Annotated in this window: 102 protein-coding genes, 1 tRNA gene and 3 pseudogenes (2 of these 106 cut by a window edge); 62 read left to right on the top strand and 44 right to left on the bottom strand. The window is 60.3% G+C overall.

Features of this window, described 5'->3' with window-relative positions:
* From AC0L3D_RS02165 to AC0L3D_RS02140, 6 genes and pseudogenes are all read left to right on the top strand, one after another.
* On the top strand, positions 1–193 hold the 3' portion of the coding sequence (locus AC0L3D_RS02165; protein ID WP_473642920.1) for an ABC transporter ATP-binding protein. The gene continues 1,661 nt to the left of window position 1, outside the view; the window shows 193 of its 1,854 coding nt (coding positions 1,662–1,854); the start codon falls outside the window, past its left edge; its stop codon occupies positions 191–193.
* Positions 190–1,020 (top strand): 4-hydroxy-tetrahydrodipicolinate reductase, encoded by an 831-nt coding sequence (gene dapB / locus AC0L3D_RS02160; protein WP_473626685.1) that lies wholly within the window; start codon positions 190–192, stop codon positions 1,018–1,020. The genes AC0L3D_RS02165 and dapB overlap by 4 nt, the downstream gene beginning before the upstream one ends.
* A 33-nt stretch (positions 1,021–1,053) precedes the next feature.
* Positions 1,054–1,674: a 2,3-bisphosphoglycerate-dependent phosphoglycerate mutase gene (locus AC0L3D_RS02155; RefSeq protein WP_473626684.1), complete on the top strand. Its 621-nt coding sequence runs from the start codon at positions 1,054–1,056 to the stop codon at positions 1,672–1,674.
* Positions 1,675–1,747: 73 nt separating this feature from the next.
* Positions 1,748–1,832 (top strand) — tRNA-Leu (locus tag AC0L3D_RS02150).
* 96 nt (positions 1,833–1,928) lie between these two features.
* Positions 1,929–2,063 (top strand): annotated as a pseudogene (locus AC0L3D_RS02145) (DUF6538 domain-containing protein); the annotation flags it as partial.
* Between the two features lie 639 nt (positions 2,064–2,702).
* Positions 2,703–3,641, top strand: coding sequence for a site-specific integrase (locus AC0L3D_RS02140; RefSeq protein WP_473642943.1), 939 nt, complete (start codon positions 2,703–2,705; stop codon positions 3,639–3,641).
* 166 nt (positions 3,642–3,807) lie between these two features.
* On the opposite strand, the gene AC0L3D_RS02135 is transcribed toward AC0L3D_RS02140, so the two are convergent.
* From AC0L3D_RS02135 to AC0L3D_RS02120, 4 genes are read right to left on the bottom strand one after another with little or no spacing between them, the layout of a single operon-like run.
* Positions 3,808–4,317, bottom strand: coding sequence for a hypothetical protein (locus tag AC0L3D_RS02135; RefSeq protein WP_473642918.1), 510 nt, complete (start codon positions 4,315–4,317; stop codon positions 3,808–3,810).
* Entirely contained in the window at positions 4,314–4,802 is a 489-nt protein-coding gene (locus tag AC0L3D_RS02130; RefSeq protein ID WP_473642916.1) for a TspO/MBR family protein, read from the bottom strand. Before AC0L3D_RS02130 ends, AC0L3D_RS02135 begins: the two co-directional genes overlap by 4 nt.
* A 60-nt stretch (positions 4,803–4,862) precedes the next feature.
* The gene (locus tag AC0L3D_RS02125) at positions 4,863–5,087 is read right to left on the bottom strand and encodes a DUF378 domain-containing protein (RefSeq protein WP_473642914.1); all 225 of its coding nucleotides are present in this window, start codon (positions 5,085–5,087) and stop codon (positions 4,863–4,865) included.
* 28 nt (positions 5,088–5,115) lie between these two features.
* Positions 5,116–5,601, bottom strand: coding sequence for a fasciclin domain-containing protein (locus tag AC0L3D_RS02120; RefSeq protein ID WP_473642912.1), 486 nt, complete (start codon positions 5,599–5,601; stop codon positions 5,116–5,118).
* A 161-nt stretch (positions 5,602–5,762) separates the two neighbouring features.
* Between AC0L3D_RS02120 and AC0L3D_RS02115 the strand changes: the two genes are divergently transcribed.
* The 5 genes from AC0L3D_RS02115 (at position 5,763) to AC0L3D_RS02095 (ending at position 11,775) form a co-directional block, all read left to right on the top strand.
* Positions 5,763–6,347, top strand: coding sequence for a helix-turn-helix domain-containing protein (locus AC0L3D_RS02115; protein WP_473642910.1), 585 nt, complete (start codon positions 5,763–5,765; stop codon positions 6,345–6,347).
* 458 nt (positions 6,348–6,805) lie between these two features.
* A complete protein-coding gene (locus tag AC0L3D_RS02110; protein ID WP_473642908.1) occupies positions 6,806–8,293 on the top strand; it encodes an ATPase domain-containing protein in 1,488 nt (495 codons plus the stop codon).
* Positions 8,293–9,333 (top strand): sensor histidine kinase, encoded by a 1,041-nt coding sequence (locus tag AC0L3D_RS02105; RefSeq protein ID WP_473642906.1) that lies wholly within the window; start codon positions 8,293–8,295, stop codon positions 9,331–9,333. The genes AC0L3D_RS02110 and AC0L3D_RS02105 overlap by 1 nt, the downstream gene beginning before the upstream one ends.
* An 85-nt stretch (positions 9,334–9,418) precedes the next feature.
* Positions 9,419–10,513: a sensor histidine kinase gene (locus tag AC0L3D_RS02100; protein WP_473642904.1), complete on the top strand. Its 1,095-nt coding sequence runs from the start codon at positions 9,419–9,421 to the stop codon at positions 10,511–10,513.
* A 446-nt stretch (positions 10,514–10,959) separates the two neighbouring features.
* On the top strand, positions 10,960–11,775 hold the full coding sequence (locus AC0L3D_RS02095; RefSeq protein ID WP_473642902.1) for a class I SAM-dependent methyltransferase: 816 nt from the start codon (positions 10,960–10,962) through the stop codon (positions 11,773–11,775).
* A 338-nt stretch (positions 11,776–12,113) separates the two neighbouring features.
* Here AC0L3D_RS02095 and AC0L3D_RS02090 read toward each other — a convergent pair whose 3' ends face one another.
* From AC0L3D_RS02090 to AC0L3D_RS02050, 9 genes are all read right to left on the bottom strand, one after another.
* Positions 12,114–12,425, bottom strand: coding sequence for a VOC family protein (locus AC0L3D_RS02090; protein ID WP_473642941.1), 312 nt, complete (start codon positions 12,423–12,425; stop codon positions 12,114–12,116).
* 90 nt (positions 12,426–12,515) lie between these two features.
* Positions 12,516–13,523, bottom strand: coding sequence for a glycoside hydrolase family 3 N-terminal domain-containing protein (locus AC0L3D_RS02085; protein ID WP_473642900.1), 1,008 nt, complete (start codon positions 13,521–13,523; stop codon positions 12,516–12,518).
* Positions 13,524–13,922: 399 nt separating this feature from the next.
* Positions 13,923–14,630 carry a hypothetical protein gene (locus AC0L3D_RS02080; protein ID WP_236377365.1) on the bottom strand — a complete coding sequence of 236 codons (708 nt, stop codon included), beginning with the start codon at positions 14,628–14,630 and terminating at the stop codon, positions 13,923–13,925.
* 119 nt (positions 14,631–14,749) lie between these two features.
* Positions 14,750–15,913 carry an MFS transporter gene (locus AC0L3D_RS02075; protein ID WP_473642897.1) on the bottom strand — a complete coding sequence of 388 codons (1,164 nt, stop codon included), beginning with the start codon at positions 15,911–15,913 and terminating at the stop codon, positions 14,750–14,752.
* Between the two features lie 120 nt (positions 15,914–16,033).
* Positions 16,034–17,071, bottom strand: a complete 1,038-nt coding sequence (locus AC0L3D_RS02070) for a Gfo/Idh/MocA family protein (protein WP_473642896.1) — start codon at positions 17,069–17,071, stop codon at positions 16,034–16,036.
* 65 nt (positions 17,072–17,136) lie between these two features.
* Complete coding sequence (locus AC0L3D_RS02065; RefSeq protein ID WP_236377362.1) at positions 17,137–18,303, bottom strand: Gfo/Idh/MocA family protein; 1,167 nt, start codon at positions 18,301–18,303, stop codon at positions 17,137–17,139.
* Positions 18,304–18,326: 23 nt separating this feature from the next.
* Complete coding sequence (locus tag AC0L3D_RS02060; protein ID WP_473642894.1) at positions 18,327–19,835, bottom strand: GMC oxidoreductase; 1,509 nt, start codon at positions 19,833–19,835, stop codon at positions 18,327–18,329.
* Positions 19,836–19,869: 34 nt separating this feature from the next.
* Entirely contained in the window at positions 19,870–21,180 is a 1,311-nt protein-coding gene (gene hisD, locus AC0L3D_RS02055) for a histidinol dehydrogenase (RefSeq protein WP_473642892.1), read from the bottom strand.
* 90 nt (positions 21,181–21,270) lie between these two features.
* Positions 21,271–23,073, bottom strand: coding sequence for a thiamine pyrophosphate-binding protein (locus tag AC0L3D_RS02050; RefSeq protein WP_473642890.1), 1,803 nt, complete (start codon positions 23,071–23,073; stop codon positions 21,271–21,273).
* Between the two features lie 171 nt (positions 23,074–23,244).
* Here AC0L3D_RS02050 and AC0L3D_RS02045 point away from each other — a divergent pair, with 171 nt between their 5' ends.
* From AC0L3D_RS02045 to AC0L3D_RS02010, 8 genes are all read left to right on the top strand, one after another.
* On the top strand, positions 23,245–24,069 hold the full coding sequence (locus tag AC0L3D_RS02045; protein WP_473642888.1) for a helix-turn-helix domain-containing protein: 825 nt from the start codon (positions 23,245–23,247) through the stop codon (positions 24,067–24,069).
* A 133-nt stretch (positions 24,070–24,202) separates the two neighbouring features.
* Positions 24,203–25,066 carry a sugar phosphate isomerase/epimerase family protein gene (locus AC0L3D_RS02040; RefSeq protein WP_473642886.1) on the top strand — a complete coding sequence of 288 codons (864 nt, stop codon included), beginning with the start codon at positions 24,203–24,205 and terminating at the stop codon, positions 25,064–25,066.
* Between the two features lie 261 nt (positions 25,067–25,327).
* Positions 25,328–26,206, top strand: a complete 879-nt coding sequence (locus AC0L3D_RS02035) for an ABC transporter permease (RefSeq protein WP_473642884.1) — start codon at positions 25,328–25,330, stop codon at positions 26,204–26,206.
* Between the two features lie 2 nt (positions 26,207–26,208).
* The gene (locus AC0L3D_RS02030) at positions 26,209–27,012 is read left to right on the top strand and encodes an ABC transporter permease (protein WP_287362994.1); all 804 of its coding nucleotides are present in this window, start codon (positions 26,209–26,211) and stop codon (positions 27,010–27,012) included.
* Positions 27,009–28,094: an ABC transporter ATP-binding protein gene (locus AC0L3D_RS02025; protein ID WP_473642882.1), complete on the top strand. Its 1,086-nt coding sequence runs from the start codon at positions 27,009–27,011 to the stop codon at positions 28,092–28,094. The genes AC0L3D_RS02030 and AC0L3D_RS02025 overlap by 4 nt, the downstream gene beginning before the upstream one ends.
* Positions 28,095–28,252: 158 nt before the next feature.
* Positions 28,253–29,392, top strand: a complete 1,140-nt coding sequence (locus AC0L3D_RS02020) for an ABC transporter substrate-binding protein (protein ID WP_287362992.1) — start codon at positions 28,253–28,255, stop codon at positions 29,390–29,392.
* Between the two features lie 108 nt (positions 29,393–29,500).
* Positions 29,501–31,096, top strand: coding sequence for a GMC family oxidoreductase (locus tag AC0L3D_RS02015; RefSeq protein ID WP_473642880.1), 1,596 nt, complete (start codon positions 29,501–29,503; stop codon positions 31,094–31,096).
* A 33-nt stretch (positions 31,097–31,129) separates the two neighbouring features.
* Complete coding sequence (locus AC0L3D_RS02010) at positions 31,130–31,663, top strand: VOC family protein (protein ID WP_473642878.1); 534 nt, start codon at positions 31,130–31,132, stop codon at positions 31,661–31,663.
* A 70-nt stretch (positions 31,664–31,733) separates the two neighbouring features.
* On the opposite strand, the pseudogene AC0L3D_RS02005 reads toward AC0L3D_RS02010, so the two are convergent.
* Positions 31,734–32,065: pseudogene (locus AC0L3D_RS02005) on the bottom strand (SDR family NAD(P)-dependent oxidoreductase).
* Positions 32,066–32,194: 129 nt separating this feature from the next.
* Between AC0L3D_RS02005 and AC0L3D_RS02000 the strand changes: the two are divergent.
* On the top strand, positions 32,195–33,487 hold the full coding sequence (locus tag AC0L3D_RS02000; RefSeq protein ID WP_287066762.1) for a glucoamylase family protein: 1,293 nt from the start codon (positions 32,195–32,197) through the stop codon (positions 33,485–33,487).
* Between the two features lie 210 nt (positions 33,488–33,697).
* Here the strand turns inward: AC0L3D_RS02000 and AC0L3D_RS01995 are convergent, their stop codons facing one another.
* From AC0L3D_RS01995 to AC0L3D_RS01985, 3 genes are all read right to left on the bottom strand, one after another.
* Positions 33,698–33,934, bottom strand: a complete 237-nt coding sequence (locus tag AC0L3D_RS01995; protein WP_287066760.1) for a tautomerase family protein — start codon at positions 33,932–33,934, stop codon at positions 33,698–33,700.
* 45 nt (positions 33,935–33,979) lie between these two features.
* A complete protein-coding gene (locus tag AC0L3D_RS01990; protein WP_473642875.1) occupies positions 33,980–34,690 on the bottom strand; it encodes an SDR family NAD(P)-dependent oxidoreductase in 711 nt (236 codons plus the stop codon).
* A 235-nt stretch (positions 34,691–34,925) separates the two neighbouring features.
* On the bottom strand, positions 34,926–35,828 hold the full coding sequence (locus AC0L3D_RS01985; protein ID WP_473642873.1) for a response regulator transcription factor: 903 nt from the start codon (positions 35,826–35,828) through the stop codon (positions 34,926–34,928).
* 483 nt (positions 35,829–36,311) lie between these two features.
* Between AC0L3D_RS01985 and AC0L3D_RS01980 the strand changes: the two genes are divergently transcribed.
* From AC0L3D_RS01980 to leuS, 14 genes are all read left to right on the top strand, one after another.
* Positions 36,312–36,944 carry a response regulator transcription factor gene (locus AC0L3D_RS01980; protein ID WP_023801673.1) on the top strand — a complete coding sequence of 211 codons (633 nt, stop codon included), beginning with the start codon at positions 36,312–36,314 and terminating at the stop codon, positions 36,942–36,944.
* 75 nt (positions 36,945–37,019) lie between these two features.
* The gene (locus AC0L3D_RS01975; protein ID WP_353682777.1) at positions 37,020–37,412 is read left to right on the top strand and encodes a response regulator transcription factor; all 393 of its coding nucleotides are present in this window, start codon (positions 37,020–37,022) and stop codon (positions 37,410–37,412) included.
* Between the two features lie 162 nt (positions 37,413–37,574).
* Complete coding sequence (locus AC0L3D_RS01970; protein ID WP_473642871.1) at positions 37,575–39,056, top strand: MASE4 domain-containing protein; 1,482 nt, start codon at positions 37,575–37,577, stop codon at positions 39,054–39,056.
* Positions 39,057–39,605: 549 nt separating this feature from the next.
* Positions 39,606–40,910, top strand: coding sequence for an epoxide hydrolase family protein (locus AC0L3D_RS01965; RefSeq protein ID WP_287259547.1), 1,305 nt, complete (start codon positions 39,606–39,608; stop codon positions 40,908–40,910).
* A gap of 105 nt (positions 40,911–41,015) precedes the next feature.
* Positions 41,016–42,296 carry an epoxide hydrolase family protein gene (locus AC0L3D_RS01960; RefSeq protein ID WP_287179934.1) on the top strand — a complete coding sequence of 427 codons (1,281 nt, stop codon included), beginning with the start codon at positions 41,016–41,018 and terminating at the stop codon, positions 42,294–42,296.
* Between the two features lie 39 nt (positions 42,297–42,335).
* Positions 42,336–42,752, top strand: a complete 417-nt coding sequence (locus AC0L3D_RS01955) for a cupin domain-containing protein (protein ID WP_473642868.1) — start codon at positions 42,336–42,338, stop codon at positions 42,750–42,752.
* Positions 42,753–42,808: 56 nt separating this feature from the next.
* A complete protein-coding gene (locus AC0L3D_RS01950) occupies positions 42,809–43,459 on the top strand; it encodes a VOC family protein (protein WP_473642939.1) in 651 nt (216 codons plus the stop codon).
* A gap of 285 nt (positions 43,460–43,744) precedes the next feature.
* On the top strand, positions 43,745–45,079 hold the full coding sequence (locus AC0L3D_RS01945) for an epoxide hydrolase family protein (protein WP_128173997.1): 1,335 nt from the start codon (positions 43,745–43,747) through the stop codon (positions 45,077–45,079).
* A gap of 84 nt (positions 45,080–45,163) precedes the next feature.
* Entirely contained in the window at positions 45,164–45,592 is a 429-nt protein-coding gene (locus AC0L3D_RS01940) for a DUF6130 family protein (RefSeq protein WP_473642866.1), read from the top strand.
* Positions 45,589–46,866, top strand: a complete 1,278-nt coding sequence (locus AC0L3D_RS01935) for an epoxide hydrolase family protein (RefSeq protein WP_473642864.1) — start codon at positions 45,589–45,591, stop codon at positions 46,864–46,866. The genes AC0L3D_RS01940 and AC0L3D_RS01935 overlap by 4 nt, the downstream gene beginning before the upstream one ends.
* A 65-nt stretch (positions 46,867–46,931) precedes the next feature.
* Entirely contained in the window at positions 46,932–47,594 is a 663-nt protein-coding gene (locus AC0L3D_RS01930; protein WP_473642862.1) for a VOC family protein, read from the top strand.
* Between the two features lie 68 nt (positions 47,595–47,662).
* Positions 47,663–48,784, top strand: a complete 1,122-nt coding sequence (locus tag AC0L3D_RS01925; protein WP_473642860.1) for a thioredoxin family protein — start codon at positions 47,663–47,665, stop codon at positions 48,782–48,784.
* Positions 48,785–48,813: 29 nt separating this feature from the next.
* Positions 48,814–49,851 (top strand): alpha/beta fold hydrolase, encoded by a 1,038-nt coding sequence (locus AC0L3D_RS01920; protein WP_473642858.1) that lies wholly within the window; start codon positions 48,814–48,816, stop codon positions 49,849–49,851.
* 297 nt (positions 49,852–50,148) lie between these two features.
* Positions 50,149–52,668, top strand: coding sequence for a leucine--tRNA ligase (gene leuS, locus AC0L3D_RS01915; protein WP_473642856.1), 2,520 nt, complete (start codon positions 50,149–50,151; stop codon positions 52,666–52,668).
* Positions 52,669–52,697: 29 nt separating this feature from the next.
* Here leuS and AC0L3D_RS01910 read toward each other — a convergent pair whose 3' ends face one another.
* Together AC0L3D_RS01910 and AC0L3D_RS01905 are read right to left on the bottom strand one after the other, a co-directional pair.
* Complete coding sequence (locus AC0L3D_RS01910; RefSeq protein ID WP_128174025.1) at positions 52,698–54,392, bottom strand: acetolactate synthase large subunit; 1,695 nt, start codon at positions 54,390–54,392, stop codon at positions 52,698–52,700.
* Positions 54,393–54,512: 120 nt separating this feature from the next.
* A complete protein-coding gene (locus tag AC0L3D_RS01905) occupies positions 54,513–55,175 on the bottom strand; it encodes an NADPH-dependent FMN reductase (protein WP_128174002.1) in 663 nt (220 codons plus the stop codon).
* Positions 55,176–56,094: 919 nt separating this feature from the next.
* Here AC0L3D_RS01905 and AC0L3D_RS01900 point away from each other — a divergent pair.
* From AC0L3D_RS01900 to AC0L3D_RS01860, 9 genes are all read left to right on the top strand, one after another.
* A complete protein-coding gene (locus AC0L3D_RS01900; protein ID WP_473642854.1) occupies positions 56,095–56,259 on the top strand; it encodes a hypothetical protein in 165 nt (54 codons plus the stop codon).
* A gap of 121 nt (positions 56,260–56,380) precedes the next feature.
* On the top strand, positions 56,381–57,019 hold the full coding sequence (locus tag AC0L3D_RS01895; protein WP_473642852.1) for a sensor histidine kinase: 639 nt from the start codon (positions 56,381–56,383) through the stop codon (positions 57,017–57,019).
* A 12-nt stretch (positions 57,020–57,031) separates the two neighbouring features.
* A complete protein-coding gene (locus tag AC0L3D_RS01890) occupies positions 57,032–58,600 on the top strand; it encodes an MFS transporter (protein WP_287362982.1) in 1,569 nt (522 codons plus the stop codon).
* Positions 58,597–59,718, top strand: coding sequence for an HlyD family secretion protein (locus tag AC0L3D_RS01885; RefSeq protein WP_023801692.1), 1,122 nt, complete (start codon positions 58,597–58,599; stop codon positions 59,716–59,718). The genes AC0L3D_RS01890 and AC0L3D_RS01885 overlap by 4 nt, the downstream gene beginning before the upstream one ends.
* Before the next feature lie 6 nt (positions 59,719–59,724).
* A complete protein-coding gene (locus AC0L3D_RS01880; protein ID WP_023801693.1) occupies positions 59,725–60,192 on the top strand; it encodes a MaoC family dehydratase in 468 nt (155 codons plus the stop codon).
* Between the two features lie 257 nt (positions 60,193–60,449).
* Complete coding sequence (locus AC0L3D_RS01875) at positions 60,450–60,905, top strand: (2Fe-2S)-binding protein (protein WP_023801694.1); 456 nt, start codon at positions 60,450–60,452, stop codon at positions 60,903–60,905.
* Positions 60,906–60,918: 13 nt separating this feature from the next.
* Positions 60,919–63,123, top strand: coding sequence for a xanthine dehydrogenase family protein molybdopterin-binding subunit (locus AC0L3D_RS01870; protein WP_128174005.1), 2,205 nt, complete (start codon positions 60,919–60,921; stop codon positions 63,121–63,123).
* 116 nt (positions 63,124–63,239) lie between these two features.
* Complete coding sequence (locus AC0L3D_RS01865) at positions 63,240–63,845, top strand: sulfite oxidase-like oxidoreductase (RefSeq protein WP_031255890.1); 606 nt, start codon at positions 63,240–63,242, stop codon at positions 63,843–63,845.
* A gap of 7 nt (positions 63,846–63,852) precedes the next feature.
* Positions 63,853–64,578 carry a ferredoxin reductase gene (locus tag AC0L3D_RS01860; RefSeq protein WP_287237839.1) on the top strand — a complete coding sequence of 242 codons (726 nt, stop codon included), beginning with the start codon at positions 63,853–63,855 and terminating at the stop codon, positions 64,576–64,578.
* 584 nt (positions 64,579–65,162) lie between these two features.
* On the opposite strand, the gene AC0L3D_RS01855 is transcribed toward AC0L3D_RS01860, so the two are convergent.
* The 4 genes from AC0L3D_RS01855 to AC0L3D_RS01840 form a co-directional block, all read right to left on the bottom strand.
* Positions 65,163–66,152 carry an NADP-dependent oxidoreductase gene (locus tag AC0L3D_RS01855; protein WP_373420453.1) on the bottom strand — a complete coding sequence of 330 codons (990 nt, stop codon included), beginning with the start codon at positions 66,150–66,152 and terminating at the stop codon, positions 65,163–65,165.
* A 36-nt stretch (positions 66,153–66,188) separates the two neighbouring features.
* A complete protein-coding gene (locus tag AC0L3D_RS01850) occupies positions 66,189–66,647 on the bottom strand; it encodes a carboxymuconolactone decarboxylase family protein (protein WP_031255892.1) in 459 nt (152 codons plus the stop codon).
* Between the two features lie 11 nt (positions 66,648–66,658).
* Positions 66,659–67,132: a cupin domain-containing protein gene (locus AC0L3D_RS01845; protein ID WP_023801702.1), complete on the bottom strand. Its 474-nt coding sequence runs from the start codon at positions 67,130–67,132 to the stop codon at positions 66,659–66,661.
* Positions 67,133–67,344: 212 nt separating this feature from the next.
* Entirely contained in the window at positions 67,345–67,785 is a 441-nt protein-coding gene (locus AC0L3D_RS01840) for a hypothetical protein (protein ID WP_023801703.1), read from the bottom strand.
* A 1,129-nt stretch (positions 67,786–68,914) separates the two neighbouring features.
* On the opposite strand from AC0L3D_RS01840, the gene AC0L3D_RS01835 reads away from it, so the two are divergent.
* Positions 68,915–70,285: an FAD-containing oxidoreductase gene (locus tag AC0L3D_RS01835; protein WP_473642848.1), complete on the top strand. Its 1,371-nt coding sequence runs from the start codon at positions 68,915–68,917 to the stop codon at positions 70,283–70,285.
* Positions 70,286–70,549: 264 nt separating this feature from the next.
* Positions 70,550–72,139, top strand: a complete 1,590-nt coding sequence (locus AC0L3D_RS01830) for a GAF domain-containing sensor histidine kinase (protein ID WP_128174009.1) — start codon at positions 70,550–70,552, stop codon at positions 72,137–72,139.
* Positions 72,140–72,270: 131 nt separating this feature from the next.
* Here AC0L3D_RS01830 and AC0L3D_RS01825 read toward each other — a convergent pair whose 3' ends face one another.
* The 3 genes from AC0L3D_RS01825 to AC0L3D_RS01815 all read right to left on the bottom strand — a co-directional run bounded on the left by AC0L3D_RS01825 (position 72,271) and on the right by AC0L3D_RS01815 (position 76,943).
* Entirely contained in the window at positions 72,271–72,888 is a 618-nt protein-coding gene (locus AC0L3D_RS01825; RefSeq protein ID WP_036270113.1) for a response regulator transcription factor, read from the bottom strand.
* 90 nt (positions 72,889–72,978) lie between these two features.
* Entirely contained in the window at positions 72,979–73,353 is a 375-nt protein-coding gene (locus AC0L3D_RS01820; protein ID WP_023801708.1) for a response regulator, read from the bottom strand.
* Positions 73,350–76,943, bottom strand: a complete 3,594-nt coding sequence (locus AC0L3D_RS01815) for a PAS domain-containing protein (RefSeq protein WP_473642845.1) — start codon at positions 76,941–76,943, stop codon at positions 73,350–73,352. The genes AC0L3D_RS01820 and AC0L3D_RS01815 overlap by 4 nt, the downstream gene beginning before the upstream one ends.
* A 288-nt stretch (positions 76,944–77,231) precedes the next feature.
* Between AC0L3D_RS01815 and AC0L3D_RS01810 the strand changes: the two genes are divergently transcribed.
* The 5 genes from AC0L3D_RS01810 (at position 77,232) to AC0L3D_RS01790 (ending at position 81,163) form a co-directional block, all read left to right on the top strand.
* Positions 77,232–77,876 (top strand): glutathione S-transferase family protein, encoded by a 645-nt coding sequence (locus AC0L3D_RS01810; RefSeq protein WP_473642843.1) that lies wholly within the window; start codon positions 77,232–77,234, stop codon positions 77,874–77,876.
* A gap of 379 nt (positions 77,877–78,255) precedes the next feature.
* Positions 78,256–78,699: a peptide-methionine (R)-S-oxide reductase MsrB gene (msrB, locus tag AC0L3D_RS01805; RefSeq protein WP_473642841.1), complete on the top strand. Its 444-nt coding sequence runs from the start codon at positions 78,256–78,258 to the stop codon at positions 78,697–78,699.
* Positions 78,700–79,206: a peptide-methionine (S)-S-oxide reductase MsrA gene (msrA, locus tag AC0L3D_RS01800; RefSeq protein WP_023801713.1), complete on the top strand. Its 507-nt coding sequence runs from the start codon at positions 78,700–78,702 to the stop codon at positions 79,204–79,206. It abuts the gene before it with no gap.
* 214 nt (positions 79,207–79,420) lie between these two features.
* Positions 79,421–79,708 carry a hypothetical protein gene (locus tag AC0L3D_RS01795; protein ID WP_473642839.1) on the top strand — a complete coding sequence of 96 codons (288 nt, stop codon included), beginning with the start codon at positions 79,421–79,423 and terminating at the stop codon, positions 79,706–79,708.
* Positions 79,709–80,203: 495 nt separating this feature from the next.
* Positions 80,204–81,163 (top strand): YeeE/YedE thiosulfate transporter family protein, encoded by a 960-nt coding sequence (locus AC0L3D_RS01790; protein ID WP_473642837.1) that lies wholly within the window; start codon positions 80,204–80,206, stop codon positions 81,161–81,163.
* 450 nt (positions 81,164–81,613) lie between these two features.
* Here the strand turns inward: AC0L3D_RS01790 and AC0L3D_RS01785 are convergent, their stop codons facing one another.
* From AC0L3D_RS01785 to AC0L3D_RS01765, 5 genes and pseudogenes are all read right to left on the bottom strand, one after another.
* Positions 81,614–82,252, bottom strand: a complete 639-nt coding sequence (locus AC0L3D_RS01785; RefSeq protein WP_473642835.1) for a hypothetical protein — start codon at positions 82,250–82,252, stop codon at positions 81,614–81,616.
* Positions 82,253–82,542: 290 nt separating this feature from the next.
* A pseudogene (locus AC0L3D_RS01780) lies at positions 82,543–83,906 on the bottom strand (transposase).
* A gap of 183 nt (positions 83,907–84,089) precedes the next feature.
* The gene (locus tag AC0L3D_RS01775; RefSeq protein ID WP_473642833.1) at positions 84,090–84,485 is read right to left on the bottom strand and encodes a hypothetical protein; all 396 of its coding nucleotides are present in this window, start codon (positions 84,483–84,485) and stop codon (positions 84,090–84,092) included.
* A 91-nt stretch (positions 84,486–84,576) separates the two neighbouring features.
* A complete protein-coding gene (locus AC0L3D_RS01770) occupies positions 84,577–85,623 on the bottom strand; it encodes a tyrosine-type recombinase/integrase (RefSeq protein WP_473642832.1) in 1,047 nt (348 codons plus the stop codon).
* Positions 85,624–85,775: 152 nt separating this feature from the next.
* Complete coding sequence (locus AC0L3D_RS01765; protein ID WP_473642830.1) at positions 85,776–87,344, bottom strand: hypothetical protein; 1,569 nt, start codon at positions 87,342–87,344, stop codon at positions 85,776–85,778.
* Between the two features lie 465 nt (positions 87,345–87,809).
* On the opposite strand from AC0L3D_RS01765, the gene AC0L3D_RS01760 reads away from it, so the two are divergent.
* The 5 genes from AC0L3D_RS01760 to AC0L3D_RS01740 all read left to right on the top strand — a co-directional run bounded on the left by AC0L3D_RS01760 (position 87,810) and on the right by AC0L3D_RS01740 (position 92,506).
* A complete protein-coding gene (locus AC0L3D_RS01760) occupies positions 87,810–88,238 on the top strand; it encodes an enoyl-CoA hydratase/isomerase family protein (RefSeq protein WP_473642828.1) in 429 nt (142 codons plus the stop codon).
* Positions 88,239–88,685: 447 nt separating this feature from the next.
* Entirely contained in the window at positions 88,686–89,639 is a 954-nt protein-coding gene (locus AC0L3D_RS01755; protein WP_473642827.1) for a sugar ABC transporter substrate-binding protein, read from the top strand.
* Positions 89,640–89,721: 82 nt separating this feature from the next.
* Positions 89,722–90,834, top strand: a complete 1,113-nt coding sequence (locus AC0L3D_RS01750) for an ABC transporter permease (RefSeq protein ID WP_473642825.1) — start codon at positions 89,722–89,724, stop codon at positions 90,832–90,834.
* Positions 90,834–91,613: an ATP-binding cassette domain-containing protein gene (locus tag AC0L3D_RS01745; RefSeq protein WP_091600581.1), complete on the top strand. Its 780-nt coding sequence runs from the start codon at positions 90,834–90,836 to the stop codon at positions 91,611–91,613. The genes AC0L3D_RS01750 and AC0L3D_RS01745 overlap by 1 nt, the downstream gene beginning before the upstream one ends.
* Positions 91,614–91,666: 53 nt before the next feature.
* The gene (locus AC0L3D_RS01740) at positions 91,667–92,506 is read left to right on the top strand and encodes an intradiol ring-cleavage dioxygenase (protein WP_287345009.1); all 840 of its coding nucleotides are present in this window, start codon (positions 91,667–91,669) and stop codon (positions 92,504–92,506) included.
* Positions 92,507–92,577: 71 nt separating this feature from the next.
* Here the strand turns inward: AC0L3D_RS01740 and AC0L3D_RS01735 are convergent, their stop codons facing one another.
* The 7 genes from AC0L3D_RS01735 to AC0L3D_RS01705 are packed head-to-tail and all read right to left on the bottom strand — an operon-like array spanning position 92,578 to position 98,207.
* A complete protein-coding gene (locus AC0L3D_RS01735) occupies positions 92,578–93,648 on the bottom strand; it encodes a 2,3-butanediol dehydrogenase (protein WP_473642824.1) in 1,071 nt (356 codons plus the stop codon).
* On the bottom strand, positions 93,645–94,892 hold the full coding sequence (locus AC0L3D_RS01730) for an MFS transporter (RefSeq protein ID WP_473642822.1): 1,248 nt from the start codon (positions 94,890–94,892) through the stop codon (positions 93,645–93,647). The genes AC0L3D_RS01735 and AC0L3D_RS01730 overlap by 4 nt, the downstream gene beginning before the upstream one ends.
* Entirely contained in the window at positions 94,867–95,667 is an 801-nt protein-coding gene (locus tag AC0L3D_RS01725; protein WP_473642820.1) for an SDR family NAD(P)-dependent oxidoreductase, read from the bottom strand. The genes AC0L3D_RS01730 and AC0L3D_RS01725 overlap by 26 nt, the downstream gene beginning before the upstream one ends.
* 26 nt (positions 95,668–95,693) lie before the next feature.
* Entirely contained in the window at positions 95,694–96,479 is a 786-nt protein-coding gene (locus AC0L3D_RS01720) for an SDR family NAD(P)-dependent oxidoreductase (protein ID WP_473642818.1), read from the bottom strand.
* An 8-nt stretch (positions 96,480–96,487) separates the two neighbouring features.
* Positions 96,488–97,564, bottom strand: a complete 1,077-nt coding sequence (locus AC0L3D_RS01715; protein ID WP_473642816.1) for a maleylacetate reductase — start codon at positions 97,562–97,564, stop codon at positions 96,488–96,490.
* 5 nt (positions 97,565–97,569) lie between these two features.
* Entirely contained in the window at positions 97,570–97,857 is a 288-nt protein-coding gene (locus AC0L3D_RS01710) for a YciI family protein (RefSeq protein WP_091600589.1), read from the bottom strand.
* Entirely contained in the window at positions 97,854–98,207 is a 354-nt protein-coding gene (locus AC0L3D_RS01705; protein WP_254026262.1) for a Dabb family protein, read from the bottom strand. Before AC0L3D_RS01705 ends, AC0L3D_RS01710 begins: the two co-directional genes overlap by 4 nt.
* 42 nt (positions 98,208–98,249) lie before the next feature.
* On the opposite strand from AC0L3D_RS01705, the gene AC0L3D_RS01700 reads away from it, so the two are divergent.
* From AC0L3D_RS01700 to AC0L3D_RS01670, 7 genes are all read left to right on the top strand, one after another.
* A complete protein-coding gene (locus AC0L3D_RS01700) occupies positions 98,250–99,233 on the top strand; it encodes a LysR family transcriptional regulator (protein ID WP_473642936.1) in 984 nt (327 codons plus the stop codon).
* A 107-nt stretch (positions 99,234–99,340) separates the two neighbouring features.
* Positions 99,341–100,225, top strand: a complete 885-nt coding sequence (locus AC0L3D_RS01695) for a sugar phosphate isomerase/epimerase family protein (protein ID WP_473642814.1) — start codon at positions 99,341–99,343, stop codon at positions 100,223–100,225.
* A gap of 87 nt (positions 100,226–100,312) precedes the next feature.
* Entirely contained in the window at positions 100,313–101,404 is a 1,092-nt protein-coding gene (locus AC0L3D_RS01690) for a Gfo/Idh/MocA family protein (protein WP_473642812.1), read from the top strand.
* A 158-nt stretch (positions 101,405–101,562) separates the two neighbouring features.
* Positions 101,563–102,285: a 3-oxoacid CoA-transferase subunit A gene (locus tag AC0L3D_RS01685; RefSeq protein ID WP_287345025.1), complete on the top strand. Its 723-nt coding sequence runs from the start codon at positions 101,563–101,565 to the stop codon at positions 102,283–102,285.
* A complete protein-coding gene (locus AC0L3D_RS01680; protein WP_473642809.1) occupies positions 102,282–102,953 on the top strand; it encodes a 3-oxoacid CoA-transferase subunit B in 672 nt (223 codons plus the stop codon). The genes AC0L3D_RS01685 and AC0L3D_RS01680 overlap by 4 nt, the downstream gene beginning before the upstream one ends.
* A 2-nt stretch (positions 102,954–102,955) precedes the next feature.
* Positions 102,956–104,158: a 3-oxoadipyl-CoA thiolase gene (gene pcaF / locus AC0L3D_RS01675; protein ID WP_287345028.1), complete on the top strand. Its 1,203-nt coding sequence runs from the start codon at positions 102,956–102,958 to the stop codon at positions 104,156–104,158.
* Between the two features lie 48 nt (positions 104,159–104,206).
* A complete protein-coding gene (locus AC0L3D_RS01670; RefSeq protein WP_473642807.1) occupies positions 104,207–104,542 on the top strand; it encodes a hypothetical protein in 336 nt (111 codons plus the stop codon).
* A gap of 300 nt (positions 104,543–104,842) precedes the next feature.
* On the opposite strand, the gene AC0L3D_RS01665 is transcribed toward AC0L3D_RS01670, so the two are convergent.
* From AC0L3D_RS01665 to AC0L3D_RS01640, 6 genes are all read right to left on the bottom strand, one after another.
* Positions 104,843–108,310 (bottom strand): AAA family ATPase, encoded by a 3,468-nt coding sequence (locus AC0L3D_RS01665; RefSeq protein WP_473642805.1) that lies wholly within the window; start codon positions 108,308–108,310, stop codon positions 104,843–104,845.
* The gene (locus tag AC0L3D_RS01660) at positions 108,307–109,566 is read right to left on the bottom strand and encodes a metallophosphoesterase family protein (protein ID WP_473642803.1); all 1,260 of its coding nucleotides are present in this window, start codon (positions 109,564–109,566) and stop codon (positions 108,307–108,309) included. Before AC0L3D_RS01660 ends, AC0L3D_RS01665 begins: the two co-directional genes overlap by 4 nt.
* A 357-nt stretch (positions 109,567–109,923) precedes the next feature.
* Positions 109,924–110,187, bottom strand: a complete 264-nt coding sequence (locus AC0L3D_RS01655) for a topoisomerase DNA-binding C4 zinc finger domain-containing protein (RefSeq protein WP_473642934.1) — start codon at positions 110,185–110,187, stop codon at positions 109,924–109,926.
* Positions 110,188–110,295: 108 nt separating this feature from the next.
* Positions 110,296–112,707 carry a UvrD-helicase domain-containing protein gene (locus AC0L3D_RS01650; RefSeq protein ID WP_473642801.1) on the bottom strand — a complete coding sequence of 804 codons (2,412 nt, stop codon included), beginning with the start codon at positions 112,705–112,707 and terminating at the stop codon, positions 110,296–110,298.
* A 127-nt stretch (positions 112,708–112,834) separates the two neighbouring features.
* On the bottom strand, positions 112,835–113,242 hold the full coding sequence (locus AC0L3D_RS01645; RefSeq protein ID WP_473642932.1) for an aminopeptidase: 408 nt from the start codon (positions 113,240–113,242) through the stop codon (positions 112,835–112,837).
* Positions 113,243–114,315: 1,073 nt separating this feature from the next.
* On the bottom strand, positions 114,316–115,343 hold the 3' portion of the coding sequence (locus AC0L3D_RS01640; protein WP_473642799.1) for a DUF3644 domain-containing protein. It continues 157 nt past the right edge of the window; only the last 1,028 of its 1,185 coding nucleotides appear in the window; its start codon lies off the right edge, out of view; it ends in the stop codon at positions 114,316–114,318.

Here is a 115,343-nt window from a genome sequence, read left to right as displayed (position 1 = left end):
TCATATCATCGTGCTGGAACAGGGCCGGCTGGTCGAGCAGGGCACGCATGCCTCGCTGATGGCCGACCCGCACAGCGTCTATGCCCGGTTCCACCGGGTGCAGGGCAACAAGGGGCTGGGGCTTGTCGACGACGGCAAGCCGATCCAAACTCCGGGGCAACGCGCGAAGAAGGCGGTCGGGAGAACTTTATGAGCGGTACAAACGACGTCAATGAAATGGGCCTGGTGGTGGTCGGCGCGGCCGGAAGGATGGGCCAGGCGCTGATCCGCGCCACCCATACCATTCCGGGCGCCCGCGTCGCCGGCGCGATCGAGCGGGCCGGCTCGCCGCATCTCGGCAAGGATGCCGGCGAACTGGCCGGCATCGGCACTATCGGGGTTGTGATCGGCGACGATCCGCTGCCGGCTTTCGCCAGGGCCGACGGCGTCCTCGATTTCACCAGCCCGGCGGCGACCGTCGAATTCGCCGGCTACGCGGCGCAGGCGCGCATCGCCCATGTCATCGGCACCACCGGCTGCTCGGCGGACGACAATGCAAGGATCACTGCTGCGGCGCGCCACGCGACGATCGTCAAATCAGGCAATATGAGCCTCGGCGTCAATCTGCTGGCGGTGCTGGTGGAGCAGGCGGCGCGCGCGCTCGATGCCGACGATTTCGATATCGAGATCCTGGAAATGCACCACCGGCACAAGGTCGACGCGCCGTCGGGCACGGCGCTTCTGCTCGGTGAAGCCGCCGCCGCCGGGCGCGGCATCGATCTTGACGGGAACAGCGTGCGGTCGCGCGACGGCCATACCGGCGTGCGCAAGACCGGCTCGATCGGCTTCGCCACGCTGCGCGGCGGCTCGGTGGTCGGCGACCACAGCGTCGTGCTGGCCGGCACCGGCGAGCGCATCACGCTTGCCCATCACGCCGAGGACCGGGCGATCTTCGCCCGCGGCGCGGTCAAGGCCGCACTGTGGGCGCGCGGCAGGAAGCCGGGACTGTATTCGATGCGCGACGTGCTCGGACTCGCCTGAGACGATCTCATCCACCAAACCTAAGGAGCAAAAATGTCGGGAACTCTCGTGCTCGTGCGCCATGGCCAGAGCGAATGGAACCTGAAGAACCTTTTCACCGGCTGGCGCGACGTCGACCTGACCGAGCTGGGCCACGCCGAGGCCAGGAAGGCGGGCGCCAAGCTGAAGGCGCGCGGCATGAAATTCGACATCGCCTTCACCTCGTCGCTGATCCGGGCGCAGAAGACCTGCCAGCACATTCTCGACGCGGTCGGCCAGAGCGATCTCGAGACCATCCGCGACCAGGCGCTGAACGAGCGCGACTATGGCGATCTCTCCGGCCTCAACAAGGACGACGCGCGCCAGAAATGGGGCGAGGAGCAGGTGCATGTCTGGCGCCGCTCCTACGACGTGCCGCCGCCCGGCGGCGAAAGCCTGAAGGACACCGGCGCGCGCGTCTGGCCCTATTATCTGCACGACCTGCAGCCGCATGTGCTGCGCGGCGGCACGGTGCTGGTGGCGGCGCACGGCAATTCGCTGCGCGCGCTGATCATGGCGCTGGACGGCAAGTCGGGCGAGGAGATCGTCAGACTAGAGCTCGGCACCGGCGTGCCGGTCATCTACAGGCTCAACGCCGATTCGACGGTGGCATCCAAGGAAGTGCTGGAGGGGTAAGCCGGCAGTGGTTCGCGCCTTTCAAAAAAGCGCGTTGACACTCATGCCTCGCCCGCTTAATGAGCGCGCACCAGCCCAGATGGCGGAATTGGTAGACGCGCACGGTTCAGGTCCGTGTGCCGCAAGGCGTGGAGGTTCGAGTCCTCTTCTGGGCACCATCATCTTGTAAGCACCTGATTTCATTCAGGTTCTGATTCGCCTTTCCAGTTCGGCCCAGTTGTAACAGTGACTGTTATAGTCGGGGCTCGAATCGAATGGCGACACTGCCCGAACGGATGATGACGCGCAGCGGCACTTTTTACTGCCGAATTTGGGTTCCTACGGACATTGCCCCTATATACGGGCGACAACTCGTGGTCCGATCCTTGCGTACAAAAGATCTCAAAACCGCCAAGTCGCGTCTCGCTCGCAAGAACGTCGAACTGGAAAACCAGTTTGACGCGATTCGTGCCGAGAAGGTTGCCTATGACAATCTTGGCATTGCTGCGCCGGACTCGCGAACGATCCGTGCCGGCTTCCGCGAGATCGCCCGCGAACACGCCATCGCGGCGAGCGATCACGAGTTCTGCCGCCGTGCGGAGCTCTTCAGCCAGGCGACCGCGGCGCCAGCACGGTTCTGGCGCGGCGAGTTCGGACCGCTGCCGGTGCCGGCCGACTTTGGGCACGAAGAGGTCGATGCCTACACCTATTTCGACCACCTCGTTGCCGAAGGTGATCTCGAAAAGGTCATCGCGTTCGTCAATCGGTTTCGCCTTGGGAAGCGGATCGAGACGTTGCAGAGCATGCGGGCGACCGGAAACCTTGGCGAATTCGTCGCGATCGCCGAGAACCGCATTCCCGAAATCACCCGTTCGGATGCGATCGCTCTTGGCCGATTGCTGCTTGAGAACGAACTCGATGCGCTTCGGGCAATCGCCGAGCGACAACCTGATCCTTCGCTGGGCGATCTTCGTGCAGGCAATTTTCGGCAGGCGGAAAAGCCTGAAGCGCCTGCCTTGCACATCTCTCCGCCGACGGCACCAACCGCCATGCCGATCTCGCTCGACGAACTTTTCGAGCGCTGGGAGGCGGAAACCGATCCGAGTGCCAGCACACTGTCCAGCTGGCGCGGCATCATGCGCGACCTCAAATCGTTCGTCGGGGACAAGGCGGACGACATTACTCGGATCACCGCCGAGGATATCGTCGGCTGGAAGGACAAGCTCGTCAAAGCTAAGAAGGCAGCGGCAACCATCTCGCGAGGCTATCTCGGCTGCGCCCGTGCGCTGTTCAGGTTTGCCGTGGCGAACAAGCTCGCGGCGTCCGATCCTTCCCAAGGAATCAAGGTCGCGCGCAAGACGAAGGCGGGCAAGAAGATGTTGGGCTATACCGGAGAGGAGGTGGCTCGGCTGCTGGATTTGGCGAGCGCCGCTCCGGAACCTTGGAAGAAGTGGCTTCCCTGGTTGGCTGCGGCCACGGGTTCACGGATTGGCGAAGTGGCGCAGCTGCACTTCAGCCATGTGTTTGAGGAAGACGGATATCATGTCGTAAAGATCACGCCGGCAATCGATGCCGGTAGCATCAAAAATGCCGAAAGCGAAAGGACAGTGCCCATTCATCCGGCCCTGCTTGCAGCAGGCTTCCTGGAGTTCGTGCGAACGAAAGGCGAAGGTCCGCTCTTCTATGGCCGCTCGTCAGGTGATCCAAAGCGGAAGCATGCCTCGAAAGGCGTTGCCAACCGGCTGGCCACGTGGATTCGAGCGAACGGGTTTTCCGACCCGCGCAAAGCGCCAAATCATGCGCTGAGGCACTGGTTCAAGACCGAAGCTTCAAGGGTAGGCATTTCTGACAGCGTGGCCGACGCCATTCAGGGCCACACCGACAGCAGTTCCTCGGGTGTCTACAGGCATATCGGCTTGGCCCTGATGGCATCAGCGCTCGAGAAGATCGAACTGCCGCCGCGCCGCGGCGTGTCCTTAGACGCTTAGAGCTACACGCCTGCGCTGAGCAAGCTCGTAACGTCCTGATTGCGCCAAGAACGGTTATCGCCGAACCACTACTCAGACGTCGCATTTGGGGCCGCAAGCGGACTGGCAGCTTCTAGCCTCGCAAGCAAGATACCGGACGTTTTTCAGCACAGCAGCGGCATAAGGGTTAAATCGAACGGCTGTCATATGCCCAATGCAGCAGAGCCTGGCGCTGACGCGGCCGGCACCAGCAGTCCCCAGGCTCGCAGGCTCGGCGAAGCTGCGCGATATGGCGGCGAATAGCTTTCCAACGGGCGATCTGTCGCTCGTCCTCGCCGGGCATGCGACGACCTTGGTGGTAGCGGCAGTACCACTGGAACCAGCCACGCGGATCGTCGGAATGTATCCATCCCTTGGATCGCCAGACAATGAGCGGTTGGCTGGCGTCGACCCCGAACCAGTTAAGTGACGGATCTTTTCGCACCGACGACAGCCGGGCCTCTGCAAACCAGTCGTTGGGGAATTCGTCGCGACAATCGGTCATGTACTTGCCGCCGAACACGCCGAGTGCCAGCATCTCGGCCGGTGTCAAGTCTGGCCGGAAATCGGGATGAAAGTCACGGCCAATTGGCGCAACGAGAGCGTACCGGTAGCCTTGCTGCATCCGATCGTTCACGACGACCCACCGGGGTCTCATCGGGCGCCCTGCGACGGTGGTTTCGAGCGGTTGCGCCGCCAGATGGACAAGTTAAGTGCCGCCGCGAAACTCACCCACGTCAGGTAAGGACAAAGCAGCAAGGCAGCAGCCGCATTCACGGGGTGAAACATTATAATCGTCGCCAGGATCGCAGCCCAAAGCACCATGATCTCCACTACGGCCAGCCCGGGTCGGTGAAGTCCAAAAAAGATCGGCGTCCACGCAGCATTGAGCAGAAGTTGGACTCCATAGAAACTGAGAGGCAGTGCTGCACCGGCAATGCCTGCCTCTAGCCATACGAGCCAGCCCGACAGTCCGATCGATGCATAGAGAACCGACCAGACCGGGGCGAACAGCCAATCGGGCGGGCGCCATCTTGGCTTGTCGAGCTGCTTGTACCAGTCGCCTGGCCTAAAGATCACGCCGGTAGCCGCCGCAGCGAAGCTCGCGACCTCGAAGGTGACCAGCACGAGGAGGGAATGCATGTCCATCCGGCAAAAGATGGAGGGAACCGCCGACGAGGCAAGCGGGTCCCTCCGAAGGCCCTATCGGTTCTGGCCAGCAGCGAACTCGCCGGAGCCCATCGCAGAAAGCAGGGGGGTGATCTGCCAGGCCGCCGATAGCCCTACCAGGATGTAAACGATCCGGGCGAACCCCGAGCCAGCCCCGAAGATGGCGGCCACGAGGTCAAAGCTGAATAGCCCGACCAGCCCCCAGTTCAGCCCGCCTACGATTATGAGGATGAGCGTAAAAACGTTGATGATCTTCATGGTTCTTCTCCAGGTCGAGGGATGAGGGTCAGCCTTCCGGCGGCATGATCACCTTGTCGATGACATGGATGACGCCGTTCGAGGCAGCAAGATCGGCAGCAGTGACGGCGGCATCGTTGACCTTGACGGTGGAGCCCTCGACTTCGATGTCGATCATTTCGCCATTTACCGACTTCGCTTCATCGATACCCGCCACGTCCGCAGCCATCACCTTCCCCGCGACCACATGGTAGGTGAGGATCTCAGTGAGTTTTTGCTTGTTCTCCGGCTTCAGCAGGTTTTCGACGGTACCGGCCGGCAATTTGGCGAAGGCTTCATCGGTCGGAGCAAAGACCGTGAACGGACCCGTCCCTTTGAGAGTTGTGACCAGGCCCGCCGCTTCGAGCGCTGCGGCCAGGGTCTTGAACTGACCCGCATCCACCGCAGTGTCGACGACATCCTTCTCCGCGGCGAACGCGCTGACGCTGCTGCCGAGCGTGATCGCTGCAGCGAACAAAACACTTTTGAACTTCATGGCATTTTTCCTCTGATGACCGGTGCGGGGTGCACGTCATGGCTTTCATGTGGAGCAAATTAGTTTTCTTGCTACTCAAATTTTCGTGAACAGAAAGAGAATTCTCTTGTGAAGATAATATCGTTGGCATAGTTTCCCGAAACGAAAAGGAATTTTGCCACATGCTCTCCGACACGCTTTCAACCGAGCTTCAGCGGTACGCGATCGGCCCTCGTATCAAGGCACTGCGTCTGAGAAAGAAGCTGGGGTTGGTGCAGTTGGCCGGGCATACGGGCCTCTCGCCTGCGATGCTGTCGAAGATCGAGCGCGGGCAGATGTTTCCAACGCTGCCCACGCTGCTTCGGATCGCCATGGTTTTCGGCGTCGGCCTCGATCACTTCTTCAATGCCGACAAGGAGGAGCCGCTCATCGCGATCGTCCGAAAGCAGCAGCGTCTCAAACTTCCAAGCCCGCCGGGCGAAAAGCACCCGGCCTATCTATTCGAAAGCCTGGACTATCCCGCTTCTGACCGCCGCATGGAAGCGTTCTACGCCGAGTTCCCGGTCGATTCGCCGCCCTCAGAGCCGCATCAACATGGCAGCGCTGAGTTCATCTACGTGCTCAGCGGTCGGCTTATACTCAATGTGAATGGCAAGGAGGCCGCGCTGGATACGGGGGACGCTGTATATTTCGACTCAAGCGTTCCGCACAGTTACCGCCGTGAAGGCAAGGAAATATCAACCGCTATCGTTGTGACTTCTTCATAGGCCGGCGTTGACTGAACACTCCTGAAACTCAATCCCTATGCATTGCCAGCGTTGGTGGAGGAAGTCGGCTTTCAGGTGGGGAGCCGCGGGTAGTCAACGGCCGAGATGGGCGCATTGCTGCTCGAGAGCATAGTGGGGCCGCCAATGGCCAGTCCGCTCTTGATTTTCAAGTATGAAAAGTAGCCTTCAAGGCGAGCGGGCCGCTCAGCGACTCGTACACTCTGTCGGCGGCCGGATTCCGGTAGCCAGAATCACAATGCGGCTCCGTACGACTGCCGCGTCACGTGTTGAAGATCTTTGGTGCCGCTACGAGCGGCTGGGCCGCGTGGAGGCGAACTGCGACTTCGTCCGCCGCAATAGTCCGTCGACCATATAAGGGCGTGAGAACGGCATATCGGGCGTACGGAACTATTGAAAATGCTGGCCGTTAGGGTGTTCACCAAGCCGAAGGGGGCAACGTGGAAACTGACGACGCTTCACCGATAGTCACAGGAGTTGAAGGCCTCGATTATGTCCTTCGAGGTGGGTACGCCAAGTTCCGATCTCATCTCGTCGAAGGCAGACCCGGCTCGGGAAAGACCACACTCGGGCTGCAGTTTTTGCTCAATGGCGCGCAGAACAAGGAGAGATGCCTCTACATCACACTATCCGAAAGTAAGCGGGAGCTGCTTTCGGTCGCGAGCCGACATGGCTTGAGTCTCGATGGCATAGAGATCCTAGAGCTTGTCCCTCCAGAGCTTAGCCTCGATCCATCCCAGCTCCAGACATTGGTTCACTCTTCCGAACTCGAGCTTGGTGAGACCGTGCAATCAGCGCTGGCTGAAATCGAGCGTCTCAAGCCAGACCGAGTCGTGTTCGATTCGCTATCCGAAATCCGTCTCTTGTCACAAGGCTCGTTGCGCTATCGGCGGCAAGTACTGGCACTTAAGAGCTTTTTCCTGCTCAGCAACGCAACTGTCTTATTGCTCGATGACCTGACCGCAGAACATGACGATCTAAATTTGCACTCGATCAGTCACGGCGTCATTAGGTTGGAACAGCTGTCGCCGGTGTACGGCGGAGAGCGACGGCGGCTGCGTGTCATCAAGATGCGTGGGGTACAAATTCGTGGTGGCTACCACGATTTCGTCATTCGGCCGGGCGGCCTGACCGTGTTTCCCAGGCTTGTCGCTTCCGAGCATGAGATGGTCGAGTATGGCCCGCCTGCCTCAAGCGAAACTGCAATTGACAACCTGGCTGGCGGAGGCTTGGCGCGCGGCACCAGCACCCTGCTTATGGGTCCCTCCGGGGTCGGAAAATCAACCATTGCCAGCGCTTATTGTCATGCTGCGCTCCTCCGAGGCGAGAGCGTCCTGGTGCTCTTGTTCGACGAAACAAAACGAATCTTCATGGCGCGCGCTTCAGGTCTCGGAATGAATCTGGAGGCGTTTGCCGAAGAGGGCAGATTGTTGCTGGAACAGATCGACCCGGCGGAGCTTTCGCCTGGTGAGCTGTCGGCGCGTATTCAGTCCGCCGTCGAACGGTCAAATGCAAGGATCGTCGTCGTCGACAGCCTCACCGGCTACCTTAACACCATGTCTGGAGAGCAGCATCTCGTGCTTCAAATGCACGAGATCCTTACCTATCTCAATCACAAAGGCGTGGTTACAATTCTGGTTTTGGCCAATCATGGATTGATTGGCCAAGTGGCAGCTCCTGTGGAAATGACGTATCTCTGCGATTCCGTCATGCTTTTACGCTTCTTCGAGAGTGGCGGTCGCTTGAGGCGCGCTATTTCGGTTGTAAAAAGGCGCGTAGGCCCGCACGAAGACACCATTCGTGAGTTCAAAATCACCGCCGCTGGATTGGCTGTAAGTGAGCCACTGGAGGATTTCCGAGGCATCCTTACGGGCGTGCCTTCATTCGAGGGCAAGAAGGCCGACCTTCTCGAAGGTGAGCCGTCCTGATGACACTGGACCTGGAAGTTCTTGTGCTTGCGCCGATAGGGCGTGATGGCAAGGTTGCAAGTTCGATCCTAGCTGCCAGTCGGATCAGTTCATGCATCTGCTCGAGTCTCGACGAAGCAATGCCGCTTCTGGACCGCGCACATTGCCTTGTTGTTGCCGAGGAGGCACTGATCAACGCCGATCGCAGTCGGTTTGCAGCTTGGCTCGAGAATCAGCCGGCGTGGTCAGATTTTCCAATCGTGCTTCTGACAATGCGTGGCACCGAGTTCGACAAGCGTCTTGCGTTTCTCGATCGTCATCTGATCGTGCTTGAACGGCCGTTTCTGGCCTCGAGTTTCGCCAACTCTGTGCGATCTGCTCTGCGCGCCCGCGCCCGCCAGATCGAGGTCAAGTCCTATATCGAACAGAAGCAGGAAGTGACGCAGCGGCAGAACCTGCTGATCCGGGAACTGCATCATCGCGTTAAGAACACGCTGGCCAATGTTAGGGCCATGATGGGCGCAACAGCCATATCAACCGATAGCGTTGAGGAGTTCGTGCGTAATTTCTCGGCCAGGATCGTCTCACTGGCTGAAACGCATTCGATTTTGACGGACGACTACTGGCAGACCGCCTCTTTGAACAAACTTCTTGAGGGGGAACTCCGACATTACGAGACAGACGACAGCCCACGTATACGGCTTGAAGGACCGAACGTCGCGCTCATTGCCGACATTGCCGTACCGGTCGGCATGGCCCTCCATGAGCTTGCCTCCAATTCGGCGAAATTCGGGGCGTTGTCTCGGCCTGAAGGTCAGCTTGCCGTCTGTTGGTCAGTCGGCAGTTCTGGTGCTGGGCAGACGCTCAGCCTCGCCTGGCAGGAGCGCAACGGACCCCCGGTTCAAACGCCGAAGCGGCGGGGTTTTGGCACCGCGCTTCTAGAAAAGGTGGTCCCCGTGCAGTGTGATGCCAAGGTTGAACTCGACTATCAACATGACGGCCTGCGCTTCACCTTGGTCCTACCGCTGCGCGAGACAAGGCTCGTGCCTTCCTACTCGTGAACCTCACCGCGGCTTCAAATTTGGCGATGGCTGGTTGAGCCCATGACTGGTACTGTGCCTTTCAGGGAAAAGAACGGGCCCCGAGATGACATCGGATTCAGAGAAGGCCGTTGAGCAGTTGCTCGATACACCCGATCTTGCCACCGCGCTGGAAAGCGATCAGTTCAAAAAATTCCTCGACCAGGTGCCAATCGCGATTGCTGTTTCGGACTTGAGCGCGAAAGAGCGCGTGGTCTATGCCAATCCGGAATTCGAAAAACTGTCCGGTCTAAAGGCGGCCGCGCTTACCCGGCAGAATTGGGCAGCACTCCCTGGTATTGGCCTCCATCAGCACAAGGGCCGGCCACTTGGCGAAGCCGTGGTTGAGGAGACCGATTTCGTCGGCACCTTCCGGCTGGAGCGCGAAGCGGACAGGGCCGCAATAGCTGACGTTTATTCAAACATCATCGTGGACGACAATGGCATGCGGTGCTTCCGGTTGGTGGCTCTGGTCGACGTGTCAGCCCATGGTCAAAATGACGACGGGCGCCCGGTGGAGGAGCTCGTTCGCGAGAAGGACACGCTGCTGCGCGAACTCCAGCATCGGGTGAAAAACAACCTCCAGATGATCACGGCGTTGATCCGTCTCGAAACCCGCAACGCCACGGAGCCCGATCAGAAGCGGTTTGAGAGGCTCGCCGGGCGTGTCGACGCTCTGGCGATCCTCTACCAGACGCTATCGGCCGACGAACAGAAGGATGAAGTCGACCTTGGCGTCTATCTCAGCCAGATCGCGTCCGCGGTGATGACTTCGCATGCCGTAGAGGGTATTCGCCTCGACATGAAAGTGGACACATATCCGGTGTCGATCAACGTTGCTATGCCGGCGGGACTGGTCGTGAACGAACTGCTGACCAACTCACTAAAACATGCTTTCCAGGGGCGCGAAGGCGGCACGATAACGCTGCACAGCATCGTCGGTGGCGACGGCTGCCGGGTCATCGTTGCTGACGATGGTATCGGCCTGCCGGAGGGCGAGTCATGGCCCAAGACCGGCAAGCTTGGCGCGCTGATCGCCCGCTCGTTAGCCGAGAATGCCAAGGCGCAGTTCGACGTAAAGTCGAGTGCTGGCGAAGGGACTGCGGTCACTATCATCTTTAGGCGATCCGAGGCAGAAAGCTCCGCTCTGAAATCCATCTGAAGTGCTGCTGCTCGACAGTTGTTACGCTGCAGGGCTAGTTCGGCTCGACCTACGGGATCAAGGCGCTTAGCCGCAGCGCGCGTGAAGCTTCCTGCCTCTGCGACGGCAATGAAGGCTGCGACATCGCTGAAATCGCGTTTCTCATTTATCAATTCATTCTAACTTCATGCGGATTATATAGCGGCCAATTAACGCCTGTCTCCTCCGTTATTTCTACGATCTCAATGACGGAAAGGGCCAAGAAAAATCAGTGACATGAACACATGGACGCTTGAGACGTCGGCTTTCAGGAAAAGCAAGGTTCATCTCAACAGTTCGAGATTGGCGCGAAGCGGTAATTGATGTGCCGGGCGCAGGGGTCGCCATGGTTCAATTCACAGCCGCTGATCTTGACGCCGTCCGGCCTTATGCGAAGCTGATAGGGTCATTCGATCTGGGGGCAGTGAATGTCGTCATCGCATTATACGCATGGATCAAGTGAAGCCGAGCAGCAACGGCTGACGGCTTTAAACAAGCGTCTTAATCAACGATGTCTCGACGCTGCACAGCTGGTTGTTGGCGAGCGGGTCGTCGATTTCGGTGCTGGGTTAGGGCAGTTTTCGAGAATGATGGCGCGGGCCACCGGTGTTCCGGTCTTGGCTTTGGAGCGAAGCCCGGAGCAGATAGCGGAGGCGCTACGACAGGCTGACGCCGATGGGGATTTGGCATTTCTGGAGATGAGGCAAGGTGATGTGCTTGCTCCACTTCTTACCGATAACGAGATTGGACAGTTCGACGTTGCTCATGCGCGGTTCGTTCTAGAGCACCTACCTGACCCGTTGCTGCTTGTTCGCAACATGGCCGGCGCAGTGCGACCGGGCGGACGGGTGATATTGTCAGATGACGACTATGATGGGCTGCGGCTCTGGCCCGAGCCACCGGGATTTGCCTCACTATGGCATGCCTATCAGCGAACCTACGACCGACACGGCAATGATCCAATCATCGGACGTCGCCTTGTCCAATTGTTCCATCAGGCCGACCTGCGTCCGCGACGTATCACATTTGCCTTTTTTGGCGGATGCGCCGGCGAGCCTGACTTTGAGGCAGTTGTCCGGAACATTGCGAGCATCATCGATGAAGCGATGGACGATATCGTCGCTATCGGATTGCCTCCCCAATCCGTCACTGCGACGCTCGACGCCCTGATTGATTGGAGCAAGGAGCCGGACTCGGCCGTCTGGTTTGGAATGTCTTGGGCTGAAGCCGTTCGACCGGTCTAGTCGATGGGCTCTTGTGGTTCGTTTTGCCGTAACCAAGAGATAGATTTTCTGAACAGCGCGTCCGCTTTCGGTTGCCTCTGCCCTCGGGCGGAACGACCGAGATGGGGCGCTAAGCGGCCATCCAAGGCCTACGGAAGTCGTCTTGGGTAGCAGGGGCACCAACGCTTCTTTCGCAGTATACGCGCAAACGGGAACCCAGCCGGCTCTTCCCCCGCAGCAACGAAGTAGGTAGCGCGGATGTGGGGAAAGGCGTAGCGCTCTCCCGCTCCTAAAATCTATTAACACTCTGAAACTCCTTAACCAGATATCGGCGACGTGGTAGCGGCCCGCGAAACACATCAGGACGTGATCTCTACCAGCGAGCCATCCGGCGTTCGTACGACCGCTTCATAGTAGCCATCTCCGGTCATGCGCGGTTGCGAGACCAGCAAACCGTCTTCATCAAGTCGCCTGGCTAGGGCGTCTACCGCTTCATGTGAACCGACGGAGACAGCGACATGCGCCCAGCCCGGGACTTCCGCGCCGGCGCGCGCTATGTCTTCGGGAACCCACGGACCGGTCATCAATTCGATGGATGGCCCACCGTCCAATTCCACAAAGCGAGATGCGAAGCCTGGGCGTCGTCGACTTTCATACCGCTCACCGTTCATGGGATTGCCAACCATGCCCACGATCTGGACCGGAACACTTCGAACACGCCTGATCCGTCACATCCGATCATCATGACGATCGAGCGCGGCTTATTGGACTCCCAGGGCATCGCTGTTGGTTTCCACATTTCGTATCGCATCGGCCAACCGGTGTTCAGGCAAATCTCCCGATCGGACGGCCGCAACGATGTGCATGGCAACCTCGTTTGCCCTGCCCGCCGGAAGAAGGATGAGGTCGGCACCCGCGTTCACGGCGGCGACTGCGGTTTCGCTATCAGAGAGGCCTCGCAGAATTCCAACAGCATCGATATCGTCACTGACGACGATGCCGGTAAAACCAAAATCGTGGCGCAGCATATCGATGGTTTTCTTCGAGCGAGAGGATGGAAAGTCCGAATCGACGGCGGGTACCAGCGCCGGGCCGGTCATGATTGCGCGGACGCCCGCTTGGATCGCCGAGCGGAAAACGTCAAATCCCGGGAGCAGATCTTCTGCTGTCCCTCGAACATCCGCGAGTTCGATTGCCGGGTCACCGGTGATGTCATGGTGGCCGGGAAAGTGTTTGGCTGTCGCCACGATGCCGGCACTCTGAATGCCACTGATGAATGCCCTCGTGATGCGGGCGACCTGACGCGCATCTGTGTCAAGGGTTCGTCCATGCAGCCAGGGATTGCGACCAGTGAGGACATCGACCACGGGACCGAGGAACATTCCGACCCCTAGTTCCCTGGCCTTCCGGCCAATGACGTGCGCCCGTTGGCGAATTGTCTCATCCGGCATCGAGAGCAGTTCCGCCCGACCGCCAAGCCTTGGCGCCAGTCCATGCAGACGTTCGATTCCGGTTGGCTCCTGATCGAGCGCGATTAGCACCCTGTTGGCGCGGGTGGCCACTTCGTCAGCCAGACGGCGGAAATCCTCCGCTCGTTCTGAGGCGCGTCTGGCATCGCTCATTCGACGCGAAACATATTCGGCCCGTGTCTCGCCGAGCAGCAGCGATCGGCCACCTTCGTCGAAGTAGCGCTTCAAATCATCAGTCAACTCCAGACTGTCGATAGCGGGAAGGAGGACCGCGCGCGCGTTGCGTTCGATACTGTCCACGGTCCTGTCCTTCGCAAATGTGTTCGAGCCAGAGAATTGGCCGCGGCCGATGCGGATGAGAATGCTTCGGCTCGGGTATCACGATCTTCTGATGTTCTGCCCGCTTCCCGCGCTTATTCCGCGTCAACGGGCGCTTCGCAAAGTTGCTCGCTATACGCATGGGATACTTCAGAATAGGCCACGCACTTAATTCTGGATAACTCGACGTTCTCCTGGCTTGTGCGCATTATAAAAGCCACGATTTTTCCGCCGAAAAAATACGATCCCATCGACGACAATAGTATCAGGCCCGCCAGAGCTGGGATTGAAATTGAAGGCCTTTTTCGGGTTTGATTCAACATTGGCTTTTCCATGCAACATGGGCTCCATCTTGCCCCTTCAGTCGCCCAAACAGAGCATCTAGGGAATCGGGTGCAACTCGATAGCCAACCAGATCGAGTCGGTGTCCGCATAATAGCGATGCCACGGATACTCCCACCGGTTCTTGCCGGCGACGCGGCAGAATGGGTCATGCGTGTAACCAACCGGCATCATGATATCCTCATAGAGCGCGGACTGCTCCCGCTCATGGAATTTCTGCATGCGGCCGAGGCCATGGATCTGGGTATGCACCTCGAGGAACGGGTGCTCATTGTGGATGAAGCAGTCGGTTTCTCCCGGCGACCACCAAAGGTTCAGCTTCAGCTCGAACTCCTGATTTGCCGCGACGGCGGGGTTCTCGTTGGTAAATGCGAAAGGATTGGTCGTCACGGTGCCGATCGTATCCTGCGCCGAGATGTAAAGTGGCGTGTCGCGCGGAAAGCTCTTGATCCGGTTGCCAAGCCAGTCCCAGCCGCGCAGGGCGACGCCGCCGAGGTTGGTGGTCTTGTTCATCTTCAGCACTGCCGCACGCTCCGCGCTGACGATCTTCGCACCCTTCAGCGTGGTCGACTTCCAGGCTGGCACGATACCGGGCACGGCCGATCCCGACGTCACCATCGGCTTTGGCGAAAGGTTGACGACTACACCGTCCTCGACGGCGAAATCGCGCGCATTGTCGACCAATGCCGCCGAGATGAAATCATCGGCAAAAGCCAGATTGCGACACGCGTTCTCTTGATAAGCCATCAGCATCCTGATTCCATTCGTCCAACTCTGGCGTATGGAACCACGCTCCAGATCGCCGTTCAATTTCGCGGCAAGCGTATTACTGGCGCATAAGTAAGCAAATTATGCGCCAGTTTGCGTCAAGTTGACTTATATGGACGGGTCGCGGCAGCACCCAGTGTGATGACGGCGAAGGCGACGAACACGACCCACAGACTGGCGCGCAGCGAGGTTGCCTGTGCCAGCATGCCGATGAAGGCCGGGCCGACGAGCAGGCCAGCATAGCCGAGTGCAGCGACCAACGACATGGCCGAGCCTGCCGCATGGCCGCCGATCCGGCCGGCTGCGGCAAACAGCAACGGCACTACGTTGGCGATGCCGAAGCCGCACAAGATGAGCGCCAGGAAGATGACCGGCACCGTCGAGATGCCAAGGATCACCGCCAGCGCAAGAGCACTTGCCGCGGCCCCAAGCCGCAACAGCCGTGCCGGCCCAAACGCATTGGCCATCGCGTCGCCGACCACGCGACCGACCGCCATCATGCCGGCAAAAACCGCAAAGCCGAAGGCGCCCGTGCTCTCCGACGCACCGGCATTGCCGACCAAATAGACGGCTGTCCAGTCCATCAGCGCCCCTTCCGAAAACAGCGCCAAGAACGCAATCCCACCAACGAGCAACAGCCGTCGCCGCTGGACGGGATCGAGCCGAGCCGAGCCTTCGTTCGACCTCTTGCGGACTGATATGTGCGGTTCGCTCAGCCAACAACCGGCTGCGCCGAATAGGATCACGCCCATTCCCGTGACGCCGAGGCACGCCTGCACATTGCCGCCAGCAGATAGAATCAATCCACAGACGCCTGCGCCCCCCAAATTGCCGACACTGAACAATGCGTGGAAGGACGACATGATATGGCGGCCGACGCGTCGCTCCAGGAAGGCGGCGTCCGTATTCATCAACACGTCGAGCGCTCCGAACGAGGCGCCCGCGAAGGCGACGACGAGCCCCAACGAGGTCACGCTCGGCGCATGCGGTGCAACGATCAACGCCAACCCGAAGCCGGTACAGGCGATAAGGCATAGGATGCGCGTGCCGAACCGCGGCACCAGCCGGCCGACATTGGTCATGGTCAGGATGGCGCCGGCCGCGAAGCAGAGCAGCACGAAGCCTAGCGTACCCTTGTCGATCTGCAGTTCCGCACTGATGGACGGCAGGCTCGCGGCCCACGCGCCGATACCAATGCCGCCCGCAAGAAAAACCATGAAGGAGGCCTGGCGTGACGGCGGCTTTGTCTCGGCGGTGATCATTGGAATCCTGCTTGCCGTCGGGCCGGCTGGTGGTTGGCGGCATGGTCTGTGGATGAGAGGCTGTCCGGTCGGTAGATGCACCGATGGGGATCGCTCATCACCCCTCGCCGGGATCGAAGCCTACTCGTGACGTTTGACGGCGGCCGCCCTGCCGGTCGCGGCAGCCTTTCCCACGGCTTCAGCGCCGGCGAGCGCCGCCAGCCCATCGCGTCCGGTGGCACGAGGGCTGCCAGTCCCGGCGATGGCGTTCAGGAATTGCTCGACCGTATCCGCGTAGAGATCGTTGGCCCGCAGCGGGATCGATTCGTTGCGCCCATTCACCCGCCGCGTTAGCGTTCCCGTGGAACGCTGCGCCAGTGTGCCGGCCGCTATCAGCGCCCCTTCCGAGCCGAGCGCCACGACCTGGCTTTCCACGTCGGGCGTGACGAAGCTCTCATGCACCTGGACGAAGGTACCGCCGCTCATCTTCAGGGCGTACATCGCATGATCGTGGACGGTGTTGGAACTGAGCGCCACGCCCGCGCCCAACGCGACCGCCGTCACCGGCGTCTGCTCCAGCAGGAACGAAGCCAGGTCTATGTCGTGGACGCTGAGATCAAGGTAGATGCCGCCCTCGGCCGCGTCCTTGATCCGCCACGATTGCAGAACGGGTCTGAGATAGCCGGCATGGACGATCATCAGCGAACGGACGGCACCTATCTCGCCGGCCGCGATCATCCGCTGCATCGTCTGGTGCACCGGCGACGACCGCAGATGGTGGTTGACGGCAAGCACCACGCCGGCCTTCTCGCAGGCACGCACCATCTTCAGGGCATCTGCCGAGCGGGTGGCCAGCGGTTTGTCGCACAGCACATGTTTGCCGGCTGCCGCTGCGGCCAGCACTTGATATCGGTGCTGCGTGTTGGTTGAGCTGATGTAGACCGCGCCGATCCGCCGGTCGTCGAGCAACGTGTCGAGATCAGAGCATGAGTCCGCAATGTCGAGGTCGCGCGCGAAGGCGGCGGCGCGCGCGCCGTCATGGCTCATCACGCTCAGGGGCCGGCCGCCGCTGCGGCGGATAGCATCGACCATGTATTCGCGCGCGATGGTGCTGGCGCCGATGAGACCCCAGCCGAAGCCGTCGAGGACCTCAACGGCGACCGTCAGGGCGCGCGGCATGGCCGTGGCCAAACCGGTATGGATGGAGTTCTTCGCTTTGCTCGGGGCCATTGGAACACTTCCAGTCAGGCGATTGAGACCCATTGGCGAAGCCGCGAGGAATCGAGGCAGGCGTCGACGATCTGGGTGATGTGGTGGCCGCTCTCGAAGGTCGGCCACATTTGCTCGCCTGTGACGATGGAGCGCACCACCTCGGCGATCTCGATCTGCTTGGATTCATTGTAGCCGAGCGCAAAGTTGGCGATCGGCAGGAACGCGGCATAGGTGGCGTTCTCCGGCCCGACATCGATCTCGCGAAAACCCCGTCGGCCGACGACGTCGTCGTTGGTGTAGAAGCGCAGCCGGTTTACTTCGTCGTAGTCATAGGCGATGCTGCCCCTGGTGCCGTAGATCTCATAAGTCTGCTTGAACTTGCGGCCGGTCGCGACGCGGCTGAAATCGACGATGCCCATTGCGCCGTTCTTGAAACGGCAGAGCAGGTTCGTGGCGTCGGTGTTGGTCACTTCGGCCATGTCCTCATTGCCGGTAAGCTCGGCGCCGCTGCCATAGTTGAACCCGGCAACGACGGGGCGCTTGTGCGTGACGATCGCGCAATCGGCGATCAGTTCAGACACCCGCCCCACCAGCCGCTCCATGAAAGAAAAGACGTGGCTGCCGGTATCGCCGACGATGCCCGTCGGCGCGAGCTTGCCGTCCGCGCGCCACATGAAGGGTGCGTTCGGATCGCCCAGCACATCGACATGCTGGCACGCCCTGAACAGCTTGATGTCACCAATCTCGCCGGAATCGATAATATCCTTGGCAACGTCGTGGATCGGGTTGCGCGGGAACGCGTGGCCTACGCGCGTGATGACACCCTTCTCAGCCGCGATGTCGGCGAGCTCGCGGGCCTCGGTTGCCGTATTGGCAAGCGGCTTTTCGCAATAGACATGCTTTCCCTGGAGAAGCGCCGCTTTGGCGACCTCGTGGTGCAGACTGTCGGGAAGGCAGATATCGACCAACTCCACTGACGAATCGGCCACCGCTGCGCGCCAGTCGGTCGACAGTTTCGCATTCGGGACCAGCTTGCCGGCCTTCTCCAGCGCCTGCTCGCTTCCGTCGACCAGCCAGGCAATTTCGGCCGTACCTTTGTCCGAGCCAAAGATGAACGGTATGTTCCGGTAGGACATGGTGTGGACCTTGCCCATCCAGCCGCAGGCGCCCAGGACGGCTACTTTCACGGATCTGCTCATTGGTCCTCTCCTGTCCACTCGAACTACTGGACCAGCTCGGCGCGCAGCTTTGATGCAGCGCGCAGTGTTACGGCGACGATCGTCAGCGCCGGATTCACCGCGGCCGAGGTCGGCAGCACGCTTGCGTCCATGATGTAAAGGTTCTTGACGTCATGCGATCGGCAATGCGTATCGACGACCGAGGTCGCGCCATCAGTGCCCATCTTGGCTGTGCCGCACTGATGCGATGGCGTACGACGATCGAAGGCGCGCGACAGCACGATCGGAAATCCGGCCGCCTTGAACACGCCGCGCACCCGCTCGACCAGCGTCCTGTGACCCAGCATGTTGGAGCGCTGCCAGTCGAGCACGATCGCCGACCCGTCAACCATGACCCGGCTTTCCGGATTGGGCAGGTCCTCGCTCATCACGTACCAGTCGAAGGAATACCGGGCGATCAGCCCCGTAACGAACTCCGGCACGCTGGGCATGTTGGCCTTGAAAATCGGTCCCGATATCTTGCCGAGCAGTTGCACGTTGCCGAGCGGAAAGCCGGTCTTGGAATCGTGCAGATAAAAGTCGTTGAAGCCGAAGGTCTTGGAATGGACCGCGGTGTTGCGCAGGCGTGGATCGAGCGTGATCATTGCGGTGCAGTTGTGGTTCATGAAGTTGCGGCCGACCTGGTCGGAGCCGTTGGCGAGACCGTTCGGATGCTGCCCGTTCGCCGAGCGCAGCAGGAGCGCCGCGGAATTGACCGCACCTGCCGCCACGATAAAGCGGTTGGCGCGCACCGGCACGTCCTGCCCCTTGTGACGGATCATTGCTTGCGTGATCGTCCTGCCCGAGGCGTCCGTGTCGAGGCGCAGCACCTCCGCGCCGGTCAAGAGTGCGACATTGTCGTGCACGAGTGCCGCCGCGAGCGGACCGGTTTCCGCGTCAATCTTCCCGGTAAAAGTGTCGGGGAAGGCATCCCACGGGGTCAGTGCGCGCTTCAGCCACGCGACATGATCGATCGCGATCGGCAGCGAACTTGTATGGATGCCGATCTTCTTCAGCCGCTGGCGGGCCTTGCCGATCGAGGGCTCGTCCGGAACGGCCGGAAAATCGTAGCGGGTCGAATGCAGCGGTTCTGTCGGATCGTCGCCCAGTTCGCCGCGGACGCAAAACAGCCGCTCGGCCTGGCCATACCACGGTTCGATCTCGTCATAGGAAAACGGCCAGCCCGGCGTCGAGCCCTCCATGTGCTGCTGCGGAGCGAAATCCTCCGCGCGGTTGCGGTACATGATCGCGCCATAGAATTTTGAGTTGCCGCCGACATTGTAGAAATTGCCGGGGCTGAACGGCGCCCGCGTGCCGTCGAGCCAGGATTCCTTGGTGCGGAAATGCTTCCGCTGGAAGATCGCGCGCTCGTCGCGCGTCTCGGGCGTATCCTGAAGCTGCTCGCCGCGTTCGAGGATGAGGATGCGCGCTCCCGTGTCGGCAAGCACGGACGCAGCCGTCGCGCCGCCGATGCCCGATCCGATGATGACGATGTCAGCGGAAAGCTCTGTCACTGCGCTTGCCTCGTGGGTGCTCGCCGCATGTTGGTCACGCCGCCTCGACCGCCTGCCCATAGCCGACATTCTTGCGCGCGAAGCGGCGTACCCGCACATTTGCCTGCTCGGCATGACCGGCGAAGCCTTCCATGATGCAAAGCCTGGAGCAGCGCTCGCCAATCATTGCCGAAGCCTCGTCAGTCACGATCCTCTGATACGTGCAGGTTTTCAGGAACTTGCCGACCCAGAGGCCGCCCGTATAGCGCGCTGCTGTCTTGGTCGGCAGCGTGTGATTGGTGCCAATCACCTTGTCGCCATAAGCCACGGTCGTGCGATGGCCGAGGAACAGCGCGCCGTAGTTGGTCATGTTGGCGAGGAAGTAATCGGGATCTGCGGTCATCACCTGGACATGCTCGGAAGCCATGCGGTCGGCCTCTTCGACCATCTCTTCCAGCGTGTCGCAGACGATCACCTCACCGCAGTCTTCCCAGGCCTTGCCGGCAATGGCCGCGGTGGGCAGGATCCTCAGCAGCCGCTCGATCTCGCGCATCGTGTCACGGGCGAGCTTTTCGGAATTGGTCAAAAGCACTGCCGGCGAATTCACGCCGTGCTCGGCCTGGCCGAGTAGATCGGTAGCGCACAGCTCGCCATCGGCCGTATCGTCGGCGATCACTAGTGTTTCAGTCGGCCCGGCGAAAAGGTCGATGCCTACTTGGCCGAACAGGAGGCGCTTGGCCTCCGCGACATAGGCGTTGCCCGGGCCGGCCAGCATATCGACGGATTTAATCGTCTCTGTGCCGTACGCCATCGCCGCGATCGCCTGGACCCCGCCCATGCAGTAGATCTCATCGGCGCCGGCAAGATGCTGGGCGGCGACGATCATCGGCGCCGGTCGGCCCTTGAAAGGCGGCGCACAGGTGATGACGCGGTCGCAACCGGCGACCTTCGCCGTCAAAACCGACATGTGTGCGGAGGCCAGTAGCGGGTATTGCCCACCAGGCACGTAGCAGCCGACATTTTCGATCGGGATGTGTCGATGCCCGAGGATCACGCCGGGCAGCGTCTCTACCTCGATGTCGAGCAGGGAATCGCGTTGCGCTTGCGCGAAGTTGCGCACCTGGTCCTGCGCGAAGCCGATGTCGTCACGCTCCCGAGGCGTAAGGCTGTCGACACAGGCTCGGATCTCGACATCGGTGAGTTGGTAGGACGGCCGGTCAAGCCCGTCGAATTTCTTCGACAGTTCCCGAACCGCCGCATCGCCGCGTAACGCGACATCCGCCAGTAGCGCCTCCACGGTCGCGGTCAGCTCCGCGTCCTGCGCAAATCCCGTAGCAGCCTTGGACGATTTCAGCCGTCTGATCATGTCTGGACCTTTTGGCGAGGCGTTTCATTGCCTCTCATTCGAGGGTGAGGCCGGAGCGGCGCGTTTCGGAAGGCAACAGCTTTTGCGAAATCACATATGCTGTTCGAGTTCGCGGCCGGCGGCGTATTCCGCCTGCTCCTTCTCGTAGTAGGCGGGCGACGGGAAATCCCACCAGCCGGTGACGAACGGCCCGGCCGCATCGCGTGAGGTGGTCACCTCGACCAGCGCCGGCGCGTTGGAATCGAGCGCCGCCTTCAGCGTCTTCTCGAGGTCGGCCGAGTCCTCGACCTTCCAGGCTTCCATGCCGAAGTTCTTGGCCACTTCGGCAATGTTGGCGGTGTATGGCTCGCCGTTGCCCTTGTGGTGATTGAACTCGCTGCCGACATGGCGGCCCATGAACTTGCGCTGGCCGCCGCGGATCGACATATAGCCGCGGTTGTTCTGGACCAGGAACACGGCAGGGATGTCGTTCATGACAGCCGTGCCCATTTCCGGCAGTGACATCATGAAATCGCCGTCGCCGACCACTGCAACTACTTGGCGGTCAGGCTGGGCGAGCTTTGCGCCGAGTGCCGCCGGCACCGCCCATCCCATCGGCGAGAACGAACCCGAGGTGAGGTGCGTTCGCGGTTCATAGACCGGAAAGGTCTGCTTGACCGCGCCCTGCGTGTTACCCGACCCGGCCAAGATGATGCCCGAGCGGTCCATCACCTTGCGCAGCGCGCCGAGCGGCCGCTGCGACGTGAACGGGCTTTCATCCGAGTCGCGGCGCGGCGCCAGCATCTCTTCCCATTCGGCCTTGGCCTTGCGGATATCGGCATGGAAGCGGTCCCGCCGGCCGAGCGCGCGGCTCGACTGCTGGTCCGAGATCAGCGCCAGCATCGCCTCGAGCGTGGCTCGGGCATCGGCGACGATACCGACTTCGGTCGGATAATTCTTGCCGATCTCATGATGATCGAGATCGATATGGATGAGCTTGCCCGGAGGGATGGAGAAGGACGCGCCCTTGCGGTAGCTCGACGCGGACCAGTCGGTGAAGCGGCAGCCGACCGACATGACGACATCGGCGCTGGCAGTGATCTGATTGCCGCAGGCTGTGCCGGTCTGACCGACGGCGCCGATCGACAGCGGGTGATCCTCGGGAAAGGCGCCCTTGCCATTCCAGGTCGAGGAGACGGCCGCCCCGACCTTCTCGGCCAGCGCAAGCAGCGCCTCCGAGGCATTGGAGCTGATTGCGCCACCGCCCGCGATGATGACCGGCCGCCCTGCCGAGAGCAGCAACGCTGCCGCCCTCTCGACAGCAATAGGATCGGGATAGGCCACGCCGATCGCCATGCGCGAAGCGAGCGGATGGATGGTGACGTCGGCCGCTTCGGTCTGAAGGTCCATTGGCACTTCTACATGCACCGGTCCGGGACGGCCCGACAGCATTGTGTTGAAGGCACGGTGCATGATGAAGGGCAGTTCGTCGACGCGGCCCGCCTTGTACACGCGCTTTGTCACCTGCTCGGTGATGCGCGGGAATGCGTTCTCCTGCTGGCGCTCCAGTTCCTGCATGACGCCATGGCCCTTCATGTGCGTCGCCGGACCGCCGGAAACATAGAAGGCCGGAATGGAGTCGGTGTAGCAGGTTGCCAAGCCGATGATGGTGTTGGTCGCGCCCGGCCCGATCGAGGTCGAGCACGCCATCGGCTTGCCCGAAGCGCGGAAATAGCCGTCGGCCATGTGCACGGCGCTCTGCTCGTGCATGACCTGGATGAGCGGAATCTGTGAGCCTGACTCCAGAAATGCGTCGAACAACGACCAGATGCCGTGGCCGGGAACGCCGGCGACATATTCGACGCCGTACTCCTTCAGCGCTCGTGCTACGATTTGTCCGCCCGTCAAATTCATCGGTTCCACCTCGTTTTTCGCGTGGCCGGCGGGTCGATGGCTCGGCACCCGGCAGCAGGATCGAGGCAGAGTTTCAGGAAATTGTCATTGACGCACAATTTCGCAGACACTTGAATATTGACGCGACATGACGCAACATATGCGACATGTGACTTAAAGTGGGCGAGGTCGATGGAACACGCCGAAAACCAGGTGGCCCACTTCTCGGCCAACCTGCGCCTGCTCTGCGAGCGTCACGGCTCGATCTCCGCCGTCTGCCGGAAGATCAATCTGAATCGTCAGCAATTCAACAAATATCTTTCCGGGCTGCACATGCCCTCGCCGCAGAACCTGCGGCTGATCGCCAATTACTTCGGCCTGAGCGTGCCGATCCTGTTTTCGCAGCCGGACGAGTTCCGCACTCTCGTGGAGGGAAATTTTTTCCACGCGATGGAAAATGTGCGCCGTTCGCCCGAGCTCAACAAGTTCGTCGAGGCGATGATCGTCGAATCGAGCGGCGACCAGAAAGAGGTGCTTGGCGTCTGGGACCGCTACCAGTACTCGTCGATCTACAAGGGGTTCGTCCTGCGCTCGGCGTTCTGCATCTACAAGAACAACCAGTTCCTGCAGCACTACTATATCGAGCGGTTCCCGAGCTACGACGATCCGACGAAGACGGAATATGTTTTCAAATATTACGGCTTTGTCTTTCCAGTGGCCGGCCGACTTTTCACCGCCGACTTCGAAGGCATTCAGCGTAACGAGCTCACCTTCGGCGTCTATGCGCCGGTCAAGCGCAGCTCATCGAAATTCATGTTCGGCATTGCCACAGGCATCGCGGCCACCATGTTCCGCCAGCCTTATTCGACCAAGGTGGCGCTGCACTACCGGGGACCTGGGTTGCTCAAGCGCGAGCACCTCGACGCACTGACCGTGCTCGACCGTGGCGACCCCTCAATCCCGCGCGAGGCCTTGCAATTCCTTGGCGATGGCTCCGAAATGATCCAGCTCGGCTGACGCAATCCGACGCGGCCGAAGCGTCAAACACGCTCGCCAATGCGTTCGCCACGAAATTGCGGGAGCGTGCGCGGCCGTGTCAATTGGCGCGGTCCGGCTGAGCGCCGAACGTCCGGTCAGAAGGAGCGCGATTTTGGTAGCCACCGTCAACTCGACCATGATGCCGTTTTCCAACGTGGCGCACCTGCCATTCGAGGAAAAGCTGCGCGCCACGCGGTTGGCCGGATTCGGCGAACTTTCGCTGATGCCCCTGGAGGTCGAGCGCCTGCTGGAAGGTGGCATGAGTTTTGCCGAGATGAGGTCCCGCGCGACCGACCAGGGCGTCTCGATCACCCGGCTCGATCCGCTCAACACCTGGCCGCGCATCTGGCGTCCCGACAACATGGACGAAGCCTATATCCGCTCTGTCGACACGACGCCGGATGCGTTCTTTCGGCTGATCGATGGGCTGGGTTGCACCCATATGAGCCTGAATGCCACGTTCCCGTTGAATGCGATGTCGATCAACGAGATCACCCATCACTACGCCGCCATCTGCCGTCGCGCTGCAACGTACAGGGTAACCTGCGACCTCGAATTCATACCACTGTGGGGTGTTCCGGCGCTTGAGATGGCCTGGCAAATCGTCAGCGCAGCGGACCAGCCGAATTCCGGTCTGGTCTTCGATGTCTGGCATTTCGTTCGGAGCCGCTCGAAGCTCGACACCCTTCGCCAGATTCCCGGCGGCATGATCCATTGCCTGCAGCTGAACGACGGGCCATTCGACCTTCCGGCCGGCATCTCGATCAAGGATGACTGCTACAACAGGCTCTTTCCGGGGGACGGCGACTTTCCCAACGTGGAGATCATCCGGGTCCTGGCCGAGGGCGGCGGCCTCAACCAGGTCGGGCCGGAGGTCTTTTCCCCGATGCTTGCGACCATGTCGACCGAAGTGGTCGCGGCCAAATCCGCGGCCTCGATCGCTGCCGCTTTCGATGCGGCCGGCCTGAACGCCTGACGGCTTCCTCTCCCAAGAGCTGACGCCTCGATTGGAAGCGATACTTCGCGCATCGTGCGCAACATCGCTTCACGAAACCCTGTCGTGCGAAATTGTTAACCGGCACGAAACTGGGGACTATCACCCGGCAAGAGCAGGCGACGGATCGATCTGACGACCTGCCGACGGGAACCACGAAGGCGTCGTTGATCGGCGCGGACAGTGTCGGACGGAGCCGGCTCGGATGGGCGGGCGATGGACGAAGCCTTGGGAGTGCTGCGAATGAGCCTTTCACGCACGAGGACGGGAGCATTGCTGGCCACGCCGGCGATACTCTACATGATCGTCTTCTTCATCGTGCCAAGCCTGATCCTGTTCGCCTACAGTTTCTGGTCGTCTGCGTCCTATCGGATCGTGCCAGACTTCCAATTCGAAAACTATCTCGGCTCGCTGGCCTCGCCGGTCTTCTGGAAGGTCACCTTCAACGCCGTCCGCATCGGCCTCTTCACCGCCACGGTCACGCTGATCCTGTCGATCCCGGTCGGCTACTACCTGGTCTATGTCAGCCGTTCGCAGACCATCCTCTATCTCATCCTTATTACGTGGTTCTCGAGCTATCTGGTGCGCATTTACGCCTGGCGCACGCTGCTCGGCACGAGTGGCGTGCTCAACACTGTGCTCCTGCAGCTCGGTGTTATCGATCACCCGGTCTCGGCTTTCCTGTTCAGCCCCTTCGCGGTGACGATCACGCTGGTCCATATCTACCTGCCGTTCTGCATCCTGCTGGTCGTATCCTCGCTGAGCGAGATCAAGCGCGACCTGGTCGATGCGGCGCGTGACCTGGGCACGTCGACGATCGGCGCATTCTTCAAGGTCATCGCGCCCAACGCGGCCAACGGCCTGGTCGGTGCCTTCATGCTGACCTTCATCCTTGTTGCGGGCGACTATGTGACACCGCAGATGCTGGGCGGCTCGTCGGGACAGACCACTGGCCTCCTGATCGCTGACCAGTTCCGCAAGACTGGCAACTGGCCGCTCGGCGCGGCGCAGGCTTTCCTGATGTTCGGTGTCTCGATCATCCTCTACGTCGTCATCACGGTGCTTGGCCGCGCGACCGGCCTGATCGTCAAGCGGCGAGCAAAAACCGAGCGGGAGATCTGACTGTGCTGCTGCGGATCATCGTCTGGGCCATCCTGGCCTTCCTGCTCGCCCCGCTCTTGATCATCGTACTGTTCTCGTTCCACGCTTCACCAGCCCTGTCCTTCCCCTTCGCGGGATTTTCGCTGCGTTGGTACGAGGAGCTGTTCGGCAATGCGCAACTGGGCTCTGCGGTCATCAAGAGCCTGACGATCGCTCTACTCACCGCGCTGGTGACCCTGCTGCTTGGCGCCACGGCGTCGCTGGCCTGGCTGCGCTTCGGCCGCGCCGGCCGCGGCATGATCGAGGCGCTGACGGTCACGCCGATCGCCCTGCCCGGCCTGTTCGTTGGCGTTTCGCTGCTCGTACTCTTCGCGCAGTCGGGCACCCAGCTCTCGACCGCCACGATCGTGATCGCTCATGTCGTCATCGCGATCCCGATCCTGATCGTTGCGATGAAGGCGCGACTGGCGCTGTTTGACCCCTCGCTGGAGGAGGCCGCGCGTGATCTTGGCGCCTCGCAGATACAGACCTTTGCCCGCGTTACCCTGCCGTTGATCGCGCCGACCCTGATAGCATCCTCGATCCTGGCCTTCGCCGTGTCTTTCGATGAGTTCGTGGTCACCTCCTTCGTCGCCGGCACGGAAACGACCCTGCCCATGTACATCTGGTCGATGATGCGCCGCACGGTGACGCCGCTGGTCAATGCTATTTCGACACTCGCCCTCTTCTTCTCGATCGCAATCCTAGTTGCTTCCTGGCTGATCGGTCAGGCCCGTCGGCGCTCTGCGATTGCCGGCCGCCTCGAACAGTTGGAACCTTTGCCATGACCAATCCCAAGACGATCATCAATATCCGCGATGGCAAGAAAGTCTTCGGCAGTTTTGCCGCGTTGACTGACATCAATCTCTCGATCCGCCAGGGTGAGATCCTGACGCTGCTCGGGCCTTCCGGCTGCGGCAAGACCACGTTGATGCGCTTGATCGCCGGCTTCGAGACGCTGACCTCGGGCGCCATCAGCATCGATGGAAGCGACTGCGCCGGCACGCCGCCGGAACACCGTCCGGTGAACATGGTTTTCCAGCGCTATGCGCTCTTTCCTCATCTCGATGTCTTCGAAAACGTGGCCTTCGGCCTGAAGGTCAAGGGCATGCCCAGGGCCGAGGTCAAGGAGCGGGTGAACCGCATGCTGCACATCGTGCAGCTGGACAATTTCGCCAACCGCTACATCGACGAGATCAGCGGCGGCCAGAGCCAGCGCGTGGCGCTGGCGCGTGCCCTGGTCAACGGCCCCAAGGTGCTCCTGCTGGACGAACCGCTGGCCGCGCTCGACCTGAAGATCCGCCAGCACATGCTGGCCGAGATGAAGCGCATTCACACCGAGACAGGAGCCACTTTCGTCTATGTCACACATGACCAGGACGAGGCGATGATCCTGTCGGACCGCGTCGTCCTGATGGAAAAGGGCCGCATCGTGCAGATCGACCGGCCCGAGGACATGTATGCCAGGCCGAAATCGCTGTTTGCCGCGAAATTCCTTGGGGAAACCAACCTGTTCGATGCGACTGTCAGCGCAGTCAACGGCATCGGCACCACCGCGGTCACGCCGGCCGGCATCCCCTTCCTCGGCGCCGAGACCGCGGATCGCCACGTATCGGAACGCATTACTGTTTCCATCCGCCCGGAATCCTTGAGTTTCCATGGTGGCGAAACGGCAGCCCAATCGGCCGAAGGTACTGTTGAGGATGTCGTCTTCATCGGCAGCCGCTCGTTCTACACTGTGCGTCTCGACGACCAGTCCCCGGTCCGCATCCAGGTGCAGCGTAACGGTCGCCTCGCTTTGCCGTCGATTGGCGACCGTACCCGCGTCTACTGGGACTCGGCCAACGTCGTCATGCTCCCGCATACCTGATGCGGCGCCAGACTTGTGCATCTCCGGCAATGGCTTTCGCACACTGACGCACACAGCGCGCCATGAAGCGCCGGCATTCGGCACCATGCGAAATTGTTTCTCGCCAGCGCAGCCAACACAATCAAGCTCTTAACGGATCTCAAAAGGGGAATTCGACAATGAGAAAAATCTGGTCCACCGACGAAATCATGCAATTCGCAACAAGCCGCCGGTCATTTCTTGGCGGCGCAACGGCGCTTGCCGGCGGCGCGATGCTCGCGCCGTTCATTCCCAATCTGGCGCATGCGGGTTCGGGCGATCTCCAGATCATGGCCTGGGAAGGCTGGGAACTGACCGACGAGCTTGCCGACTGGATTTCCAAGAACAACCTCAACGTCGAGGTCTCGGCGATGGGCAACCAGGACGACGTCACCACGAAGTTCAGCGTGCCGAACCCGCCGCCTTTCGACGCTGCCGAATACAACCAGGGCTATGCCGACCTTTATCTCGATGTGCTGAAGATCACCAAGCCGCTCGACAAGTCCAAGCTGCCGAACTACAGCGCCGACAACCTTTTCGACGTCTTCTACGACAAACCGACCTGGTTCCGGAACGGCGAACTGCACGGCGTACCCTACGCCTGGGGCCTGAACACCATCGTCTACAATCCGAAGATGATGGAAAAACCGACCTCCTATGAGGATCTCCTGAAGCCGGAACTGAAGGGGAAGATCGTGCTGGTCGACGACACGCTGGTTACCTGGCCGGTTGCGGCGGTGCTGGCGGGCTTCAAGACCTTTCCGAACCTCACCAAGGACGAGATGGCCAAGACCTTCGAGCACCTGAAACTCTATCGCGATCAGGCCCGCACCATCAGCCTGACCTATGGCGACGTCGTGTCGCTGATGGTGTCCGGCGAGGTCGCTGCCTGCTTCGCCGGCTGGACCGGCATCCCGACCGAGACCGCAAAGCAGAATGTCGAGACGATCTATACCATCCCCAAGGAAGGCGCCGCGACCTGGTGCGACGCCTGGTTCATGCCGCCTGGCGCCGACAACGAGGAAGCTGCCTACGAGTTCTTCAACCAGGCGATTTCACCGGAGGTGCAGGCCAAGGTCGTCACCCGAAATGCGGCCGGTGTCGTCTCGTCGAAAGCGGTCGACCTGCTGCCGCCCGAGACCAAGGCGCTGTTCGACTATTCCGACGTCGAAGGCATCTTCAAGGCCGCGCCGCTTCTCGGCATTCCGCCGCTCGAGTCAAACCAGTATGCGACGTATGCCGACTGGGTCGCCGCCTGGAACGAATTCAAAGCAGGCTGACCACACCCAACCAGAGCGAGGCGCATCCTCCCAGCGCTCCCTGCGAGGCGGCGGCCGTGCATGCGGCTGCCGCCCCACCGTACAGCTCGTGCAACAGAGGCAGCACCAATGCCAGACTACATCGTCATTGGCGGCGGCTCCGCCGGCTGCGTAGCCGCTTCGCGGCTGTCGGAGGATGCTGGCAGTTCCGTGCTCCTGCTGGAGGAAGGGCCTGAAGATCGGGCCATCGAAATCCATCTGCCGGTGATGGTCTACAAGACCGCGACTGGCAACCTCTTGCAGCGGTTTGAACAGGAGCCGACCGCCGAGAATCCAAGGGCCACGCCGCCGACCATGGTGCAGGCGCGCGTGCTGGGCGGCGGCAGTTCCGTCAATGCGATGCTCTACATACGTGGCATTCCGTCGGACTATGACGGCTGGGCCGAACAGGGTGCCGAGGGCTGGACTTACAAGGACGTGCTTCCCTTTTTTCTGCGCGCCGAGGACAACGACACGCTGGCTGGCGACGCGCATGCATCGGGCGGGCCGCTGAAGGTTTCCAATCCGCAGTATGTCAGCCCGTTGACGCGGACCTGGCTCAAGGCCTGCCAGCAGGCGGGGATCCCCTATGTCGCCGATTTCAACGCCGGTGAGCAGGCCGGTTCGGGTCTCTACCAGATCACGGCGCGCAACGGCCGCCGCGCCAGCGCCTCGGTCTGCTATCTGAAGCCGGCGCGCAGTCGGCCGAACCTCAAGGTGCAGACTGGCGCCCGGGCTACGCGTATCCTGGTCGAGAGCAATCGCACCGTCGGGGTTGAATACGTCCAGGGTGGACGCACGCGCGTCGCGCGTGCCGAGCGTGAAGTGATACTGTCGGCAGGCGCGATCAACTCGCCCCGTCTGCTGCTGATTTCCGGCATCGGCCCGGCCGAGCATCTGAAGAAGACCGGCATACCCGTCCTACACGATCTTCCCGGTGTCGGACGCGGTCTGCAGGACCATGTGGATTGCTACCTGATCTATGAACTGAACGGTCCCCACGGCTACGACAAATACAAGAAGCTGCATTGGAAGGCCTGGGCGGGCCTTCAGTATGCGCTGTTCCGGCAGGGACCTGTCTGCTCCAACATCATCGAGGGCGGCGCCTTCTGGTGGGGCAATGCCGACGATCCGCACCCCGACCTGCAGTATGCCTTCCTTGCCGGTTCGGGCGTCGAGGACGGCGTGGCGACGGTCGAAAGCGGCCGTGGCTGCACGCTCAATGTGTGTCAGACACGGCCGCGGTCGCGTGGGTTCGTCGAGTTGCGTTCGCCAGATCCGTTCGCACCGCCAAGAATCGTGCCGAACTACCTGTCTGACCCGTACGACCTCGACACGATGGCCGAGGGGGTGCGGCTCGGGCAAGAGATCATGGGACAGCCAGCCCTGAAGCCGATCGTCAAGCGCGAGCAATATCCCGGACGGCTGATGCGCACCAAGGATGACTATCGCGGCTATGTGAAGGAGATGGCGCAGGGCGCGCTGCACCCGACCGGCACCTGCCGGATCGGGAGGGATCGCATGGCCGTGGTCGACAGCGAGTTGCGGCTGCACGGCCTCGACGGGCTGCGCGTCGCGGACGCCTCGGTCATGCCGAGTGTGCCTTCAGGCAATACCAACGCTCCATCGATCATGGTCGGTGAGCGCGTCGCCGACTTCATACGTCGCCGCCGCAACGCGCATTGAACCGAGATTATTTCCTTATGCAGGAGGCAAAGAATGAGCGACAGAAAAGGAATTCCGGGGTTGACCGCCATGGACCATATCGGCCTTGTGGTGCCCGACATGAAGGAGGCGATCGCCTTCTTCAGAGATGTCATCGGCTGCGAGTTCATCTATTCCGGCGGCTCGATGAAGGACGACAACGGCACCTTCATGCAGGACAAGATGAACATCCACCCGCGCGCCGACATGAAGGAAGTCGTCTTCATGCGTTGCGGGAACGGCAGCAACATCGAGCTGTTCGACTTCGAGGCGCCCGACCAGAAGCGGGTCTACCCGAGGAACAGCGACATCGGCGGCTACCACCTTTGCTTCTATGTCGAGGATATCGAGGCGGCCGCCGACTACCTGACAGGTAAGGGCGTCAAGGTCTTCGACCGGCCTGAACTTGAAAAGCAAGGACCGGGAGCGGGCGAATCCTGGGTTTATTTCGAGGCACCGTGGGGGTTGCAGATGGAGCTGATCAGCTATCCCGACGGCAAGGCCTACGAGACAGATGCGCCAAAGCTTCTCTGGAAGCCGGCTCGCTAGCGGACGCTCGCAGCTGGGGCACTAACTGTTCGCGGGACAACCGCGAACGGTGGAGTTCGTTGCACCGATCCTAGATCCAACCGCCGTCCACGATAAATTCCTGCGATGTACACAACGCGCTGTCATCAGCAGCCAGAAACAATGCCATCGCCGCGATATCGTCGGGCTGGATGCGCGTGGGAATGCCTGCAGAGCATCAATGCGGGCTTCGCCTTCAGGAGTGAGGTGTTCGCGCCTCTGTCTTTCCGTCATCACCCATCCCGGAACAAGCGTGTTGACCCGGATATTGAAAGGACCGAGGGCTCGGGCCAGGCCCTTTGTCAGACCGTGCGCGCCAGCCTTGGCTGTCATGTAAGCGGGTAAGTTCGACCCAATACGCGTGCTTACCGAGCCAAAGTTGATGATCGACCCGCCTCCAAGACGCTTCTTCGAACGCTCGAAGCCGTTGCAAGACGGTGTTTCCCAAGGGAAAATACGATATCTTCACTCAGTCCCATATCGAGACTGGAATACCGCGACCCAGGAGGGCGCATGAGTCAGAGTCAGGAAACGTTGGACAAACTCCAACGGGACACGTTCGAATATTTCCTGAAAGAGAGCAATCGCGCCAATGGAATGGTCCCCGACAACACGCGCACAGGCTCGCACGCGAGCATTGCCGCGATAGGGTTTGCATTGACGGCCTACACCATCGGCGTCGAGCGCGGCTTTATCACACGCACCGAAGCGATCGAGCGCACACTCACGACACTTCGATTCTTTAGCGACAGTGAGCAGAGCGAGGAGGCGGATGCGACCGGTTACAAAGGCTTCTATTACCACTTTCTATACATGGACACCGGCCGTCGCGCCTGGGAGTCGGAGTTGTCGACGATTGATTCGACATTTCTGCTCGCTGGCATCTTGGCCGCCGCTGAGTACTTTGATGGAGACGCGCGCGACGAGCGCGAAATACGATCTCTGGCTGAAGAACTCTACGCCCGGGCCGATTGGCAGTGGGCGCTTAATGCCGGAGAAACCGTATCGATGGGTTGGAAGCCGGAGTGCGGGTTTCTGCCGGATCGGTGGGAGGGCTATAACGAAGCTCTGATCCTTTACGTGTTGGCACTGGCTTCGCCGGCCCATCCAATTCCAGCCGAGAGCTACAAGGCCCAAACCCGGACTTACTGCTGGAAGAATCTCTATGGCCTGGAGTTTCTCTATGCCGGCCCATTATTCATTCATCAGCTCTCTCACATGTGGATCGACTTTCGCGGCATTCAGGACGAATTCATGCGTGAGAAGGGGATTGATTATTTCGAGAACAGCCGCCGTGCAACTTACGCACAACAGCAATACGCGATCCGTAATCTATTGGACTACAAAGGATACAACGAGCATTGCTGGGGCATTACCGCGAGTGATGGTCCTGGGCCAACCTGTGTGAAGATCGACGGCGTTGAGCGTCACTTCTTCGACTACACGGCGCGCGGCATCCCATATGGTCCGGACGATGGCACCATTGCGCCCTGGGCCGCGATTGCATCGCTACCTTTCGCCCCTGAGATCGTCTTGCCAGCACTGCGGCACTTTAATGAAGTATACCCGGAAGTGACCAGTGATTACGGCTTCAAGTGCAGCTTTAATCCAACCTTTGAATCAGGGCATCAAAGCAACCCGGGTTGGATCTCAAAAGGTTATTACGGACTCGATCAAGGACCAATCGTGTTGATGATCGAGAACCACCGCACGGGATTTCTTTGGGAGTTGATGAAGAAATGCCCGCTCATTGTCGAGGGTCTGCGCAAGGCGGAATTCACCGGGGGTTGGCTGCAATTGTCGTAGAGCGTCGGGCACATTCGCGTTGGCACATCAGACGGGGTTCTGCTACTCAATGCTCCCGGTCATCATCAACGAGCGCGGCGCGCCGCACTCCAGCGCGTTGCGGCGTGGGTTTCCCAAGCTTTGTGTGCCCGGTCCGGTCCGCGTCAGAATCTATAGAGGAGCAACGACAGCAATTACGTCATCGCTTGCAAAACTGACATCCGATCTGCGTCAGCTTGCTGTCTCCGCGCGCAGGCGCCGGAACTCGAGCGTGGGCAAGCCGCCCCAGCCCCAATTGTCAGTGTCGACCTCATCGATGATGACAAAGGTCGATTCCAAGGGCTTGTTCAGTACGTCGGCAAGAAGCTGGCTGGCGCCCTTGATCAGCGCTGCCTTCTCCTCGGCGGTGACGGATGCCATTCCCGGTTTCGTGCCCTCGCGGGTCACCTGGATGGTAACAATCGGCATGGTGCCTCCTCGAAAAAATGGATCGCGCGTTGAAGAAGGATTCGCTCAATGGCCGGCGCTCTGGCCGCCATCGACATGCAGGATTTCCCCGGTCACGAAGGACGCCGACTCCAGGTAGAGAATCGACTCGACGATGTCGGCGATCTCACCCATGCGTCCAACTGGATGAAGCGCGCCAAGCGCCTCATGCGTCTCGAGCGGATGCATCTGCGTTTTGATGACACCCGGCGAGACTGCGTTCACCCGAATGCCGCGGCTCGCATATTCGATGGCGAGCGATCTGGTAACGGCGCTCAAGCCGCCTTTCGTCAGTGCGGCGAGCGCCGCCGGCAAAGCCGCATTCGGATGGGCGACCAGGCTCGTCGTGACCTGCACGATATGGCCGCTGCCGCGTTTCTGCATCTCGGCGATGGCGAGCTGCGTGATTCGGAAAAATCCGGCGACGTTGACGCCCAGCACCGTGGCGAAATCATCGCCGGTGTAGCCGGTGAACGGCTTGGAGATAAAGATGCCGGCGTTGTTGACGAGCGTGTCGATCCGCCCGAAGCGATCCACTCCTGCGGAGATGACGCGCTCGGCCGTCTCGGGATCCGCGATATCGCCGGCTATGGCCAAAATGTCGTCATCATCAGACCGGTCAATCGAACGCGCCGTTGCGATGACCCGGTATCCCAGCCCCCGATATCCTTCGACGAGAGCCGCACCGATACCGCGCGACGCACCGGTGATGACTGCGACTTTTTGTTCGTTGACCAAAGTAATTCTCCTTCCGGCTGCTCTGTATCCATTCACTTTGAATGTATAGGAGAGATGAACGAAAGGCGGCGCGAAATCGATTGTACGATGGTGTTGTCGATACCTTTGGATTGGTGAGGGCAACGAGTTGTTCACGGGCGTTACACACGAACGCGCTTCGAGTGGGAGTAATCGAGTCAGGGGCCATCCGTTGAGGGCTGGGCTGTGATAAGCCAGACGCCCGCGGCGTCTGCCGCTATTGCGTAAGGTTGAGCCTTGCGGCCATATTCACCAGATCTGGAAGAGAGCGGGCTTTCATCTTTCGCATGACCTGGCCCCTGTGAGCCTTCACTGTGATCTCGCTTATGCCGAGTTCAAAACCCACTTGCTTGTTCAGCAGGCCGGAGACGACCAGAGCCATGACCTCCTGCTCGCGGCAACTGAGCGATGCATGGCGATCTTGCAGAGCACGCACCTCCGAATTAAACTCAAGCGCGGTTCTGCTGCGCTCCAGCGCCTCCTTGACGGCGCTCAGCAGCGTGTCGGCGTGGAATGGCTTCATCAGGAACTCAACAGCGCCCGCTTTCATCGCCTTGACAGTCATAGCCACATCGCCGAACCCCGTGACGAAGACGATCGGCGTATCCGTCCACTCGGCAGAGACGAGCTTTTGCAGATCAAGCCCGCTGATATCCGGAAGATTGACATCCAGGATCAAGCAATTCGGAACATTAGGTCGCGGGTGAGAGAAGAATGCCAGAGCGGACTCGAAAGCTTTCGGGCACCAGCCCGCAGAAAGGATGAGCGATTCCAGCGACAAGCGGACCGATACGTCGTCGTCGACCACAAAAACGACCGGTTGATCTTGCGGCGACATAGATGACCCCGCGTCAGCAGTTTGCGCCAACTCCATGCCTTGCAAGAAGCCGTTGACAGCTTCCCGCTTGGGCCAGCGGGTCGCCGCCAGGCGCCGACGCAAATTTACAAGCGTCTCTTCTGAAAGGTTGATGCGTGAGAGAGGAATCGCGTCACCTCCCTGAGCCGCGCCTACCCGCGCGTGTGCGGTGCGTTCGGCTGGTTTGGCAGCAAGGCCGAAAGTGCTGGCGGCTTCCCTTATCGCGAGGACGTTTCGCCGCTTGGCTTCGAAAAGGTTATCCATTGCGTGGCTCCTGAGTTCGGTGTTCGGTAGCCCGGCGGGGGAGCAAAAGGTGTCCATGTTGCAGCACTGCAGGTCGCGGAGCTGCGGGCAACGCTTAGTTGCAGTCCGCCTAGTGACTCATTTCGACCCTCGTCAAGTAATGTGCTGCAATCCTAAGATTCTGTGCTGGATTTGCTATCCAACGATCGGAAGGCGTGCTCATATCAAAGTATGAGTTGGATAGCGCAGATCGCCGCTTTCTGTCGCGCTATGACGACGCAAAGTCTCGGAGCGATAGCTTCGATGAGAACCATGAGTGTTATTGAGGTTTACGGGGCAGCGCTTGGCCTGAGGCAACTCAGGAATAAATCCCGCGTAGGTAGCGCAGATCGTTGTTGGCACGGTCGGAAGCCCGGTGCAAGCGGGTGCCCAGCTGCGCGATCGAATAGGCTGCGTCACACTTTCGTTGATGCACGCCCAGAGTTCTGACATGCTAACCCAGCGATGCCGCTCCCCTCGGACCAAAAATCCATTGTTCACGTGGTCGACGATGACGCGTCGATGCGAGAAGCGTTGCATGGCCTGTTCCTTTCGATAGGGCTCGAAACACGGACATATGCATCCGCACAGGATTTCCTCGCCACGGCCGTTCCAGATTCCCCGGGCTGCCTTATTATTGATGTCAGGTTGCCTGACATGAACGGGCTGGATTTTCAGGCGCAGCTATCACAGACGGGTGTTCAGTTGCCGGTCGTGATGATGACCGGATATGGCGACATTCCCATGTCAGTTCGCGCCATGAAGCGCGGTGCAGTGGACTTTCTCCCAAAGCCTTTCAAAGATCAGGACATGCTCGATGCCGTGTTGGCGGCCATAGAACGCGACCGGCAGCGGCGCGCCCTAGACGGCGATGTTTCAAAAGTGCGGGAGCGGTTTGGAACACTATCGCCACGGGAGCAGCAGGTAATGCTACTGGTCACGGAGGGAAAGATGAACAAGCAGGTGGCCGGCGACCTCGGAATCAGCGAGATCACCGCCAAAATTCATCGCGGCGCGGTCATGCGCAAGATGGGTGTGAGGACCTTGGCGGACCTGATCCGGATGGCCGACGTAATCAACCCCAGGCGGCGGCCGTAAGCGCCGGGGTAACACTCCCGTATAGGTTCCTTACAACGGCATCCATGCCAGAATTGCGATCCTACTATTCGCCTGGTGCAAATCCGGGGAAAGGACGATGTGTCAAGAGAGCTCCTAATTGCGGTTGTCGATGATGACGAATCATTCCGCATGGCTCTCGTCGACAGCCTTCGTTCGCTCGGCTATGGGGCACGCGGATTTGCATCCGCGGAGGACTTCAACGCCTGGGAAGCGGACGCGTCATGCAACTGTGTCATCACTGACATTCACATGCCGGGCATGAGCGGGCTTGATCTTGCCCGGCAACTCACAACGCGTCGTCGCGGGGTGCCTGTAGTGATGGTCACCGCACGTTCAGACTTGGGCCTCGACGCTCGTGCGGCCGCAACTGGCGCAATCTGCCTGCTTCGAAAACCGTTCAAAACGGACGCGGTGATCGACTGTCTCAAAAAGGCCCTAAAGGCCTGATGGTCCGCCGGGACTTGAGAAGAAGGGCCGGCAAGCCACGCAATATTTTGGCACGGTCCCAGATCGGCTTGTCACCGCTCGATCCCTGGCGCATTCTCACGAAGGCTACTAGGACATCCGGAACGGACCCTCAATCCAATGACGGAAAGCAGGGACTCAGCGTTGGCGCCGGCCTCGCGCATCACCCAGCCGCTGGTCCTGGCGAACATCCCCCCAAGTCCCGGTCAAGGCCGAATTGCGCGCGCTTTTCTGCTGGCCCTGCTCGTCATACTTCTCGGCACATGGCCCTTTGCGGCCATCCGCCTGCCCGAAGTCGACGCGTTCGTACCAACTCTTGCCGCCGCCCTGTTTGTCAGCGACTGCGTGACCGCCGCGCTTCTGTTTGCCCAATTCTCCATTTTGCGTCAATGGGCACTCCTGGTGATTGCGAGCGGCTATCTGTTCAGTGCCTTGATCGTGATTGCACATGCGCTGACGTTCCCGGGAGCGTTCACGCCGACCGGCGTCCTGGGCTCGGGATTGCAATCCGCCGTCTGGCTCTACTGGTTTTGGCACGCAGGGCTGCCCATCTCGATCATCGGCTATGCGCTGCTCAAAGATACGGATCGAGTGGCCGACGCCCGGGTCACGCGACGTGCCATCAGTTTGAGCGTCGTGGGCGTTTTTGCCCTCGTCATCGGATTGTTCTTGTTCGTTACGCACTTTGAACACTTGCTGCCGATACTTTTTGTAGACGTTCGTCCGCTCAGTCTCTTTCGTCGCACCATCGGCGGGATGGTGGTCCTGGCGCTGGGCGGAATTGCTCTTTGGTTGCTGTGGCCGCGACAGCGTTCCTTACTCGACCAGTGGCTTATCGTCGCTTTGTGCGCGCTCTTGCTTGAAGTGGCCTTGGCTTCCGTGTTGAGTGCCGGCCGCTACAATCTTGCTTGGTATGCCGGCCGCTTTTATCAACTCGTGACAGCCACAGTTGTGATGGTGGTGTTGCTTGCAGAGATGACACGGCTGTATGCGAGCCTCGCTCGTTCGAACGCTATGCTGCAACATGAGCGCAAGAGGCTGCAGCGGGCCATCGATGCGCAGCACCGCGAGCGCGATGCCCGATTGATGACCGGCGATGCCGTTGCCGCCACGATTGCACACGAGGTCAAGCAGCCCCTTGCTGCTATGATAACGAGATCCGAAACCGGTTTACGATGGCTCGATCGCGCGGTTCCCGAACTACACATGGCGAGAACGGAGTTCATGAAGATCGCCGCTGATGGGCACCGCGCCGCCGCGGTTATCGAGAGCATCCGGGCAAACTTCCGGAAGGATGAACGCGTCAGAGCTTCGTTTGACGTCGAAATCACGAATGCGATTGAGGCCATGATCACAGTGGATGGTCCACGCGAGCTCGCCGTCAGTTCCAGTCTTAGCGACGATGGCGATGTACTGATTTCGGTAGCTGACACAGGCATGGGCATCGCCGCACAGGACCTGCAGAGGGTTTTCGATCCGCTCTTCACCACCAAATCTCGCGGGATGGGAATGGGCCTATCGATCTGCCGTTCGATTGTCCAAGCGCACGACGGTATGCTCTGGGTTTCGCCCAACGCACCAAGGGGCTCAATTTTTCAATTTGTTTTAGGTGCCAAGACCGCATGATCCGTCGGCACGGTGTGAGGCCTCGAGACCAAGCGCCATTTGATAATCATTCCGGAGTCGTCGCGCATCGGACTGCATTGGAGGCGGAACCAACGGTACTGCCCGTCTAAGCGTCGTACGTGCTTCCATTTCGCCGGGCTCGCCGGACGCAGGATTAATCGCCAGCGTTTTGAGGATTGAGTGCGGCCTCCACCCACCCGTCAAGCTTCGTCGAGCCGCACACCGGTGTATCGGGCCGCCAGACTCGAATGACAAATTCGATCTGCTCGTCAGGCACCCCAATCCACGCTATGGCCGGCAACGCATCCAAAACGCCGACCGAAACCGATCTCCGTTGCCGTGCTTTCGCGTGTGTCAGCGTGGAGGCGATCCTGCGACAACGATGCGACCGTCCATTGTGTCTTGGTGTCGGCTTTCAGACGTGCACTGTTCTCGGGCCGCCACCAATACAAAGGTATCGCCGACACCATCGTGCAATAGATTTGCGTCCGCTGTTCGTCGATCTGTGTGTCGCATCCCCGAGTGGAAAGAAACACACAGGAGGACGTTATGTCAGCACTTTCGATCTTGCCCACACGGCGCGAACTACTTGCCGCCACAGCCGCTGTCGGCGCCCTCACCCTGCTCCCCGGAGGGCTACGCGCGGCGGGAGCCAGCGATTCAATCCGCCCCTTCACTGTCGACATCCCGCAGGAGGAGATCACCGAGCTTCGCCAGCGGATTGCCGCGACACAGTGGCCCGATCGCGAAACGGTTGCCGATTCATCGCAGGGCGTCCAGCTCGCGACCATTCAGAAGCTCGCGCAATATTGGGCGACGGATTACGACTGGCGCAAAGGGGAGGCCAAGCTCAATGCCTACCCGCAATTCATCACCGAGATCGACGGGCTGGACATCCATTTCATTCACGTCCGTTCGAAGCATGAAAATGCATTGCCGCTGATCGTTACGCACGGATGGCCCGGCTCGGTTTTCGAGCAGCTGAAGATAATTGATCCGCTGACCAATCCCACGGCGCATGGCGCTAACGCATCCGACGCGTTCGATGTGGTGATCCCGTCGATGCCCGGCTACGGGTTTTCAGGCAAGCCGACCACGACCGGCTGGGGCCCCGAGCGCATGGGCCGAGCCTGGGCAGAGCTGATGAAACGCCTCGGCTACACCCGCTATGTCGCCCAGGGCGGCGACTGGGGCGCGTTCGTCGTCGACCAGATGGGCTTGCAGGCGCCTGCGGGATTGCTCGGCATCCACACCAACATGCCCGCCACCGTTCCAGCCGACATCGACAAGGCTGCTCAGGCAGGCGCCCCGCCGCCGTCTGGTCTCTCGGCCGATGAAAAACATGCGTACGAGCAGCTCGTCGCGACATTCAAGCAGGTCGCTTATGCAAGGCTGATGGCGTCGCGCCCGCAGACCTTGTACGGCATTGCGGACTCGCCAGTCGGCTTGGCGGCCTGGCTTCTCGACCACAATGATGCCGGTGGCCAGCCGGCCGCGGCGGTCGCCGCGGCTCTGGATCGGACCACGAGCGCCACCGGTGAACTGACGCGCGACGAAATCCTCGACAATATCACGCTCTACTGGGTGACGAACACGGGCGTGTCGGCGTCGCGACTCTACTGGGAGTACAAGGGCGGCTTTTTCAATGCCAAGGGAGTCTCCATCCCGGTCGCAGTGAGCGTGTTCCCCGGCGAACAATATCAGGCTCCGCGTAGCTGGACCCAGCAGGCCTACCCCAAGCTGATCTACTACAACAAGGTCGACAAGGGCGGCCACTTCGCGGCCTGGGAGCAGCCGCTGCTTTTCGCCGCCGAGCTCAGGGCCGGCTTCCGGCCGCTGCGCCACGAAATCTGAAACGAGCGGGACTTAGCGCCCCGCTCTCCTCCCGAGGCGCGGACCGGGCCATTCGAGCCCGGTCCGCCCGTTAACTCACGCGCTTACCGACACACAGAGGGCGTCATGTCAGCAATATCGCTATTCCCCACAAAGCACGAACTGATTGCGGCCACGGCTGCCGCTGGGGTCGTCGGGCTACTCCCCGGAGTAGTACGGGCTGCGGGCACTGGCGCTCCAATCCGCCCATTCACCGTCGACATCCCGCAGCAGGACATAACTGAGCTTCGCCGGCGCATCGCGGCGACGCGGTGGCCTGATCGCGAAACGGTCAACGACCGCTCGCAGGGTATACAGCTCGCGAAAATGCAGGAGATCGTCCGCTACTGGGGGACCGAGTACGACTGGCGCAAGGCAGAGGCCAAGCTGAACGCCCGCCCGCAGTTCATGACCGAGATCGACGGGCTCGACATTCACTTCATTCACGTTCGCTCGAAGCACGCCAATGCTCTGCCGCTGATCATGACGCATGGCTGGCCTGGCTCCGTGTTCGAGCTGCTCAATACCGTCGGCCCGCTCACGAATCCAATCGCGCACGGCGGAAGCCCGGAGGACGCTTTCGACCTGGTTATGCCCTCGATGCCGGGTTACGGCTTCTCTCGCAAGCCAACGGGCACGGGCTGGAATCCAGACCGCATCGCCCGTGCCTGGGCCGAACTCATGGAGCGCTTGGGATACACCCACTACGTCGCCCAGGGAGGCGACTGGGGTGCTCCCGTTTCCAGCGCGATGGCGCGCCATGCGCCGAGGGGGTTGCTCGGCATCCACATCAACCTGCCGGCAACGATACCGCCCGAGATCGCCGCGGTGCTCGCCGGCGGCGGGCCTGCCCCGGCGGGACTCTCCGAAAAGGAGCGCGCGGCGTTCAGCTCACTTGAAACCTTCTACAAAAAATACCGGGCGTACGCTGCAATGATGGGCTCGCGGCCGCAAACAATCGGCTACCCGTTGACGGATTCTCCGGCCGGGCTCGCGGCATGGATGTACGACTACAACAACGGTGAGCCCGAGCGCCTGCTCAGCAAGGACGAAATGCTGGACGACGTTACGCTGTACTGGCTGACGAACAGCGCGACAACGTCGGCGCGGCTCTACTGGGAGACAATGGGCCAAAGCGTCCTTCTCGCGGCCGCGCAAAAGACGGCCGAAATCTCGCTCCCGGTGGCCATCACGGTGTTTCCGGAGGAGGTCTATCGAGCGCCCGAGACATGGGCCCGGCGCGCCTATCGCAACCTGATCTACTTCAACGAGGTGAACAACGGCGGACACTTCGCTGCCTGGGAGGAGCCAGAACTCTTCTCAGCCGAACTGCGCGCCGCCTTCAGGTCACTTCGGCAGCCGCACTGATCACTTAGGTTTCCATTCGCGATTCGAAAGGATGTCCACATGAAAAAAACTGGAATTATCGTGGCAGCAGTGCTCATCGCCGGAAGCGGTTTGACGCTGCACGTAGCGCAGTCGCAGCAGCCAGGAGTCAAGCGCACCGATCTGCTGCGGCACGATCTGGACGTTTCGGGTCGCGAAGTGATCCAGGTGCGCGTCGACTTCGCCCACGGGGTGGCGTTCCCCCCGCACAGCCATCCCGGCGAAGAAATCGCCTACGTCATCGAAGGCCTGCTCGAATACCGAGTCGAAGGCAAGCCACCGGTGACACTCAAGCCCGGTGAGGCCTTATTCATCCCCGCCGGAGCGATCCACGCGGCAAGGAATGTAGGCAGCGGCAACGCGGCCGAACTCGCCACGTACATCGTCGAAAAAGGTAAGCCGCTCGTGGTGCTGGGTTTGGTAGCGCCCGGTAACTGACCGGAAGCGAAAGCCTGAACGTGCCGAGACAACCAATGGAGAAAAAGGAGATCATCATGAACCAGACTGTGATTGAAAGAGATGTTGCACCTTCCGCAGGAACGGTCGACATGAAGCTCGAAGTCGTTGTTATCCCTGTTTCAGACGTCGATCGCGCCAAGCGCTTCTACGGCGACCTGGGCTGGCGGCTCGACGCCGACTTCATCGTCGGGGATGAATTTCGGGGCATACAGTTCACGCCTCCCGGCTCGCCTGCCTCGATCCACTTCGGCAAGGGGATCCCTTCAGCCGCCCCAGGCTCGGCAACCGGACTCTATCTCGTCGTCTCGGACATTCAGGCGGCACGCGCCGAACTATTAGGTCGTGGTGTCGAAGTGAGCGAAGTGTTCCACCGTGCCGGTCCGGGAAAGCCGGCCATAAGCGGCCCGGATCCGGAGCGGCGCAGCTACTTCACCTACGCCACGTTCAACGATCCGGACGGCAACGAATGGCTGTTGCAGGAGGTCACCACCCGGTTCCCGGGGCGGATCGATTCGAACACGACGAGCTTCGCCTCCGTATCGGATCTGGCGAGCGCGTTCAGGCGCGCGTCGGCCGCTCACGGCGAACATGAGGCGCGCAACGGCGGCCAGCGCGATGAGAACTGGCCGGATTGGTACGCCGAATACATGGTGGCGGAGCAGGCCGGCAAGCCGCTGCCGGTTTGAGCGGCCAAGTCATCGTCAAGAGCTGCACAGTCCTTGTTCCGTCAAGGGCTGTGCGGCCACACAGCGAACGCCGTCACCTGATGGCACGAAGGTGCGGCGATGCAGCCTCACTTCAAAGTCGAACGCATGTTTTCTTTAATGTAAATTCAGCTATCAGAATCAACCCGCTTAGTTCGCCAAACAATACAAAAGTATTGGCGATACCATTGTGCAATAGATTTGTTTCCCAAACATTTGAACTCTGTCTCTGCATCCGAAACAGTCGGGTAAACAATGGAGGACATCATGTCAGCAGCATCACTATCACCGACACGGCGTGAATTGCTTGCGGCCGCGGCTGTCGTTGGGGGCGTCAACATGCTGCCCGGGACGTTGTTCGCGGCGGCAGGCGGTGATTCAATCCACCCTTTCACCGTCAGCTTCCCGCAAGAGGAGATCGACGATCTGCGCCGACGCATCGCTGCCACGCGTTGGCCCGAGCGCGAGTTGGTCTCCGACGAAGCTTCTCGGCGGATCTGGTCGTCCTCGCCGGAAGGTGAAACACAAGGCGTGCAACTTGGCACGATGCAGAAACTCATCGAGTACTGGGGAACCGAGTACGATTGGAGCAAGTGCGAGGCGCATCTGAAGTCGCTGCCGCATTTCATCACCGAGATCGACGGCCTCGACATCCACTTCATCCACGTAAAGTCCAAGCATCAGGGCGCCCTTCCGGTCATCATCACACACGGCTGGCCCGGTTCGGTCATCGAGATGCTGAAGATCATCGATCCGCTCACAAACCCCACGGCCCACGGCGGCACCGCAGCGGATGCATTCGACGTGGTGATCCCGTCGATGCCGGGCTACGGCTTTTCCGGCAAGCCGACCCAAACCGGTTGGGATCCGATACGCATCGCGAAAGCGTGGACCGTGCTGATGAAGCGCCTGGGCTATAACCGGTTTGTCGCACAGGGCGGCGACTGGGGGGCCCTCATCACCGAACAGATGGCTCTGATGGCGCCTCCCGAGCTGATCGCCATCCACACCAATATGCCAGCGACCATTCCGCCCGAGATTGTGAAGGCGCTTGCCGCCGGCAGTCCGCCTCCCGCCGATCTCGGACCCGACGAAAAGCGTGCTTACGAACAGGTCGCCTTTTTCTACAAATTCGGCCTGGGCTACGCCAACGAGATGGCGCTTCGTCCGCAGACGCTCTACGGGACCGTCGATTCACCGGCCGGCCTGGCGTCATGGATTCTCGATCACGATGCGGACAGTTATGCACTGATAGCCCGCTCCTTCGATGGGGAGCCGGAGGGCCTCACCCGTGACGACATCCTCGACAACATCACGCTCTATTGGCTGACCAACACGGCCGTCTCATCAGCCCAACTCTATTGGGAACACCGGCGAACGGCGACGGCGGGCTTCTTTGACGCCAAAGGCATCACCATTCCCGTCGGCGTCAGCGCGTACCCGAGCGAAATCTACACCGCGCCGAAGAGCTGGACCGAGCGCGCGTTCCCGAAGCTCCTGCATTACGGCCGCCCGCCCAAGGGCTGCCATTTCGCGGCATGGGAACAGCCGAAGTACTTCACCGATGAGGTGCGCGCTTCATTCAAGACGTTGCGGACGTGAGGTTGGGCGAGGGTGACGCGCCGGACGGGCGTCGCCCTCCGCAAGGCGAATAACCCGTAGCGAATCTCCAAAGGAGAGACTGCCATGAACCTGCTCACCAAGACGCTTGCCGTGGTCGCAGCGTATATTGTGTTCACCACCGGTGCTTCCGGGCAAAGCACGGTTGTTCCCGTCGACAACGAACCCTCGCCCGAGTTGACGGTGGAGCCGCCGCTTCCGGGTCCGTTGGCCGGGGGCGTGGTGTTCATCCCGTACCGGGTGGAGAACCTGCGCATCCTGCCTGTCGGTGGGCCGGCCGCGCGCAATGTGTCTCCGCGCGTCGGGCATCTGCACCTCACCGTCGACGACCTGCCATGGGCGTGGGCGGACTACGGTCAGAGCGACACCATCATCCTGGTGGGCATGCCGCGCGGACAGCACAAGGTCCTAGTCGAGGTGGTGGACGCCGAAGGTAACGTCTTCACCAAGCAAACGGTGACGTTCCACTCGCCGGGCAAGGAGATTCAGCCATGAAGCTCCACAAGTTGGCGACCGTGCTGGCATTCGGGCTTTGCATCTTTTCCGCCTTGGCCAACGCCAGTGCGGCCGAAGATCGCTCGATCCGGCCCTTCACCGTCGGCATCCCGCAAGCGGCGCTCGAAGACCTTCGTCGGCGCATCGCCGAAACACGGTGGCCGGATCGCGAGACGGTCGATGACCAGTCGCAGGGCATACAGTTGGCGAAGCTGAAGCCGCTCGTCAAGTATTGGGGCACCGGCTACGACTGGCGAAAGGCCGAGGCCAAGCTCAACACCCTGCCTCAATTCATGACAACGATCGACGGCGTGGACATTCACTTCATTCACGTCCGCTCGAAGCATCCCAATGCTTTGCCGCTGATCATGACGCATGGCTGGCCCGGGTCGGTGTTCGAACTGCTCAAGACCGTGGGCCCGCTGGCGGATCCCACAGCTCATGGCGGACGAGCGGAGGACGCGTTCGATCTCGTCCTGCCTTCGATGCCGGGATATGGCTTCTCCGGCAAACCGACAGAGACGGGTTGGGGACCGGATCGCATCGCGCAAACCTGGGCGGAGCTGATGAAGCGCCTGGGTTACACCCGCTACGTCGCACAGGGTGGCGACTGGGGCTCCCCCGTCTCCAGCGCGATGGCGCGCCAGGCGCCGACAGGTCTGCTCGGCATTCATATTAACTTGCCGGCGGTGGTGCCGCCCGAGATTGCCGCGGTGCTCGCCGTCGGCGGGCCAGCGCCAACGGGACTCACGGATAAGGAACGCGCAGCGTTTGACGCGCTCAGCGCTGCAGCCAAGATGGGGAACAGATCCTACGCTACGATGATGGGCACCCGGCCGCAGACGATCGGCTACGCCATCAATGACTCTCCCACAGGCCTCGCGGCGTGGATGCTCGGACATCCGGGCTTCTCACGCTGGACATACGACAACAGCGATCCCGAAAAGTCCCCGGACGAGGTGCTGGACGACATTACTCAGTACTGGCTGAGCGACAGCGCGACCTCAGCAGGGCGGCTGTACTGGGAGTACGGTGGACGCAGCGTTGTTTTTGCGGCCGTGGAGCGGACCCTCGAGATCGCGCTGCCGGTGGCCATCACGGTGTTTCCGGGGGAGAGCTATCGCGCGCCGGAGACATGGGCCCGGCGCGCCTATCCAAACCTGATTTACTTTCATGAGGTCGACAAGGGCGGTCATTTCGCCGCCTGGGAGCAGCCCGAACTGTTTTCCGCCGAATTGCGTGCGGCGTTCCGACCGCTCCGACAAGATTTCTGAGACGCGTACCAGGCCCCAGCCCGGACGCGTTCAACGCTTAACAGGTTAAACCTAAGGAGATCGACATGAGCAGCACCACTCTGACGCATAGCGAAAAACCGATCGAAACTCCCGGAACGCGGACGCTCGACATGAAGCTCGAGGCCGTGGTTATCCCAGTTTCGGACGCAGCACGCTCCAAGCAGTTTTACGAAGGCCTGGGCTGGAGGCTCGACGGCGACTTCGTCGTCGGCGACACGTTCCGGGCGATGCAGTTCACGCCTCCGGGCTCGCCGGCCTCGATCCATTTCGGCACCGGCATCACGCCGGCCGCGCCCGGCTCTGCAAGCGGGCTTTTCCTCGTCGTGTCGGACATTGACGCCGCGCGCGCCGAACTCATTGGCCACGGCGTCGAGGTGAGCGAAGTGTTCCACCGCGCCGGTCCGGGCAAACCAGCGCTCAGCGGCAGGCATCCGGAGCGGCAGAGCTATTCCTCTTACGCAACCTTCAAGGATCCTGACGGCAACGAGTGGCTGCTGCAGGAGGTCACCACCCGGCTCCCTGGCCGGGTCGATTCCAATACGACGGACTATGCTTCGGTAGCGGACCTTGCGGCCGCAATGTGGCGCGCGGCGTTAGCCCACGGCGAGCACGAGAAGCGCAACGGCGGCCAGCGCGACGAGAACTGGCCCGACTGGTACGCCGAGTACATGGTTGCGGGGCAAGCCGGCAAGCCGCTGCCACTTTGAGAAGTTCGGCGCGCGCGTTGTGCCCGCTCCTGTGCGCACGCGATATTTCGATCATACCCAGAGGCGTCATGATGAAAACTATCAGGTTGTTGGTAGCCGCGGTACTCGCGATGGCAATCGGCGCATCGATTGCAGGTTTTCTGGGAGATACGAATATGACGCGGCCCATTACCTCCAATCAGGCAGAGGTTCCGTTCCTTCACGGGCTTTCCACCGGCGCTGTTGCGGGTCAATCCGCGCTTGCTTCTCTCGAGCGTGCGGACGAGTGGATCAATTCACCGCCGCTCTCGGCGTCCGTTTTGCAGGGAAAGGTCGTCCTCATAGATTTCTGGACCTACACCTGCATCAACTGGCTTCGAGCACAACCCTATGTCCGAGCGTGGGAGGAGAAGTATCGCGATCAAGGTTTGGTGGTGATCGGCGTCCATTCACCGGAGTTCTCGTTTGAGAAAGACCTGAACAATGTACGTCGCGCCGCGAAGGATTTGGGAGTTGATTATCCGATCGCCGTCGACAGCGATCATGCCATATGGCGTGCCTTTAACAACCACTATTGGCCAGCGCTGTATTTCATCGATTCACAAGGGCATGTTCGGCATCATCATTTTGGCGAAGGCTCATACGAACAATCGGAAAAGATCATCCAGGAGTTGCTTGCCGAGGCTGGAGCCGGCGGGTTCGACAGTAGGCCCCTGTCGGTAGATGTCCGCGGTATCGAAGCGGCGGCCGATTGGGACAACCTCAAGTCTCCAGAAAATTATCTCGGCCACGCACGCACCCGGAACTTTGCGTCCAGCGGCGAACTGGTCTTGGACGAGCCGGGCAGCTACGAAGTGCCGGAACGGCTACGCGTGAATGAATGGGGGCTATCTGGGGATTGGACGGTAAGGCAGGAGAACGCCGTACTCAATAAGTCCAATGGAAAGCTCGCGTATCGTTTTCACGCACGCGATCTTCATCTCGTCATGGGGCCGGCAGCGACGGGAACTTCCGTGAGATTTCGGGTGCTGATCGACGGACAGCCGCCAGGCGCTGCTCACGGAATTGACATTGACGAAAAAGGCGAAGGCACGGTGACGGAGCAGCGCCTGTACCAACTGATCCGCCAACCGCATCCCATCGTCGATCGCCAGTTCGAGATCGAGTTTCTCGACTCGGATGTGGAGGTCTTCGCGTTCACGTTCGGCTGATTGCCTGCACAACGATAGAGGTTTCCCAAATGCATTCGCTCAATATCCCGGATGGGATCGACCAAGATCGCCGCCGATTCTTAGGCACCGCCGCGATGGCTGTCGCAGCCACTCAGCTCGGTCTGGTCGCTCCGGCAGCAGCACAGCAGGCAACCGAAGAGCCAGCAACACCTTTCGGGCCATTGAATCAGATCGACGCCGGCGTGCTGAGCGTCGGCTATGCCGAGGCCGGTCCCACCGATGGTCCTGCAGTCATTCTCCTGCACGGATGGCCATACGACATCCACACCTATGTCGATGTCGCGCCCTTGCTTGCGTCGAAGGGATACCGCGCGATCGTGCCATATCTGCGCGGTCATGGCACGACGCGCTTTCTTTCAAGTGAGACGGTCCGCAACGGCCAGCAATCGGCGATCGCGCTCGACATCATCGCCTTGATGGATGCTCTGAAGATCGGGAAGGCAACCATCGGCGGTTGTGACTGGGGCGCGCGGACCGCCTGCATTGTCGCGGCGCTGTGGCCGGAGCGATGTAAGGCTCTGGTTTCCGTGAGCGGTTATCTGATCGGCAGCCAGGAGGCCAACAGGATGCCGCTGCCGCCGAAGGCGGAGCTGCAATGGTGGTACCAGTATTATTTCGCAACCGATCGCGGCCAGGCCGGTTACGAGAAATACACGCGCGATTTCGCAAAACTCATCTGGCAGATCGCTTCGCCGAAATGGACCTTCGACAACGCGACCTTCGACCGCAGCGCTGCTGCGTTCGACAATCCGGATCATGTGGCGATCGTGATCCACAATTACCGCTGGCGGCTCGGGCTGGCTGAAGGCGAGCTAGAGTTTAAAGAGCTTGAGCGGCGGCTCGCACAAAGTCCCATAATCACCGTGCCCACGATCACACTCGAGGGCGACGCCAACGGCGCGCCTCATCCGGAGCCCAGTGCCTATGCAAAGAAGTTCTCAGGCAAGTATCAGCATCGGCTGATCGAGGGGAATATCGGTCACAATTTGCCGCAGGAAGCACCGCAGGCCTTTGCTCAGGCAGTGATCGACGTCGAGGGTTTTTGAACGAGGCAAGGCCAAGAGCCGCGAACAAGGGGGACCCATGACAAGGCTTGCAAGACTGTCGCCAAACAGGAATTTTCGCGGTGACCTTTCTCGCCGATCGTTCGATCGGGTTACTGGAGCGAAGATCCCTCGCTGCCGCAGCCTCGATCGTTTACACACAGCGTGTTTGTCGTGGGCTTTTTTTCGCTGGCTGCACTCGCGTCAAACTACCTAAAACGAGGCAGCGATGACATTCCATGCCATGTATCCAAGTACGTGATCGAGACTGCCGACAGCGCAACAAGCGGACTCTGCTGAATGTCGTATGACCCCAAGCGAATTGAGCCGAAATGGCAGCGGTACTGGGACGAAAACGAGACCTTTAGGACGGAGGTCGACCTCGCCAAGCCGAAATTCTATGTGCTGGATATGTTTCCCTATCCATCGGGCGAAGGACTGCATGTCGGCCACCCGGAAGGCTACACCGCGACCGATATTGTTGCTCGATACAAGCGGATGCGGGGATTCAACGTCCTGCATCCCATGGGGTGGGATGCTTACGGTTTGCCAGCAGAGCGCTATGCCGTTCGTACGGGCGTCCATCCGTCGATCACGACCAGGACAAACATCCAAACATTTAAAGGTCAGATCAAGCGCCTCGGCTTCTCTTATGATTGGAGCCGAGAGCTGGCGACCACGGACCCCGGGTTTATTCGGTGGACGCAATGGATCTTCCTAAAGCTGTTCGAACGCGGCCTCGCGTATCAGGCTGACGTGGCCGTGAATTGGTGTCCAGCCCAAGGCACGGTGTTGGCCAACGAAGAGGTCAAGGAAGGCAAATACATCGAGACCGGCGAGCCTGTCGAACGCCGCTCAATGCGCCAGTGGATGTTGAAGATTACAGCGTACGCCGATCGCCTCCTGGCCGACCTGGACGATCTCGACTGGCCTGAGGGCATCAAGGCCATGCAACGCCACTGGATCGGACGGTCCGAGGGTGCGGAGGTTAAGTTTGTCCTCGCGGACAGCGGGGACATCCTCACGGCTTATACCACTCGGCCGGATACCCTTTGGGGGGCGACCTTCATCGTCCTGTCGCCCGAGCACCCTCTCCTGCTGACGGTTACGACATCCGCCCAGCGGGGAGCCGTCAAAGCCTATATCGATCAGGCAAGGACGCTCAGCGCGGTGGAAAGGGCGGAGGAGCGGTCCAGCACGGGGGTGTTCACAGGCGCTTTCGCGATCAATCCTGCGAACGACCTCCAAATTCCAATATGGGTCGCTGACTATGTCCTGATGGGCTATGGCACCGGCGCCATAATGGCGGTGCCCGCACACGATAATCGTGACCATCAGTTCGCCCGCGCCAATGGGCTTTGTATAACCGAAGTTATCAAAGCTCCGGCTGAGGTCGATATTCACACGCGGCCATGGGAAGGCGACGGCTTGCTCGTCAGTTCGGGACCCCTCAGCGGTCTAAAGGGTGCTGAGGCAAAAAAGGCGGCTATCACGTGGCTGGAAGAACGCGGTCTGGGCCAAGGCCGTGTGCAATACCGGCTACGCGATTGGTTGTTTTCGAGGCAGCGGTACTGGGGCGAGCCCTTTCCGATCCTCTACCGGGCAGATGGCGCAATTGTCCCGCTCCCCGAAGACTCCCTTCCGCTGCTGCCACCTGAGCTTGATGAGTACAAGCCAACGGAGAAAGGCGACCCACCTTTGGCAAGAGCCGAAGACTGGGTGCATACAACCGATCCGCACAGCAAGCTGCCGGCTATGAGAGAGACCAACACGATGCCACAATGGGCGGGATCATGTTGGTACTACCTTCGGTTTGCTGATCCCAAAAATGATCACGCGCTGATCGACCCTGAAAAAGAGAAATATTGGCTACCCGTCGATCTCTACATTGGCGGAGCCGAACACGCTGTACTGCACCTGCTGTACGCCCGCTTTTGGCATAAGGTGCTGTTCGACATTGGCGTCGTCTCAACCAAAGAGCCGTTTCAGAAACTCTTCAACCAAGGCATGATTCTCGCCGTATCCTACCGAGATCGCGCCGGAAAATATTACCGTCCCGACGAAGTCATTGAACGTGATGGTCAATGGCTTGCTGATCAAACCTCGGTGACGCAGCAGATCGAGAAAATGTCGAAGTCGAGATTCAATGTCGTGAATCCCGATGAGGTGATCGATGCCTATGGTGCCGACCCCATGCGGCTCTACGAGATGTTCATGGGACCGCTCGATGTCGCCAAGCCTTGGCAAATGTCAGGTGTGGTTGGCGTAAGTCGTTTTCTCAACAGGGCGTGGCGTATCGTCGTGGACGATGAGGACGCATTGAACGCTCAAGTGTGCGACACCGACCCAACTCCGGAGATCCTGCGCCTCCATCACAAGACCGTCCGATGCGTTACGGAAGATATCGAGGCTCTCCGATTTAACACAGCGATCGCCAGGCTTATGGAGATGTCGAACGCATTGATTTCGCTCGAGCATAAGCCTCGTGTTGTGGTCGAAACGTTCGTGCTGCTGCTCGCGCCCTTCGCACCGCATGTGGCGGAAGAACTCTGGAGGCTCCTGGGACACGAAGCGTCACTTGCGTATGCACAGTGGCCGTCATTCGATCCAGTATTGGCGGAGGACGAACTTCGTGAGTATGCCGTTCAGGTCAATGGAAAGCTCCGTCATAGAGTGCTCGCAGATGCCGGCCTGTCCGCTACCAGTCTCCTTGAAACAATCAAGGCTGACGCGCGCGTGACCGAACTGCTTCAGGGGAAACACATAGCGAAGGAAGTCGCCGTGCCTGGCCGGCTCGTCAACTTCGTCGTCGTGGAATGATTGTCGCGACAAACCGGAAGGGCCGCAGTCTATACCCTACCAGCGCGAGGGGCGGCATCAAGTTCGCTTCGTTGCGATTCCTTGCTCGCAAAATGGCTACGCAATTCTTCGACGAGGACACGAGCATTCTCCGAATAGTCGATCGGGACGTCTACCAGATGGACGCCGCCTTCCTTGAAAGCCATCTCCAGCGTTGGAACGAGATCCTCGGCAGCGCCGACGCGGGAACCGCTAGCACCATAGGACTGAGCGTAACGGACGAAGTCGGGATTTCCGAATGTGAGTCCAAAGTCGGGAAATCCATCAACCGCTTGCTTCCAGCGGATCATGCCGTAAGCAGAATCGTTCAGGATCATCACCACTAGATTCAGCTTCAGGCGAACAGCCGTTTCTAGTTCCTGAGAGTTCATCATGAAGCCGCCGTCCCCGCACACGGCCATCACGCGGCGTTCCGGATACAGAAGCGACGCCATGATCGCGGACGGCAGTCCTGCCCCCATGGTCGCCAGCGCGTTGTCGAGAAGCAACGTGTTTGCGTGATGGGTGCGGTAGTTGCGGGCGAACCAAATCTTGTACATGCCGTTGTCCAGGCAGACTATGCCGTCCTCAGGCATAACCGTTCTGACATCATGCACGATGCGCTGCGGCGTGATCGGGAAACGATCCTCCTGACTACGATCATTGATCGAGGCGAGAATGGTCGGCCGAAGCGCTATGATCGAAGTGTCGGCACTGAGCTTGCCATCGAGCCGATCGGCTAAGGCAGTCACCGTCGCGCCGATATCGCCAACCACTTCGGCGTCGGGGTGGAACACCCGTTCGACTGTCGCGGACGTAAACCCGATATGGATGACTTTCGGACCGCCCTCGTCGCGCATGAGGAATGGCGGCTTTTCAACCGTGTCGTGTCCGATGGCGATGATCAGATCCGAAATTTCGATCGCGTCATGGACGTAATCGCGCTCGGAAAGTGCTGCCGTTCCGACATAGAGGTTCGAGCCGCCGTCGACTGCTCCCTTGCCCATCTGCGTGTTAAAGAACGGGATGCGCATCCGCCGCACGAACTCCGAGAGCGGCGCAACCAGGCGGGGGCGATTTCCAGCCGCGCCGATCACGATCAGTGGACGCTTGGCCGCCACTATCATATCCGCCGCACGATAAATCGCGTCCGGATGGGCGACGGGATGTTCAAGCGGATGCACCGGAACGGGTGGAACGAACGGGATCTGCTCGCCAGCGACATCCTCGGGGAGCTCCAGATGAACGGGCCCTGGACGCTCTTCCGCCGCAACCCTGAAAGCATCGCGAACCACGGTCGGAATGCTGCGCGGGCTGACAATTTGCCGCGTCATCTTGGTCAGCGGCCGCATCGACCCGATCACGTCGACGATCTGAAAACGGGCCTGCTTGGCTGTAAGTATTGGCTTCTGCCCAGTGATCATAATCATGGGCATGGCGCCAAGATGGGCGTAGGCGGCGGCAGTCGAAAAGTTGAGCGCGCCGGGCCCGAGCGTCGAAATGCACACGCCTGGCCGCCCTGTCAGGCGTCCATGTGTGGCTGCCATGAAACCGGCGGCCTGTTCGTGTCGGGTGAGGATCAATTCGATATGCGACGTGCGCAGCGACTCCAGGACATCGAGGTTCTCTTCGCCGGGCACACCGAAGACCCGATCCACGCCTTCGTTCTCGAGGGCAGCGACGAGGAGGTCAGATCCCTTTTTCAATTCCAGCGTCCTCGTGCTTGAAGCGTTACCTAAGTGAACGGATCGATCCGGATACGACAGGAACAATATATGGCACTCGCACTATATCAATGGCGGCCGGGCTGGTTCGGCAGGATCGCGTCACGGCCTTGGTGCGGGAGTCATTGCCTCGATACGCATCACCGTCTGCGGTCCATCGAAGCCCTTGTATTCGACCTCGGCCGCGAGCCTCGGCGCAACGGTCCGCCGGGAGATGGCTAGGCACGTAGTTACCCACTGGGCGTAGGCCTCGATGAAATTGGTGAGAAATTTGCGGGTCCTCTCGTTTGCCAGCGCGCCACTCGCATCAAAAATTTCGTCTGCGCGGCCCAAATAGGCTTCAGGTTGCTGCATGACCGGCACATTGAGGAAAACGAACGTCTGGCGGAGATGGTGATTAGCGCCAAACCCGCCTATTGCGCCCGGTGAAACCGTGATTACACCTCCCGGTTTTCCGTCCCAAACGCTTGCGCCTTCTGGACGGGAGCCCACGTCAATCGCGTTCTTGAGCACTCCCGGGACGGACCGGTTGTACTCCGGCGTCACGAACAAGATAGCATCTGACGCTTTGATCCGTTCCCGGAACGCCTGCCACTCCCGCGGCGCGTTCTCGTCGAGATCTTCATTGTAGAGCGGCAGATCACCGATGCCGACAATCTCCAGGCTGAGGTCATTGGGTCCCGTGCGGACAAGCAGCTCGGCTACCTTCCGATTGAGCGAGTTGGCGCGGAGGCTTCCTACCAGAACAGCGACCTTATGGGGCATGGTTGATCTCCTTCTCAATAGCAAGTTGCGGATGTGGCTAGACAGATCGACTTTCCGCGGAGACAAATCTATTGCACCATGGTGTCGGCGATACTTTTGGATTGGTTTGGTGCGGTGAGCAGTCGATCCCGCTCATCAACATAGATACGAGCCGCAATGTGTTAGCAGGGTCTGGAGCATGGGTGCATGCGGGAGGATCGCATGACCGCTATATGCAACTCGACACGGCCGATGCATATGCGCGCTCTCCACGTTCGGCCTTAAAGGTGCGTACCGGTTGTGTGCGAATCCTTGGATTTGCTGATCCGCTCCGCAGGCTAGCAGCCGAACGCGTGCCAGGTCGCGCAGGAAGTCCCCGCGTTTTTCCGAGGTGTCTGGTCCTGGGCGTCAACCCTCTCGATCTCTAACGTGATGGCGGCCACGATCGCCGAGTTACCGGCCTTGGCCATCCCGCCCGGCGGTTCGGTACTTTGGAGATGTGCACCTAATGATCGGCCTCCTTATCGATGCGGGAGAGTTGGAAGTATTGAAGCGGGTCTGCTCAACCAGTCCGTCTTTGAGGGAAATCTCGGCGTCGTAGAGCGCTGCCGTGATGCGGAAGATGATCGCGCCATGGATGGGCCCGGGGACTGTAACGGGGTTGACAACAAGTTCACAATCGACTGCGCCGACACCCGCGTGCTCGAAACTCGCCGTCATTGGGTCACTTCGACTTACGCAACCTGCATCATCTAAGTCGCGAAGACGAACGGGATTGCGCTCCCACAGCTTCACGTAGCTGATGCGGCACGCTGGTCGTGCACACTGATGCCAAAGTATTGGCGACACCATCGTGCAATAGATTTGCCTCCTCACTTGCATGACTCTGTGCATGGCATCCGACCATGCAGACGTGCTCAGTGGAAAGGAAAATCGCGTCATGACACTCTTGTCTCTCACGCAGCTTCTATCAGCGTTTCGCGAATTCGTCGCACCTCGCTACCGGCCGGAGTGCCACTACATGCGCGGCCCCGGACCAGCCTACGAGCGCCGCATGGTCCCGGTCGACGCGAGGCGCGCAATGCCGAGACCGCGCGGCCGATGACGACGCGGTGCCTCGGCGACGAGTACCGTTTGTACCTGCAAGAGCCCAACTTCCACCTCGCGTTGTCAACCGCTGCGCAGCCGGAGAGCGTCCGAAGGCAAATTAGGTCAGCGATATTACGATGAAATCTGCACACGACGTCCCGATCCTCGTCCAGCCAGCCATGGTCCTTGCTCTCGAAGGAGACACCCCGGTCGAAGCATTCAATGTCATGGCTTGCCTGACTGAGATTGAGCTTCTGGTCAAAAACATTTGGGAGCCCAAGATCCGTTTCGATCTGCAGGCCAGCACGGACATGCCGGTCGTGACATGGTGTCGTGCAAGCCTGCAAAGCGCTATCATGCACTTGCTATTCAATGCGCGCGACGCAATACCGGACGGCGGCGTGATCTCGATTGTCGCTGCTCCCCGATATCAGGGGCGCGTCGCGACGGGGATTGAGGTGCGTGTAACCGACAACGGCCTCGGCATGACGAGCAATACGCTGCTCCATGCCATCGATCCTTTTTTCACTACGAAGACGACCGGGTTGGGCGGCCTAGGCTTGCCTATGGTCATGTGTTTCGCCCAGGAGGCAGGAGGACGCCTCCACATCGAAAGCGAACCAGGCGTCGGCACGATCGTGACGTTGTGGTTGCCTATTCACAGGTTAGAAACCGCTTCAGTGGGGGACCGCGCGTCTGATCTCCGGACCGTTCTGACGGCCGCCACGACGAGCTGTCTCCGACCGGTCACCTCGGGCCCAAATGCCTTAGATTGAGGAGTTCCCGCTGTGACGACGCCGAACGTACTGACACCAAGCAAGGTTCTGTTTCTTCTCACCGGCCTTGCAGGATCGCTGCTCATCAGCCTGTCGGCCCAGCTGCCCTCGGCCAATATTGCCGACATCCAGGGAGGCCTATTTTCCACGCCAGACGAGGCATCCTGGATCTTGACGGTCTACAGCATGGCCAGTTTCGCCGGGATCGTCACCTCCGGCCCACTCATCAGGTTCCTCAGCATCGGCCGATATCTCACGGTGAGCGCAAGCACCTTCACGATCACGGCGTTGGCCTGCGCCACAGCCCCCAATATCGGAGTGATGATCGCGACGCGGACAATCCAGGGTTTCGTGGCCGGCGGGTTCGGTCCGGCCGCCTTCGTCGCCGTCTTCATGGTCACGGGCGGGCCGCGACTTCCGTTCGGCGTGACCCTGCTCGCCTTCGTGCTTCTGTTCCCCGGCTCGATAGGACCAGTCCTGGCGGGCTTTGTCGAAGACAGCCTTGGCTGGCAGATGCTGTTCCTGATCCAGGCTGGTTTCGGCGCGACGTTGGCGCTCGCGGCCTGGGCCTGGGTGCCGCGTCAGCCTGATCCGGATTGGTCCGCCCTTAAGACTGATTGGATCGCCGTGGTCCTGCTCTCGCTCGCCCTCGCGACGCTGATGCTTATCCTCAGTCAAGGCACGCGGCGATTCTGGTTCGAGAGCGAAATCATTGTTTGGTGCGGGGCGGCTTGCATCGCCGCATGGGCTGGATTCCTGTTCCTGGTGCGGTTTTCACCAATGCCGATCATACAACCCCGGCTTCTTGCGACGCGCAATTTCGGCATCCCGATCGCCCTCAATCTGGTGTTTCGCGTCGGCCTGGTCGTGACCGCTTATCTCGTGCCGCAGTTCCTCGCAGTCGTGCAAGGCTATCAGCCGCTGGAACTCGCTGAACTGTTCTTATGGGCTGCGATCCCGCAGCTTCTCGCAATTCCGCTGGTCTGGTGGCTCATGCATTGTTTTGACATGCGGGTGGTCATGGCGCTCGGCCTGGCGTTCTGCGCTGTCGGTACGGCCTTGGCTGTTGGTGGCACCGGCCTCTATGCCGCCGAGCAGTTCCGCCCCACCCTTGTCGTCTTTGCGATAGGTCAATTGCTGTTCCTGGGACCAGTCTTGGTCATTGGCACGAGCTCTCTGAAGCCCGCGGACCTTCCGACTGCCTCCGTTGTTTTCAACATAGCGACGCTCGGTGGCACGACCCTCGGGATCGGCCTGGTATCCCATTTCGTAACCGAGCGAGAAAAGTTTCACTCGAGCGTCATTACCGAGAAGGTGTCACTCTACAACGCGCTCGATGCTGATCGTCTGGAGACCCTCGCGGGAGGGTTGGCAAGCCGGCTGGTCGACGACAACGGCACGACGGCACGAGCGGTCGCGCTCTTGGCATCCATTGCACGGCGCGAGGCCTGGGTCCTGGCTTTCAATGACGGCTTCCTTCTGATCGTTGGCGTGTTGCTGATCGGAGCGATCGGGATTGTCGCCATCGGCAGGTCGCCACCTTTGCGGCCGCTTAGCGTCGCCATGGGAGAAATACCATGAAGCTATTGAGCGCTGGCCTGAGCAGTCTTCTCGTAGCCGGGATGGTATTCGTCGCCGCCTCCACTTCGATGGCTCCAGGGCGATGGTTCACAAGTCTGCTTTCGACCACGACCGACAATGCTTACGTGCGTGGCGATGTTACGTCTATTAGTCCCAGGATCAGCGGTTACATCACGGAAGTGGCCATACGTGACAATCAGGCGGTGAAAGCCGGGGACATCCTGTTCCGGATTGATGACGGCGACTACCGTGCCCGGGTTGACCAAGCTGCCGCCGGGGTTGCCATGCAGCGCGCGCTACTGGCCAATCTGACCAGCCGGATCGATTTGCAGCACGCTACTATTGAACAGACACTGGCGGCATTACAGGGCGCCGAAGCCGATGCCACCCGCGCCGCGCGCAACTTTCGGCGCACTCAACAACTGAACAAGGGCGGCTGGGCTTCGCAGTCTATAAGCGATCAGACGGAAGCGGACCATCTCCGGGCGCGTGCCAAGATCGCTGAAGCGCAGGCAAATCTGGCCGCCGCTCGGCAGCAGATGCATGTGCTAGAGACCCAGCGCCCGCAGCTTGAGGCCGATATAGCCGCAGCTGCGGCGGCTCTTACGCTGGCAGAAATCGAACTCGAAAGTACCGTCGTGCAGTCGCCCGCGGACGGCTGGGTCGGCGAACGCGAGGCCAGAGTTGGGCAGTATGTCCGCGCGGGCACTCTGCTGGTCGCGGTCGTGCCTCGAAACTTCTGGGTTGTAGCCAATTTCAAGGAGACGCAGATCCCGGCGCTGCGGATCGGCGACAGTATTGCAATCTCAATCGACGCGATCCCCGGGAGAGAGTTCAGGGGGCGGGTCGAGAGCTTCTCACCAGCCAGCGGAGCACAATTTGCGCTCCTACCACCGGACAACGCGACCGGCAATTTCACCCGAATTGTTCAGCGCATTCCAGTCAAGATCACTTTTGACGCGGGGCAGCCGGACCTTGATCATCTGCGGCCCGGTATGTCAGCGGTGGTGGCTCTGTCACTAGGCAACCATCCCGGAGTACAGAATCGAACCTCGGCGGCGCAAATCGATGATCCCGAAAGCTCAGGCAGCTCCGTGCGACCTGGCAATCCACGATGACGAATTGTGGTCGAGAAAGAGGATATCAAGGCCTTCGCTGCCAAATTCGATCCGCAGCCTTTCCATCTGGATGAAGCGGCGGCGCATGAAACGATCTTCGGCGGATTGGCGGCGAGCGGCTGGCATACCGCGGCCATGACAATGCGTCTCCTGGTAGACAGCGAAATCAAGCCGGCGGGCGGGATCGTGGGTGCTGGGTTCGACGAATTCCGCTGGCCGCGTCCGGTGCGACCCGGGGACGAACTGCGTCTTGAGAGCGAGGTTCTCGATGCGCGACCGTCGCAGTCGCGCCCTCGCCAGGGTCTAATCAAAGTGCGCACGACCACGCTGAACCAGATCAATGAACCCGTGCAGATCATGATCGCCAGTTTGGTCGTGTTGCGCCGGCCAGAAGAGATCGCGAATTGCTATCTGGCAACGAGGGTTCGCTCGCTGCGCAAACAATCCAAAGGTATTGCCAACACCATTGTATAATAGTTTTTCCTGCGCTGGCAGTCGATCCTTGTGGCGCATTCGAACAGATCGGGTGGACACAGAAGGCGACATGTCAGTCCGAATCCAGATCGCCATCGCGCCCAGGAACGCGGTTCAGTTCATGGCCGAGGATTCAAGGATCTCCACCACGCGATGGTCATAGCCCGCGACGTCGTATTTGCTCGATAGCGGAGAGCGCGCATGTGCGTCTGCGTAACGCCGCGGCACATCGCCAATCGTAGATGAGGAGAGACATCATGGCCTTTATCATTAAAGTCAATGGTCAGACGCATAGCGTAGATGTCGACGACGACACTCCTCTGTTGTGGGTACTGCGCGACGTGCTTGGCATGACCGGCACCAAATTCGGCTGCGGCCTGGCGCTCTGCGGCGCGTGTACGGTGCATGTCGACGGCGTCGCCACCCGTTCCTGCATCACGCCGATCGACAGTATTGGCGAGGCCCGGATCACCACCATCGAGGCCATCGGCGCGACGGCGGAGGGCGCAAAGATCCAGAAGGCCTGGCTCGATCGAGAGGTCGTTCAGTGCGGCTACTGCCAGTCCGGCCAGATCATGTCTGCTGCGGAACTCCTCGCTTCCAACCCCAATCCAACCGATGCCGATATCGACGATGCGATGTCCGGCAACATTTGCCGTTGCGGGACCTACGTCCGCATTCGCGAGGCCATCAAGCAGGCCGCGGCGAGCTGAGAGGGAGGTAGCCATGATAATCGACCAACAGACGTCTCAAGCCTCCGTCCGGGATGAACTGCCATCGGTAAATACTCTCTCCCGACGCAGCTTTCTCCGGGCCGGCGCTGCTGCGGGCGGAGGTCTCATGCTGGGTTTCAGCCTGCCGTTCGCTACCGGCGAAGCCGAAGCGGCTGCCGGCGATGTTTTCGCGCCGAACGCCTTCGTACGCATCGGCAGTGATGGCAAGATCTCCCTGATCATGCCTTACGTCGAAATGGGTCAAGGCACCTACACGGCGATCCCGATGCTGATCGCTGAAGAGCTGGAGGTGGACCTCAAACAAGTGCAGCTGCAGCACGCTCCGCCCGATGAAAAGCTCTACATGAACCCATTGCTGGGAATTCAGGCGACGGGAAACTCGAACGCGATCCGCGGGGCATGGGAGCCGCTGCGCCAGGCCGGTGCGGCCGCTAGGACCATGCTCGTGGCCGCGGCTGCGGACCGCTGGAAAGTCGATCCGGCGACCTGCCGCGCCGAAAGCGGCGAAGTGGTTCACGCGGCGACCGGGAGACGTCTTGGCTATGGAGAACTCGCCGCCGATGCGGCCCGCATGCCGGTTCCCCCAAGCATCGAGCTCAAGCGACCTGAAGATTTCAGGCTGATCGGCACCCCGGTGAAGCGTCTCGACACGCCCGCGAAAGTAAACGGAACAGCGGTCTTCGGCATTGATGTTCGCCCGCCCGGAGTGAAGGTCGCGACTCTTGCGCAGTCGCCGGTGTTCGGCGGCCGCGTGAAGAGCATCGATGATGCCGCCGCAAGCGCCGTCAATGGCGTGCGTCAGATCGTGAGGCTCGATGATGCCGTCGCCGTGGTTGCTGACCACATGGGCGCCGCCAAAAAGGGCCTTGAGGCGCTGGTGATCGAATGGGACGACGGGCCGCACGCCGGGCTCACCACCGAAGCGATTGCCGCCGAGCTCGAACAGGCGTCGCTCAAGTCGGGAGCCGTTGCGGAAAACATTGGCGACGTCGACCGGGGGATGGCGGAGGCCGTCACCAAAGTCGACGCAATCTACCAGCTTCCGTTCCTCGCGCACGCGACGATGGAACCGATGAACTGTACCGTCCACGTGCGCAAGGACGGCTGCGAAATCTGGGTCGGCACCCAGGCGCTCGCGCGGGCTCAGGCAACCGCGGCGCAGACTGCGGGCCTCCCGCTGGACAAGGTTGTCGTGCACAATCACCTGATCGGCGGCGGTTTCGGCCGCAGGCTCGAGGCAGACTGGGTCGCTCGCGCTGTCGAGATCGCCAAACACGTCGACGGTCCCGTCAAGGTCGTGTGGACGCGCGAAGAAGACATCCAGCACGACATGTATCGGCCCATGTTCGCCCACCGGATGTCGGCCGGCCTCGACGGCAATGGAATGCCGGTCGCCTGGAACAACCACTATGCCGGCTCGTCGGTCATCGCGAGATACCTGCCGCCAGCGTTCAACAATGGTCTCGATCCAGACACGACCGAAGGTGCCATCGATCTCGTCTACAATCTCCCGAATCTGCGCGTCGAATACGTGCAGGTGGAGCCGCCTGGCATTCCGACCGCGTTCTGGCGCAGCGTCGGACCGTCGCGCAATGTCTTCGTGACCGAAAGCTTCATGGACGAGCTGGCGGTGGCGGCGAAACAGGACCCGGTCGCATACAGGCTCGCGCTGCTCGACAAGACGCCCCGAGCAAGGGCCGTACTCGAGCTTGCCGCCGACAAGGCGGGCTGGGGAGAGAAGCAGCCGCCACGGGTCGGCCGGGGGGTCTCGGTACAGAACGCATTTGCAACTTACATGGCACTGATTGCCGAGGTCGAAGTGGCGAAGGATGGCGCAGTGCGCGTTCGGCGCGTCGTCTGCGCGGTCGACTGCGGCACCGTCGTTAATCCCGACACCGTCGAGGCCCAGATTCAGGGCGCGATCATGTTCGGCATCACCGCGGCGCTTTACGGCGAGATCACGCTCAGGAACGGTCGTGTCGAGCAGACCAATTTCGACAGCTACCAGATCCTGCGCATGAACGAGGCGCCGGCTGTCGAGGTGCACATCGTTCAGAGCTCCGAAGCGCCTGGCGGCATGGGCGAGGCAGGAACTTCATGCATTGTCCCCGCCGTCGCCAATGCGATCTTCGCGGCCACGGGTAGGCGCCTGCGAACGCTACCCGTCGACACCACCGCTTTGAAGCAGCCGGCATGAACGGAAACACGGCATGATCGACATCAGCAATTGCGATTCTTTCGTTCATCGTGACTTAAGCACGTCGTCAAAGTTTAACTTTAGGTGCCAAGTAGAGACCGGAAAGGAGTATCGCCATGGTCACACGCGGTTTTATCGGTAGGCCGGGCAATACCGATCAGGCTACCCGTCTTCCGCCTGGTCAACATGTCGTCACAGACTTTCCAGTCTTGTCAGCAGGGCCGACGCCCCGGATCAGAACCGAGGATTGGACATTCACCCTCAAAGTCGGACCACGCATTGTGACGAAATGGAACTGGGCTGAGTTTCATGCTCTGCCGCAGACCAAAATGACGCGGGACATCCATTGCGTGACGACCTGGTCGAAGTTCAACACCTTTTGGGAAGGTGTACTGATCGACGATCTTCTGGCCGCGGCCAATCTTGAGGCGCCGACCGCCTACACGCTCGCGCATTCTTATGAAGGCTACTCCACCAACGTGCCATCAGCCGACCTCCTTGTTGGCAAGGCGATGGTGGCAACCAAGTACGCCGGCCAACCCCTTGCGGCCGAGCATGGCGGACCGGCGCGGCTGCTTGTGCCGCATCTCTATTTCTGGAAATCCGCGAAATGGGTGAATGCGCTGCAGTTCACCGAGCGCGATGAACTCGGTTTCTGGGAATTGCGCGGCTACCATCGCTACGGCGACCCTTGGCGCGAACAGCGCTACACAAACGATTGACGCGCCGATGCACTGGCAAAGCGCTATCATCACGCGGATAGAGAAGCTGTCGCCGCGCGTGAAAAGCTTCTTCTTTCGCCTTCCGGAGCCCATTTCGTTCCGGCCCGGTCAGCATCTTGTGCTACGGCTGACCGCACTAGACGGTTATCGCGCCCAACGCAGCTACTCGATCGCTTCCGCGCCCGGGCCTGGTAAGGCCGAAGAGCTCGAACTCACGATTGAAAGATTCGACGACGGCGAGGTCTCACCATTCATGCATGACGCCGCGCAGGTGGACGATGAAATCGAGCTGGGCGGCCCGATCGGTGGACACTTCAACTGGAGCCCTGAGGATGGCGGCCCCGTGCTTTTCATTGGCGGCGGCTCAGGCGTGGTGCCCTTCATGTCGATGCTGCGCCACCGGGCAGCGATCGGGTCGAGGGTTCCAGTTGCTCTGGTTTTCTCAGCGCGATTGCGTGAGGATTTGCTGTTCTTCGACGAACTATCGGAATTGGCTGCCTTCGACGATGGCTTTAGCCTGATGGTGACGCTGACGCGGGAGGCCGTCGCGCACTCATTCCGGGCTGGACGCATTGATGCCGCTTTCATCGCGGGCGTTGTCTCGGCCATGAAGATGCCGCTGCGCCATGTGCTGATTTGTGGTTCAGATCCGTTCGTGGAGACGGCGGCCGAAGGAACGATCGCGGCCGGAATAGATTCGGCCTTGATCAAGACTGAACGCTACGGGAGTTGACCGGGCGGTCCCAAAACTCCTTCGAATCTCGTGCAAGAAATAGCGAGTCAGCCGAAGTCGGCCCTCTAGAAATTGGACGTGCCCGAGCGGCAGGCGGACCGTCCGGATGGATTCCGACGGAAAACTCAAGCTCCAGGCACTACCCGGTTTCTCAACCGATATCGGGTATTCGCCAAGCCGGCCGCGCCGGTGGGAGTGAGCACTCCAACGTACAACAGACTCACCAGGCTTTCTTCGGGATTGGCCTCGGCGCTGCCGCCAGTGCAAGGGCCTTCAAGGTCAGCATGGAGGAGGCGCCGACGGCCAGGCCTCTGGTGAGGCGGAGGATCTCGCGTCGGCTGTAGTTCATGGTTTACGCGAGATTGATTTACGCTGTGGCTGCAGTCGATCTTGGCGGCGATCACGAGCGAACCTGGCGCCGCTCAGGCGGCGATCGCCTCGTCGACCGACTATGCGATCAGGTTCGCCTGGAACAGAGGGTCCGGCCCAAACCCACGAAGCCACCTCGAACGAGCTCGCAGTCTTGGGAGGCGCGCAGGCTCTTCCCGCGTTCCTCTGTTGCCTGGAAGCCCCAGCCAGAGCCGTCACTGAGTCCCCACGGCGAGAACGATTTTTCCGTGCGGCGGAGGACGCCGGCCCTCCAAAATGTAGTGAGCCTCGCGGGCGTCCGCGAGCGGCAGGACGGCGCCTACCCGTGTTCTCAGATTGCCGCGGTTGATCAGCTCGGTGAGTTCTGTCAGGTGCCTGGTTGTGACTTTGACCAGGAAGAAGGTCGCATCGACGCCGCGATTCTTTGCAAGCTCCTGATCGGGTTGGGACACGGCCGAAATCAGCTTGCCGCCGTGGCGCAGGACCTGGAACGAGCGGTTCTGCGTATCGCCGCCGACGAGATCGAGGACTGCGTCCACATCCCGGGCCGCGTCCTCGAAGCGCTCGGTCTGAAAATCGACCACCGTGTCTGCCCCAAGCTCGCGCACAAACGCAACTTTGTCGGTCGCTGCCGTTGTGATGGTCCGAATGCCGGCACGGCGGGCGAGTTGCACCGCGTACGCCCCAACGTTGCCTGCGCCTCCGTGTATGAGCACGGTCTGGCCTGCTGTGAGCTGCGCCTCGTCGAACAGTCCCTGCCAGGCGGTTACCGCGATTACAGGAACTGAGGCCGCTTCAACGTGCGTGAGAGTGGTCGGCTTGTGGGCAATCATGCTCACCGAAGCCAGCGCATATTCGGCGTAAGCGCCAATGAAGCGCGGATTAGTGACGCCATAAACCTGATCGCCGACGCGCAGGCCGGTGACGCCCGGCCCGACGGTCTCGATCTCTCCTGACAGGTCGGAACCCAGCGTGAGGGGAAGCGGTTGCGGAAGCACGCTCCTTCCGCCTCTGATCCAGCCATCCCACGGCCCTACCCCGGCGGCATGGACTTTGACGAGGACTTCTCCGGGGCCCGGACTGGGCACGGGAACGCGATCGAACTGCATCATTTCCGGAGGGCCGAACTCATGTATGCGCCAAGCCTTCATAGACGTGCCGACTTGGCCCCGGGCTTCTTCATGAGAGATGCTGATTGTCGTCATCGGATGCTCCTTGCATCTGTCGTGTCTTGGCAGATCTCACGCACCATCAGCTGCGGCCAGCGGCGTGGCGCGGAAGCTGATCGCCAGGCGGTTGAAGGCGTTCATCAGGCCGATCGCGATCGTCAAATCAGCGAGTTCCTTTTCGCCGAACGTAGCGCGAGCCTCGGCATAGGCCTCCTCGGGCACATGCGTGTCGCTGACCCGAGTGAGCACTTCGGCCCACTTCAGTGCCGCCTTCTCCTGGCTGCTGAACAGGCGCCCGGCCTCATCCCAGGCCGGGACGAGCACGAGCTTCTCGACCGGCACGCCCGCCTTGAGCAGGTCGCGGCTGTGCATGTCGATGCAGTAGGCGCAGCCATTGATCTGCGAGATGCGAAGATAGACAAGTTCGATCAGGGCTGCCGGCAATCCGCTCTGGGCAACATAGCCGTAGACGGCGCCGAGAGCCTTCATGCCACCCGGAGCGGCGGCCGCATAGTTCATGCGCTGGGGCATGGTGGCGGTCCTTACTGCTGCTGCGGGATGGTCAGTGTGTCTGTGGGATCGGTGATAAAGACGGCGAGCAAGCTTGCCGGTTCGGTGGCGCTGGCGTTCTCACTCACCCTGTGGTGCGAGCCAGGGTTCTCGTAGAAGCCCTCGCCGACCTGGTAGACTTTGGCGGGTTCGCCATCGACCTGGCTGCGAATAGCGCCAGAAAGTACATGGGCGTAGATGAAAGCGGACTTGGTATGGAAATGGGGCGCCGACTTGCCGCCGGGCGGGTAGATCACCTCAACAGCGATCAGGCTCTTGCCTGGGATGTTCGGGATGGCGCGCTCGAAGACAGGCCTCACCGTCTCATCGAAACCCTGCGCTCCTATTTTCTGGGAGACAGGAATCACCGTCTTGTGCTCCGGCCCGTTGGCGTACAGGGTTGTACTGGCGAGTGCGACTGCGATGCCCGCTGCGCCGATGAAACCCGTTAACTTGATCATTCTCATTGTTTTGTCCTCATGTTGGGATCAGGGTTGCGGCGATCTTGCAGCCAGCATGGGCGCAAAGCAGACGCAAGATTGAGTAAAACGACTGTAGCATCAGTCGGACTGGCAATAGCTGACGGCCGGCTACTCGGCTCGTCCAAGCGTTGCAGTCCGCCTCTTCCTCAAGGGCCACGGGCATATTGGCGTTGCCAAACAGACGCACCGTGTCGTCCTCAGAATCCACGCGGCGGTACAAACAGGCAGATTGTGTGCCCCTCACTCGCTCCGGCCGCCGAACACCAATGAAACACGCCGTCGGGACTGTTCTTGATGCGGCTGTCTGTGTAGGTAATCACTTCTCCCGTGCCCTTTATAACGTAGCCTTCGGGCCGCTCTCCGATGGCATTGTATGCGACTTCGCGGCAATCGTAGCCGGAGCAGCAGGAGAAGGGATAAGACCACCCCTGCGGCTGCGCAGCGGTCGGCGACGCGTCATGCGCACTCGCCTCCGACGCCACGAGGAACACCCGTGCGCCGACCACAAGAGCTGCGGCCAGGCGCAGCAGCGTTATGCCTGCGAAGCCGTCGCCGGGTGCGGGCTTGCTACCGTCGTCAACGACACAGCCGACATGACAGCGGCAGATCGGGTAGTAGACTGCCTGCTTCGGTCTCATAATGGGAACTCCTGTACTTGGCGTCAGCAGATCGGCGCAGACAGGCTGCTGGCTGTGGAAGTTCGGCTCTTGCAGGTACGAAACGGTACACTCACCCCGGGCACCCATTGCGTCGTCCGGCTCCGTATTGTCATCGCCCGCGCGGTCTCGGCATTACGCGCCTCGCGTCGACCGTGACCGGGCGGCGTGCGTAAGCTGGTCCCGGGCCGCGCATGTAGTGGAGCTCCGGCCGATAGCGAGGCGCTACTAGTTTGCGAAGCGCCGATAGATGCTGGGTGACGAGAGACAAGAGTTTCATGACGCGATCTCCTTTCCACTGAGCACGTCTGCATGGTCGAATGCCATCTACAGATTCATGCAAGTGTGGAGGCAAATCTATTGTACGATGGTGTCCCCAATACTTTGGCATCAGTCTGGGCCGCTAAGCGCGGCCATAAGCTGCAGTCCTGATCGAAGCGGCCGTCACGAAAACAGGCTTCCGTGTCGGCCCCAAGTTGATCTGGCCTCTTTGCTCGGCGGCCGTCGTGGCGATATCGGCCGCAGTCAGCCGTTCAACATACTCGCGCGTGTCCCGGGATTGCCGACGTGACCCTTTGTTGCCGCAAAGCGAACAAGGCGCGAAAGGGCTTCCACGACGTAGTTCAAGGTAGTTCAAGGATGCACAAGACGTGATGCACCTCGCTGAATTCGGAACCTGCAAAGAGCGTCGGACTTTCTCCCGTTCGCGTCTTCTCGCATTTCTGCGCACCCGTTGAGCGGTTAATCGGTCGACCGTCTCGCCCTCGGTTGCTGCCCCTCGCCACATGTGCGCGAGCATGCGCCCAAGGCAATGCCTAGGTTTTGTTGTGCGGTGGTGTCGGTCTCAATTATCGCAGCGCCTGCTCAGTGCGCGAGCCGATCCAAAAGTATTGCCGATACTATCGTGCAATAGATTTGGCGCGAATGTCAGTCCATCTGTGTGCCTATATCCGGATGTCGATTGGCTCTCGTGCGGCGCCCATGGCGCTCGCCCGGATTCATTCAATCGGAACCCTGATCAACCCCGTCTTCCATCTGAGCGACGAATGGAGGTTCTCATGAAAACGGTTCGTGTCATGGCGACAGCAGCCCTGATCATCGGGGGCGCGTCATGAGCCGTAGCTTCGACGCGATCATCATCGGCGCCGGGCAGGCGGGACCCTCGCTCGCCGGGCGCTTGACGGCCGCCGGCATGAAGGTCGCGCTAATCGAACGCAAATACCTCGGCGGAACCTGCGTCAACACCGGCTGCATGCCTACAAAGGCGATGGTCGCGAGCGCCTATGCGGCGCATCTCGCCAGACGCGCCGGCGATTATGGCGTCTCGGTCGGAAGGGAAATCGCAATTGACATGAAGAAGGTCCACGCGCGCGCCGCCAAAATAACACTCGATTCCCGTTCGGGCCTTGAGAACTGGTTGACCGGCATGGAGAACTGCACCGTCATCCGCGGCCATGCCCGGTTCGTCGACCCGCACACGGTCAATGTCGGCGGCGAAACGCTCTCAGCGCAGAGGATCTTCATCAATGTCGGTGGACGGGCGGCGAGACCGGATATGCCCGGCATCGACCACGTCAAGGTCCTCGACAACACCGACATGGTCGCGCTTGACCAGGTGCCGCGCCACCTCGTCGTTGTTGGCGGCAGCTATGTCGGACTCGAATTTGCACAGATGTTCCGCCGTTTTGGCGCCGAAGTGACTGTCGTGGAAAAAGGGCCTCGTTTGGTCTCGCGCGAGGACGACGATGTCGCTGCAACGATCAAACACATTCTCGAACGCGAAGGCATTGCGATCAGACTGGACGCCGAATGCATCCGCTTTGAACAATACGGCGATGAAATCCGCGTCGGCCTTCACTGCGAGCGCGAGCCCCGCGACGTGCTCGGCAGTCATGTTCTGCTCGCTGTCGGGCGCCGCCCTAACACCGATGACCTCGGCTTGGAGGAGGTAGGAATCGCGCGGGACGCCCGCGGTTTTATTAGGGTTGACGATCATCTCGCGACCAACATCGAGGGTGTCTTCGCGCTCGGCGATTGCAACGGCCGCGGTGCCTTCACCCACACGGCGTACAATGATTTTGAGATCGTTGCGGCCAATCTGCTTGACCGCGAAAGCCGCAAGGTCAGCGACCGTGTTCCGGGCTACGCGCTCTACATCGACCCGCCGCTGGGACGCGCCGGCATGAGCGAAGCGGAAGCGCGAAAGGCCGGCCTCCCCGTTCTCGTCGGCACGCGGCCGATGACTCGGGTTGGGCGTGCTGTCGAGAAGGGCGAGACGCTCGGATTCATGAAGGTCGTCGCCAATGCCGAAACGGGCAAGATCCTCGGCGCCGCGATTCTCGGGACGGGCGGTGACGAGGCGATTCACGGCATACTCGACGCAATTAACGCAGGCACACAGTATCGCGACCTTCAATGGGCAGTGCCGATCCATCCGACGGTCTCGGAGCTAATACCAACTGTGATCGGTGCAATGCAGTAGAGTGGTTGGGCGGGTACTCGCCACGAAGGCAGCAGTGGAGGATCGATACCAAAGTCTGATAGACCTTAGTAGGAGTAACCCCAATACTGCGTGAGTGAGTTCCATCCTCCGGCGTGGGGCGTGGACTAATGGCTGGCGCGAGGGCTCCGACTCTGGGCCTGGGCAATTCGGGCCATCGAGGTGTCCACGTGGCCAAATCCGCTACCATGTGGCGTTTCGCTTGAGAGGTGACGAGCCTGCGGGACGCTTCACAGAGGTCGGGCCATGAATCCAAGTTCTGCAGAGATTGCAATTCCGTCCTACACTCTTCAGAAATGGCAGCGAATTGTCGACCTCTTGGCCAATATCGTGCACGTTCCGTCGGCGGTGGTGTGCAAACTCGACCCGCCGCACTATACGCATTACAGTATCTTGGCTTCTAGCAACTCGGAGGGAAATCCTTTTCCAGTCGATGACACCTTCTTGATGGATATTGGGACCTTTTGCGAAACTGTAATCAAGAGCCGCGAACCGCTGCTTGTCATCAACGCCTTGGAAGACGATCAGTGGAAACTGGCTCCCGAGATCCAAGTGGGGATGGTCTCGTATTTGGGATTCCCCGTTGTCTGGCCTGATGGGCGGATGTTTGGAACCATCTGCGTCCTTGATGATAAAGCCAATCGATACAGCGACCTCTACCAGGAACTCCTATTGCATTGCCGCGATGTCCTACAAGCGGACCTGCAGACGCTGGTCCGCTTCGGCCACGAACTCGAGGATCAAAAGGCACATCTCAGTGAACTGTTCGCACGGGTTCCAGAAGCTGTTGTCATGGTCGATGGCGACTTCAGGATTACGCGTGTCAACCCGGAGTTTACGAAGATTTTTGGGTACACGGCAGAAGAAGCGATCGGTCAGGGAATCAAGGAACTCATTGCGCTCGACGATCGGCAGGAGGAGGTCGAAGGTTTCTTGTATCGGATGTTCCATACGGGGGAGGCATTCGCCGGTGAGACCATCCGCAGACGTAAGGACGGCAAGCATGTGCCAGTCTCCCTTATCTGCGTTCCGGTTCCATCCAATGGTGGTGGGAGGGTTGGGTACGTGATCTATCGCGATATGACAGATACGAAGCGCCTCGAGGATGAGCGGCGGCGATATCACGAAATTCAGTTGGAACTCGCACACGCAAGCCGAATCGCGACGCTAGGGCAACTGTCCGCGTCAATTGCGCACGAGCTTAACCAGCCGCTGTCGGGCATCATAACCAATGCCGGCACCTGCCTTCGTATGCTGGCCGCCGATCCACCGAACATGGACGGCGTGCGAGAAGCCGTGCGGCGCACGATGCGAGACGGTGACCGCGCCTCGCAGGTTATCACGCGGCTGCGTGCTCTGTTTAGCAACAAAGAGCCCGCATTTGAGCCAGTGGACCTTAATGACGCGGTGCGAGAGGTGGTTGCGCTGTCGCTTGGTGAGATCCGGAACAGTCAGGTGATTTTGCGGACTGAACTTGCCGACGACCTCCCGTGTGTCTCGGCAGATCGTATTCAGTTGCAGCAAGTCGTCCTGAATCTGCTACGGAACGCGTTGGATGCGATGACCACGGTCGATGATCGTCCAAGAGACTTGCTGATCAGAACCGAACGGGAGGAGGAGGATTCGGTGCGGTTGAGCGTGAAAGATGCGGGGGTCGGTTTCGACCCTCACACTATGAAAAAACTATTCGAGGCTTTTTACAGTACAAAGAATGCCGGGATGGGAGTCGGACTTGCAGTGAGCCGCTCGATCATTGAGAACCATCATGGCCGCCTATCAGCGGCTCTAAACGATGGCCCGGGGGCTACGTTTTCGTTTTCTGTTCCACGGCCATGAGAATGCCGGTTCGCCCAGTCCTGATCTGCGGTTCGAATCCTTTCGTGGAGACGGCGACTGAGGGAACGTTCGCGGCTGGAATAGATCCGGCCTTGATCAAGACCGAGCGCTACTGGTTGCCAGATCCCGAGTTAATATGCGATTCCGAGCCTCGCCGCCATGTTAACCAAGTCGGGGAGAGAGCCAGCCTTCATTTTACGCATCACCTGGCCTCGGTGTGCCTTCACGGTGATCTCGCTGATGCCGAGCTCGAAGCCGACCTGCTTGTTCAGCAGACCGGAGACCACCAGTGCCATGACCTCTTGCTCCCGGCGGCTGAGGGATGCGTGACGATCCCGCAACTCATGGATCTCGGAGTTTAGGGCAAGCGAGTTTCTGCTGCGCTCGAGCGCCTGCTCGATCGCAGTCAGTAGCACCTCGTTGCTGAACGGCTTCGTGAGGAACTCGGCGGCCCCGGCCTTCATCGCCTTGACGGTCATCGGCACATCGCCGTAACCCGTAACGAAGATGATCGGCATGTCGGTCCGCTCGACTGAGACGGACTGCTGCAGATCGAGCCCGTTGAGATCCGGAAGATTGACGTCCAAGATCAAGCAGTTCGGAACCACCGGACGGGGACAGGCGAGGAATTCCCGCGCCGACTCGAATATCTCCGACTGCCAGCCAGCGGAACGGATCAGCAACTCCAGCGATTCGCGCACGGAAACATCATCGTCGACGACGAACACGACAGCCATTTCGTGCGACATGGATGCAGACCTCGCTTCGTCGCTAGGTGCAGTCGCCAGATCCGTATTCATCACTTATATCTCCACGAGATGGCCACAAAATGGCGTGCGCTAGGTCCTACTGAGCGCTGAACTGAGCGCCTCCTCAAGGGCAGCATCGCTGAACGGCTTGAACAGGCACTCCACCGCGCCCTGCTCAAGCAAACGCGGGCGCACGGTGTCGTCCCGGTGCGCAGTGATGTAAACGATCGGAATCGGAAAGCCCCGACGTTTGAGTTCCCGCTGCAGCTCGGGACCTGTCATCCCCGGCATAGAGACGTCGAGGATCAGGCATCTGGTCTTGCCGATGGTATCGGACGCCAGAAACTCTTCCGCCGAGGAGAACGCCCGCACGCTGAAGCCGAATTCCTTAATCAGATCGGGTAATGACTCGCGTACGGACTCGTCGTCATCGACGACCGATACGAGTGGATGCGCAATTTTCATGAAATCCCCGCTACACTTTGGGCACTGCTGATGACTGACGCCCCCGCCGCGCTGATATCTTGCGCGGGTGCCTCATCCCCTGAGAACCTGGGGATCGAAAACGAAAACGTGGCCCCGGGGCCATCATTGGATACTGCCCACAAGCGGCCGTTGTGGCTCTCGATGATAGAACGGCTGACGGACAAGCCTATCCCCATACCGTCGCTCTTAGTCGTGTAGAACGCCTCAAAGAGCCGCTCCGTATCCTCGGGTCCGAGACCGACGCCGGCGTCCTGCACGGTCAGGCGTACATGATCGTCCTCGTCCAGATCGGTCCTCAAGAGCAACCGCCTCGGGCGATCGTCAACACCGCTCATCGCATCCGCAGCATTACGCAGCAGGTTCATAATGACCTGCTGAAGCTGGATACGGTCTCCGCCAACAAACGGAAGCCCGACGGCAAATTCGGTGCGTAGAACCATCCGGCTTCTCTGAAGATCACTCCACAACAGATCGATCACCTCTCGTGCAGCCTCGTTGAGATCGACCGGCTCGATCGCCGCGGTTCTCTTGCTGAAGAGTGCGCGCAGCCGCGTGATCACGTCGGCTGCACGGTTGCCGTCGCGGATGGTGCGCCGCGCGGTCTCCCGCGCGCCGTCCATGTTCGGTGGATCGGCGGCCAGCATACGAAGGCAGGTGCCGGCATTGGTTATGATGCCCGACAGCGGCTGGTTGACTTCATGGGCAATCGACGCTGTCAACGCTCCGAGGCTAGTGATCCTGGTGACATGTGCGAGTTCCGAGCGGGCCTCAGTGAGTGCCTCGTCCGCGAGCCGACGCTCCGTGACGTCCTGGACCGCAGCTAAACACTCCAATCGGCCATCCTGGTGACGGACCACACGACCGAAGGTGCGCAGGTACTTCACCCTGTCATCTGGCATCCGCAGCCGGATCTCGTAACCCGGATAGCCGTGGCCAGCGCGAACCCGATCCAATTGCGCCGACAGCGAGGGCATGTCGTCCGGGTGGACTCGCGCACGAAACTGCTCGAGCGTTACAACGCCATTCGGGTCAAACTCGAAGATACGACAGAGTTCTTCCGAAAACGCGATCTCGTCCGTGTCCACGCGCCAGGAGAAGCTACCGGTCGAACTGAGCTGTTGACCTTCGGCGAGCAGTGTTTCACTGCGCCTAAGCGCTGCCTCAGTACGCGCGCGTTCGATGGCGATGCTCGCGAGGTGCGTCGCATGCGCGATGAGACTCTGATGCTGAGGCGACGGGCCCGCAGGCTGGCGCTGATAGAGGCAAAGGGTGCCAAGGACCCGTCCATCCTTTGCGTAAATTGGCGTGCTCCAGACCGACCGCAGTCCGTGTTCCAGAACATGGATTCGAGCAAAGGAGTCGCGCCAGCGTGGGTCCGTATCCATGTCCTCCGCAACTACCTGCACCTTCTGACGAACTGCTATCGCGCAGGGCAATGCGTCGCCGCTAAGAGAGAGCCCAGCAATTGGGTCGGTGTAACTGGCAGGCAGCGAAGGCGCCACGCTATATTCGATGGTTGAGCCGCTCCAATCGATCGGGTGGACATCGCAATAGCAGCCTGGGCCAGCCCCCTCGACCATCTTGCAGAGCTCGCTGAGAACGTCGTGGAGCGGACTGCCGGACGCAATCATCTCCAGCAGATGCTTCTCGAGGGCGAGATTGGTTTCCGCGCGTTTGCGGTCGTCAATGTCGGTATTGACCCCATACCACTTAACGATCTTTCCGGACGCATCGCGCAACGGGTTGGTGCGAAACAGAAGCCATCTATACTCACCATCAAACCGGCGCAGCCGCGCCTCCGCTTCTCCTTGCTTTCCGGAAGCCATGATGGACTGCCACGTGGCAGTCAGCCCGCTCAGATCGTCGGGATAGACCGCGACGGTCCAGCCCCAACCCTGCGCCTGCTCGGCTGAGAGGCCGACATAGTCGAGATAGTGCTGGCTGAAGAATTCGGCTGAACCATCAGGACGAGCCGACCAAGCGAAAGCCGGAATGGTGTCGATGATTAGTTTGAAACTGCGCTCGCTCTGGCGAAGCGCTTGCTCGGCGCGCTTCCGGTCGTCAATGTCGATGCTTACTCCGTACCATTTGACGATATTCCCGGATTCGTCGCACAGTGGATTGGCACGAACTAGAAACCATCGATAAATGCCGTCGAAACGGCGGAGGCGTGCCTCAGCTTCCCCCGATTGTCCGGATGCTAAAATGGCCTCCCAAGCAGCAGTAAGTCCGTCTACGTCGTCTGGATGGACCGATGCTGTCAGGTCCCAGTAATCGGACAGCGCAGTTGTCGGTACCCAATCCCTTGATTGGCCGATCGAAAGGCCCGCATAATGAAGATAGTGCTGGTTGAAGAATTCGGTGGAACCATCTGGACGGGCAGACCATGCCAGAACGGGAATCGTGTTGATGATCTCGTTGAGATTGCGCTCGCGCGCCGCGAGGGCTTCTTCGGCGCGCTTGCGCTCGTCAATGTCAATGAGCAGGTTGTACCAGCGGACGATGCGCCCGTTCGTGTCCCGAAGTGGAGATCCGCGAGACTGAAACCAGCGGTAGACGCCATCGAAACGTCGAGCGCGGACTTCGTCCGTGAAGGGCTCACCCGACGCGATCGATCGAGTGAAGTACTCGACAGCACGCGGTAGATCCTCCGGGTGTGTCATATCGCTGGTTGCCCAGCGCTTCAACTCCTCAAGTGGCTTGCCAAAGAACTCGATGATCTGGCGGTTAACGTATTCGAGCTCACCATTTGGCGTAAAGGCCGCGATCATGCCCGGAATACTGTCCACGATCGATCGGGCATAACTTTCGCTTGCACTGAGCGCCTCCTCAGCCCGCTTGCGATCATCGATATCGACCAGCAAATGAAACCAACGGAGGATGTTGTCTTGCGGATCACGCAAAGGCAGGCCAAGGACGTTGTGCCAGCGATAGACGCCGTCAGCGCGGCGGTGGCGGCTCTCGACATTGTAGGCGCTGCCCTTTCGGTGCGCATCCAGCTGAGCAGCGATCGTCCGCTCCAGATCATCGGGATGGACGACGTCAGAGGCCTTCCAGCCTTTCAGTTCTTCGAATGTTTTGCCGAAGTAATCGAGGGTGAACTGATTGAGACCCTCGACCTCGCCCGACGGTGTGGTCACGGCGACCGGCATCGGAATGCTATCGACGATCAGCTGAAAATCGAGCTCCCGCCGCCGCAAGGTCTCCTCAGCTCGACGAAAATCCTCGACGTCTGTGCCCACTCCACACCATTTGATGATCTGTCCGCCGTCGTCGCGCATCGGGCTGCACTGGACGCGGAACCAATGGTACTGCCCATCGAAGCCCCGTACGCGCGCTTCCAAGTCGCCGGGCTCGCCAGTCGCCAGAATCGATCGCCAGCGTTCGAGTACCGTGGGCAAGTCGTCTGGATTTACCGCGGCCTGCCACTCCCAGCCATGGGCTTCATCAAGGCTGAGACCGGTGTAGTCGGACCAGCGTTGATTGGCGAAGTCGAAATGCCCGTCGGGCTGCGCAGTCCACACCATCGCCGGAAGCGCGTCGAAGACGCGGCCGAGATCGATCTCCATTGCCATCCTTTCGCGTGTGTCTGCGCGCATGAGCATGCGCCGGGCCAATCCAAAGGTCTATTGTGCCTTGGTGTCGGTTTTGGGCGGTAAATAGGTCTCGCCGTTCCACCAAGACAAAAGTATTGCCGATACCATCGTGCAATAGATTTGGCTGCTCTGACAGTCGACCTGTGTGGTACGAATCCCCGGACACGTGGACGTTGGCAAGGCCACTTTTTCTCGTCGCCGAGGATGTAGCAGCGGCTGTGACGTCATCGTTTGCGCGGCAGCATCAACCAGGAGGACCTCATGCTCAAGATATTCGGCGCGGTTGGATCGGGCTCAGTTCCGATCGAGGCCACGCTGACGCTGCTCGGAATTCCCTACGAGGTGATCGAGGCGGTCACTTGGGAGGACGAAGCGGCGCGCAAGCGGGTCGAGACGGTTAATCCGCTCGGCCAGGTCCCGGCGCTGGTGCTGCCGTCCGGCGAGATCATGACCGAAAGTGCTGCGATTTTGATTTATCTCGCCGATCTCTATCCACAGGCACGGCTGGCGCCAGGACTCAACGACCCCGCACGCGCGCAATATCTACGCTGGATGACCTATGTGTCGGCGGCGACCTACGCGTTTGCCTGGATCAAGGACGACGCGATGCGTATCGCCGCCAGCAAAGATGACGCGCCGCGCGTGATCGATCGCGTTCATGACCGGATCGCCGATTGCTGGCGCAAGATGGACGAGCAGATCACACCCAGCCACTATATCCTCGGCGACGAACTCTCTGTGCTGGATCTCTATGTGACGGTGATCTCGCGCTTCGGCCCTTGGCGCACGCGCTTTTACAAGAGCGCGCCTAAGATGGCCGAAATCGTCCGCCAGATCGATGCCGACCCGCGCCTCAAGGAGTTCTGGGCGAAGCGGTTTCCATTTTACGAGGGATGGGAGCAGTAAGCGCCACGTCACTCTCGAAATGAACTTGAGTTCGAAGGTATCTTTAGGACGCCACCGTAGGCCAAGCCTTGGGTGAATTGTCGTCGACAAAGAGCAATATAAGAGGCGCAGATGCCGAGTTCGACCCCTTCGTGCGCGAGAATAGGCACCAGCCGAGTGTTCTATTCTTCTTGGTGCCCCGTCTTCTTATCGGACCGGATCGCTAATCACGCAAACCAATCCAAAAGTATCGGCAATACCTTCGTGCAATAGATTTGCGCAGGCTGTCGCTTCATCTGTGTGTATCCCAATTGCATCGGCGGACGAGGCTGAAAGCCCTGCCCTGGAATGCGGCGCCCTCCAGCGAAATTGGGCAATATTCCAACAACGGAGTAGGACAATGAATTACACAAAGACTGACGAAGCTGTCAGGAAGCTTACCCCGGCGCAATATCGGGTAACGCAGGAGAGCGGCACCGAGCGCCCCTTCACAGGGGAATATCATGACAACAAGGAGCCGGGCATCTATGTCGACGTCGTTTCCGGCGAACCGTTGTTCGCTTCGGCCGACAAGTTTGATTCCGGCTCCGGCTGGCCAAGCTTCACGAAGCCGATTGTATCGGCAAATGTCAACGAACTGCGGGACGACTCGCATGGCATGATTCGCACCGAGGTTCGCTCGGTACATGGCGACAGTCATCTTGGCCATCTGTTTCCCGACGGCCCCGAAGACCGGGGCGGGCTACGCTATTGCATCAATTCCGCTGCGCTGCGTTTCATTCCGCGCGACGAAATGGAGGCCGCGGGCTACGCCGCGTACCTCGACCAAGTGGAGGACATCTAAATGACCGAGAAAGCTGTTCTGGCTGGTGGCTGCTTCTGGGGCATGCAGGACTTGATCCGCAAGCTGCCTGGCGTAATTGAGACCCGCGTCGGCTACACCGGCGGCAACGTGCTGTACGCGACCTATCGCAATCACGGCGATCATGCCGAGGGCATAGAGATCGTCTTCGATCCGGAGATGACCAGCTATCGCCGGATACTGGAGTACTTCTTCCAGATTCACGATCCCACCACGAAAAATCGGCAGGGCAACGACTTCGGCAGCTCCTACCGCTCGGCAATCTACTACGTCGACGATGAGCAGAAGCGCATAGCAGAGGACACCATCGCAGATGTGGACGCTTCGGGCCTGTGGCCGGGTAAAGTCGTCACCGAGGTCGAGCCGGTGGGAGACTTCTGGTACGCGGAACCGGAGCACCAGGATTACCTGGAGCGCTACCCCGGCGGCTACAGCTGCCATTACCCTCGCTCCGACTGGGTGCTGCCCCGCCGGGTCGCGGCCGAATAGGCGCCCAGCCCAGTTCCGGCTGGGAAGAACAGCGAGCCATGCACATTCCGTTATGCCCCGTCGGTGCGCCTGGCCTGACCGCCGCGAAACCCCGGGTATCGCGGCGACCGATGCGGCAGGAAGGGCAGTCCGCCAACAAGTTTGCCGCAGGCCGAGTTTCATTCCATGCCGATAAGCGCACCAGCCAAGTTCGGATGATCCAAGGAGAGACGAATTGAAGGCCGAGACGACCAACGCCGATGACTTCTCTGCTTTCCTCGACCGCCTTGGTAGGCTTCCCACTGGCTTCTCACGGGGCATCTACGAAGGGGCGCCGTATGGCGTCACTATCGACAGATCGGCCGGCTGGACGAAGTTGTTCGCCCGTGAACTCGGGGGCCGCGAAATCGTTAGCTTCAATCTCTATCGTACCGCGGAGGGTGAGGTCCACCTTCGACCGTGCGAAATGTCCTCGGCCAAGGTGATCGACTTCGTCCGCGGCTTCTCTGCAGACACTTCTTGATGGTCCCCGGCGACAGGCAAAGGAATCTAAGATGGCCCACCCGAGGTTTGGCGAGCAGGCGCCGGAGAGGGCCCGCGCAGTCTGGCCGGCATCTGTTCGAGGACTTTTCGGTTCGCAACGTTCACGTCTGCGGCTCAAGCACCTTTGTCGCAGAGACCGCTCCGCTCGGTGCTTCCTAGAACCTGGCGCGGTTCGGACCGAGCGGAACGGCTCCTGTGGTGAAGCCAGTGGCGAGTTTTGCCAGACTGGCATGGGGTGCACCCGACCAGGATCGCTCACCTGCCAAGCACTAGAAAAATATGTTCTCCGCGGAACAGGCCGCGCTGGCCATTGGGGGGAGTTGACCGACCATGACCTTCCGGGATTTCCGCCCCAGCCCGCGGCGCTTGCGGAGCACTTTCCCGGAAGTAGGTCGCAGAAAACCGCAGCGAGGGTGATCAACATATTTCTCCGGAAGCTTCCAGAACTGGAGCCGGGCGCGAATCCGGTGGTCGAATGAGCGAATTCCTCGTGAACATTTCAGGGTCTGGCCCTGCAGCCGCAAACATAGAGATTTGGGCGGGCATGGCTTTGCTCGGGGTGCTGGGATTTGTTCTCGGTTTCGCGCTCAACCATGGGTCAATCTGCACCGTCATCGCCACGAGGGAACTGGTTTCGGAGAAGAGGCCTGCGCGATTCATCGCGCTCGTCGAATGCGCCGTCTGGGCGACCCTCGTCTACACAATCCTCGAAACGTCGCCGATGATGCAGGAGGGTTGGTCGCCAATCGGCTACCTGGCTCCCGCAGCCTTTTTGTTCGGGCTCGGTACTTATGTGAACGGCGCTTGTGTGTTTGGGTCTGTCGGCCATTTTGGGAATGGCGAAATCGACTTCGGGTTCTCGTTTCTCGCCATCTTTGCGGTGTTCTATATAGAATCTCTGATCGGCCTGCTTCCGGATCAGCCGCCGATAAGCGCTTCCCCGCCGCTTGGGGCGGTGCTTCTCGCAGTTGCACTGTTGGCTATTCTGGCGCTGAGGCTCGGTGTGTCACTCAGATCCGAGTCCAACTTTCGGCGGTTGACGGTGTCGATGGGAGTGATCGGAATCACCTTTACGATCCTCGCGGTTTTTGCGCCTGGGTTCTCGATCACGGCATCAGTTGGATCGATCGTTTCGATACCCGTCGCGGGCAGCATGATTGCAGGGTGCATGTTCGGCGGCAGCCTTGTCTCCGCAAGACTCAGGAAGCGTCAATTCATACTGAAATGGCCGACAATCAACACCCTCGTCAGGAGAACGGTTGGAGGCGTCCTTATGGGATTGGGTGCGCTACTCATCCCCGGCGGGAACGATACACTGCTGATGATTGGTTTCCCAATGGGGGCATGGCAGGCGGTGCTCGCATACGCTTTATTCGTCGCAACGCTTGCCGCTCTCATCGCCAAATTCGGTTCGATGGCAAGGTCCTGGTCATGACGGTGACCCATGTTAGGACATCGCTTGCAAGGCCTCCACCCTCCCAGGGGGTAAGGCCGTGCCATCGCACTCTAGCGCCGTATGCCGCCAGCTTACTCAATGGCCAATCTCGGTGACCGATCCCGGCGCGGTTGTCGCTACCCGGGGGCGCTCCCGTGCAGATCACCCGCGGAATATCGGGGGATCAGCAATCCCAAAGTATTGACGATACCATTGTACTATCGAATCGGCGCGACTCCTCCTGCATTCTGTATTGCATCCCGATGGACTGAATACAGATTAGTCAGAGGAGAATTACTTTGGCGAACGACCGCGTTCGTGCGCACGCGCTTACCTGGCACCAGACTCGGACGGTTTAAGCCCATTGACTTCCGGAGGTCAGGCGCGCGACCCGGATCAGGATTCAGGCCAGTGCGGTCGTAGTGGGCTGCGCAATGAAAGTTTCGCTGATCAGCGCAGAAGTCCGTCACGCTCGAATTCGTCCCAGCCCTTCAGTTTCTGACGTGACACCTCGTCCCGAGTGCTGTCAGGTGCAGACGCGGCCTTACGGCCGCTCTTTTGCGCACGCTTCAGGGCGGCCTTTCCGGCTGCCCGCCGCCTATTCTCCGCAGCAGCTATCGCGTCTTCCTCGCGCCAGACCGTAACCAAGTCGCGATCGAGAACGTCCTCGATGTGGCGTGGATCAAACACGTGAAAAGTGATCTTCCTTGCGCGACCGCGAAGTTTCACCGTACGTGTGCCGGCGCTCTGCAAGCGGCCGTCCTTGAGCCACCGGTGCCGCTCTGCCGAAGAGATCGTCAGGACGTCCTCGACCTCGCGAGGAATTACGGGCAGACTTTCGATGCGTTCCAACGTTTTGGACACAATCGCCGACGCAGTCCGGAAATCGCCATAGGCGCCTACCGGCATGCGCAAGGTGAGCGCTCCGACCTCGATGTCGAGGAGCTTCTTCGCCGCCAAAGGCAGGTGGGCACGCACTTCGCGAAGGATCCCTTTGGCTCGGACCGATGACCCAAGCGTGGCGGCAGACGGGAGCGTCCACTCTTCGATCAACTTCGCAGCTGCATCCATTTTCCGGCGTACGGGCATGGGCCTTAGATAGGTCTCCCATCAAGTCGGCTTCAACAAGTGTGGAATCAGCTAGCGGGCGCTCCGGCACTGGCCTTCAAACCATGCCATCTTCCAGCGTTCTCGGCCTTCGTCCGATCACGCGTTCCACGTCCAGGGCGCGGGGTTCCCCAAGGATGTCCGTTTCAGGAGCGCGGCAACGCGGGCTTCAACGGCCGAGATCGGCGGATAGTGTTGAAGAAATCGGCGATGAAGCCGTGGATCCACTCGCACCGAAGCGTCTTGATTAAGGTCGACGCGACCTCCTCGCCCTAAGTGGCTCGGATGGGTGTCCCGAGGGTGCAGATCTTGGCCAATTTCCTGAGGTTCTGGGCGATGGCTGCAAAACTCATCGCGGGCACCACAGGGGCCGCGCAATCGCATTCGATCGAGCTTCAGGATGCGCTTGAGGTGCGCGAACAGCATCTCGACCTTCTTCCGTTGATAGCGTGAGGTTTGGTAGGCATCGGTCTTGGCGATATCGCGGGCCATGTCGCGCGCACCCTCATAGATCGAGCGCAGCACCTTGCGCGCCGGCTCCTTCGGGCAACAGCGGGGCTTCAGGGCACAGGCGTCGCAATCCAGCTTGCTGGCGCGATAGCGCATCATGCCGTTCTCGTCGACGAGAGGGTGCGGCACCCGATAGGTCTTCTGGCGCTGCCTGAGCGTCTTCCCGCCAGGACAGATGTATGTATCGGCCTTATGGTCGTAGGTGAAGTCATCGCGCGAGAAGGTGCCATCCTTGCGCCTGGACTTGTCGAAGACCGGGATATGCGGCTCGATCCCACGCTCATGCACCAACCAGTTCAGCATTTCGGCCGAGCCGTAGCCGGTGTCGGCAATCAGCCGCTCCGGCCAGAGGCCGAGCTCGTCGTGCGCCCGCTCGATCATGGTCTTGGCGGCCGTCACCTCGGCCTGGCGCACCGCGGTCGAGGGCTCCACGTCCACGATGATGGCGTGCTCCACGTCGATCAAATAGTTCGTGCAATAGGCATAGACGGCTGGGCCACCCCAAGCGGCAGTCCAGCGCGCGGCGGGATCAACAGGGGAGACGAACTTGGGCTCCACCGGCGTGGCGGCCCCGAAGGCGGCATCATCCAAGGTGGCGAGGTATTCGGCCACGGCCCGCTTGGTCTCAGGCTTGAGCTCCTCGGCCGTCTCGACCCCGCGCTGACGCTGCGCGTCGGCGACGATCATGCTGGCATCGACCGCAAAGCCTTCGCCGCCGACGAGGCCTTCTGCCATGCAGCGTCGGACGACGGTTTCGAACAGTTCGCGCAGCAGATCGGCATCGCGGAAGCGTCCGTGGCGGGTCTTGGAGAAGGTTGAGTGGTCCGGCACATCACCCTCGAGGCCAAGCCGGCAGAACCACCGATAGGCCAGGTTCAGATGTACCTCCTCGCACAGCCGGCGCTCCGAGCGGATGCCGAAGCAATAGCCGACGATCAGCATGCGGATCAGCAGCTCAGGGTCGATCGAGGGACGGCCGATCGGGCTGTAGCGCCAGATGCTGGCGGATGGCGGACAGATCGACGAAGCGGTCGATCGCTCTGAGCAGGTGGTCCGCCGGCACATGCCGCTGCAGGCTGAAGCCATAGAACAGCTCCTCCTGCATCACACTTTGCTCGCCCATCATCGACTCAATCTCCTCTTACAACGAAGATTGAATCAGTGCTTCAGGACCGCTGCAACCCGGACTTTTTCAACACTATCGGCGCAAAGCTGACGTTCAGTCTGTTACTGGCATCGGTCAGAGAAGGGCTTACCAAGGGGCTCAGTGCCATTCATCAGAAATCTAGGAGAGCAGCGAAGAGCCAGTTCACTCCTTCATCGCAAACATCGGGTTCCGATGGCTGTATTTATCATCTGCGTCGGCCCATGCGTTCCAATCGATCAGGATCGGAAGATCTTCATCATGTGCATCCCAAACTGTAATCTCCCAGGTTGGGTGCATTGATCGGCAATGCCGGGCGTGCACCTCAGCATCGTCCCTGCCGTCGACATTGAACTGCAGGCCGAGCGCGGCGTCGCTGATGATGTCCGTCCACCAGAAGCGGACGCGCGTTGGCGACCAGTTCATGAACAGGCTTGTTTCGGTGAGGCCGACAAGTCCGTTCTCACCGGGGCGACGCGCCAGAACGATCGCACCGTTGAACTTTGGTCGTTTTCGCTTCCACGATAATATATTCGTCATTTGATTTCCGTTCATCGACATTGCTCCGCTTTCGCGGGGCTCAGGCCCCGCGAAAGCTGATTTCCAGTTCGGTTTCGGATGCCGCCGCTCAATCAGCGGCCACCTTTCTATGTCAGGGTGCGGACTGCCCGCGCCCCGCAAGGATCGCCGCCAATTCCCGGCCTGCTATGCGGGACTGAGCGCCGTCGATGTAGTGCTTTTCGGTCATGGCGAATGACCGATGACCGAGGAGGTCTTTTGCTACCCGGATGTTCTCTGGATCGGCGATCGAGATCAATGTCGCTGCCGCGTTGCGGAAGCGATGCGGGCTGACCTCGAAGCCGAGACCGATCCGCGTCCACTTGATGACACGCCTCCTGATCATCTTGTCGGTCATCGGCCGTCCTTCGTAAGGCCAGAGGTTGCTGTGTTGCGCGGCTCCGGGGAACGCCAAACGGACCTGATCAAGATAGATATCCATGTAGCGGGACAGGCGATCCGACAGCTCGTATTCCTGTTCCGTCTTCGTCTTGGTGTTTTCTGCCGGCACCATCAGGCACCAACGCTGCCCGACTTTCATCATGTGGTCGCCTACCAGCAGGCGGGAGAACGCTCCCCTGCGAATGGGCGCTTCCACTAGGGTGGCGATCAGCAGACCGTCGCGATAGGCGACGGCGCAGCTCTTGGTGAGCCGCCCCAGCGCATTGGCCTTGATCAGGGCACGATCCATCAACCGCAAGCCGAGAGCATAGAGATCCGAGCTCAACACTTGGCGATGCTTGATCGGCACCGCCTTTGCGGCGATGCGCCTGGAGATGCGGTAGAGCCACTGCCAGTCGCGATCCGGACAGAACGCCCGGATCGTGTAGAACAGACGCCCAATGCAATGTGCGACGGTCGTGTCTCGGCAGTTCTCGCGCAGATACTCGACATAGTCCTCCACGCGGCTCTGCTCGACACGATCCCCCGGCGTGAGTTTGAGTGCATCCGGGAAGATGTGAGACAGGAAGCCCAGCCACCGGCCGTAGTCCGCCTTCCTGCCATATTTGGTGGCGGGGGCCAGAGATGACCCTGATCCCCAATCGAAGACATCGATGGCTTCGAACGCACGCTCGAACAGTTCCCTATCCTGCAAAGGCCAAGCGTCGAATGGCAGGCCGCTGTTGAGGTGACGTGTCATTCCGCGTCCTCCGAGTGGGCGCGGCGTGACCGGCTGGCATTGGGCCGGTTGGCACGGCTTTCGTCGAGAGCCTTTGCCAACAGAGCATTATGGTGACGTCCGGCACGGCGGGTATCCAATCCGGCATAGAAAGTGGCTGTCGTCTCCAACTTCTAGTGACCGAGCAGGTGCTGCACGACCACGTGCCCGCCTGGACTGGAGTCCAGGATGAACTTGGCGGCCAGATGCCGAAACGCGTGCGGATTCATGTGCATGCCGGTATACTGCTTGAAGTAACGCTGCACGAGGTAACGCACTGTCGCGAAGCCCTTCACGCTGCCATCACAATTAGCGAAGAGGTGCTTCGGCTTGTGGCCGATCACAGCAGGCGCAATCACGTCGCGATATTCGATCATGCGTGCCGCAAGCTGTTGCGGGAGGTCGAACTCAAGGATCTCGCCCGTCTTCGTCTCATCGGCCGACAACACCAATGTCGACGTTCCCCCGTCACGAAGGAACAGATGCTGTTCGAACGCCAAGGCCGTCAGGTTCTTTAGGCGAACTGGCACAAACATCAGGATCTCGATGCCGAGGGCAGCCTGGGCCTCCGCAAGGCGCCAACGGTTGCGCCGCTGGCTATTCTGTATGTCCTGCCACATACGTGCTGGCGCGGTCAAAAAGCGCCTCTTGAGGTCAGGGTCGTCGAATTGCATGACCAGAAGCTTGTTCTTGCGCGTCATCCCGAAAGTCGGTGCTGGTACCAACTTGGCCAGGCGCTTGAGTTCAGCGAGAGTCTCTTCGTCAACTTTTACCCAATCGCGTGCGAGCTGAACCAACAGCTGAGCCGAGAAGAAGTTCTCGTAGGACGGCTGTCCGTTGGTGACCTCGTGCCTCTTGCGAAGAATGCGCTTGAAGGCATCGACCGTAACCAGGTCAGCAATGCTTTGAAGGGAGGCGACGTCCACGCCCGTCTGCGCGAGTGTGCTCGCCGCCAAATGCACCCGCCGGAAATAGGTGTCGAGCGTGATCTGTTTCAGCGGCTTCGGGCGCGCATCGTCTGCGAAGACATCGTTGCCGTGCGCCCAAGCTGCATAGCTGTACCAGTCCTGCCAAAAGCTCTCCGGAAACTCGGTTGGCGGAACGCGGCTGCGACGCAGACGCGAAACAGGCACATCGACCTTCTGCAAGCCCATATCCGGAAACAAGTCGGCTATCTCGTTCCACGCCATGGCCATGCTGCGATGCACCTGGTATTGGTTCTGGCGCAGCGACGCCTTCCCCATATCGGCCATCACTCGCTGGATGACCCTGGAGTTCACCTCCTGCGGAGCAATCCCTGCACGATTGCAAAAGTTGGCCAGCCGGGAGAGGATGTTCCGCTGAGCAGGAAGCCGAACCCTGTTCCAAAACGCGGCCCATTCCGGTGCTTTGGGCCGCTTCGCATGGTGATCGAAAATGCCTGGAACAAGTTCGCTTTTTGCCACCGCGCTGAGCGTGAGGCTCTTTACGTTGGCAAATGTTTTAGGTCTGATCCCAAGCGCCGCCGGTTGCATCCGACCGTAGAGGTTCCTGAGGTCTTCAACGGTTGCCGGAATATCCTTGAGGCTCTGTCCCGCCCACTTTTCGAGGCTGCGTAGGGCGGACTCGAATTCCTGACGCTTTGACAGTGAAAGCTCAGGCCGAGACAGTATCGCAGTAAGCACCTGATCCATTTTCGGTGCCGGGGTAAAGATCATGTTCATCGTATTTGCTCCTAGTTCTTAAGGTTTGACGAAGCAACAGCCGGTTCCCGGCAGTTGCGGTTAGGAGCAGATTTCGGGAATACCTTCTTCTACGAAACATACATAGTCGTAAAAGAAGGTCTCTAGGCACGCCGGGTGATCTGGCGAGCGTGCTCAGGCCCGTTGCTGCCATCCGCTCCTGTCACCAAAATCCAAGCCAAGCCGATTCCAGGTAGCGCTGCTAGGGCTTTTCATTGGCGACCAGAGACAAATGGCAAAGTTTTTATCGAATTGCCATGCATCTTATTGCCGATACGCCTGGGCTGCCTATATGGATACATGTATGGGATCGAGCACAGTGTATAGAAATTCTTGACAAGATTTGAGATATAGATCGATGATTGGATCGACGGTTTGTACTGACTGCCTCGCAATCTGCGATGAGCTGCGGTCACTTGCGGTAAGCGCGGCAGAAGAGTTATTATATTGAAAAATTCGGCGATGAATCTTCAGGGTCCCCGGCACTGCGGCGGGATGCAGCGGCTGTCGCGGCTTACGGGCCGAGCCCGCGCGCTGGAAATCATCGCCTCGGGGGAGGATTACGACGCGGACATGGCCGAACGCTACGGCTGGATCAACCGCGCCGTCCCCGACGCAGAACTCGACGCCTTCGTCGACCGCTTTGCCCAGCGGATCGCCTTCTTTGACGCGGAGGCCCTGGTCGCGGTCAAGGCGATCCTCAACGAGGAGAACCCCCCGCCCACCGGCGAAAGCCTCAAGGCCTCGTACGCGCGCTACAGCCAGCTGCTTGCCCGCGATTCCGTGCAGCAGCGTTTCCAGCAGTTAGGGCAGGCGACGCCGGAAATGATCCTCGATCTGGAACTCAACCTGGGTGAGCGCATCGGCCCTCGGTAGCGGACCACAGAACCAACCAGCCCCATCTGGAAATAAATCCTCGGAAAGGGGCGCCCGCCTTTTTAGTGCCCGGTATGCGTTAGAGATCGCACTTAAGCGGGTGACGATCTCCCATTCTAACCGTCACTGGTCCGTCGAGTGTGGATTGGGCGTGCACGTCCTCTCCCATCAACGTTGTGCTCCCCCCGCGAGCTCGCCTAGTCGCAAGGTGAAAGGCGACGTCGGGTCCATGGCCCCATTCATGCCGACTTTGCCTTTGGTCGTGATGCGGACGGCATTCTGCCGGCAATTATTGCGTGATCTGCAATAGAGTTTTGTGCTGGCCCCAGTTCATCCCACGACAAGATAGCTGCATAAATCCCACGCTGGCGGTTGAGGGGGACCGTGGCGCAAAGCGGAGAACCCGATTGCGCCAGTAGAGCGACAGTCAACAACGTGGAGGAGCAGATGAAAAACCTATCGTTTAAGGCGATGCTGTTGGCGAGTCTCGCCGCAACAGCCGCAATGGGCGTCGTACAGTCAGCAAGCGCTGCCGACGAGAAATACGTCCTTATCCACCATTCCCCTGACAGCGAGACGTTCTGGAACACCGTCAAGAACGGCGCCAGCCTGGCAGCAGAGGAAGTTGGTGCAACCGTCACGTTCCGCAATCCGCCGTCCGGCGACTTGGCGGACATGGTGCGCATTATCCAGCAGACGACCGCCGAGAAGCCCGACGGGATCATCGTTACGATCCCCGATCTCGAAACAGTGGGCGGCGCAATCGCGGACGCGGTTGCGCAAGGTATCCCTGTAGTGACGATGAACACGGGCACGGCAGAGGAATCCAAAAAACTCGGTGCTCTGCTCCACGTCGGTCAGCCTGAATTTGAGGCCGGCAAGGGCGCCGGTGAACGAGCAAAAGCCGAAGGCATGAAGTCGTTCCTCTGCGTGAACAGCTTGTTCCCCAATGTGGCAGGGCAGCAGCGCTGTGAAGGCTTCGCGGAAGGTCTGGGCGTGCCTCTGGGCGAGCAGATGATCGACTCCGGCACCGACGCGGCGGAAATCGCCAACCGAGTAAAGGCTTACCTTTCGAGCCATCAGGATACGGGCGCCGTTTTGACCCTCGGCCCCATGACTGCGATTCCGACGATCAAAGCGCTGAAGGACAATGGGATGGCGGGCGACATCTACTTCGCGACCTTCGATCTTAACCCCGACATTTCGCAGGCGATCAAAGATGGCGTCATCCACTTCGCCATCGACCAGCAGCCTTTCCTGCAGGGCTACCTGCCGGTCATCACGCTGACCAATGATCTCCGCTATGGCGTGCTGCAGGCCAATTCGGTGCTTTCGGGACCGGGGTTCGTCACTAAGGACAACCTTGCTCTCGTCGAGTCGCTGGCCGGCAAGTACCGGTAAACGCCTCGCCTCCCCGGGGGGCGGAAGCGACCTGCGCTTCCGCCCTTCCCTTCTTACAGATCCCTTTTGCGGGCAAGATCAGATGACGTCCACAACTAGCACCGACGAGCGCCTCAAGCGGAACTCACTCCTGCGTCGAGCGCTCGTTCGCCCGGAGCTTGGAGCAATTGGCGGCACGGCAGCCGTGTTCGCTTTCTTCCTCATTCTCGCCGGCAGCACCCAGATGTTCGCCCTGGATGGTGTCATTAACTGGAGCACCGTTTCGGCGCAGTTCATCGTGCTGGCCGTGGGCGTGTCGCTGCTGATGATCGCAGGCGAGTTCGATCTGTCGCTCGGGTCCATGGTGGGCTTTTCCGGCATGGTCTTCGGATTGCTGGTCATCCACGTCGGCATTCCGGTCTGGGTAGCGATCCTGCTGACCTTTGTGGTCTGTGCCTTGATTGGCACCATCAACGGCGTCCTCGTCATTCGCACGGGTCTTCCGTCTTTTGTCGTGACGCTGGCCTTCATGTTCATCCTTCGCGGCGCGACGATCTGGAGTGCGATCACCTTCAACAAACAGCCGGTCGTATCGGGTATCGGTGATGCGGCAGCGGGCGACCCCATCGCCTGGCTCTTCGGAGGTAAAGCGTTCACAGGCCTGTTCACATGGCTGGGTCAGCAAGGCATCATCGAAACCTACACCCGAGGTACGCGGGCAGGGCAACCGATCGTCGATGGCATTCCCATGCTGATACTGTGGGCCATCGGCCTGGTGATCGTCGGGCAGTGGGTTCTGACCCGTACCAAGTTCGGCAACTGGATTTACGCTGCCGGCGGTGACCCACAGGCTGCCCGCAACGTCGGCGTTCCCGTGGCTCGAGTGAAGGTACTGATGTTTATCGTTGCCGCAATATGCGCAGCACTCCTCGGCATCTCCCAAGCGATCGAGTTCGGGTCGGCTGCGTCCGATCGCGGTATTATGAAGGAATTCGAGGCGATTATTTGTGTCGTCATCGGCGGTGCATTGCTGACCGGTGGCTACGGGTCTGTGTTGGGCGCCGCTCTGGGTGCCGTTATTTTCGGTGTGGTCCAGCAGGGTCTGTTCTTCACCAACGTCGAGAGCTCACTCTTCCGAGTGTTCCTTGGCACAATCCTCCTCGGCGCAGTTGTGGCCAACACGTACATCCGCCGCTCAATCACTGGAGAGAGGTGATGACCACGCCTATCCTGGAAATGATCGACATCCAGAAGCACTTTGGCCGCATCATCGCCCTGTCCGGCGTGTCGTTCAGCGTCATGCCAGGTGAATGTCACTGCCTGCTCGGTGACAACGGCGCCGGTAAGTCGACGTTCATCAAGACGATGTCGGGAGCCCATACCCCGACTGGTGGCGAGATGAGGGTAGCAGGCGACACCGTTCATTTCACAAGCCCTCGCGAGGCGCTCGCTGCCGGGATCGCCACCGTCTATCAGGACCTTGCGATGATCCCGCTGATGAGCGTCAGCCGGAATTTCTGGCTCGGCCGCGAGCCAGAAGCCGGCTTCGGCCCCTTACGCTGGCTGGATTTCAAGAAGGCCGATGCCATCACACTCGAGCAGATGAAGCAAATGGGTATCAATTTGCGAGAGCCGGGTCAGGCGGTGGGCACTCTGTCGGGAGGCGAGCGACAGACCGTCGCGATCGCGCGTGCCGTCTATTTCGGCGCCAAGGTGCTCATTCTCGATGAGCCGACCTCGGCGCTTGGCGTGCGCCAGACCGCCAATGTGCTGACGACAATCGACCGGGTACGCAAGAAGGGCATCGGCGTCGTGTTCATCACCCACAATGTCCGGCACGCGATGGCGGTCGGAGACCGGTTTACCGTTCTCAACCGCGGCAAGACGCTTGGCACGGCCGATCGTGGGCATATCTCATCAGAAGAACTGCAAAGTTTGATGGCCGGTGGGCAGGAACTCGCCCAGCTCGAAGCGTCGCTCGGAAAAACGATCTAGAGATCGCGTCGGAGGGCGGCCCGAATTGGGAGCCCGTCCGAGAGGAGGTCGAATTGTCAAAGTACCTTAATGAACAGAACTCGGTCGAAACGGTCCTCGCGAGGATGGGCGATGGAACGAATGCTCGTCTTCGTACCGTTATGGAATCGCTGATCAATCACCTCCATGGGTTCATTCGCGATGTCGAACTTACCGAGGCAGAGTGGGAGATTGCAATCGCGTTTCTGACCCGTACCGGGCAGATGTGCAGCGACACGCGGCAGGAATTTATCCTGCTTTCGGACGTGCTCGGTGTTTCGATGCTGGTGGACGCGATCAACCATCGGCGTCCCACCGGTGCCACTGAGAACACGGTGTTTGGACCATTCCACGTCGACGGGTCGCCCGAACGGCAGATGGGTGACAACATCAACCTCGATGGCAAAGGTGAGCTTTGTCTTTACGAGGGCCGCGTCCTCGACCTTGACGGCAATCCAATCGACAACGCCTATGTCGACGTCTGGTCAGACAACGACGAAGGCTTCTACGACGTTCAGCAGCCTGACATACAGCCGCCGTTCAACAACCGTGGCATCTTCAGAACTGGCGTTGACGGTCGATACAGCTTTGTCGGGATCAAGCCGACTTCATACCCCATTCCAAACGACGGACCCGTGGGGCAAATGCTCGAACAGCTCGAACGTCATCCTTTCCGCCCTGCGCACGTGCATTTCCTGGTTGGCGCGAACGGCTACGATCGCCTCTGCACACACATCTTCGTCGCGGGAGACCCGTATCTGGAGTCGGATTCCGTGTTTGGGGTGAAGGACACGTTGATTGTCGCCTTCGAGCCGCTCATCGACGCGACGACCAAGTGGAAAGCTAAGTTCGACTTCGTCCTGAAGCGACTGTAGAACCCTCGCTCGCGGTTTAGTTCAAAAGGCTGACAGTCGCGCGGCGGCGTCGGCGACCGCAGGCCTGGCAGCTAAACGCCCAGCTCGACTAATATCTTCATTTTAGTCCCGCTCGGATCCATCAGCGGCTTGAATCCCTTCTCGACGATGTCGTCCAAGGCGATCGTGTCATCGATTAGGCGTTCAACTGGCAAACGGCCGCTCTCGATCATTGCGTAAACACGCGGCCATAGTGTTGTCGGGTAGCAGAGCGACCCCTGCAATCGAATATCGCGCGTGATCAGGTCGAAAGGTGAGAACTCAACCTTGGCGTTGGTGAGGCCGACAAGCACCACCGTTGCCTGCGAGCGCACCGACTTGATGCAGTCGGCAATAGCTCGCGGGTTGCCCGCGCACTCGATAGCTGAATCGCACCCGAGGCGCTCGAATGTGTGCTCTCGAATGAAGTCTGCAAGCGGCGTCTTGGTAGGGTCGATCGTGATGACCGGAATGCCCAACGACTCTATGCGCTTGCGGCGGGCCGCATTGGGTTCGCTGAGGAAGATCTTGCCGGCGCCGGCAGCGTGGGAGGCCATGACCGTAAGCGCCCCGATTGGGCCGCCACCAGTGATCAGGATCGAGCCGCCCGGCTCAAGCCCGCTGCGGTCGACTGCTGTCACCGCGACAGCCGCCGGCTCCACCATCGCTCCCTGTTCGAAAGTCAGGGTGTCAGGCATTTTGACGGTCGCGGATGCCTTCATGACCGCGAAATCCGCGAACCCTCCCCAATTCCATGTCAGGCCAGTCGCGGCCCCGCGGGTGCCAAGGAAATGCAGGCCGCGAACGCCGAAGTAACCATCGGCCGGGCCCATGTGCGGCTGGATCGCCACGCGGTCTCCGAGCTTCAGGTGGGACACGTCGCTCCCAACGGCCGCGATTTCACCGCTGAACTCGTGGCCGAGAATTTGCGGAATTGAGGCCCCCGAGAAAGGGTTGGGCTGAGCAGATATGAAGTGGGGTCCGTCGGCAAACTCGTGCAGATCGGTGCCGCAAATGCCGCACAACCTGTTGCGGACAAGAACTTCGTCCGGCTGCAGGTCGATCGGATCCGGAAGTTCCTCAACTCGGACGTCGCCTTTGGCGTAGAAGCGGGCAGCTCTCACTTTGGAACTCCTTTGGAAAGTGGCGGCGCTTGTAGCGCCAGAAAAATCAGATGTAGTGTCAGGGCGAGCAGGGGGCCTGAAGCGCCTGCAATCACAGCGCCAAGCCAACCAAAGCTCTCAATCGCCCAAACGCCGACGCTGGCGCCAGCCGCCCCACCGACGAAAAAGGCTGCCATAAAGAGGCCGTTGAGGCGAGCCCGTTCGTTAGGGTGAGCGGAAAAGAGCTCACGCTGGCTCATCACCAGAGACACGGGGACGGCGCCGTCGAGCAGGAGGGCACCAACGAGCAGGGCCACCAGCCCAACCACGCCACCCGATCCGCCCCAGCCGGCAACGATCCAGGATAGGACGCCGGCGCTGAGGGAGAGCGTCGTCCCCAAGGTGATTGCTCCGCGGTCAGCTACCCTCCCAGCCAGAGGTGACATGATCGCGCCTGCGGCTCCCGCCAGCGCCACGAGTGCGATCTGAACTTGGTCGAGGCTGTAGGGCGGCCTGCTCAGAAGCAGGGGCAGGGCCGTCCAGAAAAGGGTGTACGAATAGAACATCAAGAATTGGTAGGCGGCCCGACGCTGAAGCAGTTGGTTGCTCAAAGCGAGCGAACCCATGGACTTCAGCATCGCTCCGTAACGAAGCTTGCCCTCGGGCTGTCGCGCCGGCATCCGAGCGAGGATCAGCCCAGCGGCGCCGAGGCAGATGGCGGCAGAGACAATGAAGACCGGCCGCCAGCCGAAAGGACCGGTGATCAGGCTCGACACTGGCCGAGACAACATGATGCCAGTCAGGATGCCGGCCATCACCCGCCCAACCATCAACCCTTGGCGCTTCGGATCGGAAAGCGCGGCCGCATAGGGAAGCAGGATCTGGACTGACACTGACCCGACGCCGATACCGAAGCACGCGAGTAGGAAGAGCGTCGGCGAGGTTGTCAGTGCCATTGTGATCGAGGCGGCGAAGCCGACGACGAGCACTGCCAAAGCCAGGCGTCGGTTCTCGAGCGCGTCAGCGAGCGGCACCAAAAGGAGGAGGCCAAGACAATAGCCCAGCTGGGCAAGCGTTACGATGATACCAGCACCTTCGGGTGCGAACCCAAGCGTGCCGGCAATTTCCCCGACGATGGGCTGTGCGAAATAGAGGTTCGCGACGATAGCGCCGCAGACGCAGGCGACGGCGAACTCGAAGCCAGCCGGCAACCGATCCTTGGCGATGGAGACATTCACGTCAGATGATGGATCGGATCGAGCCACCGTCGACGCCCCAGACCGAGGACGTAACGAACGAGGCCAGATCAGAGGCGAGGAACAGGATCACGTTCGCGACTTCGTCCGGCGTCCCGAGCCGCTGCAGCGGGAGCTGCCGAAGTTTCATTTCGTGCTCGACGGCCGCCTGCGGCTCCATCTTGTGGTACTTGCCCATCGTCTCGGCGAAGCCCCCGGGTTTCTCCCAAAAAGGCGACCATATGGGGCCAGGAGCAACAGCGTTGACGCGGATCTTGGGAGCCTCGGCTCGGGCCAATGCCTTGGTGAGGGCGAGGATTGCGGCCTTCGATACCGAGTAGTCGACCGGCACGGGTTCTGGCTGTCGCGCCAGATCCGACGCATTGTTGACGATGACGCCGCCATTGGCCCGCAGGATTGGAAGCGCTTTGCGGATCGCTCGTACATAACTCATGAAGTTGAGCGAAAGCGTTTCATCCCACGCAGCGTCATCGACGTCGTCGAAGCTGCGGATTGCGCCGGAACCAACGTTGTTGACGAGCACGTCAACGCGGTTCCCGAAGGCCTTCAGAAGCTCGTCCATGCCGCGGGACACTCCAGCCGCTTCCGAGAGATCGGCGCTTGCGGAGTGAACCGTGACACCATGGTGACTGGCGACGGCCGCGACTTCTGCCAATCCTTTCTCGTCGATATCCAACAGTCCGAGGTCGGCGCCTTCCTTGGCGAAACCCAAGGCCGTGGCGCGGCCGATGCCATTGGCGGCGCCGGTGATGATTACGACCTTTCCCTTGAGACCAGTGTCCATATTGCTTCCTCCCAACGATCGTGAGTTTAGACGGACGCCCCTTCGGCGCCGGTTCGGAAATCGAAACCAGCAGTCAATCCACCATCGGCGATGACGTCTGCGCCAAGGAGTGCCGTTGCCCCATCTGACAAGAGGAACAACGCTGCTTGCGCGACCTCACTTGCCTCGAGGATGCGGCCTTGCGGCTGTCGATTTGCCCGGGTTGCCAGGAACCTGGAGCTGTCGGTGGCGCTCTCGACGTGTCGCTTGAAGAGGCCAGCCATCATGGGACCGGGACTCAAAACGTTGATCCGGATGCCTCGTCGTGCGTGGTCGAGTGCTGCGGTTCGAGCCAGCTGACGCACGGCTGCTTTCGATGCGTTGTAGATGGCCAGCTGCTGCTCGGCCAAGGTGGCGTTGACTGACGCAACCGCAACGATGGCGCCACCGCCGTTCGCCTCCATCCGAGGGATGATTATCGCCATCCCCAAGGCGGTGCCGGTCACGTTCACCGACATGGTGCGCTCGATGCGCTGGGGTGTCGCTTCAGGTACAGTGCCCACGTCAAGGATTGCGGCGCAGGTCACGAGCCCTAGCGTTGCGGACGCTTGGGCATCGAGGAGATCGACCACACTGTTCCAGGTACTTGTATCAGCGATCGAGCCGGTGACCTGTTGGTACCGGGTATCGGATTCGAGCGCAGATGGCGCCATGTCGACGCCGACCACCCTACAGTTGCTCTGCAGCAGTTGCCTGGCCACTTCGAGCCCGAGACCTGACGCTGTCCCAGTCACAACGACGATGTCGGGCAGCCGCAATTCAAGCGAACCCATTCGATCACCTATTCAACCAGAGGGGGGAGGCCGGCGTAGGCCCGATAGAGGAGTCGCCCGATCCGATCTTCATCGAGCTGCCGCGGGTTCCAGTAGGGATTGGACAGAGCCAATGCGCGGGCCTTACCAAGACCCTCTTCCGGCATGCCGATGTCCTTGAGGGCGCGCGCGGCTCCTACCTGGCCGGCGAGTTCGTAGAGCGCTAAGCTAGGGTCGTCGGTTTTCAGAACGCGCTTCAGGCGATCGAAGGCATCCGGGACTGCCGGCGCGTTGTAGGCGAGGGCATGAGGCAGCATGATGGTGTGCGTCTCTGCATGCGGGAGGTCGAACGTCCCGCCGAGCGTATGGCAAAGCTTGTGGTGCAGGGACATGCCCACGGCCCCCAGGCACGTTCCCGCCAGCCAAGCACCGTACAGGGCCAGGGACCGTGCTTCCTTGTCCCGCTGATCAAGCCTGATCGTGGGCAAGGCCTTGGCCAATGCACCGATGGCTTCGCCCGCCATCAGGTCGATAATCGGATTCCGGTCCTGAGCGTAGAGCGCCTCAACCGCGTGTGCGATAGCGTTGATGCCGCTGGTTCCTGAGAGGGCGATCGGTAGGGAAAGCGTCAGGTCGACATCGTAGATCACCACTTCAGGCAGGACCTTCGGCGAAGTGATCGTCTTCTTCTGACCGTTCGCCGTTTCACCGAGGATGGGCGTCATCTCAGAGCCGGCATAGGTGGTCGGGATGGCGATCTGCGGCAGATCGGTGCGCAGGGCCAAAGCTTTGCTCAGGCCGGTCGTCGAACCACCGCCAATGGCGATTAGCCCGTCGACATCCTTTTCATGAATGTCTCGCATCGCTTGTTCGGTGACATTCACCGGGGTGTGCATCGCGGCGCCCGAGAACACCCCAACTGACTTCGCCGCGAGCCGGGAGGCCACCGTCAGCGCAAAGTCTTCCTGCTGGGGTGTCGAGAGGACCAGAACCCGCTGTAGCCCCAGGCGGTCGACTTCTTCTCCGACCTTTCCAACCGATCCCGCGCCAAAGACCACTCGCGACGCATTGGCGCTGTAGACGAAACTCTCGGGCAGCCTTGCCATTTTGCTCACTCCCGATTGTCAACGCGCAGGTTGAACTGCTTGATGCTGATCTCGGCCCATACGCCCGACCGGTTGAAGGGGTCGGCAGCGTTGAATGCTTCAACCTCAGCCACACTGGAGGCCTCAAAGACGAACAGCGACCCAATCATTGTGGCGCCGTCGGCCGCCAGCAGCGGTCCGGAGATTACGGTCCTCATCTTTCCCGCGGCCAGATAGGCCTTATGCTCATCGTAGTGAGCAAGACGAATATCGATCGCGTCTGGATGATCGATGCAGTGGACGGCAACCTTCATGGCGAGGGTTCCTCCGTTGAAACGTAGTCTACCTGGTACCGCGCAATACGGACACCTTGGAGTTCGTCACGTATCTTCAGGTGGGCGGGATGGGTGGCATATGCCTCTAGAGCTTCAGCGCTTTCGAATTCTGAGTAGAGCACCACGTCGCAGGCGTAATCGACGCCACTGAAGTCCACGCCTACTTCGATGTGCAGAAGGCCCGGGATCGCTCCGAGCAATGCCTCAAAGCGCGATTTGACCGCTTCTACCGCAGCGGCTTTCTGGCCGTCGGCAGTTGGAAGGAGATTCCACATTACGACATGCTTTACCCGCTCCCTCTGCCCCTTCTGTGTCGCCACCTGATCCATCCGTTCCCTCTCAAGCCAAGTGACCGTGCGAGTTTGACGGAAGTGATTGCATTTGCCCGGGATGCGATGAAGACTGGCTTTCTCAAAACACCTTTCCGCCGGATGCAAAAAGTGGATCGCTGGACCGAGCTACAGGTGTTCCTCAAGATCGTTGAGGAACAGAGCATGACAAAGGCGGCGGATGCCCTTGACCTCTCGGTTTCCGGAGTCAGCCGCCACCTTGTGAATCTGGAGACGAGGCTCGGTGCCCGGCTGGTTCAACGATCCACTCGCCGGCTCAGCACGACCACCGAAGGCCAGCAGCTCTACCTGGACGCCCGAGACATCCTGGCGAACTGGGAAGAGGCCGAGGCAAACGTAACGGCCCGCGCTCATGCACCAACCGGCAGGCTGAGGGTGGGGGCCTCTCTGTCATTTTCGTTGCTGCATCTGATGCCAGTGGTTCAGCAGTTTAGGCAGCGCTATCCGAGTGTGTTAATCGAAGTGGTGGCATCCAACCGCTACTACGACATCATCGAAAACGGTCTCGATCTTGCGATCCGCACGCGTCGCGTGGAGGCCGATAGCTCCATCACTATTCGAAAGCTGGCCGAGACGCGCCGGCTATTGGCGGCATCACAGGAGTACCTCGATCGCCGCGGCGTCCCGAAGCATCCCAGCGACCTCAAGGACCACGACCTTATCCTCTACACTCTGGCCGACAACTGGAATCACCTGAACTTCCGCAAGGGCGAGGAGGCTGTAGCCGTCGAGGTCGATGGCATCATCAATGCCAATGACGGCCAGCTCATTTGCGCGGCCGCTCGCGACGGTCTTGGGATCCTGGCCCAACCAACGTACATCATCCAGAAAGATCTCGAAGCCGGGCGCCTTGTCCGTGTCCTCGATGATTGGGATCTCCCCAGGCTGACAATGAACATCGCCTATCCGAGCAAATCCTTCATGCCCGCCCGGACCCGGTTGTTCCTCGACTTTCTCGTCGAGCAGTTCCGCGCAAACAACTACGAGGAACTGTGGACTCGGTAAGCCGATTTTTGCGCGCCACGCAACACAGTTTCCCCAGCGACCGGGTTTATTCTCGCTCGGCAGAACGTTAGCCAAACCGGGTGCCGCGCCGCTCGCGGAGGCACGATATGCATTCCCGCAAGGACATCGTGATGGCTGCAGACGTTGAACTCCTGATTTCCTACTTCGCCCTCTCTGGTGACGTCTTCCCTCTTGGCCCGACGGAAATCAGTCCCTTCCCGTTCAAGGACCGTGTCGAGGCCGCTGCCCGCGCCGGATTCAAGGGCTTCGGCCTCCATTCGGAGGATGTAGTTCATGTCAGGGATCAGATCGGCTACCGGGAAATGCGCCGGATCGTGGAGGCGAACGCCATCAAGTACCTCGAGATCGAGTTCCTGACCAATTGGTTCCGCCGCGACGAGAAGCGTCAGGAGTCCGACAAGGTCCGCAAGCTTATGCTCGAGGTCGCAGCGGAATTGGGACTAAAGGATATCAAGGTCGGGCCTGGCTTCGAGGATGATGCAGCCGACGTGCAGCTGATGGCGGATGAACTGGGCAAGTTATGCGACGAGGCTGCGCCCTACGGCACCGACATCGTGTTGGAAATCATGCCTTGGTCAAATGTGCGTACCATCGAAACCGGCTTGGCGATCGTCTCCGGTGCAAATCGCAAGAACGGTGGCCTGCTCATTGACATATGGCACATGGCCCGAGGCAACATTCCCTATAGCGAAATTCGCATGATACCCGCTCGGTTCATCAAGGCCGTGGAAATTGACGACGCGCTGAAGGTGGCGCCGGTACCAGACATTTGGGAAGACACGATCGCTTATCGCGAGCTTTGCGGGGAAGGGGAACTCGATGTCCCGGCGTTTCTACGCGAGGTACAGGCAGCCGGCTACAGCGGTGTCTACGGGACCGAAATTCTTTCGGCCAAACACCGCGTGCTCGGATTGGACGAGATGGCTCAGCGGATTTTCAAGTCCTCCATGGCTCAGTTTGTCGATCTCTGATCGGACTAACGGCAGCGCGAGCTTTTTGGAGGGGTGATCAACGAGGATCGCCCTTTCTTCTTTCTCCACAAACGAAGGTCAACGGCCATGGGCTACGCTATTGGTGAAGATGCCGTGCTCGGCATCGCTTGCCTGGGAATTACGCACCCCCACACATCTGGCAGAGTAAAGGCGTTTCAGAGAATGTCGGGGGTGCGCCTGCTGGGTGCCCATGACGAAAGTCCGCTTCTGAAGCCGTTTGTCGATGCGCTTGGGTTGGAGCCCCGAAGCAGGGACGAGATCCTGGCGGATCCCGATGTCCATGCGGTGCTTGTGCATCCCAAAAGCCACGCTATGGCGGATTTTGCCATCGAGGCGCTTGAAGCGGGCAAAGCCGTGCTTTGTGAAAAGCCGGCCGGCCGAGGGTCGGCCGACACCGCGCGTATTGCCGCCGCAGTCGACCAGACGGACGGCCTGTTTCAGGTTGGGTACTGTTGGCGTTTCGCGCCTTCCATCGGCAAGATGCAGGAGGTTCTGGCAAGCGGGCGACTTGGGAAAGTTCTCCAGGTCAGGGCCCATGCCGGCTGCTCTCATAATGAGGCAGCCACCGCCCACATGAATCAGGCTGGGGACATAGGTGGGGCGATGTTCGTAATCGCCTGCCACCTCATCGATCGCATCCTGCTTCACTTCGGCATGCCCGATACACTCAACGCTAGAATTACCAAGTTTCCGATGGTGTTCGGCGCCGAGTCCCGGGAAGACGCCGGTGGCGCGATCCTCAACTACCCCGATAAGTTGGTCACCGTCGACTTCATGTCATGGGATCCGCTGTCGTGGACGGAGAGTTGGGACCTGTCGGCATACGGGACCGAGGGAATAATGCACTCGTGCCCTCTGCCGGCGTCGTACAAGATCTACGACAGTGGGAAGAACGGTCATCAGCAAGGATGGACGGAGTGGCGTGAGACAAGCTTCCCGGAAATCTGGGCGACCAAAAAGACGGTCTATTCTCCCGACATAGCCGAGATCGGTAACCCCATCTATTTCGATCGCGAAGCAGCGGCGTTCGCTGCCTCACTGCGGTCGGGCTCGCCGTCGGTCGTGCCGGCAACGCAGGCCCACAACGTCAATCGGCTTCTCGAAGGCATGTTCAGGTCGTCCGAACTAGCGGGTGCTGAAGTTTCGGTCGCGTCGTAGGCTCACCTTTCGCTTTCCAGCCCGGCGGCCTCCAGGTCGTGAGTCTATTTTTGCAGCAGCCGCAACATTGTTTCCAAGTTCGCACGCTTTCGCGTGCCAGTGCGCCCAGTTATGCAACGTCGCTTTGAGTTGCGGCCTTCGCCGTGAAGGATGGTTTTATGGATAAGACGGTTCCCGATCTCGCCACAGCAGTAGCCGGGATCGAAGACGGGATGACGCTGATGATTGGTGGATTTGGCGGCTCAGGTGCCCCGATCGAACTCGTCCATGCTCTGATCGATCGATTCCGCGCCACGGGGTCCCCCGAAGGACTCATCGTGATCAACAACAATGCCGGCAATGGGCGGATCGGCATCGCGGCGATGATCGACGCTGGAATGGTCGCGAAGATGGTTTGCTCGTTTCCGCGCTCGGCCGATCCGCGCGCCTTCACCGAGAAGTATCGTGTTGGCCAGATCAGGCTCGAACTCGTGCCGCAGGGAACGTTGGCCGAGCGTATCCGTGCCGGCGGCGCGGGCATTCCGGCCTTCTACACGCCGACCAGCTTCGGCACCGATTTGGCGGAGGGGAAGCCGGTCGCCGAGTTTGATGGTCGCATGTACGTGCAGGAACGTTGGCTCAAGTCGGACGCAGCCCTGATCAAGGCCGAACTGGCCGACACCATGGGTAATCTCACCTATCGCAAGGCGGCGCGTAACTTTTCGCCGCTAATGGCCGCCGCCGCCAGGCTGACCGTCGTGCAGGCATCAAAGATCGTCCGGCCTGGTGGGATCGATCCGGAGCAGATCGTCACCCCGGGCATTTTCGTCAACCGCATCGTGGAAGTCGCGGATGCCCAACAGGAAGAGGCCCTTATGCGGGCAGGAGTGGCCTACGGATGACCGAGAAACTCACCAACGCACAGATCGCTTGGCGGGCCGCTCAGGACATTGCCGACGGTGCTTATGTGAACTTGGGCATCGGATTCCCCGAGATGGTGGCCAAGTTCCAGCCGCCCGGCCGACAAGCGGTCTTTCACACAGAGAACGGCGTGCTCAATTTCGGTGAAAGTCCCCCGGAAGGCGAGGAAGACTGGGACCTGATCAACGCCGGCAAGAAGGCAATCACGCTCAAGCCCGGCGCATCCTTCTTCCACCATGCCGATAGCTTCGCCATGGTCCGGGGCGGCCATCTCGACGTGGCCATCCTGGGTGCCTACGAAGTTGCGGAGAATGGCGACCTCGCCAATTGGTCGACGGGCCCGAAGGGCGTGCCGGCAGTGGGTGGCGCGATGGACCTGGTGCATGGTGCCAAGCGCGTTGCTGTGATCACCGACCACGTGACGAAGGACGGACGCCCCAAGTTGGTCAGGCGCTGCAGTCTGCCGCTGACCGGCGTCGGCTGCGTGACACGCGTTTATACCAGCCTTGCCGTTGTTGACATCGAGAGCCAGCGCTTCGTGCTGCGCGAGAAGCTTCCCAAGCTCAGCCTCGATGCTCTGCAAGCAGTAACGGGTGCCGAGCTTCTCGTCGACGGCACGGTCGGCGACCTGATTGTTCCGGAGGTTTAGTAATGAGAGAAGCCTTCATCTGCGCTTACAAGCGCACGCCCATCGGCCGCCTCGGCGGCGTCTTGTCCTCGGTTCGAGCGGACGACCTGGGTGCAGTTCCCCTCCGGGCACTGGTCGCTGAGAACTCAGGCGTCGATTGGGACGCAGTCGACGACGTGATCTTCGGTTGTGCCAACCAAGCTGGCGAGGACAACCGAAACGTTGCTCGTATGAGCTCGCTTCTGGCCGGCTTACCTGTGAGCATCCCCGGCACCACAATCAATCGCCTCTGTGGCTCCGGAATGGATGCTGTGATCACGGCAGCCCGCGCGGTCAAGTCCGGTGAGGCGGAGTTGGTCATCGCCGGCGGCGTCGAGTCCATGAGTCGAGCCCCGTTCGTGCTGCCCAAGGCCGAGACGGCTTTCTCTCGCAATGCCGAGATCTACGACACGACCATCGGCTGGCGCTTTGTCAACCCGCTGATGAAGGAGCACTACGGCGTGGATTCCATGCCGGAAACCGGTGAGAACGTCGCTCGGGACTTTGGCGTGTCGCGCGAGGCGCAGGATGCCTTTGCGGTGCGCAGCCAAGACAAGGCCATCGCCGCGCAGAAGAGCGGCAGGCTTGCTCGGGAAATCGTCCCTGTAATGGTCCCTCAGAAAAAGGGGGGCGCAATCCCGATCGAGCTGGACGAGCACCCTCGAGCCGGCACCACGATGGAAGCCCTGGCGAAGCTCAAGCCGCTGTTCTCTGGAGGGAGCGTCACCGCTGGCAATGCCTCTGGCGTGAACGACGGCGCTGCGGCACTCATCATCGCGTCGGAGGCAGCGGCCAAGCGCTACGGGCTTACGCCGATTGCCCGCATACTAGGTGGTGCGGTCGCCGCCGTGCCACCTCGGATTATGGGCTTTGGGCCGGCACCGGCTATCAAGAAGCTTTGCGCTCGCCTTGGGATTGCACCGGCGGAATTCGAGGTGATCGAACTCAACGAGGCTTTCGGGAGCCAGGCCATCGCAGTGCTTCGCGACTTGGGGATCCCTGAGGACGCAAGCCAAGTGAATTCCAACGGCGGCGCCATTGCCTTGGGGCACCCTTTGGGCATGAGCGGCGCGAGGATAGCTGGAAGCGCAGCTCTCGAACTCGCCGCCTTTGGGAAAACATACGCCTTGGCGACGATGTGCATTGGCGTGGGGCAGGGGATCGCTATCGCACTGCAGCGGGTTTAGACGACTGGGCGACGGGCTGGAGCGATAGTGCGATTTCAGACGACCGCGATGTCGGCGCTGAAGGCAAGTTATCTTGCGCCCTCGCGCTTCATGGCTCTGTCATTGAGGCTAGGCACGGCTCGACTCGCGCATATTTCGGGGGCGGTGCGGCTCGTTCTTGGTGAAGACGTTCGCGCCAACCACCGCTTCCAATATGCCAAATGCTGCCCCAGTAGGATGGCCGAAAAGCCGCGATGCGCCATCGAAACCAAGCATGGGCGCAGGCTCGAAATGTTTTTCCTTAACCGGCTTAAGCCGGAGTATTCGCGCGATGCGGATGGCCGCGTGCCAAGCGACAAATTTGTCGCGGAGTGCACCCGACTGGTTAGCGGCTTCCCCGGCTAAGGTTAACGGCGCAAGGGTTTGACGCGACCTTCCGGGCATCTCTCGCAATGTCCAAAAGGAGGCGCAAGGCTGTCGTCCAGTGGCAGCCTGACAGTGGTCGCCTTAGGGTCAAAGCGGTGAGTTCCGCTCAAGGTCCGCTATCCGGGAGAAAATTTGAGCCTGGAATGTCCGACTAGGGTCAGTTTACGTCGATGCACGCAGCCGACTGAAGGTCCGCTTCAGACATTCCGAGCCTCTAAGCCGCAAGTCCGCCAACGGTCCTCGACAATAGCGACACCCGGCGAGTACAAAGCAACCACACTATCCGAGTTCATGAATTTTCACGCTAGGCACAACTGTTTGAGCGATATCGCACAGATGTTTGTGGTGCGTGAGATATATGACCTGGCCTGCGCTCGCCATCTCTCCAAACAGCCTGAACACCTCCTCCGACCGGACGTGGTCGAAAGTTTCCATGATGTCGTCGGCGATGAAGGGGACCGAGGGCCGGAACTGGGCGAATTCGTAGTATCCGGCAAGCCTCAAGGCCAAATAGAGTTGAAAGCGCGTTCCTTTCGACAAGGCGTCGGTGAGCTTGGATTGGCCATCCCGCTGCAAAGCGATAAGGACTTCGCCGCCTTTCGCCGGCTGCGTTGTCAAACCCGAATACTCGCCGCACGTCATCAGCGCGAATGCCTCTGAAGCCCGCACCATCATCCCCGAGCGATGGCGCTCGCGATAGCGGCGTAGGGCAAGTTCGGCCGACATGATGCCGAGCTTCAGCTCGATATAGCGCAAGGCCTTATCTTCGATTTCCAACAGCGTTGTACGCCGTTCGGCATCCAGTCGGGCAACAGCGCTGTCGCCACCAATGGCATCCAGCTTGTCCGCCGCACGTGTGTGCCGGATCAGCTGTTGCTGAATCGCCTCATCAAACTGGCGAAGCCTTTGCTCGCCCTCGGCCCTCTCGACCGCGAGTCCGTCGAAATCGAGCGCGTCCAGCATCGCATGCCCGTGCTCGAACGTCTCCACCGAGAGTTCGGCCGCTACCCGCTCCTTGAGCTCGGCCACCGCTGAGCGCAGGCCATCGCGCTCACGCAGCCGTTCATCGCGCTCCACGACCTCCGCCAGTGTGGCGACGCCGAAGACGCCCAGCACTTCGTTCTTACGGCGTTCATGCGCTAAAACCTCATTGTCGAGACTGGCGCGGAGATCCTGCAGTCGCTTCAGGTCGGCGCTAAGGCCGGCCTTTGTCGCGCGCATTCGCTCGGCGCGCTCCAGGCGCTCGACAAGGCTGATGGCCAACTGCTCCGCGTCAGCCTTCGCCGGCTGCTTCGCGTCGGCTGCGACAGCGGTAATCTCGACCAGGAAATGGGCCCTGTCGGCCTCCATCTTGTCGATCCGTAGCTGCAGCGCGTCGCGTTCCTGCAGGCTTTTCGACAGTTCCGCCAATTGATCGAGCACGGTGCCGACGGCGGACGCGGAAAGGCCATTCGCAAGCCAAGTCCCCTTCAGCGCATCTGTAATACCGGCCAACCACTCCTCCTCGCGCCGCTCGGCCGAAGCCAAAGCAAGCCGCCTGGCGGCGAGATCGTCTTCCTTGCTAGCAACCGTCCTGACAGCTTCGGCATGTTCGGCGTCAAGCTTGCGCTGTCGTTCCAGGAACAGGTCAGCGATAGCCATGATCGCCTCCAGACCGTCGCCCGGCACCGGTGTTATTCCGACGCTTGTCAGCGCCCCGTTCAGTTCCTCCCGTAGCTGCTCGCTGGCTTTGGCGGCTCGCTCCGCCTTCTTGGTGGCAAGCTTGATCTGCTCCCACGCCGCGAGCGCATCACTGCGCGCAGAAATCCGATCCTCGACCCGTTCGATCAGCCGCGCCGGCGAAGGATCAACGGCGTCGCCCAACAGGTCCCCGACCGCCGCGCGGATTGTCAGCAATTGGGCGTCGACGTCATTGTCGGCCCGTTCGCGTTGCTGGCGCATGCGCGACAGGTCGGCCCCAGCCTCGGCCAGGGCGCGCGCCGTGCCGCGGATATCGGCAAGATCGGACGCCTTCGCCAGCCGGCCTGCGCCAGCGCTGTCATCGCGCTCCAAGGCCAGGGCGAACTGGTCAGCGGTGTCTGCGGTCAGCGCTGACCGATGCGTGGCCCAGGCCTCATCACGAGCGCGCCGGATCGCAACCGCCTCTGCATCGTCGGCGATGTCGACCGAGGCACGAAGGGCGTCCAACCGAGCCGCGAGCAAAGCATGGTTGCCCTCGTATTCGGCGAGGCGTTCGGCAATGAGTGCGCTGGTCTTGGCCAATTCTGACGCCACCGTTTTCCAGGCGCCAATCTGCCCGGCACTCGGAACCGCGACGCTGGCGAGCGCCGCAGCATCACCAGACCATGGTTTCAAGCGCGCAAGCGCCGCCTGCCATCGAATTGTTCCCGCATCCTGCGCTTCGCCAGCCGCCCGAATCTCGGCCCGGTGCGCGCTCTCTCGCGCTTCCGACAATGCGGCGCCAAGCCTCGCCCTGGCGGGTGCCGGCACGGCCCTGTCCTCACCGATCCGCTGTCTAGCCGTATGCAGGGCGTCGAGCGCCGCCGCAGCTTCGTCGCGGGCGGCGCGTGCAGCGATGGCAATGCCGGAGCGTTGCTCGACCATGGCGCGGACGACGCCAACTGTGGCGGCCGGCAAAAGCAGTGTGACGGGATCCGGTTCGGAGGATCGTCCCAAGGCGGCAAGGCAACTCGCCACTATGCTATTGAGGATTTGCAACTCCATCCTGCGATTGGGCAGGTCAAGGCCGGCAGAGGCATAGCGCACCTTGCTCTCCGTCAGTGCGCAAATGCGTTCGGACATCGCAAGGATGATATCGTCCATATCCACCGACGCAAGTTTTCCGGTCAGCCGCTCGACCTCGTCTATATTCGCGGACAGCCTCGTTCTCAGGCTGGCGTCGTCATCGATTAGGTCGGTGACACTGCCTGTCCAGGTACGAGCCGGCGACGCGATGTCCGGCAGTTCACCCAGCCGCGCGATCTTCCGTCTTATATCCGACAGCAGCGGGCGCGCGCGCCCATAGCGGTCAATGGCATCGAGCCTGGCCGCGAGCGCCGCCCGCTCACTGATGATGCGGCCATACTGTTGCGTCGCGTCGAGACGTTCCGCCTCCAAGCTTTCATAGGTCGACGCAAGGGTGTCGACGGCATCCTTGCGCGACTTGAGGTCGGCAAGGCGTTTCTTCAGTAGCGCCAGTTCGGTTCCCTGTGCCTGCTTGCGATAGAGCCCATCGGCTTCGGCCTCGAGCGCGTTCAACGTATCGCTAGCGTGCCCAAGACCGGCGCTGGCGGTGAAGAGCAGCTTGCCGAGGTCGCCGCGCGATTCAAGGATTGATTTGCCGCCCACCTCCAGCGTCTCGTCGTCGAGCGAAAACATGGTCGTGTAGGCGTCGCGTGACAGGCCGGCCAGATGCGCCGTAATCGCCACCTCGCTTACCGGCTGGCCCGTGGCGTCCAGCAACGAATTGTTGCGCTGTTTCGTGCGCGTGAAGGCGTGTTCGGAGCCAGCCAATTCCAGCACCCCGCCGATGCGCATCGCGCTATAATCGTGCAGGAAGTTATAGCGGCTGCGCTCCTCGATGCCGAACAGCAGATCCAGATAGGCTGAAAGCGCGGTCGACTTGCCGGCCTCATTCAGGCCGAACACGATGTGGAGATCAGCGCCCGACCCGGGCTTGGGGCCGAAGTCGATCGTCTTGTCCGTGAACTTGCCATAACGGATCAGGTCAAGGCGACTTAGCCTCATGTTGAGCCACCGGCCCTGAGGCGCGCCGTCACTAGATCGGTTCCGCTGGCAAGCACCCGGTCGAGGAAGCCTTTCAGTCCGACCTCATCCTTTCCGGCAAAGTCGCGACCGTCGGCCGGAAGGTCGGCGACCATCTTCTGGATGAATGCCCTCGCCTCGGCGCGAAAAGCCTCCGAGCTGGCATCGGCACGCATCGATGCGGCCAGTTCGACGATCGGATCAGCAGCGTCCCCTGCGGTTTCGGTTGGGGGTAAAGCGATGTCGAGCTCGAGCTTTTCCACCCAAGTGTCGCCGACCTGTTCCGCCGCCTGCTCGGCTTCAGCCAGCAGAAGGTCGCTGTCGCGGATCAGCGACCATGATAGCGGTGTCGCTCCAGTCAGTCCGAGGCGGACCACAGCATAACGCGAACGCACGGCTCCGCGCTTCTCTTCGAGCGCAGAGCGGACTCGCGAGACAACTTCGGACCATTCCGCGGTGCCGGCCAGATCAACGCTCAACCGTTCGAATTGCGCGACACTGGTCAGCCTCTCCTCGATGTCGATGGACCGGTCGTCACGTATCGTCACCAAAGTGACGGATTTCTCTCCGGCCTCGTTGATGTCCCTGCCTTGCGGCATGCCTGGCATCACCACCGCGCTGGGGCCAGGATGAACGGAACGCGCATGAATATGGCCGAGCGCCCAATAGTCGAAACCATGGCCATGAAGATCAGCCACGCTGCATGGGGCGTAGATGTCGTGACCGGGCGATCCGGCCAGGCTAGTGTGCATGATGCCGATATTCGTCGCCCCTTCGCGGCCGGCCGGATATTTTGGCAGCAGGCTCTCCGGCGCCTTGGGATTGGCAAAACTCAAGCCATGGAAGACAACGTCGAGCCCACCGGCGGTCTGGAGCACCGATTGTGCACGGCCAACGAAGATGGTGACCGTGTCCGGAAACACCAACTGTTTCGAGATCCGCGACAGGGCGTCGTGGTTGCCGCGGACCTTGAACACGCTGATTCCAGCCTGATGCAGGCGTGACATTTGCGAGCCCAGGAAGCGCGCCGTCTTCATCGACGTTTGGTCGCCATCGTAAAGATCGCCGGCGATGACCAGTGCGTCGACATGCTCGGCAAGACAAAGATCGACTGTGGCGACGAATGCCTGGCGGCTGGCGTCGCCCACAAGCTCGGCGAGATCGGGGTTTCGCAGCGCCAGCGAACGCAGCGGCGAGTCGAGGTGAATGTCGGCCGTATGTACGAATCGAAATGCCATTGGGTCTCCGGCGACGAACATAAGCGGTGTTGGCCACGGCTCGATAGGCGAATTTTATCGCAGACTTGGTTGACTATCGGGACATCAAAGTGGCTGGCGACAACGGCTCCGGTGCGCCGCGGCTGGGCAACGCCGACGACGTCGATGAGGCCAGTGTGGAACGGCCGCTTCCTAAGCCACATCATTCCGCAAATTGACGGGGCGCTTTCGGCCTCAATGGCCGCGGGCGGCAAACGCCGCGAATCGGCGGTAGGAAATGACTTTGACGTTGCCTGAAAACGGACGTTGGCCGCGTGCTTGGAGATGCACTGACCTGAGATTAAGACGCGGCGGGCGCTTTGACTGCTGCGCCCAGCACTACTGAACTGGAGGTCGCCGCGCCGCTCGCGATCTGTTTTGCTTTTGCTTGCCGGAGAACACTACGTGCCTGCAGTTTGGATACTGGCTGCAGCCGACGAATGAGCGCCCGGTCTTCGTTTTCCTTTGGACCAACTGACCAACTCGACAGGCCGGGCATTGCTCTAGCGCTTGGCCGTCGATGGTCTCGAAGCGAATGTCCTCACCCGCGACCTCGCAGAGCTCTTGGATGTAGCGCGATGGTCGGGCACTGTCGGCCAGCATAAAGACGCCGCGGCTGGCCCGGGTCAAGGCGACGTAGAACAGGCGTCGTTCCTCTGCGTACGCGAAGGTCTCGGGATTCGGAATCACTAGGTTCAGCAGCTCGTCGTCTTAGACACGGCTCGGAACACCATAGTCGCCCTCGCTGATGTCGAGCAGGATAGTGTAGTCCGCTTCGAGGCCCTTCGAGCGGTGGAAGGAAAGCGCCGAAACCTCGATATGCGGGAATGCCGGCATACGGCCGGCGAACGGATCGAGATGGTTGTAGCGCCAGAGAACGAGTACTCTAAGCTTCTGCCTTGCCGTGCCGCGCCACTGCTCCGCGATGCTACCCAGGAACACATCCAGCCGGGATAACAGCCGCAGGCAGGCTGCGCCAAAGTCCGGCCTCTCCTTTGCGCCCTCGATCGGGATGACGCGGATCGATTTGGGTATAGCGGGCCGTATAGACCGCACCGACTTCCTGAGCTGGTCTGGGTTCCGTTGAACGAAACCCGCCGCCGTCTCCGCGATCAGCTGGTTACAGCGGTAAGTTTGCTCGAGCCGGCCTTGCCAACTTGTCCCGAAGTTCGCGTCGAACCTTGTGAAGAGGGTCACATCCGAGCCGGCAAAACGGTAGATAGACTGCCAGTCGTCGCCCACGGCGAAGAGTTTGGAGAACGGCTTCTGGTCTCGCAGCGACTTAATGAGTTTACCCCTGGGTCCAGATATGTCCTGGAATTCGTCCACGAGGATCAGCGAGTACGGACTGGTGTATCGTTTCGTCTCAACCAGCTGCGTCGCGTCGGCGATCATGGAATCGAAATCGATCCGCCCGGCATCCACGAGCTTTTCGGAATAGGCCTGGGCGATCCTGTAAACGACGCGCGAAAATATGCGCGCGCGTTCCTTATCGTGGAGCGACTGCGCACGCTGTAACAGCATATCGAGGGTTAGATGACTCGCCCGGATGTGCTTGATGCAGGTGCCTATGAGCTGGTGGTAGTGCTTGACCACCACTGGCTCCAGCGCCTTCGCAATATCGCTATACTGCTTCGCCACGAGCTGTATCCCGCGCCGCTCTAGTTCCTCGCGCATGACCTCGGAAATCGTGCCGTCCGCGGCCTGGGCCGATCGCGTCTCGAAGAAATCGATCTGCCCGATCTGATAGTCCCGCCGCTTTGCTTCGGCGTGGTCGACATAGTCCTTGAATGGTGAGACGCCGTTTGCGTCGAGCGCGAAATGCTCGTGCACGGTACCGGTCGCCGAATAGTAAAAGTCGGGATGAATATGGCGGACGGCGCCTTCCCCATCCTGCACCTCGACCTGTCGTTCGTATTCGAACGCGACCGAGTTCAACCAAAGCCAGTTCGCGATCGACTGTTCCTGCAACGATTTGACGTAAATTCCGGCCAGCGAGCCGATCGTCGCCTTACCCCTGGTCCGCCGCTCCGTAATGTATCGTTGGTAGTCAACCTCACTGTCGAACGTTTCCCGGGGGATATCGGCCTTGGGATGCACGACCAGGAGATCAACCCAAAGCCGCGTAAACTCCTTGTCGGAACTGACTAGTTCAACAATGATCTCCTCAATCGCCTTGGCTTCCCCCGCGGGATGTTCGACCCAGTTGGCAAGCTGGGGCGGCCGCCCGTCGACCTCCTGGATGATGCCGCGGCCTAACGCGTGGAAGGTTGTCACGCGACATTCAAGTTTGTCGGGTTCGACCTTCAACTGCCTGGCGATGCGCTCCCTGAGCTCGTCCGCCGCGCTCTTGTTGAACGCCAAGACCAGCAGTTCGTCAGGGCGTGCCAACTTCTTTTCGAGCACATATGCGACTTTGCCCACCATAGTGGCGGACTTGCCCGATCCCGCCGATGCGATGAGCAAGTTATTGTCCTCGAGACGAATACAAGCCTCGCGCTGCTGCCCTGACAGCGACCGACCGTCCAGGTTGTCGAAGAACGCCGCAAAAGCGGCAAGTTCGGAGGCGATGAACCGCTCGTTGTAGCGATGGCGCACGTTCGGATCGGTGAGGAAGGCATAGGAGGCCGGCAAAACGGCCTCGAGCGTCTGTGCCATCTGCCCTGGATCGAACATGGGGTGCGAGAGGGCCGTTGCCACCTTTCCCGGCACGCCGGCTATTGCGTTGCCGAGGTCCGAGTACGCCAAGTATCGGCGGTTGTCCGTCACGACCGCGCCGAGTCTCGCGTCGATCTCGCGCAGTTGGTCAGTTTCGGAACGGATCACTTCGCTCAGATATTCATTGACGAACACCGCGATGTCGGCCGCGAGTTCGTCTGCGGCGCTGCCGCTGAGGCCCGATAACCGATCAAGCCTGGTCCTCGAGCAGATCTCAACGGCGTGCCACAGGAGGCCTTTGGCGGTTTGGACAGATACGACGTCCAAGCATTCCAGCTCGGTCTCGCTGCCAGATACCAGGGTGATACCCGCTGCCGAATACCGACCGGGTGTCAGTTTCCAGTTCGCGCCGGAGATCAGTCGGGCGAACAGTCCGGGACGGTATGTGCGGGCGCGCTTTAGCATTGAGAAGTTATATCGCGGCTAAGCCTTAGGCTTCCCTAACAGCGGTGGCGATTGCCGTCGAGACTAGGCCCGTTTGCTGGATTCCCGCCTGTCACGCAGTCCTGTTGGCTATTGGGCCGTGGTGGGCCTATCTGGCACTCAGCGTCACTACACAGTTTCCATCGGGGTCCCCGATATCAGGGTTAGCGCAGTGGATTTTGGATATCTGACGAGATCCGCTAGGCGTCATGAATGTATCCTGAAAACAGGCACGGAGACGCAGGACAACAACGCGCCACATCTCGGTCGGAACGCATCCGAACACCGGAAAGCACAATGTTCGTGGCGTCAGCGAGAATTCCGGCGCGGCGAAAACGGCCCATGTCACTGCGTCCCGACCAACGTTAACATAGCTGCGGTAGCTATTGTTGTCCGGCAGCGCTAGTTCATCTATCGCAAACTGTCGGATGGCGCTCGCCGATGCCATTCGAGCGCGCAATGTCCCAGGGGTCGACGGATCGTCAATCAGCTCTCCGACATCCTGGCGCGCCGCCATGATCTCAACGTGACCTTCAAGAATTGTGCGTAGTAGGAAATGCTGGTGCACCCTGCCACGCCGGACACCACAATCATCGTAGCAACCGAACGAAAAAAAGCCTGCATCACGGTTGCCCACGGCATTGCTTACACGTCCGGATAGGGCAAACGTCGCAACTACGCCCGGTCCCAAAACAGTCGCGCCAATTTGGTTAATGTCCTAGAATGGGTTTAGGTTAGACGTTCGTCCTTGGCAAGATTGGCACAATGTGGTCACTGACCGCCAAATTGCCGAATGTCCGCTATAAGCCGGACACGGCGGCATGCTGACTCTCCGCTAGGAGGCCTTTTTCTGCTGAAGCTTCCGGTCGCATCCGGCCCAACGCTGTTGGTCCGCAATGGGCCCGATTTCGGTCGTTGGATAAAGTGTCGTTACTCCCCAAAAGCTGACGTTCCGCAGCCCGCGTCCGGCGTAATACCCATCAGCGCCAATCGCGTCAGGCGAGGAAGGCTAAGCCGACCAACCAACTACGGAATAGGTGAGATTACGGCTTCACGGGTGACAGAAAGCTGTCGACCTCAACGACTTCGGCCTGGGACGTCACATGCTCCAAATTTGGCGTCGAGGACGAGGTGCCTTGCCAGTACCGTTGCGCGAGCTCATCGTTGGTCAACCCATGTCGACTCATTCGCTGCTCCCCCCTGACTGCCCGTATCCTGGGGTTGCGGTTCAGTAGAAGTTGCAGGTATCCGATCCAGGTGACATCGCGCTGCTCGACGGGTCCTGTTGGCTCGACCTGGTGCACGTACCCTTCGCTATAGCTCAAACCCATCCGGCTAAAATCACGGTCCTCGCGCATGTACACGCAGCTATCGCGGCGCAGACAACGCGCCGGTCGATTGCGTTCGAGACACTCCTCAACCTCTGGAGTTTCAGCCCCCAGGGGGAAGACACCGGTTGGACCAAAGATGTGCCCTTTCGGCTTCTGCTGTTTTGCTATCCGATTGTATGTCCTCGCCATTTGTATGCTACCTCGTATGGCCTGGTGTGGCGCAGATGCATTGACGTGACTAGCGTAGTTGACGCTCGACCTACACTTTCGCCGGCCTAGTCCAGCCTTCGTTCAGTTTTTCAAGCACCTTTTCCAGCCAGTTTTCGTACCAGTACCAGGTGTTCGCGACCTTCACGCCGTAACCCTTGCCGGGATTGCGGGCGTCGAGCTGTTGAGAGAGCTGCGTGTGGTCGTACATGTTGAATCCGGCGTGTCCTGCGGCCTTCACCTTTGCGACAATTTCCCCAGGCAGAAATTTCGGACGCTCTACCTCCTTCAAGAGGACCCGCTCGACTGCCTCGGCTTCGGGCGAGCCGGGCTTGATGAATTCGACTGCGAGGTCGGACTTGCTGGCTTTACCGGAGAGCTTCGGCACAAAGGCAACGCGGAATCGGAATTTCGGGTCCTTCTGCTCGTCCTCTGAGAGGGCCGCGTGGAAGTTGTCCATCGCCGTCGCGATATGGGCCGGCAGGTCGGTGGCGATCAGGCTTTGCCGTTGCACACCGTCGAACGTCACGAATTGCAACGCGATCGACAGCCGCTTCTCTAAGGCAAACTCACGTCCGAAGAGGTCCTTGATGGCGTCGTTGAAGTTGATGCAGCAGGCCTGCAGCTTCGCGCTGAGGGCATCGTCGATCCTGTTGGTGGATCGATGCTCGATCTCGTTCCTGATCTCGATCAGGAACTTGAGATTGTTGACGATGCCGCTCTGAAGGGGACAGGCGCCAGTGGTGATGCACTGGCTCAATTCCCAATATTTCTCGGCTCCAGATGGCGTGCGCTGAACGACGCCACCTTTCTTGTGGCGGTAATCAATGCCTTCGCGCTTGTAATAGGCGTGCATCAGATAGGTCCACGCTATGATCGCGGTGACGATGAAGAGTTCGGCCCTGAAGTAGAGGCCAGCGCTATTAAATGTGTGGACGGCCGCAATCATGGCCTCGCGCGCTTTGACCAGCAGTTCGTCACCTTGAAGGTGGAGGCCGGTGGCGGGATCAATGTTCGGCCAACTGTCGAGGAAGGTGTCCAGCTCATCGTCCGACGCGGGCTTGATGGCCTTGTGCTTTG

It is taken from the genome of Mesorhizobium sp. WSM4837 (assembly GCF_055811435.1).
The sequence above is the reverse complement of the archived record's forward strand: the minus strand, read 5'-3'. Positions and strand labels throughout refer to the sequence as shown.

Excerpts from the sequence above, each read along its gene's own strand:
- dapB (WP_473626685.1), top strand. The coding sequence starts at position 190 with ATGAGCGGTACAAACGACGTCAATGAAATGGGCCTGGTGGTGGTCGGC.
- AC0L3D_RS02100 (WP_473642904.1), top strand. The coding sequence starts at position 9,419 with ATGACATCGGATTCAGAGAAGGCCGTTGAGCAGTTGCTCGATACACCC.
- AC0L3D_RS01765 (WP_473642830.1), bottom strand. The coding sequence starts at position 87,344 with ATGAACATGATCTTTACCCCGGCACCGAAAATGGATCAGGTGCTTACT.
- AC0L3D_RS02035 (WP_473642884.1), top strand. The coding sequence starts at position 25,328 with ATGAGCCTTTCACGCACGAGGACGGGAGCATTGCTGGCCACGCCGGCG.
- AC0L3D_RS02080 (WP_236377365.1), bottom strand. The coding sequence starts at position 14,630 with ATGGCTTATCAAGAGAACGCGTGTCGCAATCTGGCTTTTGCCGATGAT.
- AC0L3D_RS02050 (WP_473642890.1), bottom strand. The coding sequence starts at position 23,073 with ATGAATTTGACGGGCGGACAAATCGTAGCACGAGCGCTGAAGGAGTAC.
- AC0L3D_RS02105 (WP_473642906.1), top strand. The coding sequence starts at position 8,293 with ATGACACTGGACCTGGAAGTTCTTGTGCTTGCGCCGATAGGGCGTGAT.
- AC0L3D_RS01840 (WP_023801703.1), bottom strand. The coding sequence starts at position 67,785 with ATGAGACCGAAGCAGGCAGTCTACTACCCGATCTGCCGCTGTCATGTC.
- AC0L3D_RS01720 (WP_473642818.1), bottom strand. The coding sequence starts at position 96,479 with ATGGGTTCGCTTGAATTGCGGCTGCCCGACATCGTCGTTGTGACTGGG.
- AC0L3D_RS01680 (WP_473642809.1), top strand. The coding sequence starts at position 102,282 with ATGACCGAGAAACTCACCAACGCACAGATCGCTTGGCGGGCCGCTCAG.
- AC0L3D_RS01825 (WP_036270113.1), bottom strand. The coding sequence starts at position 72,888 with ATGTCGCACGAAATGGCTGTCGTGTTCGTCGTCGACGATGATGTTTCC.
- AC0L3D_RS01860 (WP_287237839.1), top strand. The coding sequence starts at position 63,853 with ATGCACTGGCAAAGCGCTATCATCACGCGGATAGAGAAGCTGTCGCCG.
- AC0L3D_RS01650 (WP_473642801.1), bottom strand. The coding sequence starts at position 112,707 with ATGCTAAAGCGCGCCCGCACATACCGTCCCGGACTGTTCGCCCGACTG.
- AC0L3D_RS01920 (WP_473642858.1), top strand. The coding sequence starts at position 48,814 with ATGCATTCGCTCAATATCCCGGATGGGATCGACCAAGATCGCCGCCGA.
- AC0L3D_RS01870 (WP_128174005.1), top strand. The coding sequence starts at position 60,919 with ATGATAATCGACCAACAGACGTCTCAAGCCTCCGTCCGGGATGAACTG.
- AC0L3D_RS01835 (WP_473642848.1), top strand. The coding sequence starts at position 68,915 with ATGAGCCGTAGCTTCGACGCGATCATCATCGGCGCCGGGCAGGCGGGA.
- AC0L3D_RS01965 (WP_287259547.1), top strand. The coding sequence starts at position 39,606 with ATGTCAGCACTTTCGATCTTGCCCACACGGCGCGAACTACTTGCCGCC.
- AC0L3D_RS01895 (WP_473642852.1), top strand. The coding sequence starts at position 56,381 with ATGAAATCTGCACACGACGTCCCGATCCTCGTCCAGCCAGCCATGGTC.
- AC0L3D_RS01985 (WP_473642873.1), bottom strand. The coding sequence starts at position 35,828 with ATGGATAACCTTTTCGAAGCCAAGCGGCGAAACGTCCTCGCGATAAGG.
- AC0L3D_RS01790 (WP_473642837.1), top strand. The coding sequence starts at position 80,204 with ATGAGCGAATTCCTCGTGAACATTTCAGGGTCTGGCCCTGCAGCCGCA.
- AC0L3D_RS01685 (WP_287345025.1), top strand. The coding sequence starts at position 101,563 with ATGGATAAGACGGTTCCCGATCTCGCCACAGCAGTAGCCGGGATCGAA.
- AC0L3D_RS02120 (WP_473642912.1), bottom strand. The coding sequence starts at position 5,601 with ATGAAGTTCAAAAGTGTTTTGTTCGCTGCAGCGATCACGCTCGGCAGC.
- AC0L3D_RS01850 (WP_031255892.1), bottom strand. The coding sequence starts at position 66,647 with ATGCCCCAGCGCATGAACTATGCGGCCGCCGCTCCGGGTGGCATGAAG.
- AC0L3D_RS01865 (WP_031255890.1), top strand. The coding sequence starts at position 63,240 with ATGGTCACACGCGGTTTTATCGGTAGGCCGGGCAATACCGATCAGGCT.
- AC0L3D_RS02090 (WP_473642941.1), bottom strand. The coding sequence starts at position 12,425 with ATGAACGGTGAGCGGTATGAAAGTCGACGACGCCCAGGCTTCGCATCT.
- AC0L3D_RS01755 (WP_473642827.1), top strand. The coding sequence starts at position 88,686 with ATGAAAAACCTATCGTTTAAGGCGATGCTGTTGGCGAGTCTCGCCGCA.
- AC0L3D_RS02125 (WP_473642914.1), bottom strand. The coding sequence starts at position 5,087 with ATGAAGATCATCAACGTTTTTACGCTCATCCTCATAATCGTAGGCGGG.
- AC0L3D_RS02010 (WP_473642878.1), top strand. The coding sequence starts at position 31,130 with ATGAGCGACAGAAAAGGAATTCCGGGGTTGACCGCCATGGACCATATC.
- AC0L3D_RS01830 (WP_128174009.1), top strand. The coding sequence starts at position 70,550 with ATGAATCCAAGTTCTGCAGAGATTGCAATTCCGTCCTACACTCTTCAG.
- AC0L3D_RS02115 (WP_473642910.1), top strand. The coding sequence starts at position 5,763 with ATGCTCTCCGACACGCTTTCAACCGAGCTTCAGCGGTACGCGATCGGC.
- AC0L3D_RS01670 (WP_473642807.1), top strand. The coding sequence starts at position 104,207 with ATGTCGGCGCTGAAGGCAAGTTATCTTGCGCCCTCGCGCTTCATGGCT.
- AC0L3D_RS01745 (WP_091600581.1), top strand. The coding sequence starts at position 90,834 with ATGACCACGCCTATCCTGGAAATGATCGACATCCAGAAGCACTTTGGC.
- AC0L3D_RS02065 (WP_236377362.1), bottom strand. The coding sequence starts at position 18,303 with ATGAGCAGATCCGTGAAAGTAGCCGTCCTGGGCGCCTGCGGCTGGATG.
- AC0L3D_RS01855 (WP_373420453.1), bottom strand. The coding sequence starts at position 66,152 with ATGACGACAATCAGCATCTCTCATGAAGAAGCCCGGGGCCAAGTCGGC.
- AC0L3D_RS02020 (WP_287362992.1), top strand. The coding sequence starts at position 28,253 with ATGAGAAAAATCTGGTCCACCGACGAAATCATGCAATTCGCAACAAGC.
- AC0L3D_RS01695 (WP_473642814.1), top strand. The coding sequence starts at position 99,341 with ATGCATTCCCGCAAGGACATCGTGATGGCTGCAGACGTTGAACTCCTG.
- AC0L3D_RS01705 (WP_254026262.1), bottom strand. The coding sequence starts at position 98,207 with ATGGATCAGGTGGCGACACAGAAGGGGCAGAGGGAGCGGGTAAAGCAT.
- AC0L3D_RS01995 (WP_287066760.1), bottom strand. The coding sequence starts at position 33,934 with ATGCCGATTGTTACCATCCAGGTGACCCGCGAGGGCACGAAACCGGGA.
- AC0L3D_RS02130 (WP_473642916.1), bottom strand. The coding sequence starts at position 4,802 with ATGCATTCCCTCCTCGTGCTGGTCACCTTCGAGGTCGCGAGCTTCGCT.
- AC0L3D_RS01955 (WP_473642868.1), top strand. The coding sequence starts at position 42,336 with ATGAAAAAAACTGGAATTATCGTGGCAGCAGTGCTCATCGCCGGAAGC.
- AC0L3D_RS02045 (WP_473642888.1), top strand. The coding sequence starts at position 23,245 with ATGGAACACGCCGAAAACCAGGTGGCCCACTTCTCGGCCAACCTGCGC.
- AC0L3D_RS02155 (WP_473626684.1), top strand. The coding sequence starts at position 1,054 with ATGTCGGGAACTCTCGTGCTCGTGCGCCATGGCCAGAGCGAATGGAAC.
- AC0L3D_RS01935 (WP_473642864.1), top strand. The coding sequence starts at position 45,589 with ATGAAGCTCCACAAGTTGGCGACCGTGCTGGCATTCGGGCTTTGCATC.
- AC0L3D_RS02015 (WP_473642880.1), top strand. The coding sequence starts at position 29,501 with ATGCCAGACTACATCGTCATTGGCGGCGGCTCCGCCGGCTGCGTAGCC.
- AC0L3D_RS02135 (WP_473642918.1), bottom strand. The coding sequence starts at position 4,317 with ATGAGACCCCGGTGGGTCGTCGTGAACGATCGGATGCAGCAAGGCTAC.
- AC0L3D_RS01845 (WP_023801702.1), bottom strand. The coding sequence starts at position 67,132 with ATGAGAATGATCAAGTTAACGGGTTTCATCGGCGCAGCGGGCATCGCA.
- hisD (WP_473642892.1), bottom strand. The coding sequence starts at position 21,180 with ATGATCAGACGGCTGAAATCGTCCAAGGCTGCTACGGGATTTGCGCAG.
- AC0L3D_RS01725 (WP_473642820.1), bottom strand. The coding sequence starts at position 95,667 with ATGGACACTGGTCTCAAGGGAAAGGTCGTAATCATCACCGGCGCCGCC.
- AC0L3D_RS02140 (WP_473642943.1), top strand. The coding sequence starts at position 2,703 with ATGCCGATCTCGCTCGACGAACTTTTCGAGCGCTGGGAGGCGGAAACC.
- AC0L3D_RS02095 (WP_473642902.1), top strand. The coding sequence starts at position 10,960 with ATGTCGTCATCGCATTATACGCATGGATCAAGTGAAGCCGAGCAGCAA.
- AC0L3D_RS02070 (WP_473642896.1), bottom strand. The coding sequence starts at position 17,071 with ATGCCGCGCGCCCTGACGGTCGCCGTTGAGGTCCTCGACGGCTTCGGC.
- msrB (WP_473642841.1), top strand. The coding sequence starts at position 78,256 with ATGAATTACACAAAGACTGACGAAGCTGTCAGGAAGCTTACCCCGGCG.
- pcaF (WP_287345028.1), top strand. The coding sequence starts at position 102,956 with ATGAGAGAAGCCTTCATCTGCGCTTACAAGCGCACGCCCATCGGCCGC.
- AC0L3D_RS01925 (WP_473642860.1), top strand. The coding sequence starts at position 47,663 with ATGATGAAAACTATCAGGTTGTTGGTAGCCGCGGTACTCGCGATGGCA.
- AC0L3D_RS01665 (WP_473642805.1), bottom strand. The coding sequence starts at position 108,310 with ATGAGGCTAAGTCGCCTTGACCTGATCCGTTATGGCAAGTTCACGGAC.
- AC0L3D_RS01905 (WP_128174002.1), bottom strand. The coding sequence starts at position 55,175 with ATGCCCCATAAGGTCGCTGTTCTGGTAGGAAGCCTCCGCGCCAACTCG.
- AC0L3D_RS01715 (WP_473642816.1), bottom strand. The coding sequence starts at position 97,564 with ATGGCAAGGCTGCCCGAGAGTTTCGTCTACAGCGCCAATGCGTCGCGA.
- AC0L3D_RS01980 (WP_023801673.1), top strand. The coding sequence starts at position 36,312 with ATGCCGCTCCCCTCGGACCAAAAATCCATTGTTCACGTGGTCGACGAT.
- AC0L3D_RS01775 (WP_473642833.1), bottom strand. The coding sequence starts at position 84,485 with ATGTCGATGAACGGAAATCAAATGACGAATATATTATCGTGGAAGCGA.
- AC0L3D_RS01785 (WP_473642835.1), bottom strand. The coding sequence starts at position 82,252 with ATGCCCGTACGCCGGAAAATGGATGCAGCTGCGAAGTTGATCGAAGAG.
- AC0L3D_RS01940 (WP_473642866.1), top strand. The coding sequence starts at position 45,164 with ATGAACCTGCTCACCAAGACGCTTGCCGTGGTCGCAGCGTATATTGTG.
- AC0L3D_RS01900 (WP_473642854.1), top strand. The coding sequence starts at position 56,095 with ATGACACTCTTGTCTCTCACGCAGCTTCTATCAGCGTTTCGCGAATTC.
- AC0L3D_RS01885 (WP_023801692.1), top strand. The coding sequence starts at position 58,597 with ATGAAGCTATTGAGCGCTGGCCTGAGCAGTCTTCTCGTAGCCGGGATG.
- AC0L3D_RS01810 (WP_473642843.1), top strand. The coding sequence starts at position 77,232 with ATGCTCAAGATATTCGGCGCGGTTGGATCGGGCTCAGTTCCGATCGAG.
- AC0L3D_RS01960 (WP_287179934.1), top strand. The coding sequence starts at position 41,016 with ATGTCAGCAATATCGCTATTCCCCACAAAGCACGAACTGATTGCGGCC.
- AC0L3D_RS01950 (WP_473642939.1), top strand. The coding sequence starts at position 42,809 with ATGAACCAGACTGTGATTGAAAGAGATGTTGCACCTTCCGCAGGAACG.
- AC0L3D_RS01690 (WP_473642812.1), top strand. The coding sequence starts at position 100,313 with ATGGGCTACGCTATTGGTGAAGATGCCGTGCTCGGCATCGCTTGCCTG.
- AC0L3D_RS01645 (WP_473642932.1), bottom strand. The coding sequence starts at position 113,242 with ATGGCGGCGCGCCAGGATGTCGGAGAGCTGATTGACGATCCGTCGACC.
- AC0L3D_RS01875 (WP_023801694.1), top strand. The coding sequence starts at position 60,450 with ATGGCCTTTATCATTAAAGTCAATGGTCAGACGCATAGCGTAGATGTC.
- AC0L3D_RS01660 (WP_473642803.1), bottom strand. The coding sequence starts at position 109,566 with ATGGCATTTCGATTCGTACATACGGCCGACATTCACCTCGACTCGCCG.
- AC0L3D_RS02000 (WP_287066762.1), top strand. The coding sequence starts at position 32,195 with ATGAGTCAGAGTCAGGAAACGTTGGACAAACTCCAACGGGACACGTTC.
- AC0L3D_RS01655 (WP_473642934.1), bottom strand. The coding sequence starts at position 110,187 with ATGCTGGCCGACAGTGCCCGACCATCGCGCTACATCCAAGAGCTCTGC.
- AC0L3D_RS01750 (WP_473642825.1), top strand. The coding sequence starts at position 89,722 with ATGACGTCCACAACTAGCACCGACGAGCGCCTCAAGCGGAACTCACTC.
- AC0L3D_RS02075 (WP_473642897.1), bottom strand. The coding sequence starts at position 15,913 with ATGATCACCGCCGAGACAAAGCCGCCGTCACGCCAGGCCTCCTTCATG.
- AC0L3D_RS02025 (WP_473642882.1), top strand. The coding sequence starts at position 27,009 with ATGACCAATCCCAAGACGATCATCAATATCCGCGATGGCAAGAAAGTC.
- leuS (WP_473642856.1), top strand. The coding sequence starts at position 50,149 with ATGTCGTATGACCCCAAGCGAATTGAGCCGAAATGGCAGCGGTACTGG.
- msrA (WP_023801713.1), top strand. The coding sequence starts at position 78,700 with ATGACCGAGAAAGCTGTTCTGGCTGGTGGCTGCTTCTGGGGCATGCAG.
- AC0L3D_RS01820 (WP_023801708.1), bottom strand. The coding sequence starts at position 73,353 with ATGAAAATTGCGCATCCACTCGTATCGGTCGTCGATGACGACGAGTCC.
- AC0L3D_RS01710 (WP_091600589.1), bottom strand. The coding sequence starts at position 97,857 with ATGAAGGTTGCCGTCCACTGCATCGATCATCCAGACGCGATCGATATT.
- AC0L3D_RS01815 (WP_473642845.1), bottom strand. The coding sequence starts at position 76,943 with ATGGAGATCGATCTCGGCCGCGTCTTCGACGCGCTTCCGGCGATGGTG.
- AC0L3D_RS01945 (WP_128173997.1), top strand. The coding sequence starts at position 43,745 with ATGTCAGCAGCATCACTATCACCGACACGGCGTGAATTGCTTGCGGCC.
- AC0L3D_RS01930 (WP_473642862.1), top strand. The coding sequence starts at position 46,932 with ATGAGCAGCACCACTCTGACGCATAGCGAAAAACCGATCGAAACTCCC.
- AC0L3D_RS01770 (WP_473642832.1), bottom strand. The coding sequence starts at position 85,623 with ATGACACGTCACCTCAACAGCGGCCTGCCATTCGACGCTTGGCCTTTG.